The organism is Apibacter muscae (assembly GCF_007845595.1).
Lineage (GTDB): Bacteria > Bacteroidota > Bacteroidia > Flavobacteriales > Weeksellaceae > Apibacter > Apibacter muscae.
This window is the reverse complement of sequence record NZ_SELI01000014.1, coordinates 57,672-173,014: the sequence shown is the minus strand read 5'-3', so window position 1 is coordinate 173,014 and position 115,343 is coordinate 57,672. Positions and strand designations below refer to the sequence as shown.

114 protein-coding genes, 3 tRNA genes and 1 pseudogene (2 of these 118 cut by a window edge) are annotated in these 115,343 nt (G+C 30.2%); 44 read left to right on the top strand and 74 right to left on the bottom strand.

From position 1 onward, the window contains the following. The 4 genes from hemL to ETU10_RS01010 form a co-directional block, all read left to right on the top strand. Window positions 1-266: the end of a glutamate-1-semialdehyde 2,1-aminomutase gene (gene hemL, locus ETU10_RS01025; protein WP_146309376.1), read on the top strand. 1,021 nt of this gene lie to the left of the window's left edge; 266 of the gene's 1,287 nt are visible here — the last part of the coding sequence; the start codon falls outside the window, past its left edge; it ends in the stop codon at window positions 264-266. 224 nt (window positions 267-490) lie between these two features. After that, the gene (locus tag ETU10_RS01020; protein ID WP_146291222.1) at window positions 491-1,036 is read left to right on the top strand and encodes a lipocalin family protein; all 546 of its coding nucleotides are present in this window, start codon (window positions 491-493) and stop codon (window positions 1,034-1,036) included. A 304-nt stretch (window positions 1,037-1,340) separates the two neighbouring features. Then, window positions 1,341-2,018 (top strand): LexA family transcriptional regulator, encoded by a 678-nt coding sequence (locus tag ETU10_RS01015; RefSeq protein ID WP_146261137.1) that lies wholly within the window; start codon window positions 1,341-1,343, stop codon window positions 2,016-2,018. 46 nt (window positions 2,019-2,064) lie between these two features. Next, on the top strand, window positions 2,065-2,283 hold the full coding sequence (locus ETU10_RS01010; RefSeq protein ID WP_146309375.1) for a PspC family transcriptional regulator: 219 nt from the start codon (window positions 2,065-2,067) through the stop codon (window positions 2,281-2,283). 3 nt (window positions 2,284-2,286) lie between these two features. Here the strand turns inward: ETU10_RS01010 and ETU10_RS01005 are convergent, their stop codons facing one another. From ETU10_RS01005 to ETU10_RS00980, 6 genes are all read right to left on the bottom strand, one after another. Continuing rightward, window positions 2,287-3,081 carry a rhomboid family intramembrane serine protease gene (locus ETU10_RS01005; protein ID WP_146309374.1) on the bottom strand — a complete coding sequence of 265 codons (795 nt, stop codon included), beginning with the start codon at window positions 3,079-3,081 and terminating at the stop codon, window positions 2,287-2,289. An 82-nt stretch (window positions 3,082-3,163) separates the two neighbouring features. Continuing rightward, on the bottom strand, window positions 3,164-3,742 hold the full coding sequence (locus ETU10_RS01000) for a Crp/Fnr family transcriptional regulator (RefSeq protein ID WP_146261140.1): 579 nt from the start codon (window positions 3,740-3,742) through the stop codon (window positions 3,164-3,166). Window positions 3,743-3,763: 21 nt separating this feature from the next. Next, entirely contained in the window at window positions 3,764-5,560 is a 1,797-nt protein-coding gene (gene lepA, locus ETU10_RS00995) for a translation elongation factor 4 (protein ID WP_146309373.1), read from the bottom strand. 145 nt (window positions 5,561-5,705) lie between these two features. Beyond that, on the bottom strand, window positions 5,706-6,698 hold the full coding sequence (locus tag ETU10_RS00990; protein ID WP_185145028.1) for an LLM class flavin-dependent oxidoreductase: 993 nt from the start codon (window positions 6,696-6,698) through the stop codon (window positions 5,706-5,708). 71 nt (window positions 6,699-6,769) lie between these two features. Further along, window positions 6,770-7,414, bottom strand: coding sequence for a carbonic anhydrase (locus ETU10_RS00985; RefSeq protein WP_146261143.1), 645 nt, complete (start codon window positions 7,412-7,414; stop codon window positions 6,770-6,772). 13 nt (window positions 7,415-7,427) lie between these two features. Continuing rightward, window positions 7,428-7,850 carry a DoxX family protein gene (locus ETU10_RS00980; RefSeq protein WP_146309371.1) on the bottom strand — a complete coding sequence of 141 codons (423 nt, stop codon included), beginning with the start codon at window positions 7,848-7,850 and terminating at the stop codon, window positions 7,428-7,430. A 107-nt stretch (window positions 7,851-7,957) separates the two neighbouring features. Between ETU10_RS00980 and yiaA the strand changes: the two genes are divergently transcribed. Then, window positions 7,958-8,365 (top strand): inner membrane protein YiaA, encoded by a 408-nt coding sequence (gene yiaA / locus ETU10_RS00975; protein WP_146261145.1) that lies wholly within the window; start codon window positions 7,958-7,960, stop codon window positions 8,363-8,365. A gap of 76 nt (window positions 8,366-8,441) precedes the next feature. On the opposite strand, the gene ETU10_RS00970 is transcribed toward yiaA, so the two are convergent. Continuing rightward, entirely contained in the window at window positions 8,442-9,716 is a 1,275-nt protein-coding gene (locus tag ETU10_RS00970) for a DcaP family trimeric outer membrane transporter (RefSeq protein ID WP_146309370.1), read from the bottom strand. Window positions 9,717-9,990: 274 nt separating this feature from the next. Between ETU10_RS00970 and ETU10_RS00965 the strand changes: the two genes are divergently transcribed. The 9 genes from ETU10_RS00965 (at window position 9,991) to ETU10_RS00925 (ending at window position 18,005) form a co-directional block, all read left to right on the top strand. Beyond that, window positions 9,991-10,293 carry an urease subunit gamma gene (locus ETU10_RS00965; protein ID WP_146261147.1) on the top strand — a complete coding sequence of 101 codons (303 nt, stop codon included), beginning with the start codon at window positions 9,991-9,993 and terminating at the stop codon, window positions 10,291-10,293. Between the two features lie 19 nt (window positions 10,294-10,312). Continuing rightward, window positions 10,313-10,810, top strand: a complete 498-nt coding sequence (locus ETU10_RS11375) for an urease subunit beta (protein ID WP_146309369.1) — start codon at window positions 10,313-10,315, stop codon at window positions 10,808-10,810. 11 nt (window positions 10,811-10,821) lie between these two features. Then, window positions 10,822-12,540, top strand: coding sequence for an urease subunit alpha (locus ETU10_RS00955; RefSeq protein WP_146261149.1), 1,719 nt, complete (start codon window positions 10,822-10,824; stop codon window positions 12,538-12,540). Window positions 12,541-12,635: 95 nt separating this feature from the next. Further along, the gene (locus tag ETU10_RS00950; RefSeq protein WP_146309368.1) at window positions 12,636-13,283 is read left to right on the top strand and encodes an urease accessory protein UreE; all 648 of its coding nucleotides are present in this window, start codon (window positions 12,636-12,638) and stop codon (window positions 13,281-13,283) included. Between the two features lie 17 nt (window positions 13,284-13,300). Continuing rightward, complete coding sequence (locus ETU10_RS00945; protein ID WP_146309367.1) at window positions 13,301-13,993, top strand: urease accessory protein UreF; 693 nt, start codon at window positions 13,301-13,303, stop codon at window positions 13,991-13,993. Between the two features lie 55 nt (window positions 13,994-14,048). Then, window positions 14,049-14,678, top strand: coding sequence for an urease accessory protein UreG (gene ureG, locus ETU10_RS00940; RefSeq protein ID WP_146261152.1), 630 nt, complete (start codon window positions 14,049-14,051; stop codon window positions 14,676-14,678). Window positions 14,679-14,680: 2 nt separating this feature from the next. Beyond that, window positions 14,681-15,610 (top strand): urease accessory protein UreD, encoded by a 930-nt coding sequence (locus ETU10_RS00935; protein ID WP_146309366.1) that lies wholly within the window; start codon window positions 14,681-14,683, stop codon window positions 15,608-15,610. 26 nt (window positions 15,611-15,636) lie between these two features. Beyond that, window positions 15,637-16,599 (top strand): urea transporter, encoded by a 963-nt coding sequence (gene yut, locus ETU10_RS00930; RefSeq protein ID WP_146309365.1) that lies wholly within the window; start codon window positions 15,637-15,639, stop codon window positions 16,597-16,599. A gap of 44 nt (window positions 16,600-16,643) precedes the next feature. Further along, window positions 16,644-18,005 carry an MFS transporter gene (locus tag ETU10_RS00925; RefSeq protein WP_146309364.1) on the top strand — a complete coding sequence of 454 codons (1,362 nt, stop codon included), beginning with the start codon at window positions 16,644-16,646 and terminating at the stop codon, window positions 18,003-18,005. A 90-nt stretch (window positions 18,006-18,095) separates the two neighbouring features. Here the strand turns inward: ETU10_RS00925 and ETU10_RS00920 are convergent, their stop codons facing one another. From ETU10_RS00920 to ETU10_RS00885, 8 genes are all read right to left on the bottom strand, one after another. Continuing rightward, the gene (locus ETU10_RS00920) at window positions 18,096-18,869 is read right to left on the bottom strand and encodes an ABC transporter ATP-binding protein (protein ID WP_146291234.1); all 774 of its coding nucleotides are present in this window, start codon (window positions 18,867-18,869) and stop codon (window positions 18,096-18,098) included. A 1-nt stretch (window position 18,870) separates the two neighbouring features. Continuing rightward, a complete protein-coding gene (locus ETU10_RS00915) occupies window positions 18,871-19,884 on the bottom strand; it encodes a FecCD family ABC transporter permease (RefSeq protein WP_146309363.1) in 1,014 nt (337 codons plus the stop codon). 23 nt (window positions 19,885-19,907) lie between these two features. After that, complete coding sequence (locus ETU10_RS00910) at window positions 19,908-20,600, bottom strand: class I SAM-dependent methyltransferase (protein ID WP_146309362.1); 693 nt, start codon at window positions 20,598-20,600, stop codon at window positions 19,908-19,910. A 6-nt stretch (window positions 20,601-20,606) separates the two neighbouring features. Continuing rightward, on the bottom strand, window positions 20,607-21,626 hold the full coding sequence (locus tag ETU10_RS00905; protein WP_146309361.1) for an ABC transporter substrate-binding protein: 1,020 nt from the start codon (window positions 21,624-21,626) through the stop codon (window positions 20,607-20,609). 10 nt (window positions 21,627-21,636) lie between these two features. Continuing rightward, window positions 21,637-23,802, bottom strand: coding sequence for a TonB-dependent siderophore receptor (locus ETU10_RS00900; protein WP_146309360.1), 2,166 nt, complete (start codon window positions 23,800-23,802; stop codon window positions 21,637-21,639). Window positions 23,803-24,051: 249 nt separating this feature from the next. Next, window positions 24,052-27,228, bottom strand: coding sequence for a carbamoyl-phosphate synthase large subunit (gene carB, locus ETU10_RS00895; RefSeq protein WP_146309359.1), 3,177 nt, complete (start codon window positions 27,226-27,228; stop codon window positions 24,052-24,054). A 20-nt stretch (window positions 27,229-27,248) separates the two neighbouring features. Next, entirely contained in the window at window positions 27,249-28,325 is a 1,077-nt protein-coding gene (locus ETU10_RS00890; RefSeq protein WP_146291242.1) for a carbamoyl phosphate synthase small subunit, read from the bottom strand. Between the two features lie 52 nt (window positions 28,326-28,377). Beyond that, window positions 28,378-29,253: an aspartate carbamoyltransferase catalytic subunit gene (locus ETU10_RS00885; protein WP_146309358.1), complete on the bottom strand. Its 876-nt coding sequence runs from the start codon at window positions 29,251-29,253 to the stop codon at window positions 28,378-28,380. A gap of 363 nt (window positions 29,254-29,616) precedes the next feature. On the opposite strand from ETU10_RS00885, the gene lipA reads away from it, so the two are divergent. Next, window positions 29,617-30,474, top strand: a complete 858-nt coding sequence (lipA, locus tag ETU10_RS00880; protein ID WP_185145027.1) for a lipoyl synthase — start codon at window positions 29,617-29,619, stop codon at window positions 30,472-30,474. A 36-nt stretch (window positions 30,475-30,510) separates the two neighbouring features. On the opposite strand, the gene ETU10_RS00875 is transcribed toward lipA, so the two are convergent. Continuing rightward, window positions 30,511-31,614: an efflux RND transporter periplasmic adaptor subunit gene (locus tag ETU10_RS00875; RefSeq protein ID WP_146261164.1), complete on the bottom strand. Its 1,104-nt coding sequence runs from the start codon at window positions 31,612-31,614 to the stop codon at window positions 30,511-30,513. A 120-nt stretch (window positions 31,615-31,734) separates the two neighbouring features. On the opposite strand from ETU10_RS00875, the gene ETU10_RS00870 reads away from it, so the two are divergent. Together ETU10_RS00870 and ETU10_RS00865 are read left to right on the top strand one after the other, a co-directional pair. Continuing rightward, entirely contained in the window at window positions 31,735-33,624 is a 1,890-nt protein-coding gene (locus tag ETU10_RS00870) for a RecQ family ATP-dependent DNA helicase (protein WP_146309357.1), read from the top strand. A gap of 24 nt (window positions 33,625-33,648) precedes the next feature. Beyond that, window positions 33,649-34,308, top strand: a complete 660-nt coding sequence (locus ETU10_RS00865) for a uracil-DNA glycosylase (protein ID WP_146309356.1) — start codon at window positions 33,649-33,651, stop codon at window positions 34,306-34,308. A gap of 18 nt (window positions 34,309-34,326) precedes the next feature. Here the strand turns inward: ETU10_RS00865 and ETU10_RS00860 are convergent, their stop codons facing one another. The 8 genes from ETU10_RS00860 to ETU10_RS00825 all read right to left on the bottom strand — a co-directional run bounded on the left by ETU10_RS00860 (window position 34,327) and on the right by ETU10_RS00825 (window position 41,727). Then, window positions 34,327-35,211, bottom strand: coding sequence for a hypothetical protein (locus ETU10_RS00860; RefSeq protein WP_146309355.1), 885 nt, complete (start codon window positions 35,209-35,211; stop codon window positions 34,327-34,329). 96 nt (window positions 35,212-35,307) lie between these two features. Further along, window positions 35,308-35,886, bottom strand: a complete 579-nt coding sequence (gene lptC / locus ETU10_RS00855) for an LPS export ABC transporter periplasmic protein LptC (protein WP_146291251.1) — start codon at window positions 35,884-35,886, stop codon at window positions 35,308-35,310. A gap of 118 nt (window positions 35,887-36,004) precedes the next feature. Further along, window positions 36,005-37,435, bottom strand: coding sequence for a pyruvate kinase (gene pyk, locus ETU10_RS00850; RefSeq protein WP_146309354.1), 1,431 nt, complete (start codon window positions 37,433-37,435; stop codon window positions 36,005-36,007). Beyond that, window positions 37,432-37,908 carry an IPExxxVDY family protein gene (locus ETU10_RS00845; RefSeq protein WP_146309353.1) on the bottom strand — a complete coding sequence of 159 codons (477 nt, stop codon included), beginning with the start codon at window positions 37,906-37,908 and terminating at the stop codon, window positions 37,432-37,434. The genes pyk and ETU10_RS00845 overlap by 4 nt, the downstream gene beginning before the upstream one ends. Beyond that, entirely contained in the window at window positions 37,905-38,645 is a 741-nt protein-coding gene (locus tag ETU10_RS00840; protein WP_146309352.1) for a ribonuclease III domain-containing protein, read from the bottom strand. The genes ETU10_RS00845 and ETU10_RS00840 overlap by 4 nt, the downstream gene beginning before the upstream one ends. A 16-nt stretch (window positions 38,646-38,661) precedes the next feature. Beyond that, window positions 38,662-39,912 carry a beta-ketoacyl-ACP synthase II gene (gene fabF, locus ETU10_RS00835; protein ID WP_146261172.1) on the bottom strand — a complete coding sequence of 417 codons (1,251 nt, stop codon included), beginning with the start codon at window positions 39,910-39,912 and terminating at the stop codon, window positions 38,662-38,664. A gap of 22 nt (window positions 39,913-39,934) precedes the next feature. After that, window positions 39,935-40,174 (bottom strand): acyl carrier protein, encoded by a 240-nt coding sequence (locus tag ETU10_RS00830; RefSeq protein WP_055424989.1) that lies wholly within the window; start codon window positions 40,172-40,174, stop codon window positions 39,935-39,937. 164 nt (window positions 40,175-40,338) lie between these two features. Continuing rightward, window positions 40,339-41,727 (bottom strand): glucosyltransferase domain-containing protein, encoded by a 1,389-nt coding sequence (locus tag ETU10_RS00825; RefSeq protein ID WP_185145026.1) that lies wholly within the window; start codon window positions 41,725-41,727, stop codon window positions 40,339-40,341. Window positions 41,728-42,080: 353 nt separating this feature from the next. Between ETU10_RS00825 and ETU10_RS00820 the strand changes: the two genes are divergently transcribed. From ETU10_RS00820 to rnr, 5 genes are all read left to right on the top strand, one after another. Continuing rightward, window positions 42,081-42,776, top strand: coding sequence for a 3'-5' exonuclease (locus ETU10_RS00820; protein WP_146291263.1), 696 nt, complete (start codon window positions 42,081-42,083; stop codon window positions 42,774-42,776). 185 nt (window positions 42,777-42,961) lie between these two features. Then, on the top strand, window positions 42,962-44,632 hold the full coding sequence (locus ETU10_RS00815; protein WP_146309350.1) for a DUF6909 family protein: 1,671 nt from the start codon (window positions 42,962-42,964) through the stop codon (window positions 44,630-44,632). Between the two features lie 57 nt (window positions 44,633-44,689). Further along, window positions 44,690-45,025: a CidA/LrgA family protein gene (locus ETU10_RS00810; RefSeq protein WP_146261176.1), complete on the top strand. Its 336-nt coding sequence runs from the start codon at window positions 44,690-44,692 to the stop codon at window positions 45,023-45,025. Further along, entirely contained in the window at window positions 45,022-45,732 is a 711-nt protein-coding gene (locus tag ETU10_RS00805; protein WP_185145025.1) for an LrgB family protein, read from the top strand. The genes ETU10_RS00810 and ETU10_RS00805 overlap by 4 nt, the downstream gene beginning before the upstream one ends. A gap of 107 nt (window positions 45,733-45,839) precedes the next feature. After that, the gene (gene rnr / locus ETU10_RS00800) at window positions 45,840-47,990 is read left to right on the top strand and encodes a ribonuclease R (protein ID WP_146309348.1); all 2,151 of its coding nucleotides are present in this window, start codon (window positions 45,840-45,842) and stop codon (window positions 47,988-47,990) included. A gap of 93 nt (window positions 47,991-48,083) precedes the next feature. Here the strand turns inward: rnr and eptA are convergent, their stop codons facing one another. From eptA to trpB, 11 genes are all read right to left on the bottom strand, one after another. After that, the gene (eptA, locus tag ETU10_RS00795; protein WP_146309347.1) at window positions 48,084-49,604 is read right to left on the bottom strand and encodes a phosphoethanolamine--lipid A transferase EptA; all 1,521 of its coding nucleotides are present in this window, start codon (window positions 49,602-49,604) and stop codon (window positions 48,084-48,086) included. Continuing rightward, window positions 49,591-50,418: a phosphatase PAP2 family protein gene (locus tag ETU10_RS00790; protein ID WP_146309346.1), complete on the bottom strand. Its 828-nt coding sequence runs from the start codon at window positions 50,416-50,418 to the stop codon at window positions 49,591-49,593. Before ETU10_RS00790 ends, eptA begins: the two co-directional genes overlap by 14 nt. 199 nt (window positions 50,419-50,617) lie before the next feature. Beyond that, window positions 50,618-51,760, bottom strand: a complete 1,143-nt coding sequence (locus ETU10_RS00785; RefSeq protein ID WP_221410353.1) for an ArgE/DapE family deacylase — start codon at window positions 51,758-51,760, stop codon at window positions 50,618-50,620. Window positions 51,761-51,968: 208 nt separating this feature from the next. After that, the gene (gene trpA / locus ETU10_RS00780) at window positions 51,969-52,742 is read right to left on the bottom strand and encodes a tryptophan synthase subunit alpha (protein WP_146309344.1); all 774 of its coding nucleotides are present in this window, start codon (window positions 52,740-52,742) and stop codon (window positions 51,969-51,971) included. Between the two features lie 12 nt (window positions 52,743-52,754). Continuing rightward, window positions 52,755-53,390 (bottom strand): phosphoribosylanthranilate isomerase, encoded by a 636-nt coding sequence (locus tag ETU10_RS00775; protein ID WP_146309343.1) that lies wholly within the window; start codon window positions 53,388-53,390, stop codon window positions 52,755-52,757. Between the two features lie 3 nt (window positions 53,391-53,393). Then, window positions 53,394-54,176 (bottom strand): indole-3-glycerol phosphate synthase TrpC, encoded by a 783-nt coding sequence (trpC, locus tag ETU10_RS00770; RefSeq protein WP_146309342.1) that lies wholly within the window; start codon window positions 54,174-54,176, stop codon window positions 53,394-53,396. A gap of 14 nt (window positions 54,177-54,190) precedes the next feature. After that, window positions 54,191-55,189, bottom strand: coding sequence for an anthranilate phosphoribosyltransferase (gene trpD, locus ETU10_RS00765; protein WP_146309341.1), 999 nt, complete (start codon window positions 55,187-55,189; stop codon window positions 54,191-54,193). A 35-nt stretch (window positions 55,190-55,224) separates the two neighbouring features. Continuing rightward, window positions 55,225-55,794, bottom strand: coding sequence for an anthranilate synthase component II (locus ETU10_RS00760; protein ID WP_146309340.1), 570 nt, complete (start codon window positions 55,792-55,794; stop codon window positions 55,225-55,227). Next, on the bottom strand, window positions 55,795-56,346 hold the full coding sequence (locus ETU10_RS00755) for a cysteine hydrolase family protein (protein WP_146309339.1): 552 nt from the start codon (window positions 56,344-56,346) through the stop codon (window positions 55,795-55,797). A gap of 4 nt (window positions 56,347-56,350) precedes the next feature. After that, complete coding sequence (locus ETU10_RS00750; RefSeq protein ID WP_146261188.1) at window positions 56,351-57,742, bottom strand: anthranilate synthase component I family protein; 1,392 nt, start codon at window positions 57,740-57,742, stop codon at window positions 56,351-56,353. A 38-nt stretch (window positions 57,743-57,780) separates the two neighbouring features. Beyond that, window positions 57,781-58,968, bottom strand: a complete 1,188-nt coding sequence (trpB, locus tag ETU10_RS00745) for a tryptophan synthase subunit beta (RefSeq protein WP_146261189.1) — start codon at window positions 58,966-58,968, stop codon at window positions 57,781-57,783. Window positions 58,969-59,324: 356 nt separating this feature from the next. On the opposite strand from trpB, the gene ETU10_RS00740 reads away from it, so the two are divergent. From ETU10_RS00740 to ETU10_RS00680, 13 genes and pseudogenes are all read left to right on the top strand, one after another. Next, window positions 59,325-60,548 carry a bifunctional folylpolyglutamate synthase/dihydrofolate synthase gene (locus tag ETU10_RS00740; RefSeq protein WP_146309338.1) on the top strand — a complete coding sequence of 408 codons (1,224 nt, stop codon included), beginning with the start codon at window positions 59,325-59,327 and terminating at the stop codon, window positions 60,546-60,548. A 102-nt stretch (window positions 60,549-60,650) separates the two neighbouring features. Next, window positions 60,651-60,725 (top strand) — tRNA-Val (locus ETU10_RS00735). A 44-nt stretch (window positions 60,726-60,769) separates the two neighbouring features. Continuing rightward, window positions 60,770-60,840, top strand: a tRNA-Gln gene (locus ETU10_RS00730). A 93-nt stretch (window positions 60,841-60,933) separates the two neighbouring features. Then, the gene (gene rpsT / locus ETU10_RS00725) at window positions 60,934-61,188 is read left to right on the top strand and encodes a 30S ribosomal protein S20 (protein WP_146291283.1); all 255 of its coding nucleotides are present in this window, start codon (window positions 60,934-60,936) and stop codon (window positions 61,186-61,188) included. Window positions 61,189-61,206: 18 nt separating this feature from the next. Further along, window positions 61,207-61,278, top strand: a tRNA-Glu gene (locus tag ETU10_RS00720). A 471-nt stretch (window positions 61,279-61,749) separates the two neighbouring features. Further along, window positions 61,750-62,742: pseudogene (gene nirK, locus ETU10_RS00715) on the top strand (copper-containing nitrite reductase); the annotation flags it as partial. Window positions 62,743-62,778: 36 nt separating this feature from the next. Beyond that, complete coding sequence (locus tag ETU10_RS00710) at window positions 62,779-63,606, top strand: formylglycine-generating enzyme family protein (RefSeq protein ID WP_146261192.1); 828 nt, start codon at window positions 62,779-62,781, stop codon at window positions 63,604-63,606. Window positions 63,607-63,618: 12 nt separating this feature from the next. After that, window positions 63,619-64,188: an SCO family protein gene (locus tag ETU10_RS00705; RefSeq protein WP_146309337.1), complete on the top strand. Its 570-nt coding sequence runs from the start codon at window positions 63,619-63,621 to the stop codon at window positions 64,186-64,188. Window positions 64,189-64,194: 6 nt separating this feature from the next. Further along, window positions 64,195-64,584 (top strand): c-type cytochrome, encoded by a 390-nt coding sequence (locus ETU10_RS00700; RefSeq protein ID WP_146309336.1) that lies wholly within the window; start codon window positions 64,195-64,197, stop codon window positions 64,582-64,584. 112 nt (window positions 64,585-64,696) lie between these two features. Further along, window positions 64,697-65,404: a UMP kinase gene (gene pyrH / locus ETU10_RS00695; protein WP_146261195.1), complete on the top strand. Its 708-nt coding sequence runs from the start codon at window positions 64,697-64,699 to the stop codon at window positions 65,402-65,404. A gap of 1,267 nt (window positions 65,405-66,671) precedes the next feature. Next, window positions 66,672-67,064, top strand: a complete 393-nt coding sequence (locus ETU10_RS00690) for a hypothetical protein (protein ID WP_146309335.1) — start codon at window positions 66,672-66,674, stop codon at window positions 67,062-67,064. Window positions 67,065-67,135: 71 nt separating this feature from the next. After that, window positions 67,136-67,690 (top strand): ribosome recycling factor, encoded by a 555-nt coding sequence (gene frr / locus ETU10_RS00685; protein WP_146309334.1) that lies wholly within the window; start codon window positions 67,136-67,138, stop codon window positions 67,688-67,690. Window positions 67,691-67,756: 66 nt separating this feature from the next. Then, on the top strand, window positions 67,757-68,608 hold the full coding sequence (locus ETU10_RS00680; protein WP_146309333.1) for a prephenate dehydrogenase: 852 nt from the start codon (window positions 67,757-67,759) through the stop codon (window positions 68,606-68,608). 31 nt (window positions 68,609-68,639) lie between these two features. On the opposite strand, the gene ETU10_RS00675 is transcribed toward ETU10_RS00680, so the two are convergent. The 6 genes from ETU10_RS00675 to ETU10_RS00650 form a co-directional block, all read right to left on the bottom strand. Beyond that, window positions 68,640-69,257: a C40 family peptidase gene (locus ETU10_RS00675; RefSeq protein WP_146261198.1), complete on the bottom strand. Its 618-nt coding sequence runs from the start codon at window positions 69,255-69,257 to the stop codon at window positions 68,640-68,642. A 74-nt stretch (window positions 69,258-69,331) separates the two neighbouring features. Further along, window positions 69,332-69,808 (bottom strand): ribonuclease HI, encoded by a 477-nt coding sequence (gene rnhA / locus ETU10_RS00670; RefSeq protein ID WP_146309332.1) that lies wholly within the window; start codon window positions 69,806-69,808, stop codon window positions 69,332-69,334. A gap of 7 nt (window positions 69,809-69,815) precedes the next feature. Further along, window positions 69,816-70,520, bottom strand: coding sequence for a YjjG family noncanonical pyrimidine nucleotidase (locus ETU10_RS00665; protein ID WP_146309331.1), 705 nt, complete (start codon window positions 70,518-70,520; stop codon window positions 69,816-69,818). 10 nt (window positions 70,521-70,530) lie between these two features. Continuing rightward, window positions 70,531-71,454 carry a 1,4-dihydroxy-2-naphthoate octaprenyltransferase gene (gene menA / locus ETU10_RS00660; RefSeq protein ID WP_146309330.1) on the bottom strand — a complete coding sequence of 308 codons (924 nt, stop codon included), beginning with the start codon at window positions 71,452-71,454 and terminating at the stop codon, window positions 70,531-70,533. Between the two features lie 60 nt (window positions 71,455-71,514). Continuing rightward, window positions 71,515-71,832: a DUF4286 family protein gene (locus tag ETU10_RS00655; protein WP_146309329.1), complete on the bottom strand. Its 318-nt coding sequence runs from the start codon at window positions 71,830-71,832 to the stop codon at window positions 71,515-71,517. A gap of 12 nt (window positions 71,833-71,844) precedes the next feature. Continuing rightward, window positions 71,845-73,266 (bottom strand): TonB-dependent receptor, encoded by a 1,422-nt coding sequence (locus ETU10_RS00650; RefSeq protein WP_146309328.1) that lies wholly within the window; start codon window positions 73,264-73,266, stop codon window positions 71,845-71,847. A gap of 36 nt (window positions 73,267-73,302) precedes the next feature. Here ETU10_RS00650 and ETU10_RS00645 point away from each other — a divergent pair, with 36 nt between their 5' ends. Then, complete coding sequence (locus ETU10_RS00645) at window positions 73,303-74,076, top strand: MBL fold metallo-hydrolase (protein WP_146309327.1); 774 nt, start codon at window positions 73,303-73,305, stop codon at window positions 74,074-74,076. A gap of 80 nt (window positions 74,077-74,156) precedes the next feature. Then, on the top strand, window positions 74,157-76,253 hold the full coding sequence (gene pta / locus ETU10_RS00640; protein WP_146309326.1) for a phosphate acetyltransferase: 2,097 nt from the start codon (window positions 74,157-74,159) through the stop codon (window positions 76,251-76,253). 159 nt (window positions 76,254-76,412) lie between these two features. Here pta and tsf read toward each other — a convergent pair whose 3' ends face one another. The 4 genes from tsf to rplM all read right to left on the bottom strand — a co-directional run bounded on the left by tsf (window position 76,413) and on the right by rplM (window position 79,080). Next, the gene (tsf, locus tag ETU10_RS00635) at window positions 76,413-77,231 is read right to left on the bottom strand and encodes a translation elongation factor Ts (RefSeq protein ID WP_146309325.1); all 819 of its coding nucleotides are present in this window, start codon (window positions 77,229-77,231) and stop codon (window positions 76,413-76,415) included. Window positions 77,232-77,261: 30 nt separating this feature from the next. Continuing rightward, on the bottom strand, window positions 77,262-78,059 hold the full coding sequence (gene rpsB / locus ETU10_RS00630; RefSeq protein WP_146309407.1) for a 30S ribosomal protein S2: 798 nt from the start codon (window positions 78,057-78,059) through the stop codon (window positions 77,262-77,264). A gap of 171 nt (window positions 78,060-78,230) precedes the next feature. After that, complete coding sequence (gene rpsI, locus ETU10_RS00625) at window positions 78,231-78,617, bottom strand: 30S ribosomal protein S9 (protein ID WP_146309324.1); 387 nt, start codon at window positions 78,615-78,617, stop codon at window positions 78,231-78,233. Window positions 78,618-78,624: 7 nt separating this feature from the next. Then, on the bottom strand, window positions 78,625-79,080 hold the full coding sequence (gene rplM / locus ETU10_RS00620; RefSeq protein WP_146261208.1) for a 50S ribosomal protein L13: 456 nt from the start codon (window positions 79,078-79,080) through the stop codon (window positions 78,625-78,627). 220 nt (window positions 79,081-79,300) lie between these two features. On the opposite strand from rplM, the gene recO reads away from it, so the two are divergent. Further along, window positions 79,301-80,020 (top strand): DNA repair protein RecO, encoded by a 720-nt coding sequence (recO, locus tag ETU10_RS00615; RefSeq protein ID WP_146261209.1) that lies wholly within the window; start codon window positions 79,301-79,303, stop codon window positions 80,018-80,020. Here the strand turns inward: recO and mnmA are convergent. The 9 genes from mnmA to miaB form a co-directional block, all read right to left on the bottom strand. Next, window positions 80,017-81,207: a tRNA 2-thiouridine(34) synthase MnmA gene (gene mnmA, locus ETU10_RS00610; protein WP_146309323.1), complete on the bottom strand. Its 1,191-nt coding sequence runs from the start codon at window positions 81,205-81,207 to the stop codon at window positions 80,017-80,019. The genes recO and mnmA overlap by 4 nt on opposite strands. A 74-nt stretch (window positions 81,208-81,281) precedes the next feature. Continuing rightward, window positions 81,282-81,617: a preprotein translocase subunit YajC gene (gene yajC, locus ETU10_RS00605; protein WP_394344699.1), complete on the bottom strand. Its 336-nt coding sequence runs from the start codon at window positions 81,615-81,617 to the stop codon at window positions 81,282-81,284. Between the two features lie 27 nt (window positions 81,618-81,644). Then, window positions 81,645-82,082, bottom strand: a complete 438-nt coding sequence (locus tag ETU10_RS00600) for a DUF1573 domain-containing protein (RefSeq protein ID WP_146309322.1) — start codon at window positions 82,080-82,082, stop codon at window positions 81,645-81,647. A 15-nt stretch (window positions 82,083-82,097) separates the two neighbouring features. Continuing rightward, window positions 82,098-83,003: a transcription antitermination factor NusB gene (gene nusB / locus ETU10_RS00595; RefSeq protein ID WP_146309321.1), complete on the bottom strand. Its 906-nt coding sequence runs from the start codon at window positions 83,001-83,003 to the stop codon at window positions 82,098-82,100. Window positions 83,004-83,050: 47 nt separating this feature from the next. Beyond that, a complete protein-coding gene (gene secG, locus ETU10_RS00590) occupies window positions 83,051-83,413 on the bottom strand; it encodes a preprotein translocase subunit SecG (protein WP_146309320.1) in 363 nt (120 codons plus the stop codon). A gap of 1 nt (window position 83,414) precedes the next feature. Then, window positions 83,415-84,362 (bottom strand): hypothetical protein, encoded by a 948-nt coding sequence (locus tag ETU10_RS00585; protein WP_146309319.1) that lies wholly within the window; start codon window positions 84,360-84,362, stop codon window positions 83,415-83,417. Between the two features lie 11 nt (window positions 84,363-84,373). Next, complete coding sequence (locus tag ETU10_RS00580) at window positions 84,374-84,883, bottom strand: LptE family protein (protein WP_146261215.1); 510 nt, start codon at window positions 84,881-84,883, stop codon at window positions 84,374-84,376. After that, complete coding sequence (locus tag ETU10_RS00575; protein ID WP_146309318.1) at window positions 84,867-86,141, bottom strand: sigma-54 interaction domain-containing protein; 1,275 nt, start codon at window positions 86,139-86,141, stop codon at window positions 84,867-84,869. The genes ETU10_RS00580 and ETU10_RS00575 overlap by 17 nt, the downstream gene beginning before the upstream one ends. A 6-nt stretch (window positions 86,142-86,147) precedes the next feature. Continuing rightward, window positions 86,148-87,578 carry a tRNA (N6-isopentenyl adenosine(37)-C2)-methylthiotransferase MiaB gene (gene miaB / locus ETU10_RS00570; RefSeq protein ID WP_146309317.1) on the bottom strand — a complete coding sequence of 477 codons (1,431 nt, stop codon included), beginning with the start codon at window positions 87,576-87,578 and terminating at the stop codon, window positions 86,148-86,150. A 268-nt stretch (window positions 87,579-87,846) separates the two neighbouring features. On the opposite strand from miaB, the gene ETU10_RS00565 reads away from it, so the two are divergent. Then, window positions 87,847-88,314 carry a hypothetical protein gene (locus tag ETU10_RS00565; protein ID WP_146261218.1) on the top strand — a complete coding sequence of 156 codons (468 nt, stop codon included), beginning with the start codon at window positions 87,847-87,849 and terminating at the stop codon, window positions 88,312-88,314. 5 nt (window positions 88,315-88,319) lie between these two features. Here ETU10_RS00565 and ETU10_RS00560 read toward each other — a convergent pair whose 3' ends face one another. From ETU10_RS00560 to smpB, 6 genes are all read right to left on the bottom strand, one after another. Next, window positions 88,320-88,988: a histidine kinase gene (locus ETU10_RS00560; protein ID WP_146309316.1), complete on the bottom strand. Its 669-nt coding sequence runs from the start codon at window positions 88,986-88,988 to the stop codon at window positions 88,320-88,322. Between the two features lie 100 nt (window positions 88,989-89,088). Beyond that, the gene (locus ETU10_RS00555; RefSeq protein WP_146309315.1) at window positions 89,089-90,162 is read right to left on the bottom strand and encodes an iron-containing alcohol dehydrogenase family protein; all 1,074 of its coding nucleotides are present in this window, start codon (window positions 90,160-90,162) and stop codon (window positions 89,089-89,091) included. A 4-nt stretch (window positions 90,163-90,166) separates the two neighbouring features. Next, window positions 90,167-90,856, bottom strand: a complete 690-nt coding sequence (locus ETU10_RS00550; RefSeq protein WP_246118402.1) for a 3-deoxy-manno-octulosonate cytidylyltransferase — start codon at window positions 90,854-90,856, stop codon at window positions 90,167-90,169. Window positions 90,857-91,055: 199 nt separating this feature from the next. After that, window positions 91,056-92,450 (bottom strand): OmpA family protein, encoded by a 1,395-nt coding sequence (locus ETU10_RS00545; RefSeq protein ID WP_146309313.1) that lies wholly within the window; start codon window positions 92,448-92,450, stop codon window positions 91,056-91,058. A gap of 107 nt (window positions 92,451-92,557) precedes the next feature. Then, the gene (locus ETU10_RS00540; protein ID WP_146309313.1) at window positions 92,558-93,952 is read right to left on the bottom strand and encodes an OmpA family protein; all 1,395 of its coding nucleotides are present in this window, start codon (window positions 93,950-93,952) and stop codon (window positions 92,558-92,560) included. 61 nt (window positions 93,953-94,013) lie between these two features. Further along, a complete protein-coding gene (gene smpB / locus ETU10_RS00535) occupies window positions 94,014-94,472 on the bottom strand; it encodes an SsrA-binding protein SmpB (RefSeq protein WP_146261244.1) in 459 nt (152 codons plus the stop codon). Window positions 94,473-94,518: 46 nt separating this feature from the next. Between smpB and ETU10_RS00530 the strand changes: the two genes are divergently transcribed. Continuing rightward, entirely contained in the window at window positions 94,519-96,141 is a 1,623-nt protein-coding gene (locus tag ETU10_RS00530) for an ABC-F family ATP-binding cassette domain-containing protein (protein ID WP_146291302.1), read from the top strand. 47 nt (window positions 96,142-96,188) lie between these two features. Here the strand turns inward: ETU10_RS00530 and ETU10_RS00525 are convergent, their stop codons facing one another. Next, the gene (locus tag ETU10_RS00525) at window positions 96,189-96,707 is read right to left on the bottom strand and encodes an NUDIX hydrolase (protein WP_146309312.1); all 519 of its coding nucleotides are present in this window, start codon (window positions 96,705-96,707) and stop codon (window positions 96,189-96,191) included. A 184-nt stretch (window positions 96,708-96,891) separates the two neighbouring features. Between ETU10_RS00525 and tpx the strand changes: the two genes are divergently transcribed. Next, window positions 96,892-97,392: a thiol peroxidase gene (gene tpx / locus ETU10_RS00520; protein WP_146309311.1), complete on the top strand. Its 501-nt coding sequence runs from the start codon at window positions 96,892-96,894 to the stop codon at window positions 97,390-97,392. A 60-nt stretch (window positions 97,393-97,452) separates the two neighbouring features. Here tpx and ETU10_RS00515 read toward each other — a convergent pair whose 3' ends face one another. From ETU10_RS00515 to ETU10_RS00500, 4 genes are all read right to left on the bottom strand, one after another. Further along, window positions 97,453-98,862: a radical SAM protein gene (locus ETU10_RS00515; RefSeq protein WP_146309310.1), complete on the bottom strand. Its 1,410-nt coding sequence runs from the start codon at window positions 98,860-98,862 to the stop codon at window positions 97,453-97,455. Between the two features lie 282 nt (window positions 98,863-99,144). Continuing rightward, the gene (locus ETU10_RS00510) at window positions 99,145-99,345 is read right to left on the bottom strand and encodes a hypothetical protein (protein ID WP_146261249.1); all 201 of its coding nucleotides are present in this window, start codon (window positions 99,343-99,345) and stop codon (window positions 99,145-99,147) included. Window positions 99,346-99,353: 8 nt separating this feature from the next. Further along, window positions 99,354-100,097, bottom strand: coding sequence for a prolipoprotein diacylglyceryl transferase family protein (locus ETU10_RS00505; RefSeq protein WP_146309406.1), 744 nt, complete (start codon window positions 100,095-100,097; stop codon window positions 99,354-99,356). Between the two features lie 109 nt (window positions 100,098-100,206). Beyond that, window positions 100,207-102,477, bottom strand: coding sequence for an aconitate hydratase (locus tag ETU10_RS00500; RefSeq protein WP_146309309.1), 2,271 nt, complete (start codon window positions 102,475-102,477; stop codon window positions 100,207-100,209). A 230-nt stretch (window positions 102,478-102,707) separates the two neighbouring features. On the opposite strand from ETU10_RS00500, the gene ETU10_RS00495 reads away from it, so the two are divergent. Genes ETU10_RS00495 through ETU10_RS00485 form a run of 3 tightly spaced genes read left to right on the top strand, consistent with a single transcriptional unit; the run spans window position 102,708 to window position 106,105 of the window. Further along, the gene (locus ETU10_RS00495) at window positions 102,708-103,763 is read left to right on the top strand and encodes an NAD-dependent epimerase (protein ID WP_146309308.1); all 1,056 of its coding nucleotides are present in this window, start codon (window positions 102,708-102,710) and stop codon (window positions 103,761-103,763) included. Beyond that, the gene (locus tag ETU10_RS00490; RefSeq protein ID WP_146309307.1) at window positions 103,764-105,074 is read left to right on the top strand and encodes a nucleotide sugar dehydrogenase; all 1,311 of its coding nucleotides are present in this window, start codon (window positions 103,764-103,766) and stop codon (window positions 105,072-105,074) included. Window positions 105,075-105,091: 17 nt separating this feature from the next. Beyond that, a complete protein-coding gene (locus ETU10_RS00485) occupies window positions 105,092-106,105 on the top strand; it encodes a glycosyltransferase family 2 protein (protein ID WP_146309306.1) in 1,014 nt (337 codons plus the stop codon). On the opposite strand, the gene ETU10_RS00480 is transcribed toward ETU10_RS00485, so the two are convergent. From ETU10_RS00480 to ETU10_RS00440, 9 genes are all read right to left on the bottom strand, one after another. Further along, window positions 106,106-106,993: a glycosyltransferase family 2 protein gene (locus ETU10_RS00480; protein WP_146309305.1), complete on the bottom strand. Its 888-nt coding sequence runs from the start codon at window positions 106,991-106,993 to the stop codon at window positions 106,106-106,108. 7 nt (window positions 106,994-107,000) lie between these two features. Further along, window positions 107,001-107,978 carry a glycosyltransferase family 2 protein gene (locus ETU10_RS00475; RefSeq protein ID WP_146309304.1) on the bottom strand — a complete coding sequence of 326 codons (978 nt, stop codon included), beginning with the start codon at window positions 107,976-107,978 and terminating at the stop codon, window positions 107,001-107,003. 10 nt (window positions 107,979-107,988) lie between these two features. Beyond that, window positions 107,989-109,545, bottom strand: coding sequence for a glycosyltransferase family 2 protein (locus ETU10_RS00470; protein ID WP_146309303.1), 1,557 nt, complete (start codon window positions 109,543-109,545; stop codon window positions 107,989-107,991). Window positions 109,546-109,550: 5 nt separating this feature from the next. Continuing rightward, window positions 109,551-110,441 carry a glycosyltransferase family 2 protein gene (locus ETU10_RS00465; RefSeq protein ID WP_146309302.1) on the bottom strand — a complete coding sequence of 297 codons (891 nt, stop codon included), beginning with the start codon at window positions 110,439-110,441 and terminating at the stop codon, window positions 109,551-109,553. 2 nt (window positions 110,442-110,443) lie between these two features. Beyond that, complete coding sequence (locus ETU10_RS00460) at window positions 110,444-111,550, bottom strand: DegT/DnrJ/EryC1/StrS family aminotransferase (RefSeq protein WP_146309301.1); 1,107 nt, start codon at window positions 111,548-111,550, stop codon at window positions 110,444-110,446. Window position 111,551: 1 nt separating this feature from the next. Continuing rightward, complete coding sequence (locus tag ETU10_RS00455; protein WP_146309300.1) at window positions 111,552-113,114, bottom strand: hypothetical protein; 1,563 nt, start codon at window positions 113,112-113,114, stop codon at window positions 111,552-111,554. 563 nt (window positions 113,115-113,677) lie between these two features. After that, entirely contained in the window at window positions 113,678-114,655 is a 978-nt protein-coding gene (locus ETU10_RS00450; RefSeq protein ID WP_146309299.1) for a 3-oxoacyl-ACP synthase III family protein, read from the bottom strand. A 10-nt stretch (window positions 114,656-114,665) separates the two neighbouring features. Beyond that, complete coding sequence (locus tag ETU10_RS00445) at window positions 114,666-114,887, bottom strand: acyl carrier protein (protein WP_146309298.1); 222 nt, start codon at window positions 114,885-114,887, stop codon at window positions 114,666-114,668. A 7-nt stretch (window positions 114,888-114,894) separates the two neighbouring features. Next, window positions 114,895-115,343, bottom strand: partial view of a GNAT family N-acetyltransferase gene (locus ETU10_RS00440; protein ID WP_146309297.1) — the 3' portion only. Its footprint extends 76 nt past the window's final position; 449 of the gene's 525 nt are visible here — the last part of the coding sequence; its start codon lies beyond the right edge, outside the window; the stop codon is at window positions 114,895-114,897.

Sequence of the window (115,343 nt, the reverse complement as noted above, 5' to 3'; positions counted from 1 at the left end):
TCTTTAAGGATTTTGGAGTCCCAGTTTGTGTTAAGCAATGTGGATCCATGATGTCTTTATTTTTTACAGCTGAAGATATTCATAATTTTGATGACGTCACAAGAGCAAATCATGAATATTTTAATAAATATTTTCATTTTATGCTTGAAAATGGTATTTATCTACCTCCGTCTGGATATGAAACTTGGTTTATATCTTCCTGTATTTTAGGTAATGAAATTAATAAAACATTGGAATTAACACGGAAATTTTTATCAAAGATATAATTATAACTGTTTTACTAAATATTTGCTTAAGATATCTCTTAACATTAAATTTAATAGACTTTTATAATTATTTTATCTTTTTTAAATTAAAAATTATACAAAATATTTTATATTAAATTAAAAATTAATTCTATTATAATTCTTAAATATTCAAAGATCAATCCTATTTGGTACTTAATTTGATAGTCTCTACCAATAATAAAAATAAATATAGATTTTAAAATATGAAGTTGACCAAAGTTATATTGGGAGGATTAATATTTAGCTGTTTAGGAACAGCTACAACACTATATTTATTGAATAAAAGAAAAACCACCCCTAAGGGTATAATACCTATAAGACCATTTAACATCAATAAATTTTTAGGTAAATGGTATGAAATTGCTCGCATTGATTTCTTTTTCGAAAAAAATATGGAAAACGTTATTGCGGAATATTCTTTAAATTTTGATGGTAGTCTAAGAGTTTTAAATAGTGGCTATAATTTTAAGAAAAAAAAGTATAAGATATCTGCCGGTAAGGCTATTTATAATTATAACAATGAGGGCAAATTATTGATATCCTTTTTTGGTAAATTCTATTCAGGATTCAATGTGATTTCCATTGATGACGAATATAAATATGCCCTTGTAACGGGTAATAGTAGAAAATATTTATGGATTCTCTCTAGAGAAAAAGAGATGCCACTTGAAATTATTGAAGATTTTCTTATTAAAGCTCATAACTTAAATTATGACATATCAAAACTAGTTTGGACTAATCATTCCTAGTACAATCTTAGTTTTTCATCTTTCATTCACAATTTACAATCACTAGTTTATTTTATAAAAAAATAATTTACGTAATGCCATCAATTAAATAGCAATAAGCGTATTTTTTAATTATTATTTACAGATAAATTAATTATTTCTTTATATTAAATATTTTTTTTTAAACAAAAAATAATATTTTATTTGTACGGTTGTTATGACAATGATACATTTTTTAATACATTTGCTTACGTAAAAAATTATTATAAATATTTTTTTACTCTAATATTTATAAATTTTAAACGAATCATTAATAATAAGCAAAATGAATACAAGTAATATATTATCTAAAATTAAGGATTACTACGGTTTTAAAAAAGATATTGAATTAGCCAATTTTTTAGGCATATCGCCTCAAGCCTTATACAATTGGAAGAAAAGAAATAGTTACGATTTACAACTTATTTATTCTAAATGCCCAGAAATAAATCCAGAATGGTTATTGGCTGGAACCGGAGCAATTCTAAAACGTAGATATAATGAGAATGAGTTTAAGAGTTCTGTTGCTAATGAATTTACAGAAACTTATTCTACTAATCATTCTTCTCACATTCCTATTTTCGATTTAGACAATTCTGAAGGTTTATCGAATCTTCTTAAAAATAAGAATAGTTCTTCATTTTTAAATATTCCTAATATTTCCAATTCAGATGGAGCTTGTTATGTAAAAGGCGATTCCATGGAACCTTTATTTAAAAGCGGTGATATTGTAATTTTTAAAGTCTTACCTATCGAGTCTATTTTCTTTGGAGGAATTTATTTACTAGAGATTGATTTAGGGAATAATTCAAGTTTCACCAGTATTCGGCATATTAATAAATCAGATTTAGGTGATGAATATATAAAACTTACAAGTGCAAATTCTGTTTATGAACCTAAAGATGTTTCTTTGAAAACGGTTAAGTTGGTAGCCACAATAAATTCCAGTGTAAGATTTCATTGATTATCTAAACATTTTACAAAATTATTTTCTTATTTTTAATAAAAATATGGATAAAATTAGGACTTTTTTAGAAGCGAATGGTTTTGAAGTAATCTCTAGAATTTCTGAGAAATTTGGAGTTAGAGCTTCTAAATTACGTTTATTATTTATATATTTATCATTCATTACATTAGGAGGGATTTTTGCTATCTACTTAGTTGGTGCATTTTTTTTATGGGTTAAAGATTGTTTTTTTATTAAACGGCCTTCAGTCTTTGATTTGTAGAATCTAATGTTTTTCTAAATCTTTAATTTCTATTTCTTTATAATTAATTCTATCTTTAATACTTTCTAGCTCTTTAGATACTTTATATTTCAATTGATCTTTATCAGATAAATCCTCTGGGTATTGCTCCTTATATGCTTCCCAAAGCTTCTCATCTTCAATTTCAAATTGGTTATCGTGTTTAGAAACATTTCTTTTAGAGTTTCCAATATTTCTTAAAATGTAAGCTAGAAAAAGTCCTGTGATCCCTCCAGCTAAATGACTCTCCCATGATATTGAAGTGGTATCGTAAATACCAAATACGGAACGGGGTAACATTCCCCAAACAAGGCTGCCATATAAAAAGACCACCAATAAAGATACTGCCATCAAATGATTTTCCTTTCTAAATATACCGCTAAAGAAAAGAAAAAAAGCTAGTAAATAAACTATACCACTAGCACCAATATGGCACGACAAAACTATTGAATGCAAGATTGGTAAATCTGGAATTACCCAAACGATTAATCCACTTAGAATCCACCCATTAACTAAAACAAAGTAGCCTAACTTTCTATAAAACTGGAAAATAAAGAATGTTAAGACAAATAGTGGCACAGTATTGCTAACAATATGTTGGAGATTCCCATGAAAAAGAGGTGCTAAAAAAATACCCCGCAAGCCTTTGAAGCTCAAAGGTATTACACCATAACAATCTTTAAACCCTATTATACTTTGAATGATAAATATAGTCCATATAAACCCAACTAATAAAAAGGGGATAATCAGCGCTTCTTTTTTAATAGAAAATCTCTTCACTAATAGATAAGGTTCTTACGACATAAACAACAAAATTCAGACCTTCATCTAGTGAATGACACATTTACCTAACAGATTAAATCTATTCCTTTATCTTTCTTTTCATTGAGCTAAAAAACTCAGGTGTAACACCGATATAAGAAGCTATATGCTTCTGTGGTATAGAATTTATTAATTCCGGGAAGCTCTTACAAAAATTTTTATATTTTTCTTCAGCCGGTAAACTTAATATTTCATACAATCTATATCTTAAAAAAATTACTGACCGCTCTAAACTTTCATGATAATATGTTTCAAGCTTGGGTATTTTTTTCACAGATTCTTCTTTATCATACTTAGATAATACTAAAATTTCAGAATCTAAGGCTGCCAAAATATTAAATTTAGAAGGTTGATTAAGTAATATACTTTCATTATCTGCCAGCCACCAGCCGGAAGATGAAAACTGTACCACTTGCTCCACTCCTTTATTATCAATAAAAAAACTCCTTAAACATCCAGAGAGAACATAGTAATAGTTTTCTTCCACTTCTCCTTGTTGTAAAAGAAATTCCTTTTTTTTTAACTTTTTAAACTTTAGTATAGACTTTAAATAATATTTCTCTTCTTTAGATAAGGGGATTACATCATTTACATTTCCCAATATAGTCTCATACATCATAACTTACCGAAATTAAAAATACTAATCATTAATTTTTAAAACTGCAAGAAAAGCCGACTGTGGAACTTCAACTCTACCGATCTGCCTCATTCGTTTTTTTCCTTCTTTTTGTTTCTCTAGTAACTTTCTTTTTCTAGATATATCTCCTCCATAACATTTAGCGGTAACGTCTTTCCTTAATGCTTTAATGGTCTCTCTTGCTATAATTTTGGCTCCGATTGCTGCTTGGATAGGTATATCAAACTGTTGGCGAGGAATCAATTCTTTTAATTTTTCACACATTTTTTTACCAATGGTATACGCATTGTCTTGATGTATTAATGCAGAAAGTGCGTCTACAGGTTCTCCATTAATTAAAATATCTACTTTAACTAATTTCGAGGCTTTCATCCCATGAGGAGCATAATCAAAAGACGCATATCCTTTGGATATAGTTTTTAGACGATCGTAGAAATCAAAAACCACCTCAGCCAAAGGCATTTCAAAAAATAATTCAACTCTATCTGTAGTTAAATAGGATTGATTTGTTAATTCTCCCCTTTTTTCTATGCAAAGAGTCATTACAGATCCTATAAAATCTGATTTAGTAATGATTGATGCTTTAATATAAGGCTCTTCTACCCTATCTAACATGGTTGGTTCTGGCAATTCAGAAGGATTATGTACTGGGACCGCTTTATCAGGATTTTTATTTAAATAAGCATTATAAGAAACGTTTGGTACAGTGGTAATTACAGTCATTTTAAATTCCCTATCCAAACGTTCTTGTATAATTTCCATATGTAACATCCCTAAAAATCCACAACGAAATCCAAAACCTAAGGCAGCAGAGGATTCTGGCTCAAATACAAGAGAAGCATCATTCAATTGTAATTTTTCTAACGCCGAACGTAAAAGTTCATACTCTTCGGTATCCACCGGGTAAATTCCAGCATAAACCATGGGTTTCACTTCTTCAAAACCTTCAATAGGCTTTAATGCTGGCTTTTCTGTGGAAGTAATTGTATCTCCTACCTTTACTTCCTTTGCTTCTTTTATCCCACTTATAATATATCCTACATCTCCACACTGAATTGTAGTTTTAGGAAACTGCTTTAACTTAAGTGTTCCAATTTCATCTGCATCATACGTTTTATTTGTGGCCATAAACTTTACTTTCTGACCTTTTTTAATACTACCGTTTACAACTTTGAAATATGCTTCAATCCCTCGAAATGGATTAAATACAGAATCAAAAATTAACGCCTGTAATGGGGCCTCTGGGTCTCCTTTAGGCGAAGGTATTCTCTCAATAATTTCCTCTAATAATTCAGCCACCCCAACCCCGGTTTTTCCACTCACACGTAAAACGTCCTCAGGCTTACAACCTAATAAATTTACTATTTCGTCTGTTACTTCTTCCGGATTAGCAGAGGGTAGATCAATCTTATTTAAAACTGGAATAATTTCTAAATCATGCTCTAGCGCTAGATAAAGATTGGAGATGGTTTGTGCTTGTATACTTTGTGCTGCATCTACAATTAAAAGAGCTCCTTCGCAAGCAGCTATGGAACGAGATACTTCATAGGAAAAATCTACGTGTCCCGGTGTATCAATTAAGTTTAAGATATATTTTTCTCCCTTGTATTCATGCTCCATCTGGATGGCATGACTTTTAATCGTAATTCCTCTCTCTCTTTCCAAATCCATATCGTCTAGAGTTTGCTCTTGCAGTTCTCTATCTGAAATTGTTTTGGTTTGTTGCAAAAGCCGATCAGCCAATGTACTTTTACCATGATCTATATGAGCTATGATGCAAAAATTCCTTATGTTCTTCATATCAAGTTACAATAGTGCAAAAGTACATTTTTTAGTATAATTACTAACTTTCTTTTTTTATATAAAAAATTAAAATTCTTAAATTATGGATAAGTAGATTATAACTTTTCACTTAAAAAGTTATAAAAATATTCTTAAAACAATTTTAAGAATTATACAGATCAGCAATAAGTTTATAAGATTCTTTTTTGTCTTCTATAGACTCTGCATAGGTTGCCAACATAATTTCATCCACTTTATAATCTTCAATTAAACTATCCAGTTGTTTTTTAACTTTTTCTGGAGTGCCACAGATATACAATTGACGATTATACTTAATGCTTAGTTTATCTTTATCAGAATAATCTATATCCTTAATATCCTCAAAATTTATGGGTAGAATATTACCCGTTTCTTGAAGCTGAATAAACCGATGATCCATCATAGCCTGCTGTCGATGGATTTTATCTTTGTCCAAAGAACAAAAAACAAAAATACCAAAACTAGCTTTAGGATTTTTTAAATTTTCAGAAGGTTTAAAATTATTTCTATATATTTCTAATGCTTCTTTTCCTTTAGTTGGATTTATAAAATGCGCAAAAGAAACCCCCATTCCAAATTCAGCAGCTATAATAGCACTTTCAATACTGGAAACTAATAACCATCTTTCAGGCGAAGATTCTACTATTGGCATAGCCTTTATTTCTGTAGATAATTTAGGGGTGCTATCTAAAAATTTATTAATTGCATTTAATTTATCAATAAATTCCTTTTTTGGATCTTGGAGATGAGGATTTAAAATATTTGCAGTTTTTTTATTTGCTCCAGAAGACTTTGCCATTCCCAAATCAATTCTACCGGGATGTAAACTCTCTAAAACGTGAAAAATTTCTGCAACTTTTAATGGGCTATAGTTTAATAGTATTATTCCACCTGCACCTACTTTTATTTTTTTTGTATGATTTGCAATGTGTGCAATCATTATTTCAGGTGCAGATCCTATAACCCCATCGGTATTGTGATGCTCGGATAACCAAAACCTATGATACCCTAAACCTTCTGCATAACAAGCTAAGTCAAGAGTATTCTGTAAAGTTTTAGAGGAGGTCTGACCTTTAATAACGGGAGATTGATCTAAAACACTTAATTTTAAGTCCATATTCATTTGATCAATGAAATCATTTAACTGGTCTGAAAAATTAAAATTTCAATAAATTATTGAATTCTAGATTATATAATATCTTTTCCTTCATTAAGGTTGTAAATCTCCATGATTTCTTTTAATTTTTTCTTAAAATTAATTTTTAAATCAATCAATTTTCCAGATCTAATATCAAAAATCCATCCATGTACACTTAACCCCCTTTCTATAAAAGCTTTTTGAACTGCTGCAGTTTTAATTAAATTGATACATTGTTCTTCCACATTCAATTCGGTAAGTCGGTTATATTTCACCACCGTATCTTCTATATTATCTAATTCATCTTTATGAATTCGATAGACATCACGAATATTTCTTAACCATGGGTTTAACAAACCAAGGTCTTTAGCTTCCATGGCTGCTTTTACTCCTCCACAATAATAATGACCACAAATAACAATATGTTTAACTTTTAAATGTTCAACAGCATAGGTAATTACAGACATAACATTCAGATCAATACTGATTACCATATTTGCAATATTTCTATGCACAAATACTTCTCCGGGATCTGCTCCTAGTAGCTCCTCAGTGGCTACTCTGCTATCAGAGCATCCTATGTATAGAATTTCTGGAGATTGACCTTTAGCTAATTCTTTAAAGTAATTTTTATCAACAACTAACTTGCTTTTAATCCATTCTTCATTATGTGTAAATATCTTATCCAAAAACATATATGATCTTAAATTAAACTAAAATTGGATTATTGCCCTTATAAATTCTATAATTCCCTGGTCCTAATAAAAATAAAGATATGGAGGTTAATAAATAAAATAAATTTAGCTCTACTGCTGGACCTCCTGTTTCAGTCAATAAAAATCCTTCCCACCCGTGAACCAAGTATAGAGTCATTAGCATAGTAAAAGCTAATATTAGAGATGAAACTCTTGTAAACACCCCTAATATGATACATAAAGGAGCAATAACTTCCCCAACTGGAACACCCAACCACATAGATTGTGGCAAACCCTTTTCTACTAAAACTTGTTTAATAAAATCGTGCCCATATATGAATTTACTTATTCCATGAAATATCATTAGACCTCCAATGGAAATTCTTAAAAAGAATTTACCTAAATTACTATTAATTTCTTGTGACCTATTTATCATTTTTCAAATTTTTAACCTCAAAGATAGTTAAATTTAATATAAATTATTTGATTTTGCAGATAATTTAAATCACTTACTTTTGCAACAATATATTAATACAACTACTTATGAAAAATAACAAAACTTCTTTAGCTTTTGTTGCCGCTAGCTGGATAGGCTTAATTTTAGGAATAGGAGGCTATTTAATTGGTCTTTGGAGAGCAGAAATGCAATTAAATGAAAAGGGGTATTATCTTTTAATTATTCTTTACGGTCTATTCTCTGCCGTTTCAATTCAAAAATCAGTTCGAGATAAATTAGAGAATATACCTGTGACCGATGTTTACTATGGACTTTGCTGGGCATCCTTAATTATTAGCATTTCGTTATTAGTCATCGGACTTATTAATGCTGATTTGCTTCCTAGCGAAAAAGGATTTTATGCTTTTGGATTTATTTTATCTCTATTTGGTGCTATATGTGTACAAAAAAACACGAGAGACCTTGAAGATGAAAAGAAAAAATTAAACAGTTAACATCATAATAACTTTTTAAGAAAAAGTATAAAAATAAAAACTCAGAATTTCTGAGTTTTTATTTTTTAGTTTTTTATTAAAAATTAAATTTAACTAGGGTTTGTATACAATTGGCTGCTGAACTTTGTCCACCCATATTTACACGATTCCCCCATAAATATTCTGCTCCTAACTGAATATTATTGGTAATATTGTAAAATACATTCCCAACTAAATACTGTCCATATCTATATTCTTGGTCTGAAAAAGTTCCTGATTTAGGGAAAATTTTTGCTTGACTATAACCTAGACTAGTAAAAACGTTTTTAGTAAGATTAAATTTAACTTGTGAAAACCATCCCATAGCTTCTAATGCATACATTCTACCATCATGATTCGGATTATTAACTATTGAAAGGCCGTGCCCAGATAAATCATTGATATATGGCGCTATACCATTCCCATAATTAATCTGCCCGTAAAATTCTATTAAGGGAGTTATACCTACTTTTGTACTTAATTGTACTCCTAAAGCAGTCTCTGTCTCTGTTTTATCTTTAACCAGATTTCTATAATTTATATTCTTCATAACACCTGCTACCCGTATATGACTTGCAAAATCTTTTCCCCAACTATATTGTATATATAGCGGTATATCTGGTATACTCTGCGTTGTTTTTTCATTTAATGAATTTTCATAAGTTCCTGTTGATTGAGACTGCTCAACAGCAACTGCAAATGAAATCTGATCATTGAGTTTATGTGTATAACGTATTTGTCCGGTACGCATCATAGCAGCACCGTTAGGCCCTTGATAATCTACCGTAGGAGGAACAGCTGCTATATCATTAAATGTACTCCATGTTTGACCAATAGTAAAACCTAAAAATGAAACATAAGCATCTTTAAGAGTAAAGTTATTGTTATTTCCGCTAAAATTACCCGATACATATGCCATATATTTTCCTATTTTAGAATTATCTCCCATTAATTTAAAAAATAAGGTCGATTTATTGGCATTAATTTTAAAATCATTTTTTTCTGCGGGATTCATAGGTACTGATATGCTGTAAGGAACAAAACCTGAAGAACTATTAGAAATTCCTGAAAAATTATAAGCCGTTCTTACTCTAATAATTCCTCCAATACCAAAGGCAACTTTCTTTTGTCGATCATAAAGTAAAAAACGAGGTGCTTTAGGATCTTTAAAATACGGACTCGCAGTACGGTGGAAATCTTTTACAATTTCTAAATCACTTTTTTCTGTGTTAATGATAGAAAGAGAGACTTCTGTTGAGTCAATTGGATTTTGAGCTTTAGCCAATAAAAGACTAAAAGCTACAAATAAAGTAGTAAAAATCTTTTTTTTCATTTTTAGTGTTATTGATTAATAATTCTTATCACGCAAATAAAACACCAAACCTGTAATTACTATTATTAAAAATAAATTTTCTAATAAAATTAAATAATTGTTAAATATTTAATCTGGCATAAATTTTGAAATCACTAAGCATATTGCAAAATCATAAAATAAAACTACTAGTTTTCGAATTTTAATTATTTATTTAATTTATTTTATATCAATTTAATACAAAAATGCAAGCATTTTATTATCTGACAATCTTAAAATTATAAATAATATAACCATGTATTTAACCCCTAGAGAAATTGACAAGCTAATGCTCTTATCCTTAGGAGCTATAGCTGAAAGACGTTTAAAAAAAGGACTTAAACTTAATTATCCTGAAGCTGTAGCCTATATTACCTCGGCAGCTTTAGAAGGAGCTAGAGAAGGGAAAACTTTAGAAGAAGTAATGAATGAGGCAGCCAATGTCTTAAAAAAAGAAGATGTAATGGAAGGTGTCGCTGATATGATTCCTTTATTGCAAGTAGAGGCTGTTTTTACAGATGGATCTCGCTTGGTAAGTATACACACACCCATCAAATAAACCTTATAATCTATTTATCATGAGCAAAGAAAATCAAATCAACGATAATCAAATCGCCCCAGGATTTACTCCTAAAAATAAAATTCCTGTAGGAGGGATAATATTCGCGGATCAACCTATTGAATATAATACAGACCGACCAACATTAACAGTTACAGTTAGAAATACCGGTGATAGACCTATTCAAGTGGGTTCACATTTCCATTTTTTTGAAGTAAATCGCTATTTGGAATTTGACCGTGTGGCTTCTTTAGGATATCACTTAAATATCCCTGCTAGTTCTGCTATACGTTTTGAACCTGGAGAAGAAAAAGAAGTGAGTCTAATCACCTTTGGAGGTAAAAGACGAATAATTGGGTTTAACAATTTGGTTGATGGATACACTGGTGATGAAGGTGCACCAACTTTCTTCCCTGCCACTATTAGAGCAATTAAAAAGCTTGAGGAATATGGATATAAAACTATCTCTGAAAAAGACGCTCAAGCAGAATATAAAACAAATGTTAATAAAAAATAATATCTATTGATATGGCTACAATTTCAAGACAAGAAAACTACAATCTATTTGGTCCTACAGTAGGAGATAAAATCCGATTAGGAAATACAGATTTATATATAGAAATAGAAAAAGATTTAAAAGGTTATGGCGATGAAAACGTTTACGGGGGAGGAAAAACACTTCGTGACGGTATGGGACTTGCCAATACTATAACTGAAGACGAAGGCTCTTTAGACCTAGTTATCACCAATGTAACCATCATTGATGCTAAATTAGGTATTATAAAAGCAGACGTTGGTATTAAAGACGGGAAAATTGCCGGAATTGGAAAATCTGGAAATCCAAATACAATGGACGGTGTAGATCCAGACCTAGTAACAGGTGCTTCTACAGACGCAATCTCAGGAGAACATTTAATTTTAACTGCGGGAGGTATCGACGGACACGTTCACTATATTGCTCCTCAACAAATCGATCATGCACTGAGCAACGGTATAACTACTTTATTTGGTGGTGGTATTGGTCCCTCAGACGGAACCAATGGTACAACTGTTACATCTGGTAAATGGAATACCGAAAAAATGTTCCAAGCGATCGAAGGATTACCTGTTAACATAGGACTTTTAGGAAAAGGAAACTGCTCCACGGAAAGACCTATTGAAGATCAAATTATAGCTGGAGTTGCCGGATTAAAAATCCATGAAGATTGGGGATCTACTATGGCATCCATAAGAGCCTCAATGAATGTTGCTGACCGTATGGATGTACAGGTGGCTATTCACTCAGACACTTTAAATGAAGCTGGATTTGTGGAAGATACAATCGCTGCCATTGACGGTAGAACCATACATACTTATCACACAGAAGGTGCTGGTGGAGGACATGCTCCTGACTTATTGAAAGTTGCTTCTATGTCTAACGTTCTTCCATCCTCAACCAATCCTACTTTACCATTCGGTATTAATTCCCAAGCAGAGTTGTTTGATATGATTATGGTATGCCACAATCTAAATCCTAAAATTCCGTCTGATGTTGCTTTTGCAGAAAGTCGTGTTCGTCCAGAAACACAAGCTGCTGAGAATATTTTGCATGATTTAGGCGTATTATCAATGGTTTCTTCTGATTCCCAAGCCATGGGTCGTATTGGAGAATCTTTTTTAAGAACCTTCCAAATGGCTTCCTATATGAAAAACGCTAAAGGTAAATTAAAAGAGGATTCAGCTGATAATGATAATTTTAGAGTTTTGCGTTACATTGCTAAAATAACACTGAACCCTGCTATTACTTTTGGTATATCTGATGTGGTAGGATCTATTGAAAAAGGAAAATTTGCCGATTTAGTTTTATGGAGCCCTAGTATGTTTGCAGCTAAACCTAAAATGGTTATTAAAGGAGGATTTATAACTTGGTCTGAAATGGGAGATCCTAACGCATCTTTACCTACTCCACAACCAATTATCTACCGACCAATGTTTGGTGCTTATGGCAAAGCCATGCCTCAAACTTCAATGACTTTTGTTTCTAAAGCCGCTTACGATTTAGGTATTAAAGAAAAATTAGGCTTGGAAAAAATTGTACACCCTGTAAGTCATACTCGTCAATTAACTAAAAATGATATGATCTATAACGGTGGAACACCAAACATCGAGGTTAATCCTGAAACTTTTGAAGTTCTTATTGATGGGCAACCGGCACACGTGGCACCTGCAAAAGAATTTTCACTAGGTCAACTATACTTCTTTAGCTAAATTTTAGCTACCTAAAGCTTATATCTTATCACAAAAATAAGATATAAGCTTTACATTTATCACAAACCAAGCACAAATTAAATTATTATAAAAATATGGATGTTTATAGTGAAATATTAGGAAATGTGAATAATTCTGACGATTGGAATCACAAATTACAAAACGTAGAAATTGAACATATTTTTTTAGATCAATGGGCTGCACAAAAAAGTCGTTTGCTAGCCAAAGGAGATCAAGGAAATGAATATCCTATTGCTTTAAAAAGAGGTTCTCAGGTTACTGATGGAGATATAATATACTATTCTCCTGAAGATAATAAGGCAGTTGTTATTAAAATTGAACTAAATCCTGTATTAGTTATAGATTTAAGTGATTTAGTTACTAAGTCTCCAGAAGACATTATTCGTATCACTGTAGAACTTGCACATGCAATAGGAAACCAACATTGGCCTGCGGTTGTAAAAGGTACAACGGTATACGTACCTCTTACCGTTACTGAAAAAGTAATGCTTACAGTAATAGATACCCATCATATTGAAGGAATTAAATACCAATTTAAAAAAGGGCAAGAGGTTATATCAAATTTAGAACCCCAAGAAATAAGAAAATTATTTGGTGGTGCGAGTCATGAAATACATGGTTTTGAACACGGTCATGCTCATAGTCACAACCACAGCCATTCAACCGGTCATACACATACCCATTACGATGAAAATGGCAACCCTCACACGCACACGCATTAACATAAAATAATACATTCATGTCTATCAATATACTTTCACTCATGAGGCTTATTCAATTAAGCGATTCCGCCTTTCCCATTGGGACATTTTCATTCTCCAATGGACTTGAAACAGCAATTCATGAGAAAATTGTTTACGATGCACAAACTCTAGAAGATTTTACCAGATCTATTGCTCTGCAAGCTGCCTACAGTGATGGAATTGCCACACTACTAGCTTACAGAGCGGCTTTAAAAAAAGATTACCAAGAGATTGTGAATATTGATAATCAATTATTTATGTTTAAAATGAATGATGAATCTCGCTTAATGCAAAAAAGGATGGGAAGAAAAATGGCTGAGATTTCCATTGACTTACTTGACAATGAATTGTTAGTTAAATGGTTAAAGGACATAAAAGATGAAAAAACTCCAGGCACCTTTCCCATTGCACAAGCCTTAGCTTTTGCTTCTGAAAATCTTTCCGAAGTTGAATTGTTTACTTCTCACCAATATGGAGCTATCAACATGATCTTGGGGGCAGCACTTAGAGCTGTTAAAGTCTCTCATTTTGATACCCAACGTATTTTATACAAACTCTCTGAGCAAACTCAAGAATTGTACGAAGAGGTTCGTCTACTTTCTCTGGAAGACATGAACTCTTTTGTACCTCAAATAGATATTCTTGCCTCCTTGCATGAAAAAGGTAAGATGAGAATGTTTATGAATTAAAATAAATAAATAAATTAAATAAACTAAGTTTTAACTCAATTAAAATAATAAAGATATGAGTAATAATATTTGTAGAATTGGTGTTGGAGGACCGGTAGGTTCTGGTAAAACAGCACTTATAGAAGCTCTTACTCCTAAACTTTTAGAAAAAGGATTAAAAGTAATTATAATAACCAACGATATAGTAACTACAGAAGATGCTAAACATGTTAGAAAAACATTGAGCGGTATTTTGCCTGAAGAACAAATTGTGGGCGTGGAAACTGGTGCTTGTCCTCACACTGCAGTTAGAGAAGATCCTTCCATGAATATAGCAGCAGCTGAAGAATTAGAAGCTAAATTCCCGGATAGCGATGTATTGTTTATTGAATCCGGAGGGGATAATCTAACACTAACTTTTAGCCCTGCCTTGGTAGATTTTTTTATGTACGTAATTGATGTGGCTGCGGGAGACAAAATTCCTAGAAAAAATGGTCCCGGTGTTGCTCAAGCAGATATAATGGTAATCAATAAGACCGATTTAGCTCCTTATGTAAATGCTAGTTTAGAGGTGATGGATAGAGATTCTAAAACCTTAAGGGGTGATAAACCATTTGTTTTCACCAACTGCATGACTGGCGAAGGTCTTGATGAATTGGTGGATCTAATCTGTCGAATTGCTCTATTTGATAAAGTGAAAAAATAAAAATGGCTATTAGTAAAGTAGATTTTTCGTCCGCTAAAGAAATGGCTCCTTATCTAGAGCAACCTAAAGCTATGTATGTAGGAGCCCCTGGTAAAACAGGATATTTATTTATGGGATTTGAACTGGACAAATCTGGAAAATCCATAATGAGAGATTTGGACAGAAGATCTCCCATCATTGTACAGCAAGAGCTTTATTTTGACGAAGAGATGCCAGAAATGCCTTGTGTTTATATTCTTTCTGCCGGAGGTCCTAACATAGACGGTGACAGATACGAACAAAACATTACGGTTAGAAAAGATGCTTTTGCTTTCGTATCTACCGGAGCTGCCACTAAGCTGTCTGAAATGAAATACAATTATTCCGGTCTTAAACAGGAATTTGTATTGGAAGATCACGCATATTTAGAATTTTTGCCTGAACCTTTAATTCCTTGCCGACATACGAGGTTTATTTCAGACACCAAACTTGTAATTGCACCTACGGCAACTCTCTTTTATTCTGAAGTTTTTATGGGAGGACGAAAACACTATGGAGATGGTGAACTTTTTGAATATGATATTTTATCGGTGTGTTGCCATGGAGAACGTCCCGATGGGGAGCAATTGTTTAGAGAAAAATTTATTATAGATCCTAATAAATATTCTCCTCGGAATTTGGGCGTGATGCATAATTACGACGTATTTGCGAATGTAATTGTGATGACTCCTAAAGAGCATGCTGACAAGATCTATGAGCAAATAACTCCTTTTATTGATAACGAGAAACAGATAGCAGCGGGTATAACTTATTTGCCTAACCAAAGTGGATTGCTATTTAAAGTATTAGGGATGGAACCTGGTCCGGTAAAAAAAGTAATTAGAGATTTTTGCTCTAAAGTACGATTACAAGTAAAAGGAAAACCAGTTCCTGCTGAATTTCCTTGGAGATAAAATATAACTAATTAACACTAAAAAACATGGAAACACTTACAACTAAACCAAGCACAAAGTTTTGCCACTTATTTTCAATGGACTTTATAAAAATTATATTTAAAGGATCCGGACAAGTGATGTTTCAAAACAATATTTGGACCGGCGTACTGTTTTTATTGGGTATTTTTGTAGGTGCATATCAAGAAGGTCAGGGCTTAGTAGCTTGGGGGGCTTTAGTCGGATTACTTACTTCTACAATCACCGCTTACTTACTACCACTTTCTAGTGATGATAACGAAAACGGTTTATGGGGGTTCAACGGTATTTTAGTCGGCTGTGCATTTCTAACTTTTTTGGGAAATACCCCGTATACATGGATTGCTTTGATTGTATGTGCCATGCTAACATCATCAGTACGGTTAGCATTTAACAACGTTATGGCTTCATGGGGAATTAATTCATTAACTTTTCCTTTCGTATTTCTTACTTGGATATTTTTATTTAGTGCAAGAGTATTGCAAGGAATTCCTCCTACACATATGTCTGAGCCTGTACTTAGCTCTGCTATCAATCCCAGCTTGGATTTGTCGATCTCTCATCTACTTATTTATTGGTTAAAAGGCATTTCACAAGTGTTCCTTATAAACTCTTGGGTTACCGGTATAATTTTTTTAATAGCATTATTTATTAGTAATAAATGGGCTGCTATCTGGGCAGCATTAGCCTCAGCTATAGCGTTATTTGCAGCTATACTGTTTAAAGCTCCGGGTAGTGATATTGCTAACGGATTGTATGGGTTTAGTGCTGTATTAACCGGTATCGCTTTAGGTATGACTTTCTATAAAGTTAGCCATAAAACCGCTGCATGGGCATTTCTAGGTATTATTGCAACTGTTTTTGTACAAGCAGGAATGAATGGTATGCTAGAACCGTTTGGACTACCGTCTTTAACTGCTCCTTTTTGTTTAACCACTTGGTTGTTCCTACTACCTAGGTTTAAATTTTAAATTCATTTTTATAATGGAGAAATAACTTTTATTATATCTTATTTATGCTACAAAAAAAAATGGTAGACATGGATCACATGCCTCTTCGATGGGGGCATGTGAAAATATTTTTTATCTCTTCCTTAGGTCAAGCCTTGGGTGCTGGCTTAGCCACTCTCATAGGTATCATTATACCTATGATTCAAATGTTAATTCATCCGGAATTAAATTCTTTTTCTCAAGGAATTATCTCCTGTATGAGTTTATTAGGAATAGTGGTAGGATCTTCGCTGATAGGAGATTTAAGCGATAAACATGGCTATTTAAAACTATTCAGGATTTGCCCCTTGTTAATTTTAGGAGCCTCCTTATTTGCATTTTTTTTCGATCACGTATGGATTTTAGCCTTTTGTTTATTTTTAATGGGAATAGGAATTGGTGGCGAATACAGCCTAGGTTCTGACTATATTTCAGAAATCATGCCCGACCGATGGAAATTATTTATGGTAGGAGCTGCAAAATCAACCTCTGCCATAGGTAGTATTGTTGTTGCAACAATCAGTTATTTTTTATTAATAAAATGGCAAAATCCTATGCATTGGAATTTTCTATTACTCCTTATATCTGCACTATCACTTCTCATGTTTCTATTAAGAATTCGTTTTGCACAAAGTCCGGGTTGGCTAATCGCTCATGCACAAATTGAAAAAGCAGAAATTGCCGTTAAATATTTTTTGGGCAATGATGTGAAAATTGGAGATATTAAAAATAAACCTGTTGATACCAAAGACCCCAATCTTAAAGATTTTCTAAGTAAAGATAATTTAAAGAAAGTAATTTTTAGCGGGATTCCTTGGGCTTGCGAAGGTCTAGGTGTTTATGGTTTAGGTATATTTTTACCGATACTTGTCTTGGCTTTAGGCTTAGAACCTTCTAAACAAGACCCCTTTGATAAAATAATTAGCTCCGTTAAGATAACCACCTTTATTAATGTGTTTGTTCTTATCGGCTTTATACTTGGACTTTTTATAGTTAATAAAATTAATCATTTAAAAATACAAGTTTGGGGATTTAGTTTAAGCTCTTTGGGTTTAATTTTATTACTGGTTGGGTATAAATTAGGTCTTTCTACCTGGATTTTTGTTTTAGGTTTTTTAATATTTGAACTTTTCTTGAACGCCGGTCCTCATTTAATGACCTTTATTATTCCTCCACAAATCTATTCCATAGAGGAAAGGGGGACAGGTGTTGGTTTGGCAGCCTCGATAGGGAAAATAGGAGCTGTTATAGCTGTTTTCTTTATTCCTAACTTATTAAAATGGGGTGGGATTGAATTGGTTTTAATTGTTTCAATCCTTGTTAACTTATTAGGGGCTTTTATTACCCAATATTATGGAAGAAAAATTCCTGAAATTAATAAGAATTGATACTTATTTATTTTTATACGCTTTTAACGAATGAATTTTAAAAAAAATAAATTTGAATAGCTTTAAATGTTAAGGACATTACCGGAAATCTTAATCTAATTTTTCACCAAAAGGTAAAATAAAATCTTTCTCATTTTTATTAATGACCACGAAGCTCATATTATAGACAGCTTCTAACAAATTTAAATCTGGTACAGAGGGATCTTCAGCTGTATGAACATGGCCGTCGTGCAAATAATAATAATGATCTGCATATTGAAAAGCCAACGTAGGATTATGCATTATGGAAACTACAGTAAACCCTTGGGTTGAATATTTTTTTAATTTCTCCATTAAATGATGTTGGTAATATACATCTAAATGGTTGGTGGGTTCATCTAATAGAAGGATTTTAGGATTTTGCATTAAAAGTCTTCCTATCATCGTGATTTGTTGCTCACCTCCTGAAAGTTGATTGATGGGTTTATCTTTTAAATGATAAATGGATAAATCCTTCATTATTTCTTCAGCCATTTCTTGATCAGAATCTTTCACACTAAATCCTGAAAATGCGGTTCTACCTGTTAGTAAAACTTCATTAACCGTAAAGGAAAAAACAAATTGATGAAACTGTGGTAAAAAACCAATTAAGGGGGCACGTTCTTTAAAACTTATCGTTTCCATGTTCTTATTAAATATCTTGATTTCTCCACGATACCCCTTTAGCAATCCTGCTATAATTTTAAATAAGGTTGATTTACCTCCTCCATTAATACCTAATAAAACCGAAAACTTATTTTCTATAAATGAAACATTAAGTTTTTTTAGTACTGGTTTATCACTGTAAGAAAACTCAAGGTTATTTATCTCTATGGCATTTTTCATGCTAGTTCCAGTTTAGTTTATTCTTTTTTAATAGATATACGAAAAATCCTCCTCCTAAAATGGTTGTAAAAACACCTATAGGAATTTCAAACACAAACAAAGTTCTGGATAAATCATCAATAATTAATAAGAAAGTTCCGCCTAAAAGTATATTTCCTGCAATTGATTTGCTGTTATCTGCTCCTAATAACATTCTTACAATATGGGGCAAGAATAAGCCATAAAAACTAATTACACCGGCTACCGCCACGGTTGTTGTAGTCATTAAAGTAGCACAAGTAATTAAAATAAATTTATCAGGAAACGGATTTACGCCTACTGCCCTAGCTGCATCATCTCCTAATGAAAGTAGATTTAATCTCCAACGATAACGAAAACAAATAAGAATTGTTAGTATTATGGGAATGAAGGATTGTTTAACTTCAATCCAAGAAGCGGAATGTAGATTTCCCATAGTCCATTGTATAATCGCTTGTAATTTGTAAGGATCACTAATATACTGAACTAGCGTTAGCAGGGCTATAAATACGCCTGAAATAATCATCCCCGATAGTACTATGGTAACGGTTGAGGTTTGCTTGTTAACTGTAGCAATGAAATAGGTGAGTATTACGGCTAATATTCCACCCACAAAAGCATAAATGTTTATAAAACTTAAAGTATACACGATGGCTAATGAGGCTCCAAAAGCTGCACCTGAGGAAATTCCTAAGATATAAGAATCCACCAAGGGGTTTCTAAACAAGGCTTGCAATACTGAACCTGAAACAGAAAGTGCAGCACCCACCATAAAGGTTAATAGAATTCGGGGTAGCCTTACATTTACCAAAATATTTTTTGTTAATTCGTAAGACCCTTGATCTCTACCAACTAATGTTTGACCTTGTAACTGATTGATTAGGCTTTTAAAAAATTGTATTGCATTTACTTGATCGGAAGATCCTATAAACAAAGAAACTATTAATACCGGAATAGGTAATCCGTAACATAGAATTTTTGCTAACTTATTATTCAAAGTACTAGTTTTAGTTTTATTCTTTATGGTTTTTGTGCTGAAATTTGAAACAAAGTTTTCTCTGAAATATCTTTATGTAATATCTCATTTTGAATTTTGTTATCAGAAACAACATTTATAAAGCCTATTTTTTTTAATAATTCCAGATCGTAGGTAGGTCTATCGTTTTTACTTATTTCTAAATTGGCTTTAATTTTATTGGCTTCTTCCATAATTTCTGACGGATATCTTTCATGACCTTCTTCACTGCTAAATTGAATTTTACCCATATCTCCATCAAAATTAATTAATTTCCCTTGAGGTTTTAATATATTATAGGAGAGTTGATAAAATTTGTTGACGTCTGGAAGCGTCCAAGTCATTAATCGGGTAAATACTAAATCAAAAGTATTGGATTCAAAATCTAAATTTTGTGCATCCATAACTTGATAATCAATGGATAATTTTAATTTTTGGGATACTTCTTTTGCTTCCTCAATCATTTTCGAAGAGAGATCTACGGCAGTAACTTGATATCCTGCTAAAGATAATAAATTTGCAAAATATCCTGAAGCTGTGCCTACTTCAAGTACTTTCTTCCCTGAAAGTGTAGGTAAAAGTTGTTTAAAATATTGAAGCCAGTATTTGGTTTCGGGTAAATCCCAGGCATCTTCCTTTTCTTCTCTCCAGATAGTGGCTTGTTTATCCCAGTAGTTTTCTATATATTTTATTTCCATTCTTAATTATAGGTATTTCATTAATTCTGTTCCATTTTTTTCCCCATAAAGTTTTAAAATAATTTCTTTTAAATCTTTTAGCTCTAAATTTTTATCATGCGTATAAGCCCAATTGTTAATGGCAGTTGCTGCACATAAAGCCTTAAAAGTATGAGGACTATAGAAGAACATAGGCATTAAGTTATACACTTGCTTATCTTTTATAGCAGTTATGGAAGCTAATTCTGGTTTTTCGTAAAATAAATTTGGACTATCGTTCCACATGACAATCATATCGGGGTTCCATTGAATCAAAGTTTCTGGATTCACATTCATTTTATCAATTTTAGTAGAACATACATTATTAACTCCTGCCAAATCCAAGCAGTTATTCATCATACTCTCTACTCCTGTGGTTGTAAATATCCTACCATTCGCCCATGAGAAGTAAGCAGTTTTTCTTTTCCCTTCAGACAATAGATCTGCTTTGGATTGTAATTCTTTTGCTTTTGATTTAGCATAAGCAATTAACTCTTCACCTCTTTTCTCATTTCCCAGCATAATTGAAATGTCACGCATCTCTTTAATTAAGTTTTTATTGGTATCAGATGAAGATAGATACACAGGTATTTGCATACTTTTTAGTGTTTGTATGGTGCTTGCAGTTAAATTTTTTGCAATTACTAAATCTGGTTTTAAAGCTACTATACTTTCAATATTTGCAAGATCATTACTTCCTGGGGTTGATAATAGCTTTGCTTCTATTCGTTTATCTAACAGTTTAAAGTAATTGTATAATTCTTTATCAAAATACAATTCTGCCGGAATACCTACTAAAGTTTCTTCTTTTTGCAACATATAGATTACATCTACTGATGGATCAAATAAACAAACCACTTTCTGTGCTGGTTTTAGTAAGGTTACATGGTTTCCTTGAGTATCTGTGAGAGTGATAAAATTTTTATCTTGATTTTCTAATTTTTCTTGATTAGAGTTGCAGCCATTCAGTAAAATCAGGGCAAATAATATTAGAAAAAAATTTTTCATTGTGTAAAATTTACAATTTAACGGTTAAAGAACATCTATAATTAATAGGCGCCAATTGTACCCAATAGTACATATCATTCTTTTTCCAAGCGGTGGAGTATTGCTTACTATCCAATACATTGTTAACCATAACGCTAAAAGTATATCTTTTGGCTTCGTATGATATACCTGCATCCATTCTAAATATGTTATTCATTTCTACTGGATCTATCGTTGTGAATCTAGGTGCTCTACCCACTAACCATTGATAACCAGTTGAAATAGAGAAACCTTTTAAGAAATTCCCGGGTAATTTATAGGTTAGCCATGTGTTTTGTATATGTCTGATTCTATCCGGTGTTGCTTTTCCTACCATATAAGGATTTAAATCGTCTTTGGTTATTTTAGAGTCTGTATATGCATAATTTATAGTTGCATACATCCCTGGGAATAATTCACCTCTGACGTCTACTTCAATACCTTTGGCTTTATTTTGTCCGTTTTGATATATATTATTAGTTATCGGATCTTTTGTGACCGTATGTGATCTTTCAATTTGATAAATGGAAACTGTTGTGGTAAATGCATTCATCCACTCCTTTTTTAAACCTATTTCAAAGCTTTGTCCTTTTACCGGATCTAGTGGCTTATCTTCAAAGGATTTTCCTACCAGAGGTGTAAAGGTATTGTCAAACAATCCATAGGCACTAAAGGTTTCATTTATTTTATAATTAATACCTACCCTCGGACTAAGATTGTTGTCTGAATTTTTATTTCTTGCTCCATATTGATTAAAAAATCCTTGAGCATAAGTATAGCGCAAACCTACATTCATCTTTAACTTTCCATCTAAAATGCTTATTTCTTCCATTAAATAGGGAGAAATGTATGATAGCCTACCTGTGCTTAAGTTATCCACTCCATTAATATCGTTTTCAGAATTATAACTTCCTCCCATTGAGTTATCATTGATAACATTTGAATAAATAGGGTTTGAAATACTTAAAGGGTAAATGGTTGTAGCTGTATTCCAAGTATCTTGGGTTTTATTGGTTTTATAATTATAATCAACTCCGGTTAATAGGTTATGGGTAAATATACCGGTTATAAAATGTCCTTTTGCATAAGCTTGTGCTGAAAAAGTATTGTATTTCATGGCATCGTATACATATACACGATCTAATATATCCGGATCCACTTTGTTTATCCCATTCACCCAATACATAGCTCCTACTGATTTGCTATTTACATTAGATACTTGTGTATGTAAGCTCCAGTTTTTATTAAAGGTTTTATCAAAATTTACAAATATATCATTGGCATCTGCTCTATAAGGGCGTGAACTTGGATCTGTAATGGTGAAATCATACGGTAAAGTTCCGAATCCATAAGGAGAAATTTGTGCTTCACTCAACATATTATAGGATAAATGCTGATAGATGTATTGTGCAGATATGCTTGTATTCTCATCAAAATTGTATTGAATGGATGGAGCTATAACAATTCTACTGTTATCATCGTATTTCATAAATCCTTTTTTATGCATTCCCACAAGATTTAATCTATAGTATAACTTATTATCCTCTTTGTATTTCCCACTAATATCTGCTTCTCCTCTTAATAAATTAAAGCTTCCTTGAGAAAGAGTAAAATCTGTTCTTTTTTTTCCATCTGCACTTTTCGTTACGATATTATATGAGCCGGCTGGATCTCCTAAAGCATTCATAAAAGCTGAAGGTCCTTTTACAAATTCAACTCTATCAATAACTGCAATATCATCTCCTAAAGGTCCTTTTAATAAGGGACGTAAATCAACCCCATTTCTTTGGGCATTAATATATCCTCCTCTTGAATATATATCTGAAGATATTCCATTGTGCAACTCTTCTCTAAAGGTTCCACTAACATTCCTAGTGACACTTTCGTTAACATTCAATGATAGTTGATCCTTAATTACAGACTGATCTATAGATTGTATATTTTGTGGTACATCTAAAATATTTCCGTCTAGTCGTAAGCTTTTAGATATGTTATTTGTGTTGTAGTGTCTGTTTTTAGGTGCTTGAATTTTAACCTCTTCAAGAGTAACACCTCTTATACTATCGGTAGTAGTTTGAGCATTAATTTTTTGACTAAAAAAAGAGAGAACAATTAATAATGTTAGGGATGGGAAAATAAGATTATTGATTTTTTTCATTCTATTATAAAGATTTCTTCATTTATTTAAAATTATTTTTGGCTTTATCTATATTAAAAAACAAGAATAATACCAGAATTTCAAGTGTTTATAAAATGTATTCTGTTGGATAAGTTACTATTAAATAAATTTTACTCTTATTTTTAAAGACTATAAGTAATTATATCGATTGAATAAATTGGAATCTCAAAAAAATAAAAAGCATCTGTGTGACAGACGCTTTTTATTTTTCTAATGTATCTTAAGTTTTTAGAATGATTTTATATCAAACCCTATGGATTCTAAGACTTGTACAACAGCCGATGCTGTGTCTAAAGAAGTTAAGCATGCAACACTGTTTTCAACAGCATTTCTTCGAATTAAATATCCATCTTCTTGCGTTGAGCCATCGTTAGATAACGTATTAATTACAAACTGAGCTTTTCCTTTCTGCATTATTTTTATAATGTTATAGTCTTCATTTTCCAACTTATCTATCTCGATAACAGGAATTTCATTATCCCTTAAGTATTTAGCTGTACCTTTTGTTGCCATAATGGTATACCCAATATCATAGAATCTTTTAGCTATGGGTAGAGCTTCGGGCTTGTCTTTATCTGCAACTGTAAAAATTGCATTCCCTAGAATTGGAATGTTTATATGGCTTGCTAAAAGTGCTTTGTATAAAGCTCTTTCGTACGTTGTATCTTTCCCTATAACTTCTCCTGTTGATTTCATTTCTGGACCTAAGGTTATATCTACAGATCTCAATTTTGCAAATGAAAAAACAGGGGCTTTTACATAGATGTTTTTGGGTTCTGGATAGTATTCCATACTTAACCCTTGGTCTATTAGGGAGCTTCCTAGTACAGCTTTTGTTGCTACCTGCGCTAAAGGTATTCCTGTAACTTTACTCATAAATGGAATGGTACGACTGGAACGAGGATTCACTTCTAAAACATAAACTTCCCCTTTCATCAACACAAATTGGATATTCATCAAACCAACAATTTTAAATCCTTTAGCCAAGGCTTTCGTTTGTCTTATAATCTCCTCTTTTTCTTCTTGAGATATCGTTTGGGTAGGATATACAGCTATGGAATCTCCGGAATGAACTCCTGCTTTTTCTATATGTTCCATAACTCCAGGAATAAAAACGTTTGTACCGTCACAAATAGCATCAACCTCAATTTCTTTTCCGACCAAATATTTATCTATCAGAATCGGTTGCTTTTCATGAACATTAACCGCTTCTTTCATATATCTTTCCAACTCTCTATCGGAGTAGACGATCTGCATGGCTCTGCCCCCCAATACATAAGAAGGGCGAATCACTACCGGATATCCTATAGAGCTTGCAACTTTTAAGGCTTCATCTAAATTGAAAACCGTATCTCCTTTGGGGCGAGCTATGTCTAGTTCGTTTAACTGAGCTTCGAATTTTTTACGATCCTCGGCTCTATCAATATCTTCAATACTTGTTCCAAGAATTTTTACTCCTGCCTCCCTAGCTGCCTCAGCTAAATTAATTGCTGTTTGACCTCCAAATTGAACTAGAATTCCATCTGGCTTTTCTAAGTCTAAAATAGTGGTTATTGACTCTCGCGTAAGAGGTTCAAAATATAATTTATCTGAAATGCTGAAATCTGTTGATACTGTTTCCGGATTGCTGTTGATAATTATTGCCTCATAACCGGATTGTTTTAATGCAAACACGCTATGCACAGTTGCATAATCAAACTCTACACCTTGTCCTATGCGTATAGGTCCTGAACCTAATACTACTATTTTCTTTTTGTCTGTTCTTAAGGATTCATTCTCTATTCCATAAGTACTATAAAAATAAGGGGTAGATGAGGTAAATTCAGCCGCACAAGTATCTACCATTTTAAATACGGGAACTATATTTTTTTCCTTCCTTAGTTTATAGACAGATTTTTCGTCCGTGTTCCAAAGTTGTGCAATTTCAAAATCTGAAAACCCATATTTTTTTGCCTTTTTAACAATTTCAATATTCTCTGGCTGTGCCTCCAATTCTTTTTCTATTTCAATAATATGCTGCAATTTGGCTAAAAAGAATTTATCTATTTTACTAGCCTCTTGTATTCTTTCAATACTTTCCCCGTTTCTTAATGCGTCTGCTATTAGAAATAAACGTTCATCATCTGCTTTTTTTAATTTCTCGTCTAAAGTTGCAGGATCATAAGGTTGGATATCTTTTTTTCTAATGTGTAAACAACCTATTTCTAAGGATTGCACAGCTTTAAGTAAAGATTCTTCAATGGATGTTCCTATTGCCATAACTTCTCCTGTTGCCTTCATTTGAGTTCCTAATTGACGATTGGCACTTTGGAACTTATCAAATGGCCATCTCGGTATTTTGGCTACTACATAGTCTAAGGCTGGTTCAAAGCAGGCATAGGTAGTATTGGTAACTGGATTTTTCATTTCATCCAATGTTAATCCAATCGCAATTTTTGCTGCTAATTTAGCAATCGGATATCCAGTTGCTTTGGAAGCTAATGCAGATGATCGGCTTACCCTAGGATTTACTTCAATAACTATATAATCTCTACTATAAGGATCTAAAGCAAATTGAACATTACAACCTCCTTCAATTTCTAGGGCTCTGATTATTTTTAAAGCTGAATTTCTAAGTAACTGATATTCCTGATCTGCTAAGGTTTGACTTGGAGCAAACACTATGGAATCACCGGTATGTATTCCTACTGGATCAAAATTTTCCATGTTACAAACCACAATGGCATTGTCGTTAGCATCTCGCATAACTTCATACTCAATTTCTTTGTAACCGGCGATACTTTTTTCAATTAAACATTGATGGACAGGACTGTATTTTAAGCCTGATTCTGTAATCTCTCGCAATTCAAGTTCATTTTCCGCAATTCCTCCTCCGGTTCCTCCTAATGTAAATGCTGGACGTACAATAATTGGGTAACCGATTTGATTGGCAAAATCAACAGCTGCTTCAATGTCATTGACTATAACACTCTCTGCTATTGGCTCGCTAATGCTTTCCATTAACTGTTTAAACAAATCTCTATCTTCGGCTTGTTCAATGGAAGTTAACTTAGTACCTAGAACCTCTACATCGTACTGATTTAAAGTTCCTGACTTAGCCAATTCTACCGCTAAATTTAAACCTGTTTGTCCTCCTAAGGAAGGTAGCAGTGCATCCGGACGCTCCAAAGCTATAATTTGCTGGAGAAAATCTAAAGTTAAAGGTTCCATATAAACGGTATCCGCGATCTCTTTGTCCGTCATTATAGTGGCTGGATTGGAATTCACTAATACAACATGGTATCCTTCTTCTTTTAAAGCTAAACAGGCTTGTGTTCCTGCGTAATCAAATTCTGCTGCCTGACCGATGATAATGGGCCCAGAACCGATTACTAATATTTTTTTTATGTCTGTACGTTTTGGCATTTTTAAATTTTTAATTTTGATTAATGAGTATTTTTAAAATCTCTAATCAGGTTCATAAATTGATTAAACAAATATTCATTATCGTTAGGCCCTGGGCTTGATTCAGGATGATATTGAACGGTAAATGCATAATTTTCTTTGTGACATAACCCTTCAATAGTTCCATCGTTTAAAGCTCTATGGGTAATTTCTAAAGGTGTATTTTTTAGTGAGTCTTCCTCTACTGCATAACCATGATTTTGGGAAGTTATATGTACTCTATTGGTTTTTAGCTCCTTAACCGGATGATTGGCTCCTCTATGACCAAATAACATTTTATAGGTTTTTGCTCCATGTGCTATTGCAAATAGTTGATGACCTAGACATATTCCAAAAATTGGAACTTTACCGCTTATTTGTTTTATTATTTCTATAGATTCATTAAGTTCCTGCGGATCTCCGGGCCCATTGGAGAGCATAATACCATCCGGATTTAACTCTAAAATAGATCTAGCATTAGTATTATACGGAACTACGACTACATCACATTTACGTAAACATAGTTCTTTTAGTATGCTTTTTTTCATTCCGTAATCAATTAAAACAATACGATATCCTTCTCCGGGTGAACTATAAGCTCGTGGGGTAGAAACTTCCGGTACGTGATGTTCTAGTATTGTATTTTGTAATTTTTGGGCTACCTGAGCAGTATCTTCTGATAAATCACAAAATTTTCCTTTCATACTTCCCTTGGTCCTTATCATCTTTACTAAGGCTCTGGTATCAATACCGCTTAACCCAGGGATATTTTGTTTTTTAAGAAAGTAATCTATATTCATTTGACTTTGCCAATGAGATTCTGTATGGGCAAATTCATGAACAACTACTCCTCCTACAAATGGATTTAAGGATTCAAAATCACTGGGATTAATACCGTAATTACCAATTAATGGATAGGTGAAAACAATTATTTGTTTATGGAAGGAAGGATCAGACATAGTTTCTTGGTAACCTGTCATACCAGTAGTGAAGACCACTTCTCCTACGGTAAACTGATCGCTCCCGAAACCTTCTCCAATAAATTCCATTCCGTTTTCTAATACTAATTTTCGTTTCAAGGTTATATGTTTATTTAAATTTTATGATTTTTATTTTAAATTTAATGAATTTCTATGAATTAAATACATAGTTAAGTACAGAAATTCGCGCAAAAACACCATTAGTCATTTGCGTAAAAATCCTTGATTTTGGAGATTCAATCAAGTCTTCATCTATCTCAACTCCTCGATTAATAGGGGCAGGATGCATTATAATGGAATGTGCTTTCATATTACTTGCTCTTTCTTTGGTAAGACCATATAGGGAAAGAAAATTTCCTTCATCGTATTGCTGAGAATGTCTTTCATTTTGATTTCTTAATAACATTACAACATCTGCTTTTGGAATTGCCTCATCTATAGTTGTATATCTGCCCATGGTCATTGTTGAGTCTCTCCAAAATTCTGGCGTTGCAAAACTTATATTTGCTCCTAATCTTTGTAAAATTTTGGCATCTGAATGTGCTACTCTACTATGTACAACATCTCCTACTATCACTACGTTTAAATCCCTAAACTCTCCGAATTCTTCTTGTATGGTTATTAAGTCTAACAGAGATTGTGTGGGATGATCACCGCAACCATCTCCTGCATTAATTATTGGAACATCAAATTTTGAAATTAAATTTTCATAAAATCGATCTTCCCAATGTCTGATAACAAAACATTCTACACCAATGGAATTAAGCGTTTTCACCGTATCATACAGGGTTTCTCCTTTCTTAATACTTGAACTTTCTGCATCAAAATAAATAATTCCCATCCCTGTCTTTTTCTCAGCCATTTCAAAACTTAATTTTGTTCGTGTGCTATTTTCAAAAAATAAGTTGGATATATAATGATTGGATAGATTGGGATAAGCGTTTCTTTTTTTAAAGCTTATTGCATCTTCAATTAATTCTCTAATTACTTCAATGTTTAAATTTTCTAAAGAAATAAAATGTTGCATAAAATTATTTATATATAATTTTTGTTAAAGTCTAGTTCTACTAAAGCAAAAAAAAACATCTTAATTATTAAGATGTTTTTAAATATAATATTATTATTTTTTGAATCTCCCAATGGATGTTGTGTTTGATCTAAAACTAAAAAAAGAAATTTTATATTCTGAAAAGGTGAAATACTTTTCTGAGATAAAATCTTTTTTATACGAATAATTTTTTTCAAATCTTTATATATCCTTAACTATAAAATCTAGCAAAGATAATAATTTTTTTTGAAAACTATGCTTTATTATAATTTATTATATTTTTTGCAGTATAACTATTCTAAGTTAGTATTTTTGCAATTGTATAAATATCTGCAGTTCAAAATGGAAAATTCTTTAACAACCAAGCCTAAATGGATTCGTGTAAAACTTCCAACTGGAAAAAATTACAAATCCCTTATCAATATTGTAGATAAGTACAAATTGAACACGATTTGCCAGAGTGGTAGTTGCCCTAATATGGGTGAATGTTGGGGAGAAGGAACTGCTACTTTTATGATATTGGGCAATATTTGCACTAGAAGCTGTGGATTTTGTGGAGTTAAAACCGGTCGACCTTCTGAGATTGATTGGGAGGAACCTGAAAAGGTTGCTCGCTCTATTAAATTAATGAAAATAAAACATGCCGTTCTAACTTCAGTTGATCGAGATGATTTAAAGGATATGGGTTCTATCCTTTGGGCTGAAACCATAAATGCTATAAGAAGAATATGTCCTGAAACTACTATGGAAACTTTAATCCCTGACTTTCAAGGAATCACCAAGCATTTAGATCGTTTAATAAACGCTTCACCGGAAGTGATTTCTCACAATATGGAAACTGTAAGCCGATTAACTCGTGAAGTTCGTATTCAAGCCAAATATTCCAGAAGTTTAGATGTATTAAGATACTTAAAGGAACAAGGACAAAGAAGAACTAAAACAGGAATTATGTTGGGGCTGGGTGAAAAAGTTTCTGAAGTTTATGAAACTATTAAAGATATTCATGATGCTAAGGTAGATATTATCACTATTGGACAATATTTACAACCGAGTAAAAAACATCTTCCTGTCAAGGAATATATTTCTTTGGAATTGTTTAAAGAATATGAGGATTTTGCTAAAAGCCTAGGCAATTTTCGTCATGTTGAATGTGGACCTTTAGTTAGATCATCTTATCATGCTGAAAAGCATATACATTAAATTAAAGTATTGGTTGCTTATATTTGTTTGATATTTTTATTTATTATCCTCTTCTGAAGCGTTCCATATTTTGATTTTATCATTAATGTTTATTCCATGTACCTCTACGTATAAACCATCTGATAAGCCTAGAGTTATATCTTGTTTTTTGTATTCTCCATTGGGTTGCAAAATTTCTACAAATGGTTTGTTTTGTTCATCAAATTGGACTAATGCTTCTCTTACGGATAAGACGTCTTTTCTTTCATTTAAAACTATTTCTGCATTTGCACTGTAACCTGCTCGTATTAATACCCCGTTAGGAATTTTAAGATCTGCTTTTATATTATATTTAACTGCTCCATTTTCGTCGTAACCCTGTGGAGCTATAAATGATAAATTCCCTTGCAATTTTTCATCTTGTAAAGCTCCTATCACAATGTTCATGGGCATTCCAATTTTCATCATACCTGCATCTGATTCATCAACTTTACCTTCAAAAATCATCTTGTTTATATCTGCTATTGTTGCAATCGTAGTACCGGCATTAAAGGTATTAGCCTCAATTACTTGGTTTCCAACTTCAATAGGAAGTGCCAATATCATACCTTTGGTTGTAGAACGAATTTGTATACTTGCTAAATTTTCCAGACCACTGGCAACACCTTTAGTTGCAATATCATATTCTTTTTCTGCTTGATTTAGTGTTTGTTTTGCTAATTTATATTGAGTCTCCGCGTTTTCATATTCTTGCTTAGAGATCACTCCTTGTGTAAATAACAATTTTTCTCTTTCAAAGATTCTCTTTTGATTACTCAGCTGAATTTTTGCAGAATTGATGGATTGCATAGTTGAATTAACTGTTGCTACCACTGGAACTACTTTAATAGTTGCTATTAATTGCCCAACCTCCACTTGATCTCCTTCTTTGACGTAAATCTCTTTAATTATTCCCGATATATTAGGTTTTATCTCTATTTTTTCTTTTGGGTTTATCTTCCCCGTAGCTATAGATTTTATTTCAATGGTTTTAATTAGAGGTGTTTCCGTAAGAAATTTTTCGCTTTTATTTGAGTTTGCTTTAATTATATAACTTATGCAAAAAATTAGAAGTGCTATAAAAATAACTATTAATGATATTTTCAAAATTTTCTTCTTCATGTGTAATTTATAATTATATAATAACGTGGTTGAATGATTAGTGTAGCTTTAAACCTTTTTGTTACATTTATATAATGGATTTACAATTTAAAAATTCATTTTAGTTATCTTTGTATTATCATGGATATGTCTCTTCCTAATCAGGTATTGGAGTATTATTGGGGATACAAAGATTTTAGATATCCCCAAAAAGAAATTATTCTTTCAATTTTAAATAATAATGATACTGTTGCTTTACTTCCAACGGGTGCAGGAAAATCCATTTGCTATCAAGTTCCCGCTTTACTTAAAGAAGGGGTATGTATTATCATTTCACCTCTATTAGCTCTTATTAAAGATCAAGTTTTTCAACTTAAAAGGCGTTATATTCCTTCAGATTTTATTTCTTCCGAGCAAACAGCTGATCAACATCACATTATATACAATAAACTTAAAAATAATGAATTAAAATTACTGTATATTTCCCCTGAAAGACTTTTGAATAAACAGTTTTTAGAAATTATCTCTGATATTAAGGTTTCTTTTATTGCGATTGATGAAGCTCATTGTATTTCAGAGTGGGGAAACGATTTTCGCCCATCGTATCAGCAAATTCATTCATTTAGAGAATTTATAGGATCCCACATTCCTTGTATTGCTCTAACTGCCACAGCCACAGAGAAAGTTCTTTCTGAAATAATTATCAAACTTAAACTAAAAGATGTTGAAGTTTTTAAAAAATCATACAAAAGAGAAAATTTATCTCTTCAAGTTGTAAAAGCTGAGGATAAAATTTCTCAAATAGTTAGGATTCTTAACAAGTACAGGGGATCAGGCATCATATATTGTAGAACAAGGAGTGAAACTAAAAACTTATGCTCTATTTTAAGAGGTAAAGGGTATTTGGTTGATTTTTTTCATGCGGGTCTGTCTCCTAGTGAAAAAGTTAAGAAACAAAAAAATTGGACTGAAAGTGATTCTTTAATTCTTATATCCACCAACGCTTTTGGTATGGGTATTGACAAAGAAAATGTAAGATGTATTATTCATTTTTCACCTCCTTATTCATTAGAAAATTACTACCAAGAAGTAGGTAGAGCGGGTAGGGATGGAAATCTATCTCATGCCTTCTTATTATGGAACGATTATGAATTTTCTAATTTATCTTCTTTTTTATTACAAACCATTTGCTCTTACAACGATTATAATAAGATTATTAAATACTTATATACATTATATGGAATAGCTCCTTCGGAAACTCCTGAACATATATTTGACTTTGATCTTAACTATTTCCAAAAATATACTAAAATTCCTTCCACGAGAATTATACCTATTTTAGAGTTTCTTAATAATAGCTCAATTATTAACTGGAGATACGAACCTGGGGATAGTATTATACAATTAAAATTCCCAATTGAAAGACTTGATTATCAATCATTTGGTAAGGATACTTGGATTTTTGACGAAATTTCTAGAAAAATTACCGGTGTTTTTTCTTACCAAATTAAATTCAATGAATCTAAACTTGCAAACGTTTTAAGAATTTCTTTGGAAGAATTGCGTAAATTTTTAACTAAATATAGTCAAAGTGGTGATATTTTTTACGTAGATGGAAATAAGCAAAAAATACAATTTCTTACTGCTAGAAATGATTCTGATCTTTTAAATGAATTCTGGAAAAAATTTAATCAAATACAGAATAATAAATTATTAAAATATAAAGAATTAGAATTTTTTATTCAGAATAAAAAGTTTTGCCGTATGCGATTAATTCTAGGTTATTTTGGAGAAAAAGAAAAAGAATCTTGCGGTAAATGTGATATTTGTTTATCTAAACAAACTTATAATTCTCTAACAAATTCTGAAAATTTATTTCAATTTATAAAAGTAAGTCCTAGGACTAGACAGGATATTTATGATGAATTCTATTGTCATACTTCTGATGAAATTCATGATCTCTTACAAGAACTTATAGGTGAAAATAAAATAAAAGTATTAAATTACAATACTTATTGTGTAAATAACTAAATCATTAATCGCCTAGTTTTATTTATGGATATTAAAATTGAAAAATCTTGGAAAAAAGTATTAGATCAAGAATTTGAAAAACCATACTTCAAAAGTTTAATTGAATTTGTTAAAAGTGAATATAAAAACCATGTTTGTTTTCCTAAGGGCAAAGATATTTTCAAAGCTTTTGAATTAACCCCTTTCAATGATGTTAAAGTGGTTATTCTGGGACAAGATCCTTATCATAACTTTAATCAAGCTATGGGATTATGTTTCTCTGTACCTGAGGGCACGGTTTATCCTCCTTCTTTAAAAAATATTATAACTGAACTGAAAGATGACATGGGAACTATTTTAAAATCTGGAGATTTATCTTATTGGGCAAACCAAGGTGTTTTTATGTTAAATGCTACTTTAACTGTTAGGGCACATATAGCAGGTTCTCATCAAAAAAAAGGTTGGGAAATTTTCACGGATAAAGTCATTGAGAAAATATCTGAATTAAAAAATAACGTTGTATTTATTTTATGGGGGAGTTATGCACAACAGAAAACTAGTTTAATAAACACAGATCAACATTGCATAATTAAATCTGTTCACCCTTCTCCTTTATCTGCATACAGAGGATTTTTTGGATCTAAACCATTCAGTAACGCAAATAAATATTTAGCATCTAAAAATTTATCCCCAATTCAGTGGTGAATCAGGGATGTGTCTTAATTATTTATATGAACTTTCTTTTTTTAAATCTTTCTCTAATTGTTTCTTAATCTTTTTCTGATTTTTTTCATATTGCTTTCTATCTTTCGGAGACATCGAATTTACATCTGGACTAAATAACTCGCTTATATCTTGGTCTTTTAAATCTTCTGCTGTTATTATGATATCGCCAGGTTGACTAACGGCAGTGGTCTCAGATAAATTTATAGTGCTTTTAAGTTCACTAGTATTCGTTTGATCTACAGGCTTAGCAATATTTGTTTGGGAAGAGATATCTGAATTTGTAGACTTTTCTAATTTTATAACTTTGTTATCCGTAAAACTTTCATTTTTCTCTTGTTTATTAGGTACTACAGCCTCTTCAGTTACATAGGATTCTTGCTTGTTTGAAATATTATCCTGTGTTACAATATTTTCCTGCTGTGATTCTAATTTTGGGATGACTACTTCTTCTAATTCTATATTTTTCGTTGTAGTAGTTATATTTTCTTCATAAACTTCTGAAGGTTTAGATATAGGTACGTTTTTAACCTTTACGCCTTCTTTAGATCTTAATACTGACATGGGTTCTTTAGAGTAATTAGATTCTTGAGTGACATTTCTTACTACTACTCCATTACTTAGTACCCAAAGCTCATTACCATTTGCATCTGTAGTTCTAAAAATTGTAGGATTGGAGGGATTTTCTGCTTTCTTACCACTATTTTCTGCTAACAAAATTTGTTGCTGAGTCATTATTGCTTCTTTTTTCTCAACATCTATAGCACTACCTTCTTGCTTAAGAATATATCCTTGCTGGGAACTAGTTTCTTCTTGTACTTCCTCAAGTTGTGCATAAGAAGTTATAGACAATAATATAATAGGAAGAGTATAAATTTTTTTCATAACCACCAATATCAATTACTTATATTTAATTTTACTAAATTACAATTTTTTATATTTAAATGAACAAATATAAATATAAAAAATTGTAATTTATCTTTATTCTTTATCTACTTCATTATTATACGGCAAAGTTCCTTTATTATTTTTAAGTTTAAAATTTTTAAAATCTTCAGTTGCTTCGATTCCGTTTGAAGATATATTTGTTGTCACTCCATCCGCTCTATATATTTTAACTGTATCGTCTGAATATATTTTCCTCAACTTCTTATCCCAAAATAGGTGATTTGTTTTTAAAGTATCTTTGTCCGAATTTATTACCACTACATTATTCTTAGCTTCATACCACCCTTCAGATTCAATAATTTTAGCATAGTTAGCCATTAAATATATGGGTTCATCTTTATCCCTTTCAATAAACTCTACTTTTAAACCTTTGGGAAATAAGGTGAAGGGTGTTTTTGTAAATTCATATTCTTCAATCAAAGGAGATTTAAGTTTAACTTTTATATATACTGAATCATGCAATGTTAAATTTGCGTTTAATATCTGCCTTGATGGAAAATCTAAATTCTTTTTTTCTAATTTTTTAGATTCATCGTCTGTGCAAGAGTTAAAATAAAATAGTAGGTAAATAATTAAAATTATAAATGATAATTTTCTACTAATTTTAAACATAATGTTTTTTAATTAAAAAATCTTTTGACTTATTTAAAATTCATTTTATTTATAAATATACAATTAAAAAAGGTTATTCAATTCTTGAATAACCTTTTTTATTATATACTGAAAAATTTTATGAGATCTGTGTTAACCTTAAGGTATTGGTTAATCCATTTCCAAAAGAAGGCATAGCATTTAAATTAATTACATAATCTTTAGATTTGATTATACCCCTTTCTTTGACCATTCTATTTACTTCTACAACTGTTTCATCGGTACTTTTTAATCCTTCGTACAAGAATGCTTGTACACCCCATAAAAGATTTAACATAGTAATGATTCTTTTATTACTCGTAAAAACAATAATATCTGCTAAAGGTCTATGGGAAGAAATTTGAAAAGCTGTATATCCAGATTGAGTCAACGTAATTATTGCTTTAGCATTCACCTGACCAACCATATCTGCAGCATTATAACAAATTGTATCCGTAATATATCTTTCAGAGCCTTGAACTGGTTTATGTTGTGGAATTCTTATACATTCATCTTCTTCAACACTGTTAATGATTTTTGACATGTTTTGAATTACTTCCACCGGATGTTTTCCTACAGATGTTTCTCCACTTAACATTACAGCATCTGCTCCGTCTAATACTGAATTTGCAACGTCATTCACCTCAGCTCTGGTAGGGGTTAATCCATCAATCATGCTTTCCATCATTTGTGTTGCTATAATTACAGGTTTACATGCAATCTTACATCTTTTAACTAGATTTTTTTGAATTAATGGGACTTGTTCCATTGGAATTTCAATTCCTAAATCCCCTCTTGCAACCATAATACCATCAACTGCATTTACTATTTCTTCAATATTTTTTACAGCTTCTGGCTTTTCAATCTTTGCAATAATTGGAATTTTGTGATTGCAATGCTTTTGTATTAATTTTTTTAGGTCATTTACATCATCTTCATGCCTAACAAAAGAAAGTGCGATCCAGTCAAAATCTAATTTTATTGCAATTTCAGCATCTTTTATATCTTTTTCTGTTAAGGCTGGTAAAGATATTTTTGTATTTGGTAAGTTAACTCCTTTTTTAGATAATAATGGTCCACCTTGAATTACTCTTGCTTTAACTTTATCTATTAAATTGGTTTCAATTACTTCAAATATCAATTTACCATCATCTAATAATATTCGCTCACCGACCTTTACGTCCTTAGCGAATTCATTATAGCTCATATAGACTTGTTGAGCGTCTCCTTCTATTTTCTCATTGGTAAATGTGATAATGTCTCCTTGATTTACAACAACTCCAGGCTTAACTATTCCTAATCTAAGCTTGGGGCCTTGTAAATCTGCCAATAGAGCCACACTAAATCCATGCTCTTCATTGATTTCTCTTACTAACGTTACCCATTTCTCTGCTATAGATTCTTCTGCATGTGAAAAATTAACTCTAATCACATTTACACCAGACTTAAACATATTTATTAATATTTCTTTGTCTTCTGATGCTGGTCCTATAGTTGCTACTATTTTTGTTTTTTTATTATATAAATTCATTCTTCTATTAATATCAAATTTTCAAGATTATTTTTTTTTATTTTATTTAAATCAACTACTTCATAATTACTTATAAAATTAAATTTCTTCAAAGTTACATAAAACTCTTCACTCAATAAGAAATCATATTTTAAGAAGTAGTTAAAAAATTTATATTCCGGCACTAATATTTCAATAATTTCTGAATGGTCAAACAATTCATTTTTTTCTTCTTTAAATAACGGATAAGAGGTATTACTTATTAATTCAATGTTTTGTTTAGTTTTAATATCATAAAATTTATAGGCTGAAAAACTGTATTCATTTTCATCTTTATAGATTTTATGATCTCTAATTCTCTTAAAACTAAATGAAAAAAATTTATTAAGTAAAAATACAAACCTGTAGTCTTTACTTACATTTGTCTTTATACCTAGTAATTTAAAATCAAATATTGGATCATCGTCCTCCCATGTAAGGGAATACAATTTCATAATTTATTGATTTTATTATTTAATTTATAATAAGCTCTTTTTGAAGCTATTTCTTCGGCACTTTTTTTTGAACTAGCCCTACCTTTAGAAATGATTTGATCATTAAGCTTAATGACAGAATCAAAAATTAAAATATTTTCTGCATTATCCTCTTGAGAGGTTTCAAAAGTAATGTTAAATTTATTTTTTTGAGCCCACTCGAGTATATAACTTTTATAGCTGGTTATCTTGTTTTCTAAATTTATAAGATCATCAGTATTAATTAATGTCCTTTCGATAAATTTTTTTGAGAAAATAAATCCTTTATCCACATAAATGGCTCCAACTAAAGATTCATATAAATTTCCTTCAATATTTTTACCTAAATTTGTGTTTTTTCTTTTGTTTAAATATGTTGATAAATTTAATTTTTTTCCTAGCAGGTTTAATGCGCTCCTATTAACCATTTTAGATCTCATTTGGGTTAAATAACCCTCATCTTTGTTTGGAGCTTTATGGAATAAAAAATCAGAAACTACCGTTGAAATGATTGAATCACCTAAAAATTCAAGTCTTTCAAAATTTTTATCATCACTATTTAATGAAGTATGTGTAAAACATTCATGAAAAATTTCAATACTAATTGGTTTATAACCAATTAAAATTTCGATTTGCTTTTGAAATGCTTTTTCTTGGATTGAAAAGTTTTTCTTTTTAGATATTATGGAATGGAAAATATTTTTCTTCCAAAAATTCATTATTTAAAAAAATATTTTAAATCTTTTTAAATATCACACATGCATTGTGACCTCCAAATCCGAAAGTATTACTTAACGCATAGGTAATATTTTTTTTCTTTGCCTTATTAAAAGTCAAATCCAGTTTTTCATCTATTTCCTCATCATCTGTAAAATGATTAATTGTTGGAGGGACGATATCGTTACGAATTGCTCCTACACAAGCTAATGCTTCAATAGCCCCAGCCCCACCTAAAAGATGACCTGTCATAGATTTTGTAGAATTTATTTGAATATTATATGAATGCTCTCCAAACAATTTTTTTATCGCCTTTATTTCAGCTAAATCGCCTAAAGGAGTTGATGTACCGTGAAGATTTATATGATCTATATCTGTAATAGAAATATTTGCATCATCTAAAGCATTTTTCATTACATTATAAGCTCCTAGTCCTTCTGGATGCGGTGCTGTCATATGGTACGCATCGGCACTTAAACCACCAGCAACAAGTTCAGCGTATATAGTTGCGCCTCTTCTTATCGCATGTTCGTACTCTTCAAGAACTAAAGTCCCTGCACCTTCCCCTAAAACAAATCCATCTCTGTCTTTATCAAACGGCCTAGACGCTGTAGAAGGATCCTCATTTCTTGTAGACATTGCATGCAATGCATTGAAGCCACCAATACCACTTTCACAAATTGCAGCCTCTGATCCGCCAGTTACAATTACATCTGCCTTTCCTAAACGAATAAGCATTAAAGAATCAATAATTGCATTAGACGAAGAAGCACATGCTGACACTGTAGCATAATTAGGTCCCATAAACCTATATTCCATAGAAATAAGTCCGGGTGTCATATCAGCAATCATTTTAGGAATAAAAAAAGGATTAAATCTAGGCATACCATTTCCTAACGCAAATTCACTAACTTCATGTTGAAAAGTAAATAACCCTCCTATTCCTGAACCCCAAATCACCCCAACTTTAGCTTTATCCAAGTCAGAATATTCTAAAAGCCTACTATCTTCAATAGCTTCTCTTGAAGAAATTATTCCTAATTGTGCACATCGATCATACTTACGAATGTCCTTTTTCCCGAAATAATCTTCAGGATTATAATTTTTTACTTCGCAGGCAAACCTTGTCTTAAAATTTGTTGCATCAAATAGAGTAATTGGACCTGCTCCACTAACACCATTAAGTAAAGCCTCCCAATATTCTTGAAAAGTGTTACCTAATGGGGTTATAGCACCAAGTCCAGTCACTACTACTCGCTTTAAAGCCATATTTTGATGTCTTTGTGTGAAATTATTGTTTGTTTACTTCTTCGATGTAAGAAATTGCTTGTCCTACAGTAGATATTTTTTCTGCTTGATCATCAGGGATTTGAATATCAAATTCCTTTTCAAATTCCATAATTAACTCCACTGTGTCTAATGAATCAGCCCCTAAGTCATTTGTAAAACTTGCTTCTGGAGTAACCTCGCTTTCATCTACTCCTAATTTATCAACAATGATAGCTTTTACTCTTGATGTAATGTCAGACATAACCTTTAAAATTTTATTTATTATAGTTCAGTTGGCAAATATAAAATTTTTTTTTCTAAAATAATATTTTTTCAGCTTTTTGAATTATCAATTTATTTAAATATTATCAATTAAACTTTTTAATAGAATATTGAAAAGTTAATATAAGGCATAAAGTAGATGTTTTATTGATTGGTCTTTAACTCCTTTTTATTAAACCATATAACATAATCATTATTTTCTTTATATATATTGTACAAATTTTTCTTAATGGTAGGGTTATCTTTAACTTTATCTATATATTTCTGCCCCTCGAAAATGGATGGAATATTTATGTTTAAATTATGAAATTCAAATAAACCTGCCGTCATAATGTTTGCTCCTGCATCATTCCCAAAAGAATTAAGAATAAAAGGTACTTCCATAAATTTATTTTTTTCCGTGAACTGAATAACTTGACTTGGCATGGGAGCTCCGTTAAGCAAATATACATTATCATCATCTTTAATATTTAAGTTATTTAAATCATAACTTATCTGTGTGAATAGATATTCATTGTAGGTTTTCATTATGGACAATGAAGCTCCATAGGAATATGATAGTGAAAAAAAATATAAATATGGAAGTACTAAAAGAAATTTCCAATATCCTTTCAAAAATGCGTTAATACAGTAAAATAAGAAAACTATGAAAATAGATGTTGCTATTAACATTCTTGGCATGTAAGCTATATTTTTCATGAATAGCAAAATACCTGGAACACAAAGTGCAATCGCTAAAGGAGATAATATAAAAATGATCTTATTTAACTTGTTCTTATTTAATCTTATGTTTTTAAATATAAATATATACGAGATTAGGAATAGAACTATTAAAACTATTAAATATAAAAAACTAAAGTGAAAATAAAAATTAGCTAAAATTGTTATAATATTTTTGAAAAATAGGATTAATCCATCCAAATTAAATGGAATATTTTCTTTCATCCCTTTAATATAAAAATTCTCACCGCCGTTTAAGTATAATTTTATTACCAATACATAATATAAAATATAGGCAATTATGGCTATTAAAATGGATTGTAATAAATTTTTAGCTGAATTCGAATGTGAGTTTTTATAATCTGAAATATAAAATAGAAAACATACTGAAAAATATATATTTATAGAGGCTTGATACATTCCTAAGGCTACAAAAACCATTAGAATTTTAATAACTATGTATTTCTTTCCTTTAATTTCGGAATAAAGAATTGCTAAAAGAATTGAAAATGCCATAAAAACACTATCAAATCTATAGGATAAATTCTCTAAGAATAAAGGGCTACACAAAACTGGGAGTACAATTAAATATGAAATTATATTAAATTTCATATTCATCCTTTCTATAAGAATCATCAATGCTATTGTTATAAAAATGCATGACAAGATTGTCGTTAATGGAAACAAGTCAACCGGCGCTCCCAAAGATATAATTGTATAAAAAACATCTGCAAAAGGTCTCCCTATGTAAGACCAGTATTGAAACTTATTGACTCTAGACATATCATCAATAAAATATACATTTGCTAACATTAGAGGAAAGACATAAAATATACCTAAAACTAATAATATGAAAAACGAATTTCTGTTTTTATAAAAAAATACCATATAAACATTAAATTTGCCCCTAAAATTAAAAAATTTATCATTATTTTTAATTAATCCATGATTTTTTTAATTCATTTACAAAAAAATGTCATTTGTACAATTAAAAAAGATCTGATTAACAATACCTTAACCTTGTATTCATTTTTTTTAGAATTTTAACTATTAATATCAGATTATTTTTAAAAAAAATAAGAATTTTAAATCTAGTTTTTTATGACAATTTTTTATCCTTAATTTAATAATTCTATATTTTTGAAATAAAAAAATATTCTTAATCCATGATATCTACTTTACCTTTAAGAAATATATTGTTTATTGATTTAGAAACGGTTCCAGAGCATGAAAATTGGAATGAATTGTCTGACAGAACTAAAAAGCTCTGGGAAGTAAAAACTCAATTTCAAAGAAAGGAAGAAATCTCTGCTGAAGAATATTATTACGATCGTGCCGGTATACTTTCTGAATTTGGAAAAATCATTTGTTTAAGTTGTGGATTAATAACGGATGATAATAAAATAAAAATTAAAAGCTTTTACGGTTCAAACGAGAAAAATATCCTTAACAGCTTTAATGAAATGCTAAAGGCTAAATATTTTAAATCAACATTACTATTATGCGCCCATAATGGGAAAGAATTTGACTTTCCTTTTATTGCAAGAAGAATGTTAATTCATCAAATTGAGCTTCCGAACATTCTGAAAATTCAAGGAAAAAAGCCTTGGGAAATCCCCCATTTAGACACGATGGAATTATGGAAATTTGGAGATTATAAACATTATACTTCGTTAGATTTACTAGCACATATATTCAATTTACCCTCCCCTAAAAATGAAATGGATGGTAGTGAAGTTTCAAATGTATTTTATAAAGAAAAAAATATTGATAAAATAAAAAATTATTGCGAAAACGATGTTGTAACATTAATTAATATTTTTAGAAAAATGAGGTATGAAACACCTTTAAATAGAGAATAAACTAAAAATACAATTTTATTTTTGATATATCTTGCTTATTAGAATACATTTATCTATAGATAAATTTTATTCAACACATTTTGAAAAATATCTGTTAATTAAAACTTTATGTATTTATAGTTACTCAACCAAAAATTAACTCAATGCATAATTCTTATTTATTAACTTTGTTAAAATACCAAAAAATGACAATTTCTAAAGCAAGAGAATCAACCGATATAATTGAAAGACTATACATAACTATGCGCCATCTTTTTAATAGAGGCGGATTTAAACCCTCTGGAACTTCTGGAATTGAACTTAGAAATTATTTATTAAAATTAAATCCAGAAATCTATGGTACCCTTGCAGAACCTGAAAAAGTTGAGCTTAATGGATTGATTTATGTATTAGATCGTTTGCCCAAAGGAATTGAGGAATGTTCATATATATATCTTTCTTCCAACGAAGGCTTAGATAAATCTACTTTCGAACCTATTTATCCTAAAAAAAGAAGGAGAACTTGTTATAGAATTGATGATCATCAAATGAACATTGAAGTTTTATTAGGTCGTTCTGAAATATACGATATTTTAACACATTTAACCTTTTTATACAATGAAGCTGATAAAATTCGAAAAAAAACACATGACTTTAAAGGCAAAGCAGGAAGAATATGGAAATCCATTGAAAAAATTGCTTTAAACCAAGAACCACTTGAAAGAATTGAAAGAGAAATTGTATTAGCACATTTATCAACAATACTAGGAAGAAGCTTTAATGAAATCGTTCAAACTTACAATAGTTTTAGTGAAAATAATGATCCTGATCGTTTTATAAAAGTTATCTATCATTTGGGAAATGTTAGTAAAAATGATTTTAACAACACGCGTAAAAGAGAAATATTTTTTAGTTCAATTTTAAAGGAACGTGTAGGCCATCACCTTTTTGGTGAAAGATGGGCAATAAACCTAAAAAAAACGTTAATTAGCAATAATCTTATAAATAAAAAAATACATATTATAAGTTCAAATATGCATAGTGTATGCAATATGCTTTATGCACATGAGGCTTTAAACAAAAAATATGATCTTTCGAATGAATTGAAACTTTATGAAGAATTAAGTAAAAACTTTAATCTTGTTTCTAAAGTAAACGAACATGCCAAAGAGCATGGTATGATATATATACATGACGATAGTGGATCCAACATTGATGTTCAAATCTTTGATTTATCAAAAATTAATTTAGATAACTCTCCTTTTAAAAATCTTAAAAATATAAATTCCGATGATCTACTCATCGTTTTTGATTATGCGTTCGGTGAACAAGCTTTTGAAATTATGGATGAGCAATTACGACCTTTAGAAATTAATAATGAAAAAAAGAATCTTAATGTAGAATCGATATCTATATTAGGAAAAGCAGGAATTTTAGTAGGAAATAAAGGAGATATAATGATTCCAAATGCTCATATTTTTGAAGGAACTGCTGATAATTATCCCCTTCATAATGAATTATCTATATCGGATTTTGACGGATACAACGTTCAAACTTACAAAGGTGCAATGATAACCGTTCTAGGTACATCTTTACAAAACAAAGACGTACTCACCTATTTTATGGATACATCTTGGAAAGCAATAGGTCTGGAAATGGAAGGAGCTCATTACCAAAAAGCCATTCAAGTAGCTTCTAAAATAAGGAATCACATCAATAAAAACGTTAAGTTGCGTTATGCTTACTATGCTTCTGACAATCCTTTAGAAACCGGGAGCACTCTAGCCTCCGGAGGATTGGGACTAACCGGAGTTAAACCTACTTATTTAATTACCCAAAAAATATTAGAACAGATATTCTCAGACAAAAACCAATAAGAATTGAATCACTGGCTAATCGTAAATGTTTTAAAAATAAAATAAATTTTTCTAATAATGAAATTATTATCGCAGCTAGGAATTATTCTATTCTTCTTTTTTATTGGAGAATTTATAGTTTTCATCTTAAAATTAAAAATTCCAGGAAGTATAGTAGGTATGTTGCTTTTGTTAATCTCTTTACAACTAAAGATAATTAAAGTAGAAAGTATAAAAGAAGTCTCAACCTTTTTCATTAACAATATGCTCATTTTATTTATTCCATTAGGCGTAGGCTTAGCAGCCCAATGGGATCTAATTTCTAAAGAATGGTTAACGATTATAGTCTCTATTTTTATCAGCACTTTTATAGTTTTATCCGTAGTTGCCCTAATAATAAACAAGAAAAAATGAATGAATTGCTAAATACCCCACTGTTTCATATTTTAATAACTCTTATAGTTTTTGGTTTATCAAATCTTTTGTATAATCAATTTAAGTACAAAATTTTACATCCGGGCATCATTTCTATATTATCCTTAATCATCTATCTTAAAATTTCTGAAACTTCTTTTGAAAATTATAATAAAAATACATACTTAATTAGCTTTTGGCTGGGTCCATCTGTGGTAGCTTTAGGTTTACCCTTATACTTATATATTAAACATTTAAAAGGCAGCTACTTAAGAGTATTATTAGCTATGTTGGCAGGTAGTATTTTAGGAATCGTTTCTGTGGTAATAATTTCAAAGCTGTTAGGTGCTTCCGATGTAATTGCTTACTCCCTTGGCCCAAAATCTGTTACCACTCCTATAGCCATGGAAATATCCAAAAGCTTAGGAGGAATACCTTCGTTAACCATTGCTATTGTTTTTATTACCGGTTTTACTGGGGCTTTATTTGGATGGAGTTTTCTACAATTTTTAGGCATAAAAGATCAAAAAGCTATTGGAATTGCAATGGGTACTGCCGCCCATGCCATAGGAACCGCTGAAGTTGTAAAAAAAGGACAAGAATTTGGAGCCTATGGAGCTATAGGAATTGCTTTAAACGGTATTTTTACTGCTATTTTTGCTCCTTTAATAATTCCTCCACTCTTACATCTTTTAAATTTTTTGTAAATCCTACCGTTTTCATTAGCAAAAATCTATTTTTAAAATTTAAAATAGTATCTTTATCTTTGAAAGATAAAAAAACTTTTATATGTTTTTTTATTGATTGAGATATTATGACGAATAAAAAGAAAAGAATCCCTGCCAAGCATCAGGAAAAGCTAAGGGATTTAAAAAGAGAAATACTTACACTCTTTACTAAAAATCCTAACAAACAATATAATTATAAGCAAGTTGCATCTTCTTTAGATAAAAAAAATCCTAGACAAAGAGAATTAGTAATACAAGCCCTACAACAACTTACCTCTGAAAAACAATTGCTGGAGATAAAATTGGGCAAATATCAAATAAATTTTAAAGAAGACTTTCTTGAAGGTAAGATTGATTTCAATAGTAGTGGCAATGCATATTTAATTGTTGAGGGATTAGAGAAAGATTTGTTTATTCCGAAAGGAAAAACAGGAAAGGCCTTACAAAACGATCTTGTCAAAGCAATCGTTCACCAATTTAAAAATAAGAAATCTGAAGCCCAGGTTATAGAAGTTGTAGAACGCTATAAAAATCAATTTGTAGGTAAACTTGAATATACGAAAGGTAAAAATTTTGGCTTTGTGATTGTAAACAAAAATGCAATTCACACTGACATTTTTGTTTCAAAAGATCAATTAAATCATGCCGAAAATGGACAAATTGTATTGGTTGAGTTACTTAGCTGGGATGAAAAATCTGAAAGTCCTTCTGGAAAAATTATTGATGTTTTAGGTAAACCGGGTGAAAATGAAACAGAGATGCATGCTATTCTCGCAGACTATGGATTGCCTTATGACTTTCCAGAGGAAATAGAAGAAGAAGCTAAAAAATTAGATCTAAGCATATCGGAAGTTGAAATTGCTAAACGCAGAGACATGCGTAAGATTACTACTTTCACCATAGACCCTGCGGACGCTAAAGATTTTGACGATGCTTTATCCATACAAAAACTTGACAATGGGAACTGGGAAATAGGTATTCATATTGCAGATGTATCTCATTATGTGAAACCCGGAAGTCCTTTAGACCAAGAGGCATATTCAAGGGCTACTTCTGTTTATTTGGTTGATCGAGTTGTGCCCATGTTGCCTGAGATTTTAAGTAACCATGTATGTTCGCTTAGACCCCATGAAGATAAATATACTTTTTCCGCTGTTTTTGAACTGGATGAAAATGCAGATATTAAACATCAATGGTTTGGAAGAACTGCTACCCATTCAGATCGAAGATTTACTTATGAAGAAGCCCAACAGATTATTGAAGGGAAAGAAGGAGATTTTCAAGAAGAATTACTTGTATTAAATAAACTTGCTAAAACTTTAAGAGAAAAAAGACTTAAAGCTGGCGCTATTTCCTTTGATAAAGTAGAGGTGAAATTCAATTTAGATGAAGATAAAAACCCTACAGGTGTGTTTTTTAAAGTTTCTAAGGATAGTAATCACCTTATAGAGGAGTTTATGCTCTTGGCAAATAAAAAGGTATCTGAATTTGTTAGCCTAAGAAAGGGTAAACCTACAGATCGCACTTTCATTTATAGAATTCATGACGATCCTGATCCTACTAAGCTACTTACCTTTAAGCAATTTGTGAATACTTTAGGCTACGACATCAATATTACTGAGAAAAAGCAAACCTATTTATCCATTAATCAATTACTCATGGAAGTAAAAGGAAAAGGGGAAGCAAATATGATTGAAACCTTAGCTGTACGAACAATGTCTAAAGCTAAATATTCTACGGATAATGTGGGACATTATGGTTTGGCTTTTGATTATTATTCGCACTTTACTTCTCCTATACGAAGATATCCTGATATAATTGCTCATCGATTGCTACAAGATTTTCTAGATAAAAAACCCTCTGCTAAAAAAGAAGAAATTGAAGGTATGGCCAAACATTCCAGCGAGATGGAAAAACTCGCAGCCGATGCTGAAAGGGATAGCATTAAATACATGCAAGTAAAATTCATGGAACAACATGTGGGTGAATGTTTTGAAGGGGTTATTTCAGGAACTACTGATTTTGGAATTTATGTAGAAATCCGTGAATTTGGTGCAGAAGGGCTGATTCGTCTACGTGATATTCGTGATGATGACTATCGTTACGATGAAAAAACTTATTCAATCACTGGACAAAGAACTGGAAATCAGTATCGTTTAGGAGATACCATCCTTGTAAAAGTAATTAAAGCCAATTTAGAAAGAAAACAACTGGATTTTGAATTGGTTCAGGAATAATTATAATCTTTAATATTAACTTTCCTTTTAAGATTTTTGAAAGGAAAGTTAATACGATTTATTATTAATTATAAATCTTATCAAAGAGCTATATTATTTAAAAATATTCATCTGCTCATTATAAATCGGGCTTTCAATATTTAAAAAGTTTAAAACACTATGGAACACATGGTTTTGAGAAAGCATATCATTGGGTTTGAGTTGCTTGTAATTATCTGATGTCCATACGATAAAAGGGATTTCATATTGCTCTTTAGGAGCTATACTCATTGGAACCCCATGCATATATAAGTTTTTTTCTCCTAATGATTCTCCATGATCTGAAACAAACAACAGGGTACTATGATAATCTTTTAAATCTTTTAAATCATTGATTACAGATGCTAAAAGATAATCCGTATATACAATTGTATTGTCATATGCATTGATTAGTTCTTCTTGTGAACATTTACCTAGTTCCACACTATTACAAACCGGTTTGAAAACTTCAAATTTAGAAGGATATTTTTTACTATACGTAGGTCCATGGCTTGTACTGGTATGTAAAACTACTAGTATTTTATTCTTATCGCTTGCTAAAATTTGTTCTTTTAAACCATTAAGTAAAATTTCATCGTATTGGCAGTTTTCGCCTTCGCAGGTAGTCCTTAAAGCATCCTTATCTAAATAATTCTTAATATGCAAAGGCGGTTGCCCCCAGTTGGTTGATCTCCAAATTACCTCAACATTATTTCTATATAAATAGTTGGGTAAAATTTCATATAATTTATTAGAATTTATATGTTCTAAAATACACTTTACTCCAGCAGTTGTATATGTTCCACAGGAATTTGCTTTAAAAGGATGTATATTTTCAATTTTAGATAGTAATGGATTGGTATTTTTTGTATATCCATACAAAGAAAAATTTTCTCTTCTCGCTGATTCACCAATCACTAACACAAAAATAGATTTTTCATTATCTTTTATTTTAGCATCTGGCAATAAAATCTCTTTCTGATTCTCTTGGTTCTTATGTATAAAGTAAAGCGGTATATTAACGGAATAAGACCATGGCATAGCAAGTCCTCCTAATGTTTTTGAATTTTTATCTATCCATAACCAGTTACTTGCATTGGCAAAAGCTAAAATTATGAGAAGTAATAGGGAAAGTGATGATCTAACTAAAAATTTTTTTGTGGTTGCTTTTAGAATCTTAATTCTAGCTATATATATACTAGGTAATATTCCTAATATAAGAATAAACAACAACAATTTTATGGAAAAAAAGCTACTGGATTCTTCGTAATTGGTATTAAAAATATTACCTATCATACTTTCATCTATGATCACTCCGTATGTGAGTATAAAATAAACGGCAATAGAATTGATAATAAAAGTCAATATAATTAAAGTTTTTCCTATATACCTTGATAAAAAGGTTAGCAAATAGAAAACAAAATAATTAGCCACTAGCATAACGACTACTAAACTTGCAATAAGAATAATACCTGATAAGCTTTTATAGTCTACATTTTTAAAAACAAATTTAAAAAATGGTAAATGGTAGAGTAAAAAATTTAATAGACTAACTAATAAGGCAAAATTTGATATTTTAAGACTATTTTTTAACATATGCATTTATGATTGTATAAAGTAAGATGAGTAGACTAACTATAGAAATATAAAAAATTAATAATTGTGTATGATAAATTTTTACACCTAAGATAATAATTGAAATTAGAAATAATAATATAAAGATTGGGTAGTATTTTTTATTATTTATCCAATGCCAAAATTTATACTTTTGATAAGAAAGAATGCCTAGTATTCCACAGATAAAACCTAATATACTTCCTGAAATTACATCTAATGGATAATGAGCACCCACACCCACTCTAGTAAATGCTAATATATAAGCCATTAATAGTACACCCACACACCAAACAATTTTATTTATTGTTCTTTGAGGCATAAAAGCAATCATAATTACAGTCAATACCGTAAATATAGTAGTGGAATGCCCGGAGGGAAAACTATTATAACCTTTTAATGTTTTCCCAATTATTGTAAAATCACTAAGATCGTAAATAGCTGCAGGTCTCGGAACTTTAAAACAATTTTTAAACAATGGTGTTAGTATTCCAGAAATAAGTATTGACGGTATTAGCCCTTTCCATAATTCGGGAGCGTAAACTATAAAAACTGCTAAAAAGGATAGAATAATTAATACGTCTCCAAACTGTGTTAAATTATATATGAGATTTGGATAATTGGATAATTCTTTATTGATCCATTGAAAATAATCTTTTTGTATGAAGCTATAATAATTATCAATTAATAGATTTTCACTTATAAAGAAAACCGTCATTCCCAATAACAAAACAATGGGTATAAATAATATTTTAGAATTTAGAGAAGAAAAATTTTTGATTATGGTAAGATTCATCAAATTCAAATCTTTTTTACACATTAATATTTATATCTATCTTTCATAGATAAACACTTGGATAGATTTGTGGTTAAAATTAAGATTTTTTATTGATATTTAATGATTTTGAATAAATTAACTAAATAAATTTTCTTTTATGATTAATGGAATTTGAGGTATAAAAAACATCGATTAAAAAATCGATGTTTTATTTTTCTTACTTTAAAAATTCTTTAGCTATTTCTTTGTAGATTTCAATACCTTCTAAATAATTTTCTATTTCGATGTATTCATCCGGCTGATGTGCCATTATAGGTTCACCCGGTCCTAATACTATAATTGGTAAATTCTTTTGAACTTTCACAAACTGAGAACCATCTGTATAACCACTTACACCTAATGGCTTAACTTCTTCTCCTTTCTTTTTGGACACTATGGAAGTAATTAATTTAACAATTTCAGTATTTTCATCAGTTTTAACTGGATCTAAATCATTAATTACTTCAATTTCTAAACTAAAGTTTTTAATTTTTTCAGACATTTCTTTATTAAGCTGTTCCAGTTCATTTAAAAATTCTTGATGATCTTGGGATTCAATCGTACGAATATCTATTTCAACGATGCATTGATCGGGGATTACATTGGTAGCATTTCCTCCTTTAAAAACATTGATCGTTGATGTTGAAGGTCCGACCATATCATCTTTGTATTGAGAAAAGTTAAATTTCTTATTAAATGCTTCAATAAAATTTAACATATGCTCAACCGCATTAATTCCCTCTGATGGTGCTGAACCGTGTGCGGTTTTTCCTTTTGTTTTTAAACGTAACCAAATCGCTCCTTTATGCGCTATAACTACATAATTTCTTGTAGGTTCACCAATTATCAATGCATCTAAATCTTTGGCATATCCTTTTTCCACTAATTGGCCAGCGCCTATGGCAGAAGTTTCTTCCCCAACAGTTGCTAGCAATTGTATATCTCCATTCAATTCTACATTATTTCTCTTCAATTCAATCATGGCAGCTACCGCAGCCATTAATCCCCCTTTCATATCACTTGCACCACGGGCATAAATTTTTCCGTCTTTCTCATCAGCATCAAAAGGTTTATGTTCCCATTCCTGCTCTCCTACAGGAACAACATCCATATGTCCTGTAAAGCCAAGTATTTTGTCAGATTTTTTTCCTTTAAGAGTTGCAATCAACTGATTTCTACCTTCAGAATATTCAATTTGCTCAGTTTCAATCCCCTCTTCTTTAAAAAGCTTTTCTATATAATCAGCAACTTCTTTTTCATTGTCTAAAGTTGAATCAATTTTCAGGATATCTTTAAGCCAATCTATTTTTTCCTTTTCCATGATTTTTATTTTTCATGTTTTACAACATAATTTATACCAAATTAAAAAATAAATATAGTTAAATCTGAGTATTTATTATGTATTTGACATAATTTATTAACCAACAATCATTAACTTAATTAGAGTAAAAAATTTAAATCGATTTAAAAAACTTTATAAGTTCTTACTAAATTTTTGTTTATATCTATGTAAGAACCTTAAATGATATTTATTCTTTTAAACCATTAATTAATTTTTGTATGGCTTTATCTATAGAATTAGTATCTTCTAACAACGAGATAAATTTACTTCCAATAATAGCTCCGTTAGAGTTTTTTTGTGCAGCATCTAAGGTTTCCTTGTTAGAAATTCCAAAGCCTATTAATCTTGGATTTTTCAAATTCATTGCATTAATTTTCTGAAAATATTCTTGTTTTTTTTCATCAAAACTTTTCTGTGCTCCGGTTGTGGAAGCGGAAGAAACCATGTAGATAAATCCATCCGTATGTTCATCTATAAGGCGAATTCGTTCTTCTGAAGTTTCCGGAGTAATTAGCATTATTATTTTTATATCGTATTGATCTGCAATGGGCTTGTATTCTTTAATATAATCATCAAAAGGCAAATCGGGAATAATTGCTCCATCCAACCCTATTTCTTTACATTTTTTACAGAAATTTCCGAAACCGTATTGCATAATCGAGTTTAAATAGCCCATCATAATTAAGGGTAAATTGGCTTCTTTTCTTATATTTTCCAATTGCTCAAATAGGATTTTCAGTGTCATTCCATTCTTTAAAGCTTGGGTTCCACTGGCTTGTATAGTAGGTCCGTCTGCCATAGGATCAGAAAAAGGAATTCCTATTTCTATTAAATCAATTCCATTGGATTCTAATTTTTTTATTATCTCCACCGTACTATCCAGATTAGGATAACCTGCTGTAAAATAAATGGATAGTATATTTTTAGGTTTATTTTTAAAAAGTTGATTGATTCTGTTCATATTCTTAATATACTACTGATTATACCTTTTTATTTTGTTTAAAAATTTATCTAGCTGTTTTATGTCTTTTAAACCTGGCTTTAATTCAAACTTGCTATTTAAATCTAAAGCGTATAATTTTTTATGCTGTATTTTTTGTATTTCTTCTGTATCCTCTAACGAAATTCCTCCACTAAGAAAAAAAGGTATTTCTCCTTGATAGTTGTTTAATATAGTCCAGTCAAATTTTTTCCCGGAACCTCCATATTGTGGCGTTTTCGTATCAAAAAGTAAATAATCGCAAACCTCTTCGTATTCTCCTGTTTTTTCGATATCTTGAATTTCTGCAATACTAAAGGCTTTAATAATTCTTAAGTTTGGAATTTTAATTCTAAGTTCTTTTATATATATTATGGTTTCTTTTCCGTGTAATTGAACATAATCTAAAGAATATTTTTTTACTCTATTCTCTACTTCCTGTAATTCTGCATTTACAAAAACACCTACTTTTTTTATAAAGGAGGGTAGATGAGATAGTTGTTCTGGATTTAATTCTGCAACATATCTGGGAGATTTGGAGTAAAAAATCAGTCCTATAAAATCAACAGGTAATTGTATTAATTGCTGTATATTTTCAGGATACTTCATCCCGCAGACTTTAATCCTCATAACCTATTGCAATTCTTTAATAAACTGTTCTAATGCTTCTCCCGGATTGGGAGTTTTCATAAAGTTTTCCCCCATTAAAAAACCCTGATATCCTACTTGCTCCAATTCTTTTACAGTTTGTGTGGAAGAAATTCCACTTTCTGAAATTTTCAAAAATTCATTAGGAATCTTTTCTACCAACTGAAAGGATACTTGCACATCGGTAACAAAGGTTTTTAAATTTCGATTGTTCACTCCTACTACATCTACAAATTCATTGATATGATCCAATTCTTGTTCATTATGTATTTCCAGTAATACATCCAACCCTAATTCTTTCGCTTTTTTTGCTAAATTTTTAGTTTCGTCTATGGTTAAAGCTGCTGCAATCAATAAGATTGCACTGGCTCCATATATTTTCGCTTGGTATATTTGATACTCGTCTACCATAAAATCTTTGCGAAGAAGGGGTGTATTCGTCAATAAAGATGCCTCTTTTAAGTCGTTTAAATTTCCTCCAAAAAAATCAAAATCCGTCAATACAGAAATTGCACTGGCTCCTCCTTTAGAATAATAGGGAATTACTTCTTCAATTTTTGCCTCTTTAAATATCCAGTCTTTGGATGGTGATCTCCTTTTGAATTCTGCTATAATACCGGTAGATGATTTCTTTATTGATTCTTTAAAAGATTGTCTGGGTTCTATATGACCTAATTGACATTCTAATTCATCCATTGACTGACTCTGCTTGCTTTGAGCTATCACAATTCTTTTATTGGCTATAATTTTATCCAGTATGGTAGACATATTTTTTTCCTTTTTTAATTATTCAATTCCAAAAATTTCTGAAATGTTTTTTTAGTTTTTCCACTCTCTAAAGCTTCCTTTGCTTGAGCTAAACAATCTTCTATTCCAAGGTTAGGTTCAATCGTTTGAATCGCAAAGGCTGAGTTGGCTATAACTACGTTTTTCTGTGCAAGTGTTGCCGTATTATTTAGGACATTATCAAAAATACGAGAGGCTTCCTCAGCGGTTTGTCCACCGTCTAAATCCATAGGTTTATAGAAATCAAAACCTAAATCCTCAGGAGAATAGAGATATTCTCCTAATTTGCTTATCGTTTTAAATTTATCCGTTAGAGAGATTTCGTCGTACCCATCCAAACTATGCACTATAGTATAATCACAATCCATATTTTGGTAAATATAGTAGTACAAACGCGCCATCTTAAGATTGAATACTCCTAATACATTTCTTTTAGGTCTTATAGGGTTTACCACCGGACCTAACATATTAAAAAAAGTACGTACGCCTAAAGATTTTCTTATGGGTGCCACCACTTTTAAAGCATCATTAAAAAGTGGGGCATGAAGATAGGCTATATTAGCTTCTTCTAACGATCTTTCTAATCTATCTAAATCCGAAGTAAACTTAACCCCGTGTTGTTCCATAACATTAGACGCTCCGCTTACAGATGTAGCCCCATAATTTCCATGTTTAGCTACTTTATATCCTGCACTGGCTACCACAAAACTAGATAGGGTAGAAATATTGAAGGTGTTTTTATTATCTCCTCCAGTACCTACAATATCTATGGTTTTATATTTTTGTAAGGGTGAAACATCTTTGCATAGATTTAACAAGGCATCTCTAAATCCTAAAAATTCTTCAATGCTGATGTTCCTCATTAAAAAAACACTGATAAAGGCTGCAATTTGGGATTCATTATATATTCCTGCTGACATTTGCGTTAATATTTGGCTAGCCTCTTCTCTATTTAGATACTGGTGTTCAAATAACCGATTTAAAATATCTTTCATACTTTGATTTCTAATCATAATTATAACTTAGGAATTCACCCTTCTAAAAAGTTTTTGATCATAATTTTTCCATGGGGTGTAAGTATAGACTCCGGATGAAACTGTAAACCATGCACATCGTACAAACGGTGCTTTAAAGCCATTATTTGGTTGTTTTCATCCACAGCTGTGATCATCAAATTTTCATGCGGGAAATCTTCTTGACTTACAATCCATGAATGATATCTTCCTATTTCAAATGAAGAAGTTAATCCTTCAAAAATATAGTCTTTTTCTATAATTTTTGCTTTAGTAGCTACCCCATGATAAACTTCATCCAGATTCTTTAATTGGGCTCCAAAGGCTTCTCCAATGGCTTGCTCTCCTAAACATATACCTAAAATTGGTTTGGTAGATGCATACTCTTTAATTAAAGGTAATAATATTCCCGATTCGGAGGGAATCCCTGGACCGGGTGAAAGTATAATTTTATCATACTTTTCAATTTCAGAAATTGAAATTTTATCATTTCTAATCACATCAAGTTCAGCGTATCCTAAATCTTTAACTAAATAAGCTAAGTTATAAGTAAAAGAATCATAATTATCAAATAATAAAATTTTCATCTATTTATTATTAGCTTGTAAATATTCGTCTGTTGTTTTTATCTCTGCATAATAATAGGACAATGCAGATAAAAATGCGGTTTGGACTTCTTGTGCAGTTGCTTTTTTTCCTGAAAATTCCAATTCTCGGGTGGCACATGCATCTGCAATTAAAGTACATTGATAACCTAAATCTTTAGCGGCTCTTACAGTAGCATCCACGCACATATGGGTCATCATACCACATATTACCAATTCATTTACTTCATATTTTTGCAAATGTTTTTGTAAATCAGTTTTAATAAAGCTATTAGGACTGTATTTGGTAATCACAATCTCTCCATCTATAGGCTTTACATTTGGATGAATTTCAGCTCCTTCTGTATATGGCTTAAAAAAGGTGGCTTCTTCTTGAAGAGATATATGTTGTATATGAATTACCGGCAAATGCAAAGATCTAAAATTTTCCAAAATCTTTTTGGTTTGTTCACTCGCTTGCAATGCTCCTTCCAAAGGAAAATTCCCATTTTTAAAATAATCTTTTTGTACGTCTATAACAATTAGTGCTTTCATTTATTTAATTTTTTAAGGTTTCTGCTAAATTTACAGCTCTTTTTAGAGCTCCTAGTTTGTTATTCACTTCTTGTAACTCTTCCTCTGGATTGGATTTAGAGACTACGCCGGCTCCTGCTTGATAGTAAAGTGTATTGTTCCTACTCATAAAGGAACGAATAGTTATGGCTTGGTTTAAATCTCCGTTTATACCTATATATCCTATGCATCCTCCATACGCTCCTCTTGTATGTTTTTCAATATCATAGATCAATTGCATTGCTCTTACTTTAGGAGCTCCTGATAAAGTTCCAGCCGGAAAAGTATCTGCAAAAACTGCTATATTATTTTTTCCTTCTTCTACTTTACCACTTACTCTAGACACTAAATGAATCACATGTGAAAAATATTGTACATTTTTATAAAAGTCTACCCGAACTTGAGAACAATTTCTACTTAAATCATTCCTTGCTAAATCGACCAGCATTACATGCTCTGCATTTTCTTTTTCATCTTTAAGCAACTTTTCGGAAAGAATCTTATCTTTTTCATCCTCACCGGTTCTTTTATACGTTCCTGCAATAGGATCTATATATGCATGTCCTTGGGTTATTTTGCAATGGGTTTCTGGAGATGATCCAAATATGCGAAAGACTCCAAAATCAAAATAAAACAAATAAGGAGAAGGATTTACTGAACGTAAAGCTCGATATACTTTAAAGTCATCCCCTGCAAAGGCTTGGGAAAAACAACGAGACAAAACAATCTGGAAAACATCTCCTCTTTTACAATGGGCAATCCCTTTTTTTACGGCATCTAAATATTCCTCACCGGTGGTAAAAGAATTTTCATCTCCAATTTGCTTAAAATTGTAAGAAGCATAATTGTTGTTTTGCAACAACGCTTCTAATTGCTCCATTTTTGAGTTTTCTCCTTCAGGAATATTTTCTACAATTATTAGCTCATTTTTTAAATGATTGATAACAAATATAAATCGATAGAATATATAATAAAACTCAGGTATATCTGCGTTATTCAGTTTTTGGTTTTTAGGTTGTACAGTTTCAAAATACCGAATACTATCGTAAGAAGTATACCCAAAAAAACCATTAACATTGGTAGGATTATCTCCCTCTATCTTAAAACTTTTCATAAAGTTATCAAAAGCTATTGGCAATGAGATCTCTAACTTTTGTTTATTTTCAACGCCATTAATTTCTGTTATAACTTCATGATCTTGCACCTTAAATTTTGCTAGGGGTTCTAAAGCTATAAATGAAGAACTATCTTCACCTCCATGAAAATCTGAACTTTCCAATAATGCTGATTCCGGGAATAAGTCTCTTATTTTTAAGTATAACCCGACTGGGGTTTGCAAATCTGCAAGTAATTTTTTTGTGATTAGTCGTATATTCATTCGTTCTAATATTTTTTATTTGAGAATAAGATCTTTTTCTAATTCTTTTCTCTATAACTTACATAGGTTTCCATATCTTTATCTCCTCTACCAGATAAACACAATACAACAATATCCTCAGGTTTGAATTTTTTTTGTTCTAAAACTCCTAAGGCATGGGCTGATTCTATAGCGGGAATAATTCCTTCCATACGAGTGAGTTCAAAGGCAGCTTTCATTGCTTCTTCATCCGTAACCGCTAATACTTCCGATCTCCCTACGGTCGCTAAATGCGCATGCATAGGACCTATGCCTGGATAATCCAAACCCGCAGATATGGAATATGGTTCTTGAATCTGACCATCATCGGTTTGCATCAAAAGGGTTTTACTGCCGTGTACAATCCCTAGCTTACCTAAATGTATGGTTGCTGCAGATTCTCCTGAATTCACTCCTTTTCCAGCGGCTTCTGCTAAAATAATGTTAACTTTCTCATCATCTAAATAATGATAGATAGTTCCAGCGGCATTACTCCCTCCTCCAATACAAGCTATTAAATAATCTGGTGCTTCTCTTCCTTCTTTTTCTAATAATTGTTTTTTTATTTCTTCACTAATTACTGACTGTAATCTTGCTACCATATCAGGATATGGATGCGGACCTACGGTGGAACCTATAATATAATAGGTATTGGAAGGGTTTGAACACCAATCTCTAATCGCTTCATTGGTAGCATCTTTCAACGTTTTGTTTCCACTTTCAACCGGAACTACTGTTGCTCCTAACATATGCATTTTTTCAACGTTTAATCTTTGTCTTTCAACGTCAGTAGCCCCCATGTATACGATACATTCCATATTCATTAATGCACATACCGTAGCTGTAGCCACCCCGTGTTGTCCTGCTCCGGTTTCGGCTATAATACGAGTTTTACCCATTTTTTTTGCCAACAAAATCTGCCCAATGGTATTATTAATCTTATGCGCGCCGGTGTGGTTTAAATCTTCCCTTTTTAAATATATTTTGCAACCATACTTTTTGGATAAACGCTTTGCTAAATACAAGGGAGAAGGACGACCTACATAATCTTTTAACAAATCATAATATTCTTTTTTAAAATCTGGGCTTTCTAAAAATTGTAAATAATTTTTTTTAAGTTCCTCTACATTATCATATAAAATTTCAGGAATATAGGCTCCTCCAAATTCCCCATAAAAACCTTTTTGATCTACGTTATACTTTTGCATTCATTTATTTTTTATACAAAAAAGCCTATCGTGAGTACGATAGGCTTCTGTTATTTATAATTATCAACATAGCAAGATTCACTCACAATTTTTGAAATTGAAAGCACCACCACCATGATATGTTTAATATAGTTTTCACTTTTAAATCTTAATGATAACAAAATTATTATTTTTTTTTTAATCTCAATAACATTTACTTAGAAAAATTTTAAATTCTGTTTTTCTCTTTTTAACAGGAAATTAAACTTACACTATTTAATTATTTACCTAACTAATAAGTAAAAAAATTTTTAAATATAATTGGCTCTTCGTATATTTAAAAATTTGTATTTTTAACCGATTAATACCTTGCAATTATGCAAACCTATGATGAAATTTTAGAATGGTTATATTCACAAGTTTCTAACTTTCAAAATGTCGGCCAGTCTGCTTATAAACCTGGATTTGATAATATTTTAAAATTATGTGAAATTTTAGATAATCCACATAAAAAAATTAAAACCATCCATATTGCTGGGACAAATGGTAAGGGCAGCACTTCTAACATGGTCGCTTCCATTTTAAAAGAGGCTGGATATTCGGTTGGTTTATTTACTTCCCCTCATTTAAAAAATTTTACTGAAAGAATTAGAGTAAATGGAGAAGAATGTGAAAATGATTATGTTTTCAATTTCCTTACAAATATTAGAACGTATTTTACTAAAGACTTCAATCCTTCATTCTTTGAATTGACTACTGCTATGGCTTTTGATTATTTTACTAAAAAAAAGGTAGATATTGCAGTTATTGAAGTTGGTTTAGGAGGTCGACTGGATTCCACCAATATAATTAGCCCCCAAGTTTGTGCTATCACTAGTATTTCTTTAGATCATACAGAACTTTTGGGGGACACTCTTGAAAAAATTGCTTGGGAAAAAGCTGGAATAATTAAAACTAAAATCCCTGTTGTCATTGGAGAGGAAAAGGAAAATATAAAAAATTATCTTATTGACATCTGTAAGGAAAGAAATGTCCCTTATATAGACGCAACTTCTATAAATAAAGAATATATTTCTGACATTACGGGAATTTATCAAAGCCAAAACAAGAGAACGGTTTTAGGTATTATTCATTTTTTAAATGAGCAAGGTTGCTCTATTAAGGAGGAACATATAAAAAATGGATTCCTTAGTGTGAAAAAAAATATGCATCTGCGTGGACGATGGGATATTTTACAAGAAAAAAATCCATTAATTATTTGCGATACAGCCCATAATGAAGACGGTTTTAAAAAAGTTACTGATCAACTCTCCAAAATGAGTTTTAACGAACTCCATATGGTTCTAGGATTTGTTAAAGGTAAAAATTTAGATAAAGTATTCCCATTATTGCCTGAAAATGCAAATTATTATTTTGTAAAACCTTCCATTGCTCGAGGTCTTCCACCCAATGAATATGAAGAAAAAATCAAAAAATTTTTCTCTAAGTATAAAATTTTAAGTTCTGCACATGATGGATTAAATTACTCTAAATCAATTGCTAATGAAAATGATTTAATATTTATTGGTGGTAGTAATTTTATTATTTCTGAAATTATTTAAAAAAATATTTGCAAGTCTAAAAAATAGGCGTATATTTGCAATCCAATTACGAAACAAAATAAATCTAAAAACAAAAGTTCTTAAATATAATTGTTTTGAAATGGGCGATTAGCTCAGCTGGTTCAGAGCACCTGCCTTACAAGCAGGGGGTCGCAGGTTCGAACCCTGCATCGCCCACAATAAAAGCCTTTTCTTTTTAGTAGAGGTTTTTTTATTGGTGAAGACCTATGGTGTAACGGTAGCACACCGGTTTTTGGTACCGTTTGTCGGGGTTCGAATCCCTGTAGGTCTACAAACGTTAAGTTATAAAAAACGTTTGCCTGTTAAGTTTAAATGTTTTACATTTGCTCGCGGTAAACAAAAATGAATAGAAAGATTTTAAAAAATGGCAAATCATAAGTCAGCATTAAAAAGAGTAAGACAAGCTCAGGTAAAAAGATTGCGTAATAGATATTACCATAAGTCTGCAAGAACAGCTATTAAAGAATTGAGAGCTGAGACTGAGAAATCTGTTGCTTCAGAAAAGTTACCTACTGTTTTTTCTAAAATAGACAAGTTAGCAAAAAGAAATATTATTCATAAGAATAAGGCTTCTAACTTAAAATCTAAATTAAATAAGTTTGTAAACGCTTTAGCGTAAGCATCTATATAAGATTATGGCCCGTTCGTCTATCGGTTAGGACTTCAGATTTTCATTCTGGCAAGAGGGGTTCGACTCCCCTACGGGCTACTTTAAACCACTAATTATAATTTAATTAGTGGTTTTTTATATTCTAATTCTATCACAATCTTAACCATTTAACTTTTCTATACAACATTTACATTAATATTTGAAAATCAAATTTTTATATAATTTTTTGCTAAATAAATATGGGTTGAGATTAATTAAAAAAATAATTTCAGTGATTTTAAAGTCTAGATATCCAAATCAATAATTTCACTTTTATATTTCTACTAAATATTACTTATTTACTCAAAATTTAGTTTAATCCAAAACATAACTTAAATTTAATTAAAATATACTATTATATATATTCTTATTTAGATTTTATATTAATAGCGCATTTATGATAATTATTAGTTTTTATTTTTAATAAAATAAATATTTTTATATCCTATAATCATATTTATAATACTAAATATAAAAAATAAAACTTTTATTATGTTAAAAAAAATATACCGCTGCTTTATTGGATTATTTATGATTACAAATTGTATCTTATGTCATAAAAACAATCCAGGTTCTTCATTATCCAATACCTTAAAATCCGAAGAAATAGAAACCCAAGGAAGCGTAGAAGAAGCTGAAATTACTTCTCCTCCAAATGTCCCTAAGCCTACCGGGAATAGAGCTGCAAAAAAAATAATTGTCAGACTGGAAACTATTGAAACTGTAAAGGAACTTGCCCATGGAGTAACCTATGATTTTTGGACTTTTGATGGTACAGTGCCAGGTTCATTTGTAAGAGCAAAGGTTGGCGACGAAATAGAACTTCATTTAAAAAATAATGAAAATAGCACCTTCCCTCACAACATTGATTTACATGCTGTCAATGGTCCCGGAGGAGGGGCTGCCGCTACTTTGGTACCCCCCGGCAAGGAAGCTACCTTTACTTTTAAAGCATTGAACCCAGGTTTATATGTTTATCATTGTGCAACCGCGCCCGTGGGTATGCATATCGCCAATGGAATGTATGGATTAATACTTATAGAACCCGAAGAGGGTTTACCTAAGGTAGATAAAGAATTCTATATCATGCAGGGAGATTTTTATACTAGCGGTAGCTTTGGAGAAAAAGGTTTTCAAAAATTTGACATTAACAAAGCCATTGCTGAACATCCAGATTATGTTGTTTTTAACGGGCATACCAATTCATTGATTGGTGAAAATGAATTAAAAGTAAATGTCGGAGAAACTGTACGAATTTTTGTCGGTAATGGTGGTCCAAATTTAACTTCGTCTTTTCATATTATTGGAGAAATTTTCGACAAAGTATATATGGAAGGTGGTAATCAAATTAATGAAAATGTTCAAACCACTCTTATCCCTCCGGGTGGTTCTGCAATTGTAGAATTTAAAGCTACCGTTCCTGGAGAATATGTAATTGTAGATCATGCAATTTTTAGAGCTTTTAATAAAGGTGCCTTAGGAAAAATTAAAGTATCTGGAAAAGAAAATCCTAAAGTATTTTCTGCTAATTGAGAATTATATCTCTAAAAATTTTAGCTCATGAATATTCAAGGTTCAAGTATTTTAATCGTTTTTTTTATAATTATTTCGTGCTTTCCAAATTCCAATCATGAAAGTTTAAAGGAAAATAAACAATTAGTACCTAATAAAACTTTTTCTTCTAAAAAAATGAAAATAATTGAAGAAGGATATTTACATTCATTTTTTAGCAAAGATTCTACGAATAAAATATATATCCAAAGCTTTCTTCTAGATGAGGCCCCTGTAACTTTAAAAGAATATTTAAGGTTTGTTAAAGAAAATCCTGCTTGGGCTAGAAGCCGAGTTATAGAACTATATGCAGATAAGGATTATTTAAAAAACTGGAAATCTGATTTTGAACTTCCTGAACATATCAGTCCTGAAGCTCCAGTCACCTATGTTTCTTGGTTTGCTGCCAAAGCTTATGCTAAAAGTTTAGATCAAAGATTGCCTACTACCGATGAGTGGGAGTATGTTTCTTCTGCCGATGAGTATACAGCTAATGCAACTGATAAAGAAGAATTCACCAACTACATATTAGCTTCCTACCAAAAAAAGTTTAGAAATAAACTTCCTGTAAAGCAAAACCATCCAAACTTTTATGGAATTTATGATCTATATGGTGTTGTCTGGGAATGGACGGAAGATTTTAACTCTGTAATGATTTCTGGAGAATCAAGAAACGATAATACTATTAATAATGAGAATTTATTTTGCGCAGGGGCTGCATTGACCACTTCTGATCTTAAAAATTATGCAGCATTTATCAGGTATGCAATGAGAGGGGGAACAAAAGCAAATTATTGTATTCAAAACATGGGCTTTAGATGTGCAAAAAATCTTTAAAACATTTTACTAATGAAAAAAATTATATATATAATTCTGTCCCTTTTAACTTTTTTTTCTTGTACAAAAGAAAATAATCTAGCGATTCTTCCTAACTCCATTTATAATTTAACTTCTAAATGGGAAAATCAAAACGGAGATACTATTGCTCTTTCGGATTTAAAGGGTAAAGTAGTTGTATTAACTATGATTTATACTTCATGTAAAACAGCTTGCCCTAGGTTAAGTGCTGAAATGAGGGAAATATACAAAAATGTAAATATTAAAAACTCTCAAGATATACGGTATGTCCTTGTATCCATAGATCCAGAAAATGACAATCCTCAAATTATGATGGATTATTTATCAAACAACAAATTCAACGATATTGAATGGTTATTTCTACGTAGTAACGAAGAGAGCACCAAAGAATTGGCGAACACTCTTTCCGTTAAATACAAGCAAATAGATCCATTAGAATTCTCACATTCAAATATAATCAGTGTTTTATCAAAACAAGGTGAATTAGTCCATCAAAAAATTGGAATGAATACAGATATTGATCCAATAATTATGAAAATAAAAAATGAATTAAAAAAATAGTAGATTATGAAAAAAGTGTTAATAGTTATTTTTAATGTACTCCTTATGGTTAGTTGTTCTAATGATGAAGAATCTAAAATCCAAACTTCTTCCTCTTCACAGGTAAACCATGAAGTAAAAGCTGTAGAAAATACTCCCCCAGAGCATAAAGGTAAATTAGCCATTGAAAATTCTGATTGTTTATCCTGCCATAAAGAAAATGCAAAACTTATAGGTCCATCATTTAAAGAAATTGCAGATAGATATTCCAATAAAGATATAGATGTTCTTACAGACAGAATTATCAATGGTGGTAAAGGAAATTGGGGAGATATACCTATGCAAGAACATCCTAATTTAAGCAAAGAAGAGGCAAAAATCATGATTGAATATATTTTATCTTTAAAAAAGATATAAGATAAGCCTTGTAAGAATTATTAAATAATCATATACCATACATTTACAAATCTTTCTATATTTGTATTAATCTATTATTCTCCGTAATAGAGAATCAATTAATAACTTTAATATGAAATATAAAAGAATCCTTCTAAAATTAAGTGGAGAAGCTTTAATGGGAGATCAACAATATGGAATTGATCCCAGTATTCTTCAAAATTATTCACAACAAATCAAAGAATTGGTGGATATGAGAGTTGAAGTTGCCATTGTTATTGGAGGAGGAAATATTTTTAGAGGAGTTTCTGGGGCCGCCACTGGAATAGACCGTGTACAAGGTGACTATATGGGAATGCTAGCAACTGTGATTAATGGCATGGCTTTACAAAGTGCTTTAGAATCCGCTGGTGTCAAAACTAGGTTGCAAACGGCTATTCGAATGGAACAGGTAGCAGAACCTTTTATTAAAAGAAAGGCAGATAGACATCTTGAAAAAGGTAGAGTTGTTATTTTTGGTGCAGGCACTGGAAATCCTTATTTTACAACAGATACAGCAGCAACACTAAAAGCTATTGAAATTAATGCTGAGGTTATATTAAAGGGCACTCGTGTAGATGGTATTTATAATTCTGATCCGGAAAAAGATAAAAATGCTGTTAAGTTTAATAGCATTTCCTTTGAAGAAGTTTACAAAAAAGGTCTTAAAATTATGGATATGACCGCCTTTACTTTAAGCCAAGAAAATAAACTTCCTATCATTGTTTTTGATATGAATAAAAAAGGAAACTTAAAAAAAATTATAGAAGGAGAAGATGTCGGCACATTAGTAACCATATAAGATGATAATTAAATAAATTTCAAGTTATACTATTGTATATAATAATTCTATATGTACTTATAAATTTTTTTCATTAACATTAAATTATAATAGTATTAAAAGATTATTAAAACAATAAAGCGATAATAAAAATTATTATCGCTTTATTTATTTTCATCGTAATAATAGCAACCATTATTAGCTAAATATATTTAATATATTTGTTGAAAATTTATCATAGATATGAATATTAGATTATTAAATAATATATGTTTAGCTATTATTATTACTATAGTTTTAATTACTTATTACATTAATTATCTAGATTATTATTTAGATGATTCATTAATTTACAGCAGATATATAAAAAATTTTTTAGAAGGGAATAGGTCTAGTATTTAACTTAGGAGAAAGATTCAATGGTTTAACTTCCCCATTATTTACATATATATCAATAATATGCAGTTATATAACAGGAAGTAAATATATAACTCTAACCATAAACTTTATTTCATGTTTATTTTTAATTTCAACTATTTTAATTTATTATAAAATTTTACAAAAAATTATTTATCCTAATTTTTTTATAATCCTAGCAATGTTATTAATAGTTTCAACAAAATTAATTTACGATTGTTTTGGTATGGAAACTTATCTGTTCACCTTTTTAATAGGATTATCAATATACCTATTTTTTAAATCTTTATACTTTTATTTATTTATAACTTTAACATTATTATTTCTTACAAGATCAGAGGGAGTTTTTTTAATCATAGCATTAACTATCGAACATCTTATCTTAAAAAGAAAACTTCCAAATTACAAATATTTTGTTATACCTATAATTATACTATTAATACATTACGGATTTAATTATTTATATTATGGAGGATTTTTACCAGATTCTGCTAATGCAAAAATATTACATGGAAAATCGTCTATCTGGAAAGGATCAACTGGTATAAGTTTTATAAAATTATCATTTTATATTTATTGGAATAATAGAATTTTAAGATATGCTTTTTTTTTCTTTATTGCTTTAGGTATATACAATTTACGGAAAAGTTCATACAATAGAATCATTTTAATAACTATAATTCTTACTTATTTGTTTTACTTTATAATGAAAATTCCTTTATATCCTTGGTATATTATACCATTATATTTTCTTTTTGTTTTATATTTTTCTTCAGCTCTATCGTATATTTATAAATATTTAGAAAATAGGTTATTTATTGTAAAATGTATAATAATCACATTTTTATTTGTACCATTTTTAATAACCAACTTGAAATCGCTCTTTTTAAATACATCTAATAGTGAAGAAAATTCATTTAATAACTATGAAAATGTTGGTAAATGGATAAATAAAAATACAAATATAAATTCATCTATTGGCTGTATTGAAGTAGGCACAATAGGTTATTTTTCAAATCGGAAAATCATTGATTTTTGCGGTTTGGTCACCCCATTAACCGCAAAGTATTTAGCAAATAACGACACTTATTCTTGGATATTAACTTATAAACCTGATTATGTTTTTACTCACTCTCCAATATGGGAAAATATGGAAAATGTAGTAAACACTGATTTTTTTAAAAAAAATTATATTATTGATGAACGTTTTCCTTACGATAAATTTTTACTTTATAAACGTAAATATAGTTATTGGATCAATTAAGAAAGGCTTATTATTCTTTTATAAAATTAAAACTTTATCTTTGCAATCACATTAAGTGTATCTTGAAAATTATGGAAGAACTATCATTAATCGTTGATACGACTAAAGAAAGTATGGAATCTGCAATAAATCATTTGCAAATTTCTTTCAATAAAATTAGAGCGGGTAGAGCGAACCCTGCGATGTTACAATCTATTATGGTGGAATACTATGGAGCCCCAACTCCTCTATCTCAAGTCGCCAATATTTCAGTACCTGACGGTATGACCTTAAGTATACAACCCTGGGAGAAATCTGTTTTAGGAGCTATAGAAAAAGCAATTTTTCAATCTAATTTAGGCTTTACACCTAATAACAATGGAGAAACAATTATCATAAATATTCCCCCACTAACAGAAGAGAGAAGAAGAGATTTGGTTAAGCAGGCAAAAGCAGAAACTGAAAATTCAAAAATTGGAATTAGAAAAGCTCGTCAAGAGGCAAATGCGGATATAAAAAAAATTGAAAATTTATCTGAAGATCTAAAAAAGGATGGTGAAGACCAAGTACAAACTTTAACTGATAATTATATTAAAATAGCAGAGGACTATCTAAGTCAAAAGGAGAAAGAAATTATGACTGTTTAAAATAATTAAAAAAAATTAGAGGTCGGTTTCTTTCAAGTAAACCGACCTTTTTTATTAATAAGATATATGTCAAAAAATATTACTATTATAGGATTAGGTTTAATTGGGGGATCAATTGCTCTTGATTTAAAAAAAGTTGGTTTTGCCAAACAAATTACAGGAGTTGATCAATCAAAAGAACATGAAAATGAAGCTCTAGAGCTAGGGATCACAGATAAAATTGAATCACTTAAAAATGCTGTAATGCTTGCGGATATTGTTATTTTAGCGACTCCCGTAAATGTAAGCATTGCCTTACTACCTAAAATTTTAGACTTAATAAATCCTAATACAGTAGTTATGGATGTAGGTTCTACAAAAACTTCTATCATTGAAGCTGTTAAAGATCATCCCAAAAGAAAATCTTTTGTTCCTACTCATCCAATGGCTGGTACTGAATACAGTGGACCTTCAGCCGCTTTTCATGGCTTATTTAAAGATCGGGTTGGAATTATATGCAACTCTGAAGAATCTTCTCCTACTGCTGTTCAATTAATTTCAGAGTTATATTTTCATTTGGGATCTCGGTTGATATTGATGAATGCAGAATCTCACGATGAGCATGTAGGATACGTTTCTCATCTTTCTCATGCAATTTCTTACGCTCTTGCCGTTACAGTTTTAGAAAAAGAACAAAACGATGCTGCTATATTTAATTTAGCAGCCGGAGGATTTAGCTCTACTGTACGTCTTGCAAAAAGTTCTGTGGATATGTGGTTGCCTATTTTTGAGGAAAATTCTAAATATGTACTTCCAATTCTCGATTTATATTTAGAGAATTTGAATAAGTTTAAATCATACTTAGAGAATAAAGACTCTCAAAAATTATTTGATTTTATTAAAACTGCTAATGCAATTAAAGATAAACTTCAAAAATAAAAAAGTAGAAATAGTTTCTACTTTTTTATTTTTAAATAATACGTCTGATTTTTTTAACTTTCCCTTTCCAATATTTTTCTTCTAAAGAACTTATCATCACTCCCTTAGAGGTAGAGGCATGAATGAAAAATATTTCTCCTGATTTGGAAACGTTTTGCACTATTCCTACATGATTTATTGCTCCTCCTCCTGTAGCAAAGAATATAAGATCTCCTTCTTTAACATTAGATATTCTTATCTCTTTACCCTCCTTAGACATATCAATAGACCTTCTGGGTAACTTAACATCTATTTTTTGGTAAGCATTACATACCAACCCCGAACAATCAATACCGCTAGAAGTATTCCCACCAAATTTATAAGGAGTTCCTTTATACTTCTCTGCTTCTTTAATTACAGTTTTAACCTCTTTATTAGATGCTGATGAGTTTTTAGAGCTTAAAATTGATCCTTTTGTTTCTTTCTTTTTATTATTTACTACTTTGGGTAAAGCTGAACTATTCTTATTGCTCTGATTTGAAGTATATATATGGCTAGAACTTGGTTTTCTATTCTTGGTGGATCTTGTTGTTTCGTAGGAAACACAAGAAGTTATAAATGTTAAACCAAAAATAATTGTTAATATATTAAAAAATGAAGTATATCTCATTGGATCAGTTGTTCTTGAATGTTAGGCTAATTTAAAAATATTTTGATAATAACTCCTTTGCACTAGTTTACATTTTATAATAAACCATCTGAGTGAGTAGTTCTTTCGTATTCTGAATCTATCTTTAAATGATCTTTTTTTATTGCCGATGTTGCTAAAAAATCTACTCTTTCATTTTCTGGATGCCCATTATGCCCTTTAACCCAAATAAAATTTACTTTGTGCTTCCTATAAACTTTTAAAAATCTAAGCCATAAATCTGAATTTTTAACTTTTGAAAAACTCTTTTTTTCCCATCCAAAAATCCATTTCAAGTTGATTGCATCTACCACATACTTTGAGTCTGAATAAATTATTACTTGTTGATTGGGCTTAGTAATATTTTCTAAAGCTACAATTACAGCTAATAATTCCATGCGATTGTTGGTAGTGAGACGAAATCCTTCTGAAAATGTTTTTTCATATGAAGTACCCTTTAAACGCATTAGAATTCCATATCCTCCTTTTCCTGGATTTCCGGAGGAAGCCCCATCTGTAAAAAGTTCAATCATTGTTTTATTAAAGAATACTTATTAATTCGTTTAATTTTTGAATTACTTGGAAACCCTTATTTAGGTTTTCATTTTTATGATTATAATCAAAGTAGATTGCTTGCATTCCAATCTTGGAACTTCCAATAATATCAGATTCCCAATCATCTCCAATAAAAACGGATTCTTCCGCTTTTGCATTGGCTTTGGATAATCCTAAATGAAATACTTCGGGGGCTGGCTTTCTTTTATTTATTTCTTCCCCACTAGTGATTGTACTTATAAAGTTTTTTATTGCTGTATCATTAACTTTTCTATAGGTTTGTTCCTTAAAACCGTTGGATACTATATGCAAAGAATAATTTTTTTCTTTTAAGTATTTAAGCGTTTCTTCAGCACCATCAATCAAATAATTATTTTCGGTCATTTTTTTTAAAAAATTCTCATTAAAATAATCTTGGATTTCTCTATCTTCAATTCCATACTCTTTAAAAGTTAGCGTAAATCTTCTATCTAAAATATTTTGTTTTGTTATCTTATTTTCTCTATACAATGCCCAAAGATTTTCATTTCTATGGTAATAATTACAGTAAAAATCTGAAAAATTTAATGAATACTTTTCTTCAATATTTTTTTCTTGATACATTTTCTGAAGGGTTAACTTAGAATTTCTATCTGTATCCCATAATGTATTGTCTAAATCAAAAAAAAGATGTTTAATTTCTTTTAACATTTTTTTACTTTTAAAGGCTTAAACCCATCCCAAATAAAACTGAAAATAGAAGTGCTATAAATGCCACTGGCTTCATATATAAATCCAATTTTTGGGGTTCTTTAGTGTATAATATTTTTCTTCTAATTATAGTGGTTGGTATAAATAGAATGAAAAATATAAAGGGCTTTAATGATTCTAAATTTTCTAATTGAATTGAAATTGTTTCCTTTTTTATTAACAAGAATACTAAACAAAGAATAAAGGGCATATTCATTAAAAATAATTGATAATATTTAGCATTTTGAAATCCTATTCTTAAAGCAAATGTATACTTTCCACTCATTCGGTCGGATTCAATATCCCTCATATTATTAAGATTTAAAACTGCTACACTAAATAATCCAACGGCGGATGCGGGTAATAGAGTGCTCCAATCTAAGGTACGAGTATAAAGATATTCACTTCCCAAAACAGCAACCCAACCAAAGAATATAAATACGAACAAGTCCCCTAAGCCCATATAACCGTAGGGTTTTTTACCCATGGTGTAAAATAAGGCTGCCAAAATACTGGCTATTCCTAAACCAATAAATATAAAAAAATCATTCCAATTTCCGGGTATAAAAGAATACCATAACAAAGCAATTGCTGAAATTAGGGAAAGAATTGTGGTTATTATAATTCCTGTAAACATCGTTTTATGAGAAATTGCTCCACTTTGTATGGCTCGTTGCGGGCCTATTCTATGCTCGTTATCCGTTCCTTTTATCCCATCTCCATAATCATTGGCAAAGTTAGAGAGAACTTGAAATAAAATAGTGGTAGAGCAAGATAAGACAAAGATTATTCCATTTAAATCTCCTTTCCATTTTGCTAATAATCCCCCCAAAATAATTCCACTTAAAGAAAGTGGTAAGGTTCTTGGTCTAGCTGCTTCAATCCATGCTTTCATGTATTTATTTATTTTTGTAATATGAAGTTTATATAAATTATTACTTCATAATAGTTCATATTAAAATTTGAAGGTTTCTAAAAGTTCTATCTCTGACGTAAAAAATAGAACTTTAGCTCCAAATTTTTTAAAAATTAATTGATGTATTCTATCTGAATGTTGGGTTTGAAATAAACTTAAATTTTCTTTTACATTGGTAAAACATTGTATGGAATAGGTATTTCCAGACTCGTCTTGGTGAGAAAGAACTTTGCAAAAAATTGCTTTGGTAAATAAATTAGTTTGATACAATTCTGATATCAAATTTTCTTTAACCCAATGGATCCAATCTTTTTCAATCGAAAATTCAACATGAAAACTCTCTGCGTAAATATACATTGTCTTTAAATATTATTTTAATCTTCTTGAAAAACCAAACATCCCCCTTTCTTTAATCATTTCAGCTACTTCTTTTGGTACTTGGTTTTCCCAATCTGGCTCTCCCATTATAATTTGTGCTAATATCTGTTTTCCGTATATTTTTAAATAGGATTCATCGTATTCTAACATATCTACAATCCAATGATTCTTCTTAAAATACTTGTATAAATCTTTAAGTTCTTCACTTACCCTTAAAGTATCTGATGTTAAAATCTCATTGGTTTCCTGATCTATATATGGATATAAATAGATTTTTAGTTGTTTTTTAAACAATTTACCAAAAGCCTCCATTATACCTCCGCTTAAATTTGTATAATATTCTTCTTGAAAAACATCCAATAAATTATTTACTCCCATAGAAATCCTTATCTTTTCTGAAGTAAATCTACTAAAGTAATCAACCAAACGATAGTATTCAGAAAAATTAGAAATTAATACCGTATGTCCTAATTTACCAAGTATATCAGCCCTATCTAAAAAATCCCTTTCATTAATTTCTCCTTTTGCTCTAAGATTGGAAAGTGTGATTTCAAATAATATTTTAGTATTTTGTTCAGTAACCTGATCTTCTTCCATAAACATTTTTAAACCTCTTTTATATATATCTATATTTACATTGGTTACAGGTCTAAAACTACCTCTGAGTGCTAAAATATTTTTTTTATACAATTCATCTGCTGCTAATACATTTTTACCATTGGGTTCAAAAACTACTGCATCAGTCATTCCATTTTTCACCAATTGTAGACTCATTAATCGATTATCTAAATACGCATAACGGGGTCCACTAAAATTGATCATGTCAATCTCTATCTGGTCTGTGTTTAGCTCATCGTATAAAGATTCAATAATGATTTTTGGATTTTCTGCATAATAAAAGGCTCCGTAAATTAAATTTACTCCTAATATGCCTAAAGTTTCTTGTTGCAATTTTGCATCATTTTCATGAAACCGAACATGTAAGATAATTTCATTGTAAGGTTCTAATTCATTTAATTGAAATCTTATACCTACCCAACCATGACCTTTAGATGTTTTATCAAAATTTATAGTAGTAACTGTATTTGCATAGGAAAAAAATTTTCTTCCTGGACAACTTTCTCTACTAATTCTATCCTCGATAACCTTAATTTCATAATCTAGAATTTTTAGTAATCTTGATTGTGAAACATATCTATTATTGGGTTCTTTCCCATACAAAGCATCACTAAAATCTTTATCATAGGCGGATATAGCCTTAGCTATAGTATTAGAGGCTGCTCCTACCCTAAAAAAATATCGCACCGTTTCTTGCCCTGCGCCTATTTCTGAAAAGGTTCCGTAAATATCTTTGTCTAAATTGATTTGAAGAGCCTTTTGTTTAGGGGCTAACACGGGTCTTGTATTAAACATTTATTTTAAACTTTAGTTTGTAAATTTACAAAAATTATGAAGCCAAATTATAACAGTATTACCTTCTTAGGCACGGGCACATCTCAAGGAATTCCAATTATTGGCTGTACAGATCCTGTATGCTTATCTAATAATCCTAAAGACAAGAGATTACGTTGTTCTGCACTAATCAATTATAATGGCTTAGATATATTATTGGATTGTGGTACCGATTTTAGAACACAAATGCTAAGGGAAAATAAAGCGAATGTAGACGCTGTACTATTAACTCATGAGCATACGGATCATGTGGGTGGTTTGGATGATTTAAGACCTATTAATTTTATTAAAAAACAAGATATTCCTATTTATGGATTAAATAGAACTCTTGATGATATTAAAATACGTTATTCTTATGCTTTTTCTAAGAATAAATATCCTGGCGCTCCTGGATTCCAACTCTTTCCTGTTAAAGATGTATTTAATATTAAAAATATAAAGATAACCCCTATACATGTTTTACATGGGAAACTCCCCATACTTGGATATAAAATCGGAAATCTTTCATACATTACTGATGCTTCTTTTATAGATGAAAAGGAGATGGATAAAATTTTTAATTCTGAAATTTTAGTTTTAAATTCTTTAAGGCTTGAGGAACATCATTCTCATTTTAATTTAGACCAAGCTTTACAAGTAATTGATAAAGTAAAACCTAAAAAATCATATTTAACTCATATTAGCTATCAATTAGGTTTTCATGAAGAAATTGAAAAAAATCTACCTCCCAATGTATTTCTTGCCTATGATGGTTTAGAATTAAATTTTTAATTTATTTTAAATAATTTAATTTCTTAAGAAGCCCGGTATAATTTTCAATTCGTAAATTTGAAAAAACTTAATCAAATTAAATGAACCGATCAGTTTATGTAACTACTACAAGCACTAATAGTGGTAAGTCTTTAGTTAGTTTAGGAATTATGCAAATGGTTATAAGAAGAACGCCTAATGTTGCTTATTTCCGTCCTATTATTGATAATTTAGACGAAGGTGCTAAGGACAACCATATAGCTACAATGATTTCATATTTTAATTTAGATCAAAATTATGATGAAGCTTATGCATTTACCAAAAATGAAATCATTGATTATCAAAACAACGGTAAATTGGACGATGCTTACGATTTAATTATTCAAAAATATAAGAATTTAGAAAGTAAATTTGATTTTGTACTAATTGATGGTACTGACTTATCGTCTGAAAGTAATAGCCTTGATTATGATTTAAACGTTGTAATTGCAAAATCTCTTAATATCCCTGTTGTACTCGTAATTAAAGATTCATTTAAAAGCACTCACGATCTTTGTAAAAACATACGTTTAGAAGTAAATAATCTTTTAAGCAAAGACAACAAAATTATTTCTGTAATAGTAAATAAGACTTCTAAATCTATAGAAGATATTACTTCTGAATATAAGAAAACAGTTCTCAATAATAACTCTATTGTATTTTCTGCAGTTCCTAAAGATCAGTACTTAGGTTTTCCTACTTTAAAAGAAGTAGCAGATTCCTTAGGAGCTAAAGTTTTATATGGGAATGAAAATTTGGATAGACCTATTAAAAAATTTATTGTTGGTGGTATGCTACTTTCCAACTTCATGAATCATGTAGAAGAAGATTGTGTGGCTGTAATTCCAGGAGATAGAGCAGATTTAGTTGCAGGGGTTTTACTTTCAAATCTTTCTAATTTTAAAAGAGTATCGGGACTTATTTTAACGGCCGGTATTTCTTTAGATCCTATTATTGAGAAGTTAATCGGCAATTCAAATTTAAATATACCTACAATGGTAGTTGAAGCAGGAACTTTTGAAACAGCATCTGCAACTGCAAATATTCGCTCCCGAATATATCCTGAAGCCACTGCAAAAATTAAAAGAAATTTAGATTTATTTGAAGAATATGTAAATATTTCTGAGTTAGATAAGCAAATTTCTTCATTCAAAATTGAAGGTATTACACCAAGGATGTTTCTATACAACCTATTAAAATCTGCAAAACAAGCACAAAAGCATATTGTGTTACCTGAGGGTGGGGACGACCGAATTTTACAAGCCGCCTCTATGTTAGCAGAGGATGAAATTGTTAAAGTAACTATACTAGGGAAAAATGAGGATATTAAACAAAGAGCTAATCAACTAGGACTTTCATGGAACGATAATTATATTTCAGTTTTAGACAATACTGTTTCAGATAAAATAGAAGATTACGCACAAACTCTTTTTGAATTGAGGAAAAGTAAAGGAATGGAGTTTGCTCAGGCTAAAGATTTGATTCTGGATCCTTCTTATTTTGGAACCATGATGGTTTATAAAGGAGATGCCGATGGAATGGTTTCAGGAGCTCAGAATACAACAGCACATACTATTCGCCCTGCTTTACAATTTGTAAAAACAAAACCTGGAATTAAGACAGTCTCTTCTGTATTTTTTATGCTATTAAAAGATCATGTATTGGTTTATGGGGATTGTGCGGTAGTCCCTAGTCCTACTTCTGAACAACTGGCAGATATAGCTATTTCCTCAGCTCAAACCGCTAGAGCATTCGGCATTGAACCCAAAGTAGCCATGCTATCTTATTCCTCTGGTAACTCTGGTTCCGGTGAAGAAGTAGACAAAGTTCGTCTTGCTACGGAACTGGTAAAAAAAGCGGAACCTAATTTATTAATTGAAGGTCCAATACAATACGACGCTGCTGTTGTTCCTAGTGTAGGAAATACAAAAATGCCTGGATCTTTGGTAGCTGGACAAGCCAATGTATTAATATTTCCTGATTTAAATACGGGAAATAATACCTACAAAGCAGTTCAGAGAGAATCTGGTGGACTTGCTTTGGGTCCTGTATTACAAGGTCTAAAAAAACCAATTAATGATTTGAGTAGAGGTGCAAAAATTGAAGATATTTACAATACCGTAGTTATTACTGCTATACAGGCAGCAAATAATTTTTAAGTGAATAGTATTAAAATATAAAAAGGGTAGTATAAAATAACCACCCTTTTTTATTTATGTTATTATATTTCAAACACTAATTATATAAATTATATAAAAGAAAAGCATTCATAAATGAATGCTTTTTCTTTTTATTGTAATGAAATAATTATTAGAAAACTAGATTCTAATAAATTCTGTGATTTTAACTTCAGGATCTATAGACTTAACATAGTCTTCAACTGAAATTTTTTCACCCATTATATAATCTTGCTTAACCAAGGTATTGTCTTTAAAGAACTTGTTTAGTTTACCTTTAGCTATATTTTCAAGCATATTTTCAGGTTTACCTTCTTGTCTTAGTTGGTCTTTAGCTATTTCAAGTTCCTTTTCAATCACAGAAGAATCTACTTTTGATTCGTCCAATGCAATTGGATTCATAGCAGCTACCTGCATGGATACATTTTTAGCTACTTCAGCTGCATTATCTATAACTTTTGAAAGTCCAACAGCTGCAGCTATTTTATTACCTGCATGTATATATGCTCCAACAAATGGGGCTTCTATTGTTTTAAATTCTGAGATTTCAATTTTTTCTCCAATAACTCCTGTTTGCTCAATTAACTTTTCGCTAACTGGAATCCCGTGGAAATCAGAAGCCAATAAATCTTCTTTGTTTGAAAAGTTTAATGCTAAGTTTGCGAATTCAGTAGCCAATTTAACAAAGTCTTCATTTTTAGCTACAAAATCTGTTTCACAACTTAATTTTATAATCGCTGCTTTTGTATTATCAAAATTTACAGCGGCAATGGCTGCACCTTCAAGATTTTCTCTATCTGCTCTATTGGCTGCAACTTTTTGACCTTTTTTTCTAAGTAATTCTACCGCTTTATCAAAATCTCCTTCAGCCTCAACTAAAGCTTTTTTTGAATCCATCATTCCTGCCCCTGTGGCATTTCTTAATTTGGCAACATCTGCAGCTTTTGGTGAATATGACATTATTTAATTTTTTTTTTAAATTATACTTAATTAGTCTTCTTTAGTATTTTCTTCATCGTTTTCTAAAACCACTTCTTCCTCAACTATAAAATCATCATCAGAATCCTCAGAATTTTCTTCTTTTGCTTTTACTTTCTCAGCTTTTCTTACACTTAAACCATCTTTAATGGAATTTGTTACAGTTTCTAAGATTAAGTCTACTGATTTAGAAGCATCGTCATTTCCTGGAATTGGAAAATCAACCAATTGTGGATTTGAATTTGTATCTACGATTGCAAAAACAGGAATTCCTAATTTTTTTGCTTCTGTAACTGCAATATGCTCTCTTAAAATATCAACTACAAATAATGCAGAAGGTAAGCGAGTCATATCGGCAATAGATCCAAGGTTTTTTTCTAATTTAGCTCTTAAACGATCTATTTGTAACTTTTCTTTTTTAGATAGGGTTTCAAAAGTACCATCTTTTTTCATACGGTCAATGGAATTCATTTTTTTAACCGCTTTTCTTATAGTAACAAAATTGGTTAGCATTCCTCCTGGCCATCTTTCAGTAATATATGGCATATTAACTGCTTCTGCATGTTTAGCCACTATATCCTTAGCTTGCTTTTTAGTTGCAACAAATAAAATTTTTCTACCAGAAGTTGCAATTTTTTCTAAAGCTCTTGATGCTTCGTCTAATTTTACAGATGTCTTATGAAGATCTATTATATGGATCCCATTTTTTTCCATAAAAATGTAAGGAGCCATCTGTGGATTCCATTTTCTTGTTAAGTGCCCGAAGTGAACACCTGCGTCTAATAGTTGTTTTACGTCTACTTTTGCCATGTTTTCTTTTAGTTTACGTTCCGCAGTTTGTGCAAACAACCCATTCAAAATTTAATAGGTTTAGATGCTAAACTAATCGGCAAGTTTGTTATTATTAAATTATTGATTATTTTAAGTATATAAAAATAACCACTACATAAATAGTGGTTAAGTTTTTTTTCAGAATAAAGATTAACGTTTAGAGAATTGAAATCTTTTACGTGCTTTTTTCTGTCCAAATTTCTTTCTTTCAACCATTCTTGGATCTCTAGTTAATAATCCTTCTGGTTTTAAATGAGTTCTATTCTCAGCATCAATGGAAACTAACGCTCTTGAAATAGCTAACCTTACTGCTTCTACTTGACCTGTAACTCCTCCTCCATAAACGTTAACTTTAACATTGTATTGATTTAAAGTTTCTGTTAATTGAAAAGGCTGTAAAACTTTATATTGTAAAACTTCCGTTGGGAAGTATGTTTTATAATCTTTTCCATTTATAAGAATTTCTCCATTACCTTCAGTAAGATAAATTCTTGCAACAGATGTTTTTCTTCTTCCTATTTTGTGTGTAACTGCCATTATAATTTTATATGAAAGCGTTTATATCTAGTGTTTTAGGTTTTTGAGCTTCTTGTTTATGTTCTACTCCTTCATAAAGATACAAGTTTTTAAGAACTGCTCTTCCTAATTTATTTTTAGGCAACATCCCTTTAACTGCATATTCCAATATTCTTTTAGGATCTTTTTCTTTTACATCATCAACAGATGAAAATTTCTGACCTCCAGGGTAGCCGGTATGTCTCACATATTCTTTCTGCTCTGCTTTAGCTCCAGATAAAATAACCTTTTCTGCATTTACAACAATAACATTATCACCACAATCTGCATGTGGAGTAAAATTTGTTTTATGCTTACCACGTAATATTTTAGCTAACTTAGAAGCTAATCTTCCTAATTTTTGTCCTTCTGCATCTACGAGCAACCACTCCTTGTTTGAAGTTTCTTTATTTGCTGATATGGTTTTGTAACTTAGTGTATTCACCTTAATTGTTTTACCTTGTTTAAAAAAATATGTCCTAAATAGGGTTGCAAATTTATAATATTTTTTTTATATAACAAAAATATTATGCTTTTTTAGATTTATTAATTTTTTTTCTATCTATGTTCACATTTAAATCAATTTGAAAATGATTTATTTAGTGTTTATAATTTCTGGTTTTAAATATATGAATTTATAAATACTTTTACCTAAATTTATTTTTATGATCGAAAGCACTAAAGCTTTAATTTTATCTCATCTTAAGTATAGTGATAATTCTTTAATTATTAAATGTTTTACTGATTCGTTTGGTTTTAAAACGTTTATTTTAAAAGGAGCTTTTTCTAAGGGTAAGAAAAAAAACAATAAAGTTTTCTTGTTAAATGAAGTTGAAATAAGTTTTTATAAAAAACTTAACAATAATTCTTCTACTTTAGAACTTATTAAAGACATGCATCAGGGATATGTTTTTCAAAGTTTACATACCAATGTTGTTAAATCATCCATGATTACATTTATAGGTGAAATTTTAAATCAAGTTTTAAAGAATGAAGATGCCTATAATTTGAGTTTGTATTTTTTTTTAAAAAATAAATTAATTGAACTAGATAATAGAAAAGCAAGCTTTGCTGATTTTCATCTTTACTTTTTACTTGAATTAACTAAATATTTAGGAATTACTCCACTCGCGGTTAATTCTAACTTCCCTTATTTTAATTTAAGAGAGGGAATTTTTTCTTTAAAAAGCCATAATTTATCCAAATCTGAAAATGGCAATCTTTGGAATCAATTGTTAACCTACGATTTTAATAATGAAATTAATTGTTTTAATTCTTCACAAAGGAAAATGATGATTGAAGAAATTATTTCCTACTATGAATTTCATATTGACAATTTTAAAAAGCCCATTTCCTTGGAAATTTTAAAAGAAATTTTTAACTAAGAAATAACACCGCTACCTACCAATTCATCATTGATATACCATGCCGCAAATTGTCCTCTACTTATTGCCGATTGTGCTTGATTAAATTCTATAAATATTCCTTCTTCGTATTGATATATTTTCGCCATTTGTAAGGCTTGTCTATATCTAATCCTTACTTGAGCTTCTAAGGAATCTCCTATTTTTAACTTTAAATCTTCTCTTACCCAGTGTGATTCATTTTCTTTAATAAATAAAGCTCTTTTAAATAAGCCGGGATGATTCTTTCCCTCACCTACGAAAATTATATTATTATTTACATTTGTATCTATAACAAAACACGGTTCAACATGTCCTCCTATTCCCAATCCTTTTCTTTGACCAATGGTATAAAAGTGCGCTCCATTGTGTTCTCCTATTATTTTTCCGTCTTGTTCATTATAGGTAATTGACTTTGACAGATGTATTAATTCTTCTTTTTTTGAATTAAAAGGGATTGAATTTTCTAATTTTTTAAAACCTTTAAATTCTGAAGATATTTCAATAATTTTTCCTTTTTTGGGTTTTAATTGTTGTTGTAAAAAGTCGGGTAAACTTACTTTTCCAATGAAACACAAGCCTTGGGAATCTTTTTTTTCTGCTGTAATTAAATTTAGATTTCTGGCTATTTCTCTAACTTCTGGCTTTGTTAAGCCTCCTAGAGGTAATACAGATTTGGAAAGTTGATACTGATTTAATTGACATAAAAAATAAGATTGATCTTTATTTTTATCTTTCCCTTCTAAAAGTCTATAAATTGTTTCCTTGCCTTTTTGAAAAGAATCTATTCTTGCATAATGACCGGTAGCTACTTTATCTGCTCCTAGGGACAAAGCCGCTTTTAAAAAAATATCAAACTTAATTTCTCTATTGCATAAAACATCCGGATTGGGCGTTCTACCATTTTCATACTCGTAGAACATATAGTCAACGATTTTTTCTTTATATATAGCAGATAAGTCAATGACTTGATAGGGAATATCTAATTTTTGAGAAACCAATAATGCATCATTGCTATCTTCAATCCAGGGACATTCATCTTCTAATGTATATTCTGCATCATTCCAATTCCTCATAAAAAGCCCAATAACTTCATGCCCTTGTTGTTTGAGTAAATAAGCCGCTACACTTGAATCCACTCCTCCGGAGAGTCCAACTACTACTTTCATACTGTTAATAAAATAAAAAAAGCATATTCTAAAGAATAGAATATGCTTTTTTATGGGTTAATTTTTCTATTCTATTATTTTTTTTCAGGAGCATTTTCTGGATATCTCGCCATAGTTAACTCTCTGGATATAGCTGATTTTTCAAATTTAATTTTCCCAGCCATGGTTTCAATTACTACACCATCATCTGTTACTTCTAAAATTCTTCCGTGTATACCAGAAGTAGTAACTACTCTTGTTCCTTTTCCTATTTCTTGTTGAAAAGTTTTTTCTTGTTTTTGCCTTTTGGTTTGAGGTCTAATGAAGAAAAAATAAAAAACTATAAACAGAAGTACTATTGGAGCAAATCCTCCTATTTGTTCCATTAAACCTCCCTTCGAATCTAAAATTATCGTTAACATATTATTCATTTGCTTAGTGTATATATATTTATCTTTTTATTTAACATTGGCCTGGAATTGTAGATCCTTTTTTTCAAAATTCCCTGAAACAATTACATTTTTTTTCACTGGACCTTCAAAATTACTTGAATTAAAAGTTACTGTAATTGAGCCTTTTTGTCCCGGTGCAACAGGAGTATTCGTATACTCTGGAGTTGTACAGCCACATGCAGGTTTTACTTCTGTAATAATTAATGGCTTACTACCTACATTTGTAAAAGAAAAAACATGAGTGGCATTCTCGCCTTTTTTTATATCTTTAAAATCATACATTTCTTCCTCAAATTTTATTTCAGTCTCGGAAGTATCTACCACAGGATTTTGATGTTGATCTATTGCATTCAAATTTTTATCACTGCTATTTTCTGTATCTTTTTTTGAACAATTTATAAAAGATAAAGAAATTATAGTACTATATAGTATTATTTTTTTCATTATTTCAAAATTTAATTAAACTTTATTAATATCTCTTGCATACTTATCTAAAATCCCATTAATAAATATATTGCTTTTATTACTTGAATATACTTTGGCTAATTCTATGCATTCATTTATAACCACTTTTGCTGGGACTTGATGCGAATGATTTAACTCAGTAAATCCCATGGATAATATTATCTTATCAATTTCAGCTATCCTATCTAATTCCCAATTGTTGGATCTTTCTTTAATCAAATTCATGCATTCTGGGTAGTAAGAAATTGTTGTTCTTAATAAGTTTTTTGCAAAAGGTATGCTGTCGTCTGGCTTTAAAACCTGTATTAAATTATTTAGCGGTTTATTATCCTCTAATGATTTTAGAGTTTTCAATGTCATGTTATTTGCAACATGAATATCATCTGCCCAAAATAACTTAATCTCTTCAAACCATTCATAAAGGGTTGGATTGTCAGCAATGAAATTAAAAAATAATTTTAAAATTATTTTTTTATCTTTTTCAAAATCCAAGGTTTCATCTTTCATATAATCTAGATAAGCCGTAGAATTTTGAAATTTTTTAAAAATCATTGCAGGATAGTTAGTATCTAAATACCATAAAAGTTCTGAATGTTTATCCGAGAATTCTTTTCTTGCCTTGCAATTTTCAATAATTTGAAAAATTTTATTATTTACAAATTTGAGATTAGGATTTTTTTCTTCTTCCGTTGCAAAGCGTTTATTTCTTTTTTTATCAATCACTTCTTGCGCATAATCTCGAACGGCTAATAGTAAATTTAACTCATAAATATATAAATGGTAAATTTCATCAATGGCCTGAAACATTTTTTGTTCTACAAAACTTAAATCGTTCCCTCCTATGTTATAGGCATAAAGTGTTTGTAGTATTTTTTCTCTTAACTGTCTTCTTCCTAACACAAATTTTAATTTATTAACGTTTATTTAGTGATTGTTCGGGATTATATCTACTTGGCAGGTGCAGAATTGGTTGCTGGTGTTTGTGATGAAGTTTCAGAAGAAGCATTTATGGGTTCTTGCTGAATTGCTTTCCCTTCTACTGGAAGATTACTATTTGAAGGTGTTGAATAAACTTTTGGTTTTGCAATTAAAACGGATGCCAATATTGTTAAAATAACAATAACAGAAGCTAACGTCCAAGTTGCCTTCTCCATAAAATCATTGGTTTTTTGAACTCCAAACATTTGTGTTCCTCCTCCACCAAAAGTTGAGCTTAGACCTCCACCCTTAGGGTTCTGCAATAATACTACACAAACCATTAATACACATGCAATAATTATAAAGATCATTATAATGCTGAAGATAACCATACTATTTTATGTTTTTTAATTTTTTAATTTTTTTTATTTCTGATACAAAATAACTACTTTTTTCTGGATATTTCAAACTTAAAATTTTAAAGGCTGTAATTGCTGTATCGTACTTTCCTTGCTCTACATACAATTGAGCCAAGGTAATTGTCATCAAATTTGCAATATCCTTAATTTCTTCATTTTTAAATTCAAAGGATTTTATGTTTTTATCTGCCTTTTTAGGGGGTGTTATTTTGGGATTATTTTCAATAAATTTATGAATAATTTCTTCTTGCTTTTCAGTTTTTTCTGTTCCTTTCTGTGAAAGTGACAACCATTGGTTAAAGGTCAATTTTTCTTCTTTAATTTCTTTGATTGACTCTTTTTGATCTTTATCTACAAATACTTTATTTTCATTTTCTACAACTTCATCATTTTTTGTTGGTTGTGTTTTACTACTGATTTCTTCTTTATCAGTAGTATCAAATAAATGCGAAAGACCTAATTGTTTAATATATGAATAGTTAGATGTATCAGATTGTCCTATTTCAATATTTTCATTTACTTTATCATTAATAGTTAAATGATTTTGTTGCTCATCTCTCGATTGTTGATGTGCATGAGTGGCTTCTTCATGCTCTAGACTTATATCCTTATCTTGATTAGCCATTGTATCTACTTTGTTTTCTTCCGGCTCCTTAGATGGTTCTATGTGAATATTATCTTCATTTTGAAACTTCGTTTCATCAACCATTTGTTTGATTAGCTCTCTATTAGATATATATATTGCTGCTTCTTGTATGCTTTGGTCTAAATTTTCTCGATGATATAAAAGCTTCCATTTTAAATAAAGCATTTTAAATGAAGCAACAGATGGATGTTTTTCATATTCTTGTTCAATAATTATTTTATCTGAAAATTTAATTTTTGAACTATCTTCTAATAATTGTATAATTCTATTGTTCATATCAATCTATTTTACCAATCTGCTACAACAGCTATGAATATTTGATCGACTATCCTTTGGTTTATGCTTTGTGATAATTGATTTTGTACATTAATTAATAGTTGATTACTGTCGTAATCTTGATAATCTGAAAATGTTTTTTCAAAACTTTTTTCTGGATTTACTTTATTTATATATCTTACAGATACTGTAATTGTTAAACGGTTCTGCGTTGCTTGATCTGATCCGCTTTGTATGTTAACCGGAACTGTTGTAAAATTTGTTATTTCACCTTCCAATATAATATCTGGATTATCATCGGTCTCGATTAACTTAGTGCTCCTATTGAATTTATTTTGCAATGCTACGGTAAAATCTACGCTTAAATCCGGACTTTGGTATGGAGAATAATTGGGAAATGACTTTATTTGAATTGTTTTAATTGTTGGATCTAAGGAGGAGCCTGTAAAAGAATAACAACTTGACAGGCTTAATAGCATTAAACTTACTAGTAGAAATGTAACTTTATTCTTCAATGTCATATTGTTTAATTTTTCTGTATAAAGTTCTCTCTGAAATCCCTAATTCTTGCGCTGCTAATTTACGTTTTCCATTGTATTTTTCTAACGCTTTTTTTATGAGCTCTTCTTCCTTCTTTTGCAGGGATAATGATTCTGAATTGTTAGATGGAATGTCTTCATAAACGTCAATATCTTCATGGTAATTACTGATGGTTGCTGCATTTAAAGCTGGAATATTGTTTTCTTCGTAATAAACTAAAGGTTCGTTTTCTTTAGGGCTGTCATAATTTTTGTAAACTTTGTGAAATAGATCTTGTTCATTAGGGGTAAGATGATATTCTCCTTTATTTTTAATTAAATCTAAGGTTAATGTTTTCAAATCGTTAAGGTCTTTTTTCATATCGAAGAGAATTTTGTATAATATTTCTCTTTCTGTTGAAAAATCTGAAGTGGTATCTTTGGTATTGGAAATATTTACTAATGATGTATTGGTTTGAATATCTTTTAAATATTCTTTAAGTTTTTCAAGTGTTAATTCTCTTTTTGTTTCCACAACAGTCACTTGTTCCGCAAAATTCCTAAGTTGTCTAATATTGCCTGGCCAATAGTATTGTTGTATATAAGCCATCGCTTCATCTGAAAATGCAATGGTAGGCATTCTATATTTTTCGGAAAAATCTACTGCAAATTTCCTGAGTAACAAAGGAATATCGTCTCTCCTATTTCTTAATGCTGGTATATCAATTTGAATTGTATTTAATCTATAATACAAATCTTCTCTAAAATCCCCTTTTTTTATAGCACTTAATAAATTTACATTTGTTGCTGCAACAATTCTTACGTTAGTTTTTTGAATATTAGAGGAACCCACTTTCATAAATTCTCCACTTTCTAAAACTCTCAGTAATCTTACCTGTGTTTGCAATGGAAGCTCTCCTACTTCATCTAAAAAGATAGTACCTCCATCTGCGACTTCGAAATATCCTTTACGTACTTTGTCTGCTCCTGTAAATGCTCCTTTCTCGTGCCCAAAAAGTTCAGAGTCTATCGTTCCTTCTGGGATTGCACCACAGTTTACGGCTATATATTGTTTGTGTTTTCTTGGGGATAAATTGTGTATTATTTTAGGTATAAATTCTTTACCTACGCCACTTTCTCCTATAACTAATACGGATATATCTGTTGGAGCCACTTGCATAGATTTCTCTAATGCTCTATTAAGCTCTAAATTATTCCCTATAATTCCAAATCTTTGTTTTACAATTTGTAAAGAATCCATAATCTTTTATTCTTGTTCTCCTATTAATGTGGCTGAAGTACATTGTATGGCTTTAACTTTTACAAAGTCTCCGATTTTTGTGTTATCTTTTTTTGGAAATACTACAACTGCATTTTGTGAAATTCTCCCGTACCACTGATCTTCTCTTTTTTTACTGGTTCCTTCAATCAGGACTTCATGAGATTTTCCTACGTAGGTTTTCATTCTTTGCAAAGACAATTTTTGTTGCAATTCTATAATTTCAGCCAATCTCCTTTTCTTTGTTTCTAAAGGAACATCGTCTGTCATTTTTTTATGGGCGGGTGTCCCTGGTCTTTCCGAGTAAGAAAACATATATCCGAAATCATAATTCGCATATTCCATTAACGATAAGGTTTCTTTATGTTCTTCTTCTGTTTCTCCACAAAATCCGGCAATCATATCATGCGAAATCGCACATTCAGGTACAATTTTTCTTATTTTATCGACCAATTCAATATATTCTTCTCTTGTGTGCTGACGATTCATCCGTTGTAAAACAGTTGTGCTACCACTTTGCACAGGTAAGTGTATATATTTACATATATTTTTATGTTTTGCCATTATGTGCAATACATCTTCGCTCATGTCTTGAGGATTTGAGGTTGAGAATCTTATCCTTATTTTTGGATTTGAAGATGCAACTAAATCCAATAATTTAGCAAAGTTTATTGCAGTGGCTTTTTGCAATTCGGAAGCTTTATTAAAATCCTTTTTAGGACCTCCTCCATACCAAAGATAACTATCAATATTTTGTCCTAATAATGTTATTTCTTTGTAATTATTCCTGGCTAATTCTTCGCATTCTTTTAATATTGAATGTGGGTCTCTGCTTCTTTCTCGTCCTCTTGTAAAGGGTACTACACAAAAGGTACACATATTGTCACATCCTCTAGTTATAGTCACAAATGCAGTAACTCCATTACCTCCTAACCGAACTGGACTTATATCTGCATACGTTTCTTCTTTTGAAAGTAATACATTAATTGCATTTCTACCGTCGTCTGTGTCTTGAAGCAGGTTCGGTAAATCTCTATACGCATCAGGACCTACTACTAAGTCTACTAAATGTTCTTCATCTAAAAATTTAGTCTTTAATCGTTCTGCCATACATCCTAAAACACCGATAGTCAATTTAGGATTTCGCTTTTTTAGTGAATTAAATTGTGACAATCTTTTCCTTACGGTTTGTTCTGCTTTCTCTCTTATTGAACAAGTATTTAGCAATATTAAATCAGCTTCCTCCAATTGATTCGTGGTATCGTATCCTTCCTGTTGTAAAATTGAGGCTACGATCTCGCTATCAGAAAAATTCATCTGACAACCATAGCTCTCTAAAAATAATTTTTTAGAATTTTGATTAGCACTTTGTCTGAGGAGTACCTCTCCTTGTCTTCCTTCTATTATTTCTTTTTCCATAAATGCTTTTCTAATTGCAAAAGTTTAATTTTAATTTAAACTTTAATTACAAAGATACGAATTAAAGCGCCAATCTGGCAGTTTAAAAATTTGTTTTATTTTAATTATTTTTATTTATCACCTCTCTTAATAGCATGGGTTAAAGTATGAAAATTTTAATTTATATTGGATGAATATCTTGCTCTTTGATTCTAATGATATAGGAGAATCTATTTCAGTATCTTTAAAATTATTGTTACATTTGATAAGATCAACAAAATTTTTTATCATGGATTATTTTAAAGTTTGGATTTACCAAAGCAACCGTATTTTATCTTCGTCGGAAGAAGAATACATCATTAAATATCTATCTAATTTTTTAAATACTTGGGCTGCACATGGCGATGCTTTAAAATCTGAATTAAAAATTTTAGATCACAAGTTTATGATTGTGCAAGTGGATGAAAGTCAAGCAAAAGCTTCTGGTTGTTCAATTGATAAATTGAACCAATGTATTAGAGATATTGATAACCATTTAAATTTGGATTTATTGAATAGACTTCTAGTTAGTTATCAAAATACTAAAGATTCTCAAATCCAAACAGTTCCTTTACATATATTTAAAGAATTGATTAAAAATTCTGAAATTGATTCTCAAACCTTGGTATATAATTTATCCGTAGACAATTCGTTGGATTTTAAAACAAAATTTAAGCTTCCTTTAAAAGATAGTTGGGCTAGTATTTATTTAAAATAATTTATTTAAAAATTAAATTCCTTAGGAGAAATAACTGGGTTTACTTGCACTTTGTCTATTACCAATGTAAAGTTTGAGTTGTCTCCAATTATTTGTACTTCTGTTTTCATTGGAAAGGTTAAGGTTGAAACTTTAGTAAAATCTGAATAGGTTTTAATTTCCTGTGGATTTGATTCTCTAATCAATTGATAGGTATTTTTATCAAAGAAATACGTAATGGTATTGGTGTTTTTAATTAATTTAACTTTAAAACAGTCTGAATTTCCAATTTTTTCTGTACCTATCAAAATTGCTTGAAATCCTTTACTATTATATTCTAAAAGATCTGAATCAAAAGATTCTGGGATATATTCTAAATCTTCTTCTATCTGATTGGTTGTAAAATTAAATTTAATTGCCTTCTTACCATTATACCCGTTTAAAATAATCTCTCTATCTTGAATATACATCGTAGTTTTATTCAAATTAGGTCTTTGCTGCAATATCTTAATTTTGTAACTTTCCTCTTTCCCTAAAACTATTTCTCCATTTAATATTACTGAGTTGAAAGTTTTCCAAGCGGTTAATCCTCCTGTTACTTCTAGATGTTTATTTATAATTTGATCTGCGGTTTGTCCATGTAATGAAAAAACTATATTAATAGTAGTTAAAATTGTTAAAATAAGTGTTTTCATATTTTACAATGTTTATTAAATTTAAGTATATAACCATTAAAAAATCTGGGACTATTATTTTATAATAAACCCAGATTTGTTGGTAAATATTGTCTGATTTTTACATTTCTTCGTATAGCGCTCTTAATTTTTCTTTGGTCATAATTTTTTGCCAATCTTTGCCTAATGCATTCTCCCATAAAGGCACCATTCCATAAGAAACATTGATCATAATATCGAATTGCTCGTCTGATAACCCCTTACATATCCCTTGAGGTATTTCTATTTTATTCTTTTCTACCATGTATTTAAACTCTTTTACACCTTCCGGATAATATTTTTCCAATCGATCAAATACAATACAGTTTCCTACTCCATGATGTGTCCCTAATAAGTACGATAAACCATAACTAACTGCATGAGCAATCCCTACCTGTGAATATGCAATACTCATACCTCCATGCCATGAAGCCATCATTAAATCTTCATCGGATTCATCGTCCCATTCAGATTTTTGTACATATACTTTTTGACATAGATCTAATGCTTTCTCTCCATAACTTTTACTAAATGCATTTAGATAGGTTCCTGTAAGTGATTCTATACAGTGTATATAACAATCCATTCCTGTAAAGAAGGCTTGATTTTTTTCAACACCTTTGGTAAGTGCTGGATCTAAGATTACTTGATCAAACGGTGTAAAATCGGAATTTATCCCTAACTTTCTTTCAGGACCTGTTAATATACAAGTACGTGAAACCTCCGCCCCTGTTCCACTTATGGTTGGTATACCTACATGATAAACAGCCGGATTTTTCACTAAATCCCATCCTTGATATTGTGTGGATGAACCTTCATTGTTCATCATGATGGCTACAGCTTTTGCCGCATCCATAACACTTCCTCCTCCTATACCAATAATTCCCGAAACAGTTCCAAATTCTTCTTTTAAATTATCTCTTATTTCATCAATTCCTTTGGTTTTAGGTTCATCTGTGGTATCTATATATATGATTATATCTTTGCCTTGTAAAGGAATATTTTTACTTAATTCTTTCTCTTTAAAAACTTTATCCACTAAAAATATAAATGGACGTTCTTTATTTCTTTTTTCTTCAATTATCTCGGAGGTCTGGTCGAAACTTCCTCTGCCATATACTACGCGAGGAACCATTGGAAAATTTCTAAATTTCATAGGTTTAAAATATTTTATTTTCTTGTTCTTTTATTATCTTATTAGCTAATTCAAGATCCTCTGGAGTATCTATTTCCACTCCAACAAAAGTCGTTTCAATTACTTTTATTCTCATTCCGTATTCCAAATACCTTATACACTCTATTTTCTCTGCTGTTTCATTTTGTAGCATTGGTAATTCGTAAAAGCTTAGTAACGCTTGCTTTCTAAAGGCATATACACCTACATGTTCATAATAATTTGCAAGTAATGTCTTTTCTCGTGGATATGGAATAACCGAGCGTGAAAAATATAATGCATAATTATTTTTATCTTTAACAACCTTTACATAATTAGGATCTTCTATAATTTTTGGTTCATTAATTTCTCTTATTAAGGTGGCTACATCCACCTCATTCTTATCGTCTTGTCTAAATACCTGGATCAATTTTTCTAACGGATCTCTTTTTACAAAAGGTTCATCACCCTGAATATTAATTACTATATCACAATCTAAATCTTTAACGGCTTCAGCAATCCTATCACTTCCAGTTTCATGTTCTTGTATACTCATGATTGCCTTTCCTCCATTCCTAGTAATTTCATTGTGAATAATTTCTGAATCTGTAACCACAAAAACATCATGAAAAAGCCCAGTTTCTTTAGCATTTTCATACGTCGATCTTATGACTGTTTTCCCACCTAACATTCCCATTAATTTTGCAGGAAATCGTGATGCAGCATATCTAGCTGGTATAACTGCTATAATTTTTAAATTCAACTTATTTCAATTTATAGATACAAAGTTAATTAAATAGTATTTATATTTTTTGAAATAATAATTAAAAAGCCATCTGAAAAAATCAGATGGCTTTGTATAAAAAAATTAAATTTTAATGTTTAAAAAAGTATTATTATTTTTTAACTTTTACTTCTTTTTCAATTACAGGTTTTTTACCTGTTTCTTGACTGATAATCACTACTCGTCTGTTAGCTTTATCACAAGCTGCTTGATCTGGATATAGGATATTTCCTTGATCATTTCTCTTAGTATTGATGTCTGCTTCTGTACATAAGTAGTTGGTTTTTCCAAATCCTCTTGCAGTTAATCGATCTTTAGCTACTCCATCTTTCACTAATTCATCCAATACTGCTTGTGCTCTTTGTTTAGAAATTCTAAGGTTTACTGCTGCTGATCCTACTCTATCGGTATAACCATCTACATAGAATTTTTGTCCTTCAAAGCTTCTATCGTTTAACATATCTGCGGCATCTTTTACCAATGGTAAGGATTCCTCTGTTAACTTAGCACTGTTGAATTGGAAATTGATATTTTTTAATTTTTCTGTTACTATTTCAAAAGTATATGGACATCCATTATTTTCTTTTGGTCCATATTGAGTAGGACATTGATCGTCAACATCTGGGATTCCATCGCCATCTGTATCCGGACATCCTTGGAATTCTGCCAATCCTGCTTCGTTTGGACATCTATCGTCTATATCCGGGATTCCATCACCATCTGTATCCGGACATCCTTGGAATTGTGCCAACCCTGGAGTATCTGGACATCTGTCTTGATCATCTGGAATTCCATCACCATCTCTATCACTTATTACTATCACTTCTTCTATAACTTCAGGCTTTTTAGCTCCAAATTTGAAGATCAAAGAGGCTGAATGTTGGAAGAAGTTTGAATAATCTGTGGATTGATTGGTTACCCAGTTATACTGAGATTCTATATTAATACCAAAGTTCTTTACGATCCAAAAGTTAATCCCTACTCCTCCGTTTAATACAAACATGTTGTCTTTTCCGGTAAATTTACCTCTTAGTACATGTTCTTTTTCTGGGTTGTAATCATTATCGTAAGATACATATGGATGATTCTCATCTATTTTTATTCCGTCGTAAGAATATTTATGATAATTGGCGCCTACGCGTACATAGGGATCTAACCATTTCATCGTTTTGGACTCACTCAATGGAGAGTATCGTAGACCTAATCCTGCCAATACGAAGAATTCATCTTGAATATTCATTCTTTTATTGTCTACTTCTCCTAAAGACACTTGCATGTCTACTGCCCAGTTTTTCGCAATGCTTCTTGCTACCGTTAATTTTGATAATGGAAAGGTAAAGCTGTAGTCTTTTGTATCAAAGTACCCGTCAAAGACTCCTCGTACTGATGTATAGTCTACTGCATGTGATCCAATTCCTATATACCACTTATCTGTAGTATTCTGCGCGAATACAGTCGATGCTATCATACTAGCCGCTACTGTAACTAACAAATTGAACTTTTTCATAACTAATAAATATAATTTATTTCGCGCAAAGTAACACTAATTTTATGAAATAAACAAAAAAACCACCCATTTAATGGGTGGTCATATTAAAATTTTGAAGTATATTATTATTTTTTAACTTTTACTTCTTTTTCAATTACAGGTTTTTTACCTGTTTCTTGACTGATAATCACTACTCGTCTGTTAGCTTTATCACAAGCTGCTTGATCTGGATATAGGATATTTCCTTGATCATTTCTCTTAGTATTGATGTCTGCTTCTGTACATAAGTAGTTGGTTTTTCCAAATCCTCTTGCAGTTAATCGATCTTTAGCTACTCCATCTTTCACTAATTCATCCAATACTGCTTGTGCTCTTTGTTTAGAAATTCTAAGGTTTACTGCTGCTGATCCTACTCTATCGGTATAACCATCTACATAGAATTTTTGTCCTTCAAAGCTTCTATCGTTTAACATATCTGCGGCATCTTTTACCAATGGTAAGGATTCCTCTGTTAACTTAGCACTGTTGAATTGGAAATTGATATTTTTTAATTTTTCTGTTACTATTTCAAAAGTATATGGACATCCATTATTTTCTTTTGGTCCATATTGAGTAGGACATTGATCGTCAACATCTGGGATTCCATCGCCATCTGTATCCGGACATCCTTGGAATTCTGCCAATCCTGCTTCGTTTGGACATCTATCGTCTATATCCGGGATTCCATCACCATCTGTATCCGGACATCCTTGGAATTGTGCCAACCCTGGAGTATCTGGACATCTGTCTTGATCATCTGGAATTCCATCACCATCTCTATCACTTATTACTATCACTTCTTCTATAACTTCAGGCTTTTTAGCTCCAAATTTGAAGATCAAAGAGGCTGAATGTTGGAAGAAGTTTGAATAATCTGTGGATTGATTGGTTACCCAGTTATACTGAGATTCTATATTAATACCAAAGTTCTTTACGATCCAAAAGTTAATCCCTACTCCTCCGTTTAATACAAACATGTTGTCTTTTCCGGTAAATTTACCTCTTAGTACATGTTCTTTTTCTGGGTTGTAATCATTATCGTAAGATACATATGGATGATTCTCATCTATTTTTATTCCGTCGTAAGAATATTTATGATAATTGGCGCCTACGCGTACATAGGGATCTAACCATTTCATCGTTTTGGACTCACTCAATGGAGAGTATCGTAGACCTAATCCTGCCAATACGAAGAATTCATCTTGAATATTCATTCTTTTATTGTCTACTTCTCCTAAAGACACTTGCATGTCTACTGCCCAGTTTTTCGCAATGCTTCTTGCTACCGTTAATTTTGATAATGGAAAGGTAAAGCTGTAGTCTTTTGTATCAAAGTACCCGTCAAAGACTCCTCGTACTGATGTATAGTCTACTGCATGTGATCCAATTCCTATATACCACTTATCTGTAGTATTCTGCGCGAATACAGTCGATGCTATCATACTAGCCGCTACTGTAACTAACAAATTGAACTTTTTCATATATAAAATCTAATTTTTATCTGCAAAGTAACGTTATTCCCAAATAAAAGACAAACAAATATTAATATTTCTTTACCAATCTATTAATATTTCTTTGGGTTTCTCTTTCTTTTATTGTTTCTCTTTTGTCATATATTTTTTTACCTTTAGCTAAATATATTTCTATTTTTGCTAATCCTTTATTATTTAAATATAAACGTGTAGGAACAATAGTTAACCCTGATTCTTTTGTTTTTCTTAAAAGTTTGTTAATTTCTTTTTTATTCAACAGCAATTTCCGTTCCCTTTTTATTGAATGATTGTATATGTTGCCAAAAAAATATTCATCTATAGTCATATTTATTACATACAACTCATCATTTATAAATTGACAGAAACTTTCAGCTATACTGGCTTTACCTAATCTTAAAGACTTTATCTCTGTTCCTTTTAATACTAGCCCCGCCTCATATTTATCTAACAATTCATAATTGAATCGTGCCTTTCTATTTAATATATTTACTCTGTTCTCAAATTTCATAATCAGACTTTTTCTTATTACTTTTGTACAAATTTATTAAAAGTATATGCTTACAGTATCAAATTTGTCTTTACAATTTGGAAAAAGGGTTCTCTTTGATGAAGTAAATATAAAATTTACTAAGGGAAATTGTTATGGAATTATCGGCGCTAATGGGGCTGGAAAATCTACTTTTTTGAAAATCCTCTCTGGAGATATTGATCCAACTACCGGGCATGTAACTCTTGAAACTGATAAAAGAATGTCTGTCTTAGAGCAAGATCACTTTGCTTACGATTCATATTCTGTCTTAGAGACTGTCATGAGAGGAAACCAAAAGCTTTTTCAAATTAAAGAAGAAATGGATGCTTTGTATGCCAAGCCTGACTTTTCGGATGAAGACGGCGTTAAAGCTGGTGAATTAGGAGTTATCTTTGAGGAAATGGGGGGATGGAATGCTGAAGCGGATGCTGGTACTTTACTATCCAACTTGGGTATTAAAGATGATCTTCATTATAAAATGATGTCTGAACTTGAAAATGTAGATAAAGTTCGTGTGTTACTAGCACAGGCATTATTTGGAAGTCCTGATGTGTTAATTCTTGATGAACCTACCAATGATCTTGATATCGATACTATCTCATGGCTTGAGGACTTTTTAGCTGAATATGAGAATACTGTAATTGTTGTATCGCACGATAGACACTTTCTTGATGCTGTTTGTACTCACACTTGTGATCTTGATTTCAGTAAATTAAATCTGTATACAGGTAATTATTCATTCTGGTATCAAGCCAGTCAATTAGCTACTAGACAACGTGCTCAACAAAATAAAAAAGCTGAGGAAAAGAAGAAAGAACTTCAAGAGTTTATCTCTAGATTTAGTTCAAATGTCGCAAAGGCAAAACAAGCAACTGCGAGAAAAAAAATGTTAGAAAAGTTGAATGTTGAAGATATTAAGCCTTCTTCTAGAAGATACCCAGCTATAATTTTTGAACAGGAAAGAGAAGCAGGAGATCAGATCTTGGAAGTTAAAGGGCTAGAAAAAACTAAGGATGGTGAACTGCTTTTTAGTAATATTGATTTAAATCTTAAAAAGGGAGATAAAATTGCTGTCCTTTCTAAAAACTCATTAGCTATTAATGAATTTTTTCAAATTATATCCGGGGAGGTTGATGCAGATAAAGGTACTTATACATGGGGAGTAACAACCAAACAAAGTTATTTACCTTTAGATAATACAAAATATTTCCAAACGGATGATAATTTGGTTGATTGGCTTAGACAATATGTAAATACAGATGAAGAAAGACATGAAGAATATATCAGAGGATTTTTAGGTAAAATGCTTTTTAGTGGTGATGAAGCTTTAAAATCTTGTAAGGTTCTTTCTGGTGGTGAGAAAATGCGTTGCATGTTTTCTAGAATGATGTTGTTTAGAGCTAATGTTTTAATGCTCGATGAACCTACCAACCATTTGGATTTGGAAAGTATTACAGCGCTAAATAACTCTTTGGTTAATTTTAAAGGAACTCTTTTACTTTCTTCTCATGATCATGAATTAGTTTCAACAGTTTGTAATCGTATTATTGAACTTACTCCTAAGGGAATTATTGACCGTTACATGACTTACGACGAGTATTTAAATGACCCTAAAGTAAAAGAATTAAAAGCTCAATATTATAGTTAAAATCTTTAAATTTTGGCTAAAAAAACCTTCCAAATTTGGAAGGTTTTTTATTTATTTTTCATTATTAGGCTTAGGGATTTTTTCTGGCTTTCAAAGGCTAATTCTTCTAATTTAATTTCATCTAAAGACTTCCAAACAAATCCTTTTAATTCCAATGAATCAAAATCTGTAATTTCTAGTTTATCATCCCTATACAAATAAAATAAATCAATGGTATTGTACAATATTTCTTTGTATAAATAGGTATTCGGATTGGAATTTAGATACTTCAATTTTGATTCATCAATAGAAATATTCAATTCTTCATTTAATTCTCTCTTACAAGCATTTTCAGCCGTTTCCTTTGGATCGATAAATCCTCCAGGCAAATCCAACATCCCTGCTTGAGGATTTTTATTTCTAACTGTAAATAAAATTTTATCTTTATTTTGAATAATCACTGCTACCGCCCCTGCTACATTATGATAATATTCAAAATTACAGCTAGAACATGTAATTTTGCTTTCGTTCTCAATTCTTAACTTAGAATTTTTACAATTGGGGCAATATTGGAAGCTAGATTTCATAAATGCTTATTTTTTACATTCAAATTTAGCATTTTCTATTGTATTCCTTATTTGTTAATCATAATTTTTTTCTAAAGTATTATTTCTTTTTTATAGATAATTCCATATACTATTATTAGTTATTTAATATAATTGGAATTATTTTTGAGCATCTTTCTATACAAAATTTAAAATTGAAATTATTATGGCAACTGTTACTTTAAAGGGTAGTCCAGTTCGTACTTCTGGTGATTTACCTAAGGTGGGGAACAAAGCTCCTGATTTTACATTGGTTTCTTCTGATTTGTCTGAGAAAAAACTATCCGATTTCGTTGGAAATAAAATTGTTCTAAATATTTTTCCTAGTATTGATACAGGTACTTGTGCTATGTCTGTTCGCACTTTTAACAAGGATGCATCTAGTTTAGATAATACTGTGGTATTGTGTATCTCTAAAGACTTACCATTTGCCCAATCTCGATTTTGTGCTGCAGAAGGTTTAAATGACGTAATTAGTTTATCTGCATTTCGTTCCGATTTTGGAAAGGATTACGGTCTTGAATTTGCTGATGGTCCTTTAAAAGGTTTATTGAGCAGGGTTGTAATTGTTTTGGATGAAGCAGGAAAAATTATTTATGAGGAGCAAGTTTCGGAAATTTCTCATGAACCTAATTATGAGAGAGCTATTGCATCTTTAAAAAAGTAGTTAGAATTTTCATAAAAAGCCATTTATTATAGAGTAAATGGCTTTTTATTTTTCCTATTTTTAAAATGTAAGAGAAGCTTTTTTTCTTAATTCTTCTAAATACTCTTTTTTTTCATCTCTATAAAATAGATTCATATTTTCAAAAGGAATAATTTTCCCGTCTTTATCTACTATATGAACACAGGATTTTTTTACTGCTCGCACATCAAAGTCATAGGCATCCATAAAATTCATGATGATAATTCTAAATAGATGGTCATATTTTAATCCTGGTGCTGAAATTTGTGGCAAACAACATAGTAATTGATTAAATTCTCCTTCTGCTTTATCTACTGATATCCCAGTACTAAAAATCTTAATTAATTTATCCCGCATTACTTCACTCTGCTCATATATAATTGTATTCTGGGTTTCTGTATTCAATAATTCTTTAGGATCTATGTAACGGGTAAGTGGAAATTTTTCTCCTCCTAGTTTTAATACATAACCCATCGCCAAAGCATCCGGATTACAGGGAACAGGAATTATATCATTGGGCTGAAAAACATCGGTTTGAGTTAAAATATTATTTCGAACCTCTGTAAGCGTTAATCTGTTTTTTAATGATTCCGGTGTATTTCTTCCTGCTATTTGAACGGGCTGAAAGGTTACTCCTCGCACACATTTTTGTTTAAGGGCAAAGTCAATAATTTTACCCGCTTCATCATCATTTAAACCTTTTTCCATGGTAACCACTAAGGTGGTACTTAGATTTAGTTCATTTAGTTTATCCAAGGCTTTTTCCCTAACTTCGGTTAAATCTTTCCCTCTCATCTTTTGAAGCACTTCTGGTTTAAAAGAGTCAAACTGAAGATAAATTTCAAAATCTGGCATATAGGTAGCTAACTTTTCCGCAAATCCTGGATCTTGTGCTATTCTTATCCCATTGGTATTTAACATAAGATGTTTAATGGGTTTGCTTTTGGCTATATCTAAAATTTTGAAAAATTCAGGATGTATGGTGGGTTCTCCTCCACTAATTTGAAGAACATCGGGTTCTCCTTCATTCTCTACCATTATATTTAACATCTTTTCTACTTCTTCAACAGTTCTATGATTTCCATAATGAGGGGAAGACATGGCATAACAGGTAGGGCAAGTTAAATTACAACGATCTGTAATTTCTATAATGCTTAAACAACTATGTTGTTCATGATCGGTACATAATCCACAATCATAGGGACACCCATACTCAATAGGTGTATTAAATTTTAGTGGCATCTCTGATGCCTTGTTATAATTTCGAATATTTTTGTAATAATCTATATCTGTGGCTAGTAATACTTTATGTGTTCCATGTTCCGGACATTTTTTTATCATGTATACATTTTCTTTTTCAAAGACTATTTTAGCTCCTATCCTTTTTAAACAAGTAGGACATAGACTAATGGTATAGTCATAATAAGTATATTTTCTAACAGGATTTGCCATAATAATTTTCTATAATATAGTTAATTTATAAAGAAAAAATTGCGCTACAGAGTAGACTTGAAAGTAATAATGATATTCCTACGGCTAGTAATGCATATAAAGTTATTTTTAATTCCCCTTTATATGTTCTCTTTCGTAGAATTTTAATTAATATGATTAGGCATGTAGATATCAATACTAAAATAGCTATGAATATTATCAAAAACAACAAAACTACAAGCGATGATATTGTCCCTCGAACATCCATTGTTTTACATTACTAAAATTTATTTTTGATGTACATTACCTTAACCACCCACATAAAATACTGGTAAGGAGTAAAGATACCCCTGATAATAACAAACTTATAAGAGTAATCTTCAACCAAGTTTGTTTGGCTTTATTGCCTATTTCTGATAATACCATGGTAATAAGTCCACAGATAATAAATAATACAAAAAAAGCAATCATGGCATAAAAAAATACAATTCCTAAATCATTCATTAATGCAACTAATTTTTAAGGTTCAAAATAAAGCGGTTATAATATAAAAATCCTATTAAACAGGCTATTTGAATACTTCCTAATCCTAAAAAATATCTCCAACCTGGCTTTATAAAATCTAGTAAAAAGCGAAAAAGTAGATAGAAAATCATGAATAATTTAAATAAATCTCCACTTTTTAATTCATATTTTTTCTGTATTTGTCTCAGAATAATCCAAATTGCAATTAGGTAAATAATTTCATATAAAGTTACCGGATGCCTGAATATATGATCTCCTAAGTCCATTCCCCAAGGTAAGCTAGTAGGAATGCCATAAGTTTCTTCATAAATACCTGCAGAAAAACAGCCTAAGCGTCCTATAATCATAGCTAAAAGCAATGGATAAACAAATAAATCACCGGTACTTCTTTTTTCTTTTACTATTTTTTTTGCTAATTCTACACCTATTAAACCTCCCAACAAACCTCCTACTAGGGTTTTATTTGTTAAAAAGAAAAGTACTGGATATTGGGTTTCTCTCCATTTTGGAACATTTTCCATAGCACCCAGAACATGTGAACCAAAATATGCTCCAAAAGTGGCACCAATTAAAATAACTAAAACAGGAATAATATCCATCTTTTCTGCCTTCTGTTTTTTTCGAAGATACCAATAATATCGAGATCCTAAAAATATTCCTAAGGATTCAAAGATTGTATGATATAAAATGGGGTAACCAAAAATAGTAATTGAGGCAGGAAATTCAAACATAGTAAACAAAACGGTGTAATTTATTAATTTATTTTCTTTCTTTATTTTTCTTCATATAACAAAAAACACCGGATATACCGGTGCTCATTTTGTATATATATTTTATTATTTATTTTTTTGCTTCGTTTTGTTTAATTAGGTTTAATGCTGAACCGGCTTTAAACCATTCAATTTGTCCTTGATTATAAGTATGGTTGGTTGTAATTATATCTTTACTTCCATCTGAATGAATCAATTCAATATTTATTGATTTACCTGGAGAGAATTGGTCTAGATCTAAGAAATTGAAAACATCGTCTTCCTTAATTTTATCATAATCTTCTGGATTAACAAAGGTTAATGCCAACATCCCTTGTTTTTTTAAATTGGTTTCATGAATTCTAGCAAATGATTTTACTAATACTACACGAACTCCTAAGTGTCGGGGTTGCATTGCAGCATGTTCTCTAGAAGATCCTTCGCCGTAATTATTGTCTCCTACAATGATCGTAGATATACCTTCTGATTTATATTTTCTTGCTGAATCTGGAACCGATAAGTATTCACCACTTATTTCATTTTTAACTTTATTGGCTTCCATATTAAAGGCATTAATAGCACCTATTAATGTATTATTAGATATATTATCTAAATGTCCTCTAAAACGTAACCATGGTCCTGCCATTGAAATGTGATCCGTCGTACACTTTCCATAAGCTTTAATTAGTAATCTGGCTCCTGTAATATTTTTCCCGTCCCAAGCCGGAAAGCTTTCAAGCAATTGCAATCTTTCAGAAGCTGGCGCAACTTCTATTTTCACCCCAGAACCGTCTTGGGCTGGCGCTTGATATCCCGGGTCATCAACCTCAAAACCTTTGGGTGGAAGTTCGTTTCCTTCGGGTGCATTTAGCATAACTTCTTCACCTTTTTCATTTAATAATTTATCTTTTCTAGGATCAAAGGTTAAATCCCCTGCAATGGCTATAGCTGTAATTAATTCAGGCGAACCTACAAATGCATAGGTATTAGGGTTACCGTCAGATCTTTTGGCAAAATTTCTATTGAAAGAGTGAACTATGGTATTCTTTTCTTGTTTATCTGCTCCTTCTCTGGCCCACTGTCCAATACATGGTCCACAAGCATTAGCAAAGACTTTACCACCAATTTTTTCAAATGTTTCTAAATAACCATCTCTTTCTACGGTGTAGCGTACCATCTCTGAACCTGGAGTAACGGTATATTCAGCTTTGGATTTAATCCCTTTTTCAACGGCTTGTTTTGCTATAGATGCTGCTCTAGATATATCTTCGTACGATGAATTTGTACAAGACCCTATTAAACCCACCTCAACTTTTAAAGGCCAACCATTCTTTTCTGCTACTTCTTTCATTTTAGAAATTGGTGTTGCTATATCTGGTGAAAATGGTCCGTTAAGATGTGGCTCTAAAATATTTAAGTCAATTTCAATCACTTGATCAAAATATTGTTCTGGATTTGCATATACTTCTTGATCTGCTCGAAGATCTTCTTTTATATTATCTGCCAAGGTAACCAATTCTGATCTGCCTGTGGCTATCAAATAATCAGCGGCATTTTTATCATACGCAAATAAAGAGGTTGTAGCTCCAATCTCTGCCCCCATGTTACATATAGTTCCCTTACCTGTGGCTGATAATGATTCTGCTCCTTCTCCAAAATATTCAACTATACATCCAGTTCCACCTTTAACTGTCAACAAACCTGCTACCTGCAAAATGATATCTTTGGGAGACGTCCATCCATTTAATTTACCTTTCAATTTAACACCAATTAGCTTAGGGAATTTTAACTCCCAAGGCATACCTGCCATTACGTCTACCGCATCAGCACCTCCCACTCCAATAGCAATCATTCCTAAGCCTCCAGCTGTTGGTGTATGCGAATCCGTCCCTATCATCATTCCTCCTGGAAATGCATAATTCTCAAATAGTACTTGATGTATTATTCCTGCACCAGGCTTCCAAAATCCGATTCCGTATTTATTGGAAACTGATGCTAAAAAATTATAAACTTCATTGTTCTTATTTATTGCTTCTTGTAAGTCCTTATCCGCTCCTACTCTTGCTTGTACTAAGTGATCTGCATGTACAGTACTAGGAACTGCTACATTTTTTTTACCGGCTTGCATAAATTGCAACAATGCCATTTGTGCGGTTGCATCTTGCATAGCAACCCTATCTGGTGCAAAATCCACATAAGATTCTCCTCTACTAAAGGCTTCTTGTGGTTCACCTGAATATAAATGAGAATATAAGACTTTCTCCGTATAAGTCAATGGTTTTCCTAAAATTTTTCTTGCTTTTTCAACTCTTGATTGATAACGGCTGTACACCGCTTTAATCATATCTATATCAAATATCATATCTTGAATTATTTGTGTTTAATTGGAACTAATTTACAATTTAAATTCATCCTTTTATATTCATTTATTAAAAATAAAATTAATTTGTAATCATTCTAAATAATTGAATGTCACTATATATGGTTTTTATATTTCTATTTTTTTTAGCTCTATTTTTAATTTAATTTTTAATATTAGATTTTAGCTTGCTTTTATAAATTAAATAATAGTAATTTTGTTAAAATTAATTTATGAAGATCCTTATAACTGGAAGTGCAGGATTTATTGGTTACCATCTAACTAAAGTTTTAGCGACTAGAAAAGATGAAATTTTTGGTTTAGATTCTTTGAATGAATATTATGATGTAAACCTAAAATATGGAAGGCTAGAAGATTTAGGAATTCACAGATGTAATATTTCTTACAATAAAATAAATAAAAGTAGCTGTCTATCTAATATATCTTTTATTCAATTAAATTTAGAGGATAAGGAAAATTTAGATTTACTTTTTAAACAAGAGCAATTTGACTATGTTATTCATCTAGCTGCTCAAGCTGGTGTTCGTTATTCATTAGTAAATCCACATGCCTATATTGATTCTAATATCATGGGTTTTATTAATATTTTGGAATGCTGCAGAAATTACAAAATAAAACATTTAACTTATGCAAGTAGCTCAAGTGTATACGGCTTAAATGGTAAACAGCCCTTTTCAACTCAGGACAATGTAGACCATCCGGTAAGTTTATATGCTGCAAGTAAAAAAAGCAATGAACTAATGGCTCATACTTATAGCCACTTATTTAATTTACCTACAACTGGTCTTCGTTTTTTTACTGTATATGGTCCTTGGGGTAGACCTGATATGGCTTTATTTTTATTTACCAAAGCAATTATAGAGAATCAACCTATCGATGTATATAATTTCGGTAATATGCATCGTGACTTTACTTATATTTCTGATATTGTAGAGGGGATTGTTAAGGTTAATGATCATCCTCCTAAGGGAAATGAATTATGGAATTGTAAGAAACCCGATCCATCTTATTCCACAGCTCCTTATAAAGTTTATAACATTGGAAATAGCAAACCAATCAAACTTTTATATTTTATTGAATGCATAGAGAAAGAGCTTGGAAAAGAAGCTTTAAAAAATTTATTACCGATACAACCTGGTGACGTTCCTTCTACTTATTCTGATATTTCGGATTTAGTTAGAGATTTTAATTATAAACCTAAAGTTTCTGTTGAAGAGGGTGTTAAGAATTTTATTACATGGTATAACGATTTTTATAAAGCTAAATAAATGGATTTTAATCCAAATAAAATAAACATCACTATTATTGGTTTAGGTTATGTAGGCATGCCTTTGGCTTTAGAATTTTCAAAAAAATATAAAGTTATTGGATTTGATATTTCTTGTAAACGTATAAACGAACTAAAGGAATGTAGGGACATTACTTTAGAAGTTTCTGTTGAAGAATTATCTAAGGTTATAATAACAGATATTGAGGATCTGAAAAATAAAAATGGATTCTATCCTACAAATAATATTGAAGAAATTAAAAATTCAACTATCTATATAGTGACTGTTCCTACGCCTATAGATGTTTATAATAAGCCTGATTTGACCCCCCTAATATCTGCTAGTTCTACGGTTGGAAGTGTAATTAAAAAAGGAGATATTGTCATTTATGAATCTACTACCTATCCTGGATGTACAGAGGATGATTGTATTCCTATTATTGAAAAAGTTTCTGGATTAAAATACAACATTGATTTTTTTGCTGGTTATTCTCCTGAAAGAATTAATCCTTCGGACAAGATAAATACTTTGACTAAAATTAAAAAAATCACTTCTGGTTCTAATCCTAAAATCGCTGAATTTGTAAATAATTTATATTCATCAATTATAACTGCTGGTACTTATAAAACATCCAGTATTAAGGTTGCAGAAGCTGCAAAAGCTATTGAAAACGCACAACGTGACATCAATATTGCTTTCGTAAATGAACTTGCTAAAATATTTAATTTACTTAATATTGATACTTCTGAAGTTTTAGAAGCTGCAGGTACTAAATGGAATTTTTTGCCTTTTAAACCTGGATTGGTCGGTGGACATTGCATTGGTGTAGACCCCTATTATTTAGCCCAAAAAGCGATAGAAGTAGGTTACCATTCTGAAATTATATTGGCGGGTAGAAAGCTTAATGATAGCATGGGAGAATATATTGCTTCTACAGTTATTAAGTTAATGATTAAGAAGCAAATTCATATTTATAATTCTTCTGTATTAATTTTAGGAATTACCTTTAAAGAAAACTGTCCGGATGTTAGAAATACTAAGGTTATTGATATTATCAGATATTTACAAGATTATTATATTAATATTTCTGTTTATGATCCTTTAGCTAATGCTGAAGAAGTGAAAAATAAATATAATATAGATGTATTTAATAAAATTCCTGATCATACTAATAATTTTGATGCAGCAATTTTAGCTGTTGCTCATAATGAATTTAAAACATTCAATATTAAAAAATTTTTAAATAAAGATTCTGTCATTTATGATTGCAAATCTTTTTTTGAAAAGGATATTGTGGATTCAAGACTTTAAACTTTTAAATATATATTATGCTTTCATCTAATCAATCTTTACCTTTAATCACTGTATCTATCCCTATTTATAATTGTGAAAAATATATTGAACGATGTATAGGTTCTGTTTTAAGACAGACTTATTCAAACATAGAAATTTTATTGATTGATGATAAAGGTATTGATAGTAGTTTACATATAATAAAAAAGATTCAAGCTGAATATCCAACAAAGATTAGGATTATTGAACACTCCAAGAATTTAGGTCTATCGATCGTTAGAAATACTGGCATAGACAATGCTAAAGGTGAGTATATTTTTTTCCTTGATTCTGATGATGAAATATCTTCTGACTGCATTCAAAAATTATATGATAGGGCTTCTTCTACAGGAGCAACTCTTACTATTGGACAAACTATGGCTATAAACACTTTTTCAAATGCAAAATATCCTATTTTTAAATTCGCTCCAAGTCTAGATTTTATTGATAATAATAATACAATATTATGTAATTTTTGTAAAGGAAAATGGGCTGTAAGTGCTTGGAATAAACTTATAAAAATTGATTTTATAAAAAAACATAAAATCTACTTCGTCGAAGGGCTGTTCTCTCAAGATGAATTATGGTCCTTTCATTGTGCTATAAAATTAGATAGCATTACTTTTTTAGATGAATATACTTACTATTATTATTTACATGGTGAATCTATTATCTTTAATAAGACGAAGCGGAATTTTGAAAACCATCAAACAATTGTAGAATACTTTACCAAAGCTTATGATAAACAAAATGCTACACGTAAAAAATATATTTTAAATCATATTATAAAGTTTAAGGAAATTACCCTAACGATGCAATATCAAGTAATGGGTAAGGATATTAACTATTGGGAGATAAATTATTCTCGTTTAAAAAAAGCTCCTTCTTTATCTCTATTTGATTATTTTTCGAACTCCTTCTCTAAGGATATAAAAAAGAAAAATCTTTTTCAAAATTTACCTTCTTCTCTTGGCTATAAACTTTACAAATGGAGGTTTGAAAGAACTTGATTATTTATAAATATTTTTTACCTCTTGAAAAGGAATGTGCTTTATCATTAATAAAATTATCCATATTCTTTCTATATAATTTTTGTTGTCACTCCATACTAATTCTTTATATGCTCTTTTTAATATATCTCGTCTTTGATCTTTGGTAAAATAATTAAAATAATTTTTAATTATATGTTTTTTGGTTAGATACATTGCTTTCGTTTTCTCATTCATTCCAATATTTTTATTCCCTGAGATACTTGATTTAGACATTCTAAAGTATACTACTGCATTATTTATGGAATAAATATCTCCACACTCCGAAAATTCTATCCAAGCCAAATTATCACTTCCAAAAGCTAATGGAAAACTTTTAAATCCATATTTTAAATACTTTTCTCTGGAAAATATATATTCAATAAGTGAACTTCTTGTTTCTCCCTTTATTTTTCGTACATATGCAGATGTTGACAACTCTTTTGTAGGATGTTCGTATTTCTTTGATATTGGATTATCATTTTCATCGATTTCTATTGTAGAAAATTTAACTACAGAAATATTATCTTTCTGAATTTCTGGTAAACTTTTGTAAAACTCTTCTATACAGTTTTCACTTAATGTATCATCATCTCCTAGTATCATAATCCATGGTTCTTCATTAGATAATTGAATGCATCGATCCCACTGCTTAACTAAATCTATACCTCCTAAGTTATTATCAAATTTTTTATATATAATATTATTGTTTGTTGAAAATTTATCAATAATTAATTGGGGATCATCCGGACTATTGTCATTACCAATATAAACAGTAAATTCCTTATTAGTTTGCTTATTTAAAGACTCTAAAGTTCTTTCAAAGAAATCTATTTTATAGTATGGAATTATTATAGCTAATTTTTGCATGATTACTCTATCTTAATTTTCGAATTAGATAATAAATAAAAAAATTGGAAAATAATAATTGCATATATTTTTTTTTGAATCCTTTTTGGGATTGAATAATTATATTTTTATTAATTGAGTCAAAAGCTCTTTTAAATAAATCTCGTACATATTTTTTTTGAGTTTGTGATGATTTATTTTTCAGCTTATGCTCGTATAATTTTATATAACTATTCAGTTTATTCATAAAAAAGATCTCAAAATCTATATCTATATTTTTATACAATTCATTTTTTTTTATAAATTCTCTATTTAGTATTTCCGTTTCTAATGGAGTTATTGTTTTTAACGAAATTTTTGATGTGCATGAATCCTTATTTCTTACATAGTAATAAACTCCAGAATTAAACCCAATAAAACCTGCATTGTAAATTAATCGTCTTCCAACATATTCATCATAATTTAACCATGGTTCTTTTTTATAATATGAAAATGATTGAAAAACTTCTCTTTTATATAAACATCTAAAGGCATACTTAAATCTAATAACAGTAGCTTTAACTGCTTCCTTAGCGGTTAATATATTTTTAGGCTGTGGACGAGATTCTAATAAATCCCCCTCCTCATCCATAATTACGACTTTAAATAGACTAATTCCCCAATCTGGATTTTGCTTCATAGAAATAACTGCTTGTTCAAGAGCATCTTCCCCTAACTTATCATCATGATCAAATGTAAGTATATATTTCCCCTTAACTACTTTTTGACCTGCAGCCAATGCATTATGAGCTCCTCCTTCATTATTTTTATTTATTATTATAATTCTATTATCTTCTTGTTGATACTTTTTTAATAAAGATAATGTTTCATCTTGAGATCCATCATTTACACAAATTATTTCTATCTTCTTATAAGTTTGTTTTTGTACTTCTTTTATTGCTGAGTGCACAAAATCTCCTGAATTATAAAAAGTTATTATAACGCTTACCAAGGGGGTATTATCCATAATTATTATCTTAACTGTTCCATGATGTAGAACTATTTGCCATTTCTATATAATATTTTTCTTCTTCTGATAAGTTATTTTTATCTAAATACCAGCCACCATGTTTTGCTTCATAATTACCAGACATTCTAATTCCACTATAAAAACGTCCTGTTTTTTCATAATCATACTTCGGAAAGTATAGTGCAAAAGTTGTATCTATTTTTGCTAAATATTGATTCTCTACTATGTTATCTTTCCAATATTGAGATTCCCATTCAATTACTTTTTTTCTATTTTCATAGTATTCTGGAATATCCTTAATATTTAAAGAAAATCCCACTTTAGTTATATTTTTATGCTTATTTAAAATATGAATCATTTTCAGCATAAAATCTTTAGGTAAGTTCTCATTGGGGATAATATCTGAATCTGTAACTACATAATATCCTGATGAGTATTTAGAATACAAATTTTTATCGTTCCAAAATACCATATGTCCTTCGTTATACTTCATTCTTTCAACAACAACAGAATTTGGTAGTTTATTGTAGTACTCTAATAATGGTAAATAAGTAGAATTATTATCTACTATAATTATATTTTTAAAATTTCTTCTCAATAAGAAATCAACTAGTTTTTGCGTGTCTTTTAATCTATTATAATTAATTATTATAATTGGAATTGTTAATGGATCTTTTAACTGTTCTCTTACTTTTTTATTTAAAAACTTTATTAGTGTAATTATTCTATAATTGTATATTACTTCGCTCCAAAATCTTTTTTTTAAAATTTTTGATATTATTAATCTTAACTTTCTATAAAAACTAAATAATTTCTTGTTATAAAATTTTTTGTACTTGTCTTGAGAAATAATAATATCTATTAGTTCAGGAGATAGACACTCTTGAATTACTTTCTTTCTTTCTTTACTGATTAATTGATTTTGAATTTCTAAATCTTGTTTATTATCTAAATAGTGATCAGAAATTATAATGGGAACATATTCATAAGAAACATCTCTTTGAATTTTCATTCTTAAAAAAAAATCCCATTCATTGACTTTTTTCAGATCTTCTTTAAAAAAAGTTTCTTTTAATAAAAGATTCCTTTTAATAAAAACTGAACCTGGATATAAAGATGATTGTATAAGAAAATTTATTGTTAATCTTTCTGGTGGATTAATAATCTCTAGATAATTTTTCTCTGAAATTAATTTTGTGTCTCCAGATATTAGATCAGAATCGTATTTTCTATAAGTTCCAAAAAATAAATGGAAAATATCCTTACTATGTAATATATCTTTAGTTCCATCTAAAAGCAATAAGTATTCCCCTGAACAACGTTCTATTGCATTATTTATTAAATTAGATTCAGATACACTATTCTTATCTTCTATTTCTTGATATAAAAATCTATCATCTGTATTTAAAATAATTGTTAAAAGCTCTTTTCCTTCATTGCTTGTAAGAAAATAAGAATCAATCAACACACATTCCCAATCAGAATATGTTTGCACTCTAATTGACTGAATAAGTTTTAGTAATTTTTCTTTTTGAAAAATATTTTTAATTAATATAGAAACCATAGTACTTATCTAAAATATATTAATTTATTTTTTAATCTATAAAGTCTATATGGTATCTTATATTTTAAGAAAAAATACAATCCTTTATTTTTTCCTTTATATTGTTTATATTCCTGAATAATTTTATTTGTGATCCGATTTTCTTTATAGAATTCTAATATATTAGATGATATAATTTTTGAATATTTACCTTGCAAATCATTATGCATCTTAATTCTAACAACTTCTTCATTCATATCTATTTTCTTTGTTATATTATTACTATGCATGCGATATAAACCTAATACTTCAGGTATATAATCTATCTTATACTGTTTAGATAAACGTAATGAAAAATCATAATCTTCTATAATAAATTTGGTATTATACTCCCCAATTAATGAATAAATTTGTGTTTTTACCATTGCTGTTGGAGCAATAATAAAATTATTATGAAAAAGCTTTTCTTCTGCTTTTTCTCTATCAAAATCAAAGGTATCTTTTAGTAATTTATCTCCAATATTCCCCTTTTCATCAATATATTTTGCATTTGCATATATCATTTGATATTCTGAAGAGAGATTTTGAAATCTAGCAACTAGGTTAGTTAATAAATTTGGCAACATTACATCATCTGCAGCAATTAATTTTAAATAATCTCCCTCAACTAATTTTATGCATTCATTAAGTGTAATTACTAATCCTTTGTTTTTTTTATGGAAATTAGTTTTAGCTACTATTTTATTTTCTTCCAGCCATTTAGTAATTATTTCGACAGAATTATCTCTGGAGGCATCATCTGCTATAATTAATTCCCAATTATTGTAAGTCTGTTTCAATAAACCATTTAGACATTGTATAACAAAGGCAGAGTGATTGTAACAAACTATAATTACGGAAACTAAAGGCTGATTCATTTCTAGAATTTATTTATAACCTCGACAATTTTTTCTGTTTCGTCTTTTTGTAAAACAGAACTAATGGGTAAACTTAAAACTTCGTCGCTTAAACTTTCTGCTATTGGAAAACTTAACCTATTATATTGTGAGTATGCTGCTTGTTTATGTGGTGGTATTGGATAATGTATAAGAGTTTGAATATTATTATCTGTAAGATATTTTTGTAGATTATCTCTTTGTTTTGATTTTACTACAAATAAATGCCAAACATGTTGTTTGCTCTGTATGCAATCTTCAATTGATGGTAATTCTATATTTGGATTATTTATATTCTTTAAATAAAAATCTGCAACTTCTCTTCTTTTTTGATTTTCTTTATCTATATATTTTAATTTAATATCTAAAACTGCTGCTTGTATGTCATCTAATCGACTATTTAATCCTTGATATTTATTTACATATTTTTCTGCTGAACCATAGTTTGCTATTGCTCGAATGGTCTGAACTAATTCTTGATCATTTGTTGTTATTGCTCCAGCATCCCCTAAAGCTCCTAAGTTTTTTCCCGGATAAAAACTAAATCCGGCAGCATCTCCTAAAGCTCCTGATTTTATTCCTTGATATTCTGCTCCTATTGCCTGAGCGTTATCTTCTATAATTTTTAGGTTATATTTTTTTGCCAACTCTTTTAGTTCTTGAGAAAATACAATTTGTCCATATAAATGAACAATCATAATAGCTTTAGTTTTTGGAGTGACTTTTTCTTCTATTTTAGAGATATCAAGATTAAAAGTATTTAAATTTGGCTCTATGAATACAGGTACTAAATTATTGTCTGATATAGCTAATACAGAAGCGATGTAAGTGTTAGAAGGAACAATAACCTCATCTCCATCTTTCATAAAACCTGATTCTTTATAGGCTCTCAAAATTAGACGTAGAGCATCTAAACCATTCGCTACTCCTATGGCATTATTTACTCCTATATATTGAGCTAAGTCTTTTTCAAAGTTATTAACTTCTTTTCCTAATAAATACCAACCGGAACGAAAAACTTGATTTAATTTTTCTTGTATCTCTTGTTGATATTGTAAATTTATCTTTTGTAGGTCTAAAAATTTTATCATTTTAATTATATATATAATAAAAATTCGTCGAATCAATCAATGTCTTATTATGTTTCACCATTTGGGTAAAAGAACTTTTAAAAAATCCTGTTTTAGAATTGATAATTTCTTTTTTGTCTAAAATATAATAAATATTTTTTTTAGATAGTTGTTTATAATCTTTTTTCCAACTAGGATATTCCACATCCATTTCCCATGGTGACCTATTTAAATTTTTATTAAACATAACTTCAAAAATTGGTGAACCTGGTAAGAATATAGAATTTTCATATTTATTTTGTAGTGCCTGAGCTTCTTTAATATAATCATAACTTTTTTCACTAATTAACATGCCTGAATATATTGGTATTTTTTCATTTACAAACACATAATTTATTTCTAGTATATTTTTGTTAGCATAAGGGGATATAAGTCTATAAATTATAAATATTACTACTACTATTATCGTAACTAAATAATTTATTTTTTCTGAAATTCTAAAATTATCATCAAAAGCAAATACTAAAATAGGTAACATTAAAAGAACATTTGAATAACCCCAAGAAATGGATATGCTCCATGTTATAAAAAATAAAATTATTAATGCTAAAATTTTTTTAATATCGTAAGTTATGTAAGTTCTTAAATCTCTAAGAAATAATGCTAATAAGAGTAAATATATAGTTTTAGATCCTTCGAATTCGATATTAAAGCCAAATAATAAATGTTTTAACATTGGTAATAAATACAGTATAAATATAGCTATAATAATTATAAAATTGTATAATTTAAAAGTACTTTTTCTATTCATTTTTTGAATAATAACAACCAATAGCATAGCTGAAAATAAAATCACTCTGAAATTATATTCTGAGAATAAAAAATTTTTAAAACCTGCTTTTAAAAAGCTACTTGTACTATTATTGACATGGGTTTGTTCAAAAAATAATTCAATATTATTATGTAAACGATATTTAAAGTTAACTAATGATAATATTATTAAGATTACTCCTATGAAAAAATATTCTATTTTAAGAGATTTTACCTTAATTTCATTTTTTTTTAATTGATAAAAAATACAAATTATATTAATTATAAAAATAAGTACGAAATCTAAGTAAAAAGATTGTTTCATTGTAGCTGCTATACAAGCAAATACAATTGATAATATAAATTTTTCTTTTGTGAAAAATAAAAATGCAAAAGATAGAAAAAAAATACCATCAATAGTGTGCCATGGCATTAGATTAAAAGTATGTATAATTAGAACACTACAAAATAAAAATGATAATTTATAATTTTTGATTTTTACACCTATATTTTTAAGTCCTGCAAAAAAAATCTGAATAATAATTAATATTTCAAATATAATTAATAAACGTAAAATAATTCCCAAGTAAGACTTTAAATGCCAAAATGGAGTTATTATTATATCCCAAAATATTATACTTCCAAAAGGTCTAACATAATCAAAATCTTTATAGATAATTTGCCCCTCCTTAACTCTTTGAACATAGGAAATAATAAATCCAGAATCTATAAAATCGATATTATAAATAAGTAATATAGCAAAATATATTAACATTAATATCCCCAAAATTATACAATTAAAAATTTTATTGTTGATCATGATTATTTAATAATATTATCCTTTTTATCATTATCACTTCTTTTTATCTGAAAAATTAATACTCTATAAAGTATAACTTTTTTTATTTATAGTGTCAACTTCTATTAATATAAATTTTAAAAAAATATGTATTATTATATATTAACATTTATTTTAAAAGTATTATTTTAATTATAATAAATATTTAGATTTAAGCAAGCATTAGGCATTAATGTAAAGGCAACATTTACCGATAAAAAATTTTGAATGATAAAAATCTATTATATCTTAATAAAGAAAATAAGCGGTGAATTTAAATTCTGTGATTTAATGGAATGCTAATTATGAAAGTTTAATTATTATCGTTTCCCATATCTTCATATATAATTGTATTATAAAAGTTTAATAAATAGAGTAAAAATAACCCCATCCAAATTATTGACTTCCTTTTATTTTAATCTGAATATTGATTATAAAAAATATTTAAGATAACATTACTTAATATTAAATAAACTTTTTTTTGTTTTTTGATATATCTTTCATCTTTTTTCTAAACATGTAGCTCCCCATGAATAGCCTACTCCAAAACCTGCTATTAATATGGTATTCTTATTTTTATTGGCTTTTATAAGATTTGCTAATACAATAGGTATTGTTGATGATACAGTATTTCCATAATCTTCCATATCAATAATAAATTTTTCTTCAGAAATATTAATTTTTTTCCTTAAATAAGTCAGCATATAAGTATTTGCTTGATGAAATATAAATTGATCTATAGATTGTAAACTTCCGTTATTCTTTTTTAAAGTTTGGGTTATTAAATTAGGAATTACATTTGCTGAAAATTTAAAAATTTCAGGTCCGTTCATAAACAAAAAATTATTTGCATTAAATTGATCCTGCTCCTTTTCGTCATTTTTAAATCTTCTGCCTCCATGTATTAAATTTTCTTTTCCTCTTCCGTCAGTTCCTAATTCGAATTGACCAATTTCGTATAGTCCATTATTAGTAATTAGTGTAGCTGTTGCTGCATCTCCAAAAATACTTCTGTTGCCTTTATCCTGTGTATGAATATACCTAGAATAGGTTTCAGCTGTTACAAAAATAACTTTTTTAGCTATCTCAGATATTATTAAACCTTTTGCTAAAGTCAATCCATAAATATATCCTGAACATCCCTGATTAATATCTATCGCTGCGCAACTAGTCGATAAACCAGCTTTTTCTTGAACTATACATGCTGTTGTTGGTAATAAATAATCAGGAGATTGTGTACAGAGTATCAAATAATCTATTTTTGATTTATCAATATTTGTTTCATTGCACAATTTATTAATAGCATTTGTTGCAATATCTGAAACAAGTTGATCCTGTGAAACAATATGTCTAGTTTTAATTCCTATTTTAGATATAATTTTCTCACTGTTCCATTCTGGAAATAATGTCTCTATATCTAAATTAGTAAACTTTTCTTCCGGTAGATAATATGATATATGATTAATATATGCTTTCAATTATAAAACATTATTTGTTTTCCTGAATAAAGTCAAATAAGCCTTTTATCGTTTTGAATCTAGAAAGCTGTTCAACTTCAATATATACTTTATATTCATTTTCAATCATCATATGAATAGCAACTGCTGTAAGGGAATCCCAAAAATCTGAATTCACATAATCGGTTTCTGAATCTAAATTCAATGTAGTGTCCTCTAACTGATCTTTAAATCTCTGAATAAATATTTCCATATGATTATTAATTAAATTTAGATACAAATTTACTTTTATTTTTATTAAAATTATTATAACTTAACTCAAAGTAATAATTTAATTCATCCTCACTCACTATTTCAGACTCATATTTTTTATGATAGTTTATAACTGACCGATTGCCTTTCCTTACTTCAAAAATTAATTTTTCGTATTTTAATTCTTTAAATGTGAATTCTTTTACTAAAAAATCAACTTTAATTGCATTTATAGGATTTAGTAGGTTTGGAATAGTTATCCAACTTCCTATTTCTGGAAAATCCTGATCTAAATTATATATTCTATAAGTAGAAAACCTTCTTCCTTTTTCATCGATTGCTATAAAATAATACTCTTTTCCTTCTCTCTCTCTGTCTTTATACTTTGTTAACCATTCTATCTGATCAGATAATTTATTTGAGGTTTTACTTATAAATCTTGATTTATTAATATTAC

Excerpts from the sequence above, each read along its gene's own strand:
- ETU10_RS00475 (WP_146309304.1), bottom strand. The coding sequence starts at position 107,978 with ATGGATAATACCCCCTTGGTAAGCGTTATAATAACTTTTTATAATTCA.
- lepA (WP_146309373.1), bottom strand. The coding sequence starts at position 5,560 with ATGAAGAACATAAGGAATTTTTGCATCATAGCTCATATAGATCATGGT.
- ETU10_RS00460 (WP_146309301.1), bottom strand. The coding sequence starts at position 111,550 with ATGATAAAATTTTTAGACCTACAAAAGATAAATTTACAATATCAACAA.
- ETU10_RS00650 (WP_146309328.1), bottom strand. The coding sequence starts at position 73,266 with ATGTTTAATACAAGACCCGTGTTAGCCCCTAAACAAAAGGCTCTTCAA.
- ETU10_RS00680 (WP_146309333.1), top strand. The coding sequence starts at position 67,757 with ATGTCAAAAAATATTACTATTATAGGATTAGGTTTAATTGGGGGATCA.
- ETU10_RS00445 (WP_146309298.1), bottom strand. The coding sequence starts at position 114,887 with ATGGAAATATTTATTCAGAGATTTAAAGATCAGTTAGAGGACACTACA.
- ETU10_RS00500 (WP_146309309.1), bottom strand. The coding sequence starts at position 102,477 with ATGATATTTGATATAGATATGATTAAAGCGGTGTACAGCCGTTATCAA.
- ETU10_RS00810 (WP_146261176.1), top strand. The coding sequence starts at position 44,690 with ATGAAATTATTATCGCAGCTAGGAATTATTCTATTCTTCTTTTTTATT.
- ETU10_RS00580 (WP_146261215.1), bottom strand. The coding sequence starts at position 84,883 with ATGACATTGAAGAATAAAGTTACATTTCTACTAGTAAGTTTAATGCTA.
- ETU10_RS00790 (WP_146309346.1), bottom strand. The coding sequence starts at position 50,418 with ATGAATCTTACCATAATCAAAAATTTTTCTTCTCTAAATTCTAAAATA.
- ETU10_RS00705 (WP_146309337.1), top strand. The coding sequence starts at position 63,619 with ATGAAAAAAATTATATATATAATTCTGTCCCTTTTAACTTTTTTTTCT.
- lipA (WP_185145027.1), top strand. The coding sequence starts at position 29,617 with ATGGAAAATTCTTTAACAACCAAGCCTAAATGGATTCGTGTAAAACTT.
- ETU10_RS11375 (WP_146309369.1), top strand. The coding sequence starts at position 10,313 with ATGAGCAAAGAAAATCAAATCAACGATAATCAAATCGCCCCAGGATTT.
- ETU10_RS00555 (WP_146309315.1), bottom strand. The coding sequence starts at position 90,162 with ATGAAATTTAGAAATTTTCCAATGGTTCCTCGCGTAGTATATGGCAGA.
- yajC (WP_394344699.1), bottom strand. The coding sequence starts at position 81,617 with ATGAATAATATGTTAACGATAATTTTAGATTCGAAGGGAGGTTTAATG.
- miaB (WP_146309317.1), bottom strand. The coding sequence starts at position 87,578 with ATGGAAAAAGAAATAATAGAAGGAAGACAAGGAGAGGTACTCCTCAGA.
- ETU10_RS00825 (WP_185145026.1), bottom strand. The coding sequence starts at position 41,727 with ATGTTAGCAAATGTATATTTTATTGATGATATGTCTAGAGTCAATAAG.
- ETU10_RS00935 (WP_146309366.1), top strand. The coding sequence starts at position 14,681 with ATGGCTATTAGTAAAGTAGATTTTTCGTCCGCTAAAGAAATGGCTCCT.
- ETU10_RS01015 (WP_146261137.1), top strand. The coding sequence starts at position 1,341 with ATGAATACAAGTAATATATTATCTAAAATTAAGGATTACTACGGTTTT.
- ETU10_RS00905 (WP_146309361.1), bottom strand. The coding sequence starts at position 21,626 with ATGAAAAATTTTTTTCTAATATTATTTGCCCTGATTTTACTGAATGGC.
- ETU10_RS00945 (WP_146309367.1), top strand. The coding sequence starts at position 13,301 with ATGTCTATCAATATACTTTCACTCATGAGGCTTATTCAATTAAGCGAT.
- yiaA (WP_146261145.1), top strand. The coding sequence starts at position 7,958 with ATGAAAAATAACAAAACTTCTTTAGCTTTTGTTGCCGCTAGCTGGATA.
- smpB (WP_146261244.1), bottom strand. The coding sequence starts at position 94,472 with ATGAAATTTGAGAACAGAGTAAATATATTAAATAGAAAGGCACGATTC.
- ETU10_RS00845 (WP_146309353.1), bottom strand. The coding sequence starts at position 37,908 with ATGAAATTGTATTCCCTTACATGGGAGGACGATGATCCAATATTTGAT.
- ETU10_RS00515 (WP_146309310.1), bottom strand. The coding sequence starts at position 98,862 with ATGGCAAATCCTGTTAGAAAATATACTTATTATGACTATACCATTAGT.
- ETU10_RS00495 (WP_146309308.1), top strand. The coding sequence starts at position 102,708 with ATGAAGATCCTTATAACTGGAAGTGCAGGATTTATTGGTTACCATCTA.
- ETU10_RS01010 (WP_146309375.1), top strand. The coding sequence starts at position 2,065 with ATGGATAAAATTAGGACTTTTTTAGAAGCGAATGGTTTTGAAGTAATC.
- trpC (WP_146309342.1), bottom strand. The coding sequence starts at position 54,176 with ATGTCTACCATACTGGATAAAATTATAGCCAATAAAAGAATTGTGATA.
- ETU10_RS00750 (WP_146261188.1), bottom strand. The coding sequence starts at position 57,742 with ATGAATATACGACTAATCACAAAAAAATTACTTGCAGATTTGCAAACC.
- ETU10_RS00530 (WP_146291302.1), top strand. The coding sequence starts at position 94,519 with ATGCTTACAGTATCAAATTTGTCTTTACAATTTGGAAAAAGGGTTCTC.
- ETU10_RS00645 (WP_146309327.1), top strand. The coding sequence starts at position 73,303 with ATGAAGCCAAATTATAACAGTATTACCTTCTTAGGCACGGGCACATCT.
- rpsI (WP_146309324.1), bottom strand. The coding sequence starts at position 78,617 with ATGGCAGTTACACACAAAATAGGAAGAAGAAAAACATCTGTTGCAAGA.
- ETU10_RS00760 (WP_146309340.1), bottom strand. The coding sequence starts at position 55,794 with ATGAAAATTTTATTATTTGATAATTATGATTCTTTTACTTATAACTTA.
- ETU10_RS00480 (WP_146309305.1), bottom strand. The coding sequence starts at position 106,993 with ATGCAAAAATTAGCTATAATAATTCCATACTATAAAATAGATTTCTTT.
- menA (WP_146309330.1), bottom strand. The coding sequence starts at position 71,454 with ATGAAAGCATGGATTGAAGCAGCTAGACCAAGAACCTTACCACTTTCT.
- ETU10_RS00820 (WP_146291263.1), top strand. The coding sequence starts at position 42,081 with ATGATATCTACTTTACCTTTAAGAAATATATTGTTTATTGATTTAGAA.
- ETU10_RS00860 (WP_146309355.1), bottom strand. The coding sequence starts at position 35,211 with ATGAAAAAAATTTATACTCTTCCTATTATATTATTGTCTATAACTTCT.
- rnhA (WP_146309332.1), bottom strand. The coding sequence starts at position 69,808 with ATGATTGAACTTTTTACAGATGGGGCTTCCTCCGGAAATCCAGGAAAA.
- ETU10_RS00985 (WP_146261143.1), bottom strand. The coding sequence starts at position 7,414 with ATGTTTTTGGATAAGATATTTACACATAATGAAGAATGGATTAAAAGC.
- ETU10_RS00815 (WP_146309350.1), top strand. The coding sequence starts at position 42,962 with ATGACAATTTCTAAAGCAAGAGAATCAACCGATATAATTGAAAGACTA.
- ETU10_RS00585 (WP_146309319.1), bottom strand. The coding sequence starts at position 84,362 with ATGAACAATAGAATTATACAATTATTAGAAGATAGTTCAAAAATTAAA.
- ETU10_RS00455 (WP_146309300.1), bottom strand. The coding sequence starts at position 113,114 with ATGTTAATATATTTTGCTATATTACTTATTTATAATATCGATTTTATA.
- ETU10_RS00510 (WP_146261249.1), bottom strand. The coding sequence starts at position 99,345 with ATGAATGATTTAGGAATTGTATTTTTTTATGCCATGATTGCTTTTTTT.
- rnr (WP_146309348.1), top strand. The coding sequence starts at position 45,840 with ATGACGAATAAAAAGAAAAGAATCCCTGCCAAGCATCAGGAAAAGCTA.
- ETU10_RS00875 (WP_146261164.1), bottom strand. The coding sequence starts at position 31,614 with ATGAAGAAGAAAATTTTGAAAATATCATTAATAGTTATTTTTATAGCA.
- ETU10_RS00665 (WP_146309331.1), bottom strand. The coding sequence starts at position 70,520 with ATGTTAAAAGAAATTAAACATCTTTTTTTTGATTTAGACAATACATTA.
- secG (WP_146309320.1), bottom strand. The coding sequence starts at position 83,413 with ATGGTTATCTTCAGCATTATAATGATCTTTATAATTATTGCATGTGTA.
- ETU10_RS00900 (WP_146309360.1), bottom strand. The coding sequence starts at position 23,802 with ATGAAAAAAATCAATAATCTTATTTTCCCATCCCTAACATTATTAATT.
- tsf (WP_146309325.1), bottom strand. The coding sequence starts at position 77,231 with ATGTCATATTCACCAAAAGCTGCAGATGTTGCCAAATTAAGAAATGCC.
- yut (WP_146309365.1), top strand. The coding sequence starts at position 15,637 with ATGGAAACACTTACAACTAAACCAAGCACAAAGTTTTGCCACTTATTT.
- ETU10_RS00970 (WP_146309370.1), bottom strand. The coding sequence starts at position 9,716 with ATGAAAAAAAAGATTTTTACTACTTTATTTGTAGCTTTTAGTCTTTTA.
- ETU10_RS00920 (WP_146291234.1), bottom strand. The coding sequence starts at position 18,869 with ATGAAAAATGCCATAGAGATAAATAACCTTGAGTTTTCTTACAGTGAT.
- ETU10_RS00805 (WP_185145025.1), top strand. The coding sequence starts at position 45,022 with ATGAATGAATTGCTAAATACCCCACTGTTTCATATTTTAATAACTCTT.
- ETU10_RS00565 (WP_146261218.1), top strand. The coding sequence starts at position 87,847 with ATGGATTATTTTAAAGTTTGGATTTACCAAAGCAACCGTATTTTATCT.
- ETU10_RS00545 (WP_146309313.1), bottom strand. The coding sequence starts at position 92,450 with ATGAAAAAGTTCAATTTGTTAGTTACAGTAGCGGCTAGTATGATAGCA.
- ETU10_RS00870 (WP_146309357.1), top strand. The coding sequence starts at position 31,735 with ATGGATATGTCTCTTCCTAATCAGGTATTGGAGTATTATTGGGGATAC.
- ETU10_RS00465 (WP_146309302.1), bottom strand. The coding sequence starts at position 110,441 with ATGAATCAGCCTTTAGTTTCCGTAATTATAGTTTGTTACAATCACTCT.
- ureG (WP_146261152.1), top strand. The coding sequence starts at position 14,049 with ATGAGTAATAATATTTGTAGAATTGGTGTTGGAGGACCGGTAGGTTCT.
- ETU10_RS00885 (WP_146309358.1), bottom strand. The coding sequence starts at position 29,253 with ATGCAACATTTTATTTCTTTAGAAAATTTAAACATTGAAGTAATTAGA.
- ETU10_RS00560 (WP_146309316.1), bottom strand. The coding sequence starts at position 88,988 with ATGAAAACACTTATTTTAACAATTTTAACTACTATTAATATAGTTTTT.
- trpA (WP_146309344.1), bottom strand. The coding sequence starts at position 52,742 with ATGAACAGAATCAATCAACTTTTTAAAAATAAACCTAAAAATATACTA.
- ETU10_RS00910 (WP_146309362.1), bottom strand. The coding sequence starts at position 20,600 with ATGGAAATAAAATATATAGAAAACTACTGGGATAAACAAGCCACTATC.
- recO (WP_146261209.1), top strand. The coding sequence starts at position 79,301 with ATGATCGAAAGCACTAAAGCTTTAATTTTATCTCATCTTAAGTATAGT.
- ETU10_RS01000 (WP_146261140.1), bottom strand. The coding sequence starts at position 3,742 with ATGATGTATGAGACTATATTGGGAAATGTAAATGATGTAATCCCCTTA.
- ETU10_RS00700 (WP_146309336.1), top strand. The coding sequence starts at position 64,195 with ATGAAAAAAGTGTTAATAGTTATTTTTAATGTACTCCTTATGGTTAGT.
- rpsT (WP_146291283.1), top strand. The coding sequence starts at position 60,934 with ATGGCAAATCATAAGTCAGCATTAAAAAGAGTAAGACAAGCTCAGGTA.
- ETU10_RS00655 (WP_146309329.1), bottom strand. The coding sequence starts at position 71,832 with ATGTATATTTACGCAGAGAGTTTTCATGTTGAATTTTCGATTGAAAAA.
- ETU10_RS00675 (WP_146261198.1), bottom strand. The coding sequence starts at position 69,257 with ATGAGATATACTTCATTTTTTAATATATTAACAATTATTTTTGGTTTA.
- ETU10_RS00575 (WP_146309318.1), bottom strand. The coding sequence starts at position 86,141 with ATGGATTCTTTACAAATTGTAAAACAAAGATTTGGAATTATAGGGAAT.
- pyk (WP_146309354.1), bottom strand. The coding sequence starts at position 37,435 with ATGAATTTATATAATAAAAAAACAAAAATAGTAGCAACTATAGGACCA.
- ETU10_RS00490 (WP_146309307.1), top strand. The coding sequence starts at position 103,764 with ATGGATTTTAATCCAAATAAAATAAACATCACTATTATTGGTTTAGGT.
- ETU10_RS00540 (WP_146309313.1), bottom strand. The coding sequence starts at position 93,952 with ATGAAAAAGTTCAATTTGTTAGTTACAGTAGCGGCTAGTATGATAGCA.
- ETU10_RS00740 (WP_146309338.1), top strand. The coding sequence starts at position 59,325 with ATGCAAACCTATGATGAAATTTTAGAATGGTTATATTCACAAGTTTCT.
- ETU10_RS00830 (WP_055424989.1), bottom strand. The coding sequence starts at position 40,174 with ATGTCTGACATTACATCAAGAGTAAAAGCTATCATTGTTGATAAATTA.
- ETU10_RS00865 (WP_146309356.1), top strand. The coding sequence starts at position 33,649 with ATGGATATTAAAATTGAAAAATCTTGGAAAAAAGTATTAGATCAAGAA.
- ETU10_RS00980 (WP_146309371.1), bottom strand. The coding sequence starts at position 7,850 with ATGATAAATAGGTCACAAGAAATTAATAGTAATTTAGGTAAATTCTTT.
- ETU10_RS00965 (WP_146261147.1), top strand. The coding sequence starts at position 9,991 with ATGTATTTAACCCCTAGAGAAATTGACAAGCTAATGCTCTTATCCTTA.
- trpD (WP_146309341.1), bottom strand. The coding sequence starts at position 55,189 with ATGAAAGATATTTTAAATCGGTTATTTGAACACCAGTATCTAAATAGA.
- ETU10_RS00485 (WP_146309306.1), top strand. The coding sequence starts at position 105,092 with ATGCTTTCATCTAATCAATCTTTACCTTTAATCACTGTATCTATCCCT.
- fabF (WP_146261172.1), bottom strand. The coding sequence starts at position 39,912 with ATGGCTTTAAAGCGAGTAGTAGTGACTGGACTTGGTGCTATAACCCCA.
- ETU10_RS00755 (WP_146309339.1), bottom strand. The coding sequence starts at position 56,346 with ATGAAAGCACTAATTGTTATAGACGTACAAAAAGATTATTTTAAAAAT.
- ETU10_RS00505 (WP_146309406.1), bottom strand. The coding sequence starts at position 100,097 with ATGTTTGAATTTCCTGCCTCAATTACTATTTTTGGTTACCCCATTTTA.
- pyrH (WP_146261195.1), top strand. The coding sequence starts at position 64,697 with ATGAAATATAAAAGAATCCTTCTAAAATTAAGTGGAGAAGCTTTAATG.
- ETU10_RS00710 (WP_146261192.1), top strand. The coding sequence starts at position 62,779 with ATGAATATTCAAGGTTCAAGTATTTTAATCGTTTTTTTTATAATTATT.
- ETU10_RS00600 (WP_146309322.1), bottom strand. The coding sequence starts at position 82,082 with ATGAAAAAAATAATACTATATAGTACTATAATTTCTTTATCTTTTATA.
- rpsB (WP_146309407.1), bottom strand. The coding sequence starts at position 78,059 with ATGGCAAAAGTAGACGTAAAACAACTATTAGACGCAGGTGTTCACTTC.
- eptA (WP_146309347.1), bottom strand. The coding sequence starts at position 49,604 with ATGTTAAAAAATAGTCTTAAAATATCAAATTTTGCCTTATTAGTTAGT.
- ETU10_RS00950 (WP_146309368.1), top strand. The coding sequence starts at position 12,636 with ATGGATGTTTATAGTGAAATATTAGGAAATGTGAATAATTCTGACGAT.
- ETU10_RS00840 (WP_146309352.1), bottom strand. The coding sequence starts at position 38,645 with ATGAATTTTTGGAAGAAAAATATTTTCCATTCCATAATATCTAAAAAG.
- ETU10_RS00775 (WP_146309343.1), bottom strand. The coding sequence starts at position 53,390 with ATGAGGATTAAAGTCTGCGGGATGAAGTATCCTGAAAATATACAGCAA.
- ETU10_RS00525 (WP_146309312.1), bottom strand. The coding sequence starts at position 96,707 with ATGAAATCTAGCTTCCAATATTGCCCCAATTGTAAAAATTCTAAGTTA.
- trpB (WP_146261189.1), bottom strand. The coding sequence starts at position 58,968 with ATGCAAAAGTATAACGTAGATCAAAAAGGTTTTTATGGGGAATTTGGA.
- tpx (WP_146309311.1), top strand. The coding sequence starts at position 96,892 with ATGGCAACTGTTACTTTAAAGGGTAGTCCAGTTCGTACTTCTGGTGAT.
- frr (WP_146309334.1), top strand. The coding sequence starts at position 67,136 with ATGGAAGAACTATCATTAATCGTTGATACGACTAAAGAAAGTATGGAA.
- mnmA (WP_146309323.1), bottom strand. The coding sequence starts at position 81,207 with ATGAAAGTAGTAGTTGGACTCTCCGGAGGAGTGGATTCAAGTGTAGCG.
- ETU10_RS00990 (WP_185145028.1), bottom strand. The coding sequence starts at position 6,698 with ATGGACTTAAAATTAAGTGTTTTAGATCAATCTCCCGTTATTAAAGGT.
- ETU10_RS01020 (WP_146291222.1), top strand. The coding sequence starts at position 491 with ATGAAGTTGACCAAAGTTATATTGGGAGGATTAATATTTAGCTGTTTA.
- ETU10_RS00550 (WP_246118402.1), bottom strand. The coding sequence starts at position 90,856 with ATGGGAATGTTAGGTGGGAAAACAGTCATAAGATCGACGTATGAAAAT.
- carB (WP_146309359.1), bottom strand. The coding sequence starts at position 27,228 with ATGCCAAAACGTACAGACATAAAAAAAATATTAGTAATCGGTTCTGGG.
- ETU10_RS00470 (WP_146309303.1), bottom strand. The coding sequence starts at position 109,545 with ATGGTTTCTATATTAATTAAAAATATTTTTCAAAAAGAAAAATTACTA.
- ETU10_RS00955 (WP_146261149.1), top strand. The coding sequence starts at position 10,822 with ATGGCTACAATTTCAAGACAAGAAAACTACAATCTATTTGGTCCTACA.
- ETU10_RS00925 (WP_146309364.1), top strand. The coding sequence starts at position 16,644 with ATGCTACAAAAAAAAATGGTAGACATGGATCACATGCCTCTTCGATGG.
- lptC (WP_146291251.1), bottom strand. The coding sequence starts at position 35,886 with ATGTTTAAAATTAGTAGAAAATTATCATTTATAATTTTAATTATTTAC.
- pta (WP_146309326.1), top strand. The coding sequence starts at position 74,157 with ATGAACCGATCAGTTTATGTAACTACTACAAGCACTAATAGTGGTAAG.
- ETU10_RS00785 (WP_221410353.1), bottom strand. The coding sequence starts at position 51,760 with ATGGAAAAGGAAAAAATAGATTGGCTTAAAGATATCCTGAAAATTGAT.